The sequence below is a fragment of the Massilia sp. HP4 genome (assembly GCF_005222695.1).
Taxonomy (GTDB): Bacteria; Pseudomonadota; Gammaproteobacteria; order Burkholderiales; family Burkholderiaceae_D; genus Telluria.
The window spans coordinates 230,687-322,975 of sequence record NZ_STGG01000057.1 but is presented as its reverse complement, the minus strand read 5'-3'; the positions used below and the strand labels follow the sequence as shown (position 1 = coordinate 322,975).

The window sequence follows — 92,289 nt, the reverse complement described above, 5'->3', positions numbered from 1 at the left end:
GATGGCGTGCCGTCGGGTTGGCGGCATGGCCGCCAACCCGACGTTGGATCAGATGTCAATCAATGCTGGTCGATCTTCCCGCGCCAGCCACCGGTCTCGCTGCCGCGCTTCTCGAGCAGCTCCTTGAAGTTGGCCAGGTTCGAGCGCGCTTCCATGCGCACGGCGCCCAGGGCGTCGCCCAGGGTTTCGAGCGCGCCTTCGGGCTCGTAGTCCATCTGCAGCGCGATGCGGGTGACGGTGTCCGAGATCTTGTGGAAGGTGACCACGCCGCCGTTCTTGACGCCGGTGACGCTGCGCCAGGCGATGCGGTTGTCGGGGATCTGCTCGGTGATCTCGGCATCCCATTCCTTGTCTTCGCCGGCCACATTGGCCTTCCAGTGCAGGTGCTTGTCGTCCAGCTGGCGAATTTCTTTCACGCTCTTCATGAATTGCGGGAAGTCTTCGAACTGGGTGAACTGGTTGTAGGCGGTGCGTACAGGCACATTGACTTCGATCGTTTCGACGATCGACGAGCTGGCGCCAAAGCCACGGTTTTTCTTGAGTTTCTTCGACAGCAGCACGCCGCCGGCGGCCAGTGCGGCTACGGTAATTACACGACTCAACATAGTGTTCTCCTTGGTGGATGGGCCGCGATCACGTCCGATCATGCGAACACGACGGCCCATGGAATGCACATACGACGGGGTTCGCGACCTTGTCGCGAATCTGTCATTAAAATAAGCGAAAAGACAAGGAAGGGGCGCGCGGCTGGGAAACTCCGGTTATGAGAAGTTGCGCGATGTTAATGCTATTTCTTGAGTGAAATCGAAGACGATGCGATGGAGGAGAGTCAGATGAGCTTGCAAGGCGGATGCTTCTGCGGAGCGGTGCGCTACGAGGCGCACGGCCAGCCATTCAACAGCACGCTGTGCCACTGCACCGATTGCCGCAAGGTTTCCGGCGCGCCGGCCTTTGCCTGGTTCAGCGTCACCACGACCAGCCTGCATTGGACTGCCAGCGCGCCGCAACGGTTCCGCTCCAGCGAGCATGCCGTGCGCAGTTTTTGTCCGGACTGCGGCACGACACTCACCTGGCATGACGAGCGCTGGCCCGACGAGGTCGACCTCGCCACCGCCAGCCTGGATGACCCTGAGCAGGTGCCGCCGGCCGATCATACCTTCGTGCGCAGCCGGCTGGGCTGGCTGAAGCTGCAAGACGGCTTGCCGCAATACCAGAAGACGCGCGCGGAAGGTTGACAGTCCAATTTCATGCGAACCGCATTGCCATCCGTGCAGCAAGATGCGAGGATGGGATCATCCTACGTTTCCAGAGAGATACAGCCATGAGCGCAACATCCTCCAGCCGCATGCGCCGTCGACTTTGCCTGGCCCTGCCGGTCGCCGTTCTCGCAGGGACCGTCGGCTCCGCCGCGCAAGCCCGGCCATGGCCTCCGGCCGGCATAGGGCACACGAACCACCACACAGGATTCGAGGTGGCGCTCAAGCTCGACATGTTCGGCGAGGTCAGCAAGCCGGTCGTGGTGGCGCAGAATGCCGAGCGCATCAAGCTGAGCGGCATGCATGGCGGCACGCCGTGGAACCTGGAGTTCACGATCGTGCGCGTGGACTATCACGGCAACCTGCGTGTGCTGACCAGGTTGACCAGCGGCGACGAGCTGCTGGCGGCGCCGATACGCACTGCCGTGGTCGGCCAGCGGGTCGTGGTGCGCGCCGATGACGACGTCAATGTCGCCATGTTGATCAGGCCGGTTTAAGGCAATCACACGGCGAGCGCGCCGGCGCCAATGCGACGAAACTGGATGGGCATACAGTAATCACGGCGGTATAATGGCCGGATGCAGACCCTCCTTCACAACCTCAATCCCGAACAACTTGCCGCGGTTACACTGCCTTCGCAGAGCGCGCTGATCCTTGCCGGCGCGGGCTCCGGCAAGACGCGCGTGCTGACCACGCGCATCGCCTGGCTGATCCAGACCAACCAGGTGTCGCCGGCCGGCATCATGGCGGTGACGTTCACGAACAAGGCGGCGAAGGAGATGCTCACGCGCTTGTCGGCCATGCTGCCGATTAATACGCGCGGCATGTGGATCGGCACCTTCCACGGCCTGTGCAATCGCCTGCTGCGCACGCACTACCGCGACGCCGCGCTGCCGCAGACCTTCCAGATCCTCGACTCGCAAGACCAGCTGTCGCTCATCAAGCGCATGCTCAAGGCGCACAATGTCGACGACGAGAAGTACCCGGCCAAGAACCTGATGTACTTCATCAACAACGCCAAGGACCAGGGCTTGCGCGCGTCGCAGGTCGAGGCCTACGACCCGATCGAGCGCCGCATGGTCGAGCTGTACGAGCTCTACGACCAGCAGTGCCAGCGCGAAGGCGTGGTCGACTTCGCCGAGCTGCTGCTGCGTTCTTATGAACTGCTGGCGCGCAACAGTCCGCTGCGTCATCACTACCAGATGCGTTTCCGCCACATCCTGGTCGACGAGTTCCAGGATACCAATGACCTGCAATACAACCTGCTGAAGTTGCTGGCGGGGCAGGGCGAGACCGGCGGCGGCGCCATCTTCGCCGTGGGCGACGACGACCAGAGCATCTATGCCTTCCGCGGCGCCAACGTCGGCAATATGTCGGCCTTCGAGCGCGACTACCAGGTCAAGAACCTGATCAAGCTGGAGCAGAACTACCGCTCGCACGGCCACATCCTCGACAGCGCCAACTACCTGATCGCCAATAACACCAAGCGTCTGGGCAAGAACCTGCGCACGGATGCGGGCCAGGGCGAGCCGGTGCGGGTCTATGAGGCCTCGTCCGACCTCGAAGAAGCGCAATGGATCATCGAAGAAGCCAAAAGCCTCATGAACGAGGGCATGGGGCGCAACGAGATCGCGATCCTTTACCGCAGCAATGCCCAGAGCCGCGTGATCGAGCATGCGCTGTTCGCGGCCGGTATCCCGTACACCGTGTACGGCGGCCTGCGCTACTTCCAGCGCGCCGAGGTCAAGCACGCCATCGCCTACCTGCAGCTGATGGACAATCCGCACAACGATTCGGCCTTCCTGCGGGTGGTGAACTTCCCCACCCGCGGCATCGGCGCGCGCTCGATCGAGCAGCTGCAGATGGCGGCCGACAGCCATGGCATTTCGTTGTACGCCGCCGTGCCTTACATGACCGGCAAGGCCGGCACGGTGCTGGGCGGTTTCGTCAAGCTGATCGAAGGCGCGCGTTTCGAGACCCAGCAACTGCCGCTGCCCGAGCTGGTGCGCGTGGTGCTCGAGCGCAGTACCTTGCTCACGCACTATGGCAACGAGAAAGAAGGCGCCGACCGCATCGAAAACCTGGAGCAGATGGTCAACGCCGCGACCCAGTTCGTGCAAGAAGAAGGTTTCGGCGTCGGGGCGCCGGCCCATCTCGGCCCGCCGTCGCAGGCCCAGTCCGGCGAGGCGGTGGTCTACCAGGATGGCATCGAGATCCTCGACGGCGGCGCGCCGCTGCCGACCGTGATGTCGCCCTTGTCGGCTTTCCTGTCGCATGCCTCGCTCGAGGCGGGCGACGCCCAGGCCCAGGCCGGGCAAGAGGCGCTGCAACTGATGACGGTGCACTCGGCCAAGGGCCTGGAATTCGACGCGGTCTTCATCACCGGGCTGGAAGAAGGCCTGTTCCCGCACGAGAGCAGCGCGCGCGAGGCCGAGGGCGTGGATGAAGAACGGCGCCTGATGTATGTGGCGATCACGCGCGCGCGCCGCCGTCTGTACATGAGCTTTACCCAGCAGCGCATGCTGCACGGCCAGACCCGCTTCAACATGAAATCCCGCTTCTTCGACGAACTGCCAGAAGAAGCGCTCAAGTGGCTGTCGCCGCGTGTGCAGACCGCCTGGTTCGGTGGCCGCAAGCAGACGACGGCCTGGGACGACGCCAAGTTCCGCGACGGTGGCAGCGACAACAAGATCGCGCAGCAGATCACGCAGAAGTCCAAGTCGGATAACGGCCGCGGCAGCGGCTGGCGCGTGGGTGAGTCGGTGTCCCACGCCAAGTTCGGCGAAGGCGTGATCGTCAATATCGAAGGCGGCGCCGGCGCGGCGCGGGCGCAGATCAATTTCGGTTCGGCCGGGATGAAGGTGCTCGACCTGTCGGTTGCCAAGCTGGAGAAGCTCGGCCGCTGATGTGCATGGGTGGATGGCGTTGCCATCCACCCGCCGCCGTCATTTCTCGAGGCTGACCTTGTCGGCCGGCGCGGATTCCGGCTTGCCGAAAATCTCGCGGTAGCCCGCATACATCGCGCACTGCAGCAGCAGGATGAACAGGAAGATCACCCACATGATCACCACCCGCGCGAGATTGTTCCCGCCCAGTAGCATGGCGATCACCATGCACACCGCGAAGAAGATCGCGAACCAGGCCAGCAGCAGCACCAGGAACACGCCCGCGCTGCGCTTGACGGCAAAGAAGCTGTAGAACACCGCCTTGAACGGCGGCATCTTTTGCCAATAGGTGAGCGGGGCCGCGAAGCACAGCGAAATGAGCGCCGCCACGTCGAGCGCGAAGATCAGGAACATCGCCAGCACGTCCGATCCGGCCAGCACCGCCGGGGTGCCGGTCGTGCCCTGGGCCCGCACCTGCTCCCAGAAGCCGGGATCGACGGCAAAGCGGGTGATCAGCGCCAGCACCAGCGACACGCCCAGGTAGACCACGCCGACCTTGCACAGCTCGCGCAGCACGGGCTTGCGGAATCCCGTCAGCAGCACGGCGGGCGAGACGCGCTGGCCGCTCTCGATCAGCGAGCAGGCCATCATGAAGGCCATCGAGAACGAGGGAATCAGGACCACCGCCACCATCGGCCCCAAGAGCGGCACGGCGCTGATCAGGATGCTGACGAGGATATTGGCGAACAGCAGCGTGGTCAGGGCCGCGGGTTGTTGACGGAACAGGCTGGCGCCGCGTTTGAGCCAGATCCAGCCGGTAATAGCAGGCAAATTGTTCATTTAGGGCAAATTCGGCGCCGGGCAAGCGATGCGCTCGCGCAGGATGCGTTCGAAATGGGTTGGATCGTGCGGCGTCAACAGCTCGGCCGCACGGGGAAGATGCAGATCATACAGGCGCGACAGCCAGAAGCGAAGCGCTCCCGCGCGCAGCATCGGCTGCCAGGCGGCCCGTTCGTCGTCGGTGAACGGCCGTACCACATGATAGGCGTCCAGCAGCGCGCGCACGCGCGCTGCGTCAAGGACACCGGTGCCGAGGTCGACGCACCAGTCGTTGACGGTCACGGCGACGTCGTACAGCCAGGTGTCGACGCCGGCAAAATAAAAGTCGAAGCAGCCGCTCAGGCGCTCGCCCTCGAACATCACGTTATTGCGGAACAGGTCGGCATGCACGGGGCCGCGCGCCAGCTTCGCATAGGTCGCGCCGGCGGCGAACTCGGCCTGGTAGCTCACTTCGCTGCGCAGGAGCACGGCTTCGGGCTCGGTCAGGAACGGCAATACAGCGGGGGCGGTATCAACCCACCAGTCCAGGCCGCGCAGATTGGGTTGGTGCAAGGTGAAATCCCGGGCCGCCAGGTGCATGCGCGCCAGCATGCGGCCGACCTCGGCGCAATGCACCGGTTGCGGATCGAGCTGGGAGCTGCCTTGCAGGCGGCTGACGACGATTGCCGGCTTGCCGTGCAGTAGTACCACCAGTTCGCCGTCCGCATTCGGGACCGGCGCCGGCACCGGAATGCCGCGCTCGGCCAGGTGGGCCATCAGCTTGACGTAGAAGGGGAGCTGGTCGAAGCGCAGGTTCTCGAAGATCGTCAGCACATATTGGCCACGCTCTGTACTCAAGAAAAAATTGCTGTTATCGATGCCGGAGGAAATGCCTTCGAGCCCGACGGCCTGGCCGAGCGGGTACTGCTTGATCCACTGGTGAAGGTCATCCAGCGAGACCGCGGTAAATACTGCCATGTGCTAGCAAAAGAGTAGGTGAGAGCCCATTGCCGCGACGGTGCGCCGCGGCTGGCGGGATCATTGTTTGGTGGTCGGCTCCAGCGCGGGCGGCGGCGGCACGTCGGCGCGGGCGGGAACGCCCGGGCGCGCGGGCGCCGGCGCGACCGGCTGCTCGGCTGTGTCCTGCTTCTTGGGATTGCCAAAGTCGAATTCCATCACCGTCCATTGTGGGGCACGGATATTGTTGCTGGTGGCATCGCCGGGTTGGGCATTGCCAGGTGCAACGTTAGGCTTCATGGTGTAGCGGCTCGGGCCGCTTTCTACCTCGACCTGGGTGACCGTGCCGTCGTTGCTGCGGCGCTCGGTGATCTTGGTGCGCTCGCGCGGTGGGATCGTGGTGGCCGGCACGTCGCTGCCCGGCTCGATGCGTTCGAGCTGGGGCGGCGCATCGCTGGGGCGCTGCTGGTTCTGCGGCGGCGTCGGCGTCGGTTGCGTCGGAGGCAGCGTCGCCTGCTGGGCCGCGGCCGAGCCGGCGAGCAGGCAGAGCGTCAGGAGGGCAAAGCGGGGAGTCGAGCGCAGCATGATGGTCACCTAATGTCGTTTAGTCCATTGTAGCAAACGGCGTCGCTTCCCTGTGAAAAGTGTGCCAAAACCCTAAGTTTGCGGCAGGAAAGGGTTCCAAGGCTCAGGCGCGGCCGCCGATGCGGATTCTGCGATAATGGGGATTATCTTGGCGTCATCAATAGCGCCGCCTGAATCCTAAATACACCCCATGGACAATACCCTCCTGCTCGTCGACGGTTCCAGTTATCTCTATCGCGCCTACCACGCGCTGCCCGACCTGCGCAGCCCGGACGGCTTCCCGACCGGCGCCATGCATGGCATGGTCAATATGCTGCGCCGCCTGCGTGCCGATTTCCCGGCGGCCTATATTGCCTGCGTCTTTGATGCCAAGGGCAAGACTTTCCGTGACGACCTGTACCCGGAATACAAGGCGACGCGCGCCTCGATGCCGGAAGACCTGGGCAGGCAGATCGAACCGATCCATGAAGTGGTGCGCCATATGGGCTGGCCGATCCTGATGGTCGATGGTGTCGAAGCCGATGACGTGATCGGCACCCTGGCGGTGCAGGCGACGGCGCGCGGCATGAACACCGTGGTCTCGACCGGCGACAAAGACCTGGCGCAATTGGTCAACGACAAGGTCATGCTGATCAATACCATGACCAACGAGCGCATGGACGAGGCCGGCGTGCTGGCCAAATTCGGCGTGGCGCCGAACCGCATCATCGATTACCTGACCCTGGTCGGCGACACCGTCGACAATGTGCCGGGCGTGGCCAAGTGCGGCCCCAAGACGGCCGTCAAGTGGCTGACCCTGCACGGTTCGCTGGATGGCGTGATGCAGAATGCGTCCAGCATCGGCGGCGCCGTCGGCGCCAACCTGCAGGCGGCGCTGGAGTGGCTGCCGAAGGGCCGTGAGCTGATCACGGTCAAGACCGATTGCGACCTGGTCAAGCACGTGATCTCGTTCGAGGAAACGCTGGTCGGCCGTCCGGAAGACGCCGAGGCGCTGCGCGATTTCTTTGCGCGCTACGGCTTCAAGACCATGCTGCGCGACCTGGGCGGCGCCAAGCCGGGCGACGGCAGCGTGCGTCCGGCCGCCGGCAGCGCGCCGGGCGGCGGACCGCTCAATTCGCCGGAAGGCGCGGCCACGCTGGCCGGCATGCCGGTCATCAAGGGCGAGTACGAAACGATCCTCACCGACGAGCAGCTCGACAAATGGCTGGCGCTGGTGGATGCCGCCGAACTGACCTCGGTCGACACCGAAACCACCTCGCTCGACCCAATGATGGCCGAAATGGTCGGCATCTCGCTGTCGGTCGAGGTAGGCAAGGGCGCCTATATCCCGGTGGCGCACCGCTATGCCGGCGCGCCGGACCAGCTGTCGCGCGAGCACGTGCTCGAAAAAATGCGCGGCTGGCTGGAGAACCCGGCCAAGCCGAAAGTGGGCCAGAACCTCAAATACGATATGCACATCTTCGCCAACCATGGCGTGGTTTTGCGCGGCATCGTGCACGACACGCTGCTGCAATCGTATGTGTTCGAGTCGCACAAGCCGCACGATATGGACACGATGGCGATGCGCCATCTCGGCTACACCACGATTCCGTATGTCGACGTGTGCGGCAAGGGCGCCAAGCAGATCTGCTTCGACCAGGTCGAGCTGGGACGCGCCACCGAGTACGCGGGCGAGGATTCGGACATCACCCTGCGCCTGCACAAGAGCATGCTGCCGGAAGTCGAGAAGGATGCCGGCTTGACGCGCATCTACCGCGAGATCGAAATGCCGACGATGGAAGTGCTGCACAAGATCGAGCGCAACGGCGTGCTGATCGACAGCGCGCTGCTCGACGTGCAATCGGGCGAGCTGGGCAAGCGCATGATGGAGCTGGAACAGCAGGCCTATGAGGCGGCCGGCGGCCCGTTCAACCTGGGTTCGCCGAAACAGATCGGCGAGATCTTCTTCGGCAAGCTCGGCCTGCCGGTGATCAAGAAAACCGCGACCGGCGCGCCGTCGACCGACGAAGAAGTGCTGCAGAAGCTGGCCGAGGATTACCCGCTGCCGAAGATCCTGCTCGAGCACCGCGGCATGTCCAAGCTCAAGTCGACCTACACCGACAAGCTGCCGAAGATGGTCAACCCGAACACGGGCCGCGTGCACACGAACTACGCGCAGGCAGTGGCCATCACCGGCCGCCTGTCGTCGAACGAGCCGAACCTGCAGAACATCCCGGTGCGTAACGCCGAAGGCCGCCGCATCCGCGAAGCCTTCATTGCCGCGCCGGGCCACGTGATTGTCTCGGCCGACTATTCGCAGATCGAGCTGCGCATCATGGCACACATCTCGGGCGACGCGGCGATGCTCAAGGCTTTTGCCGACGGCGAGGACATCCACCGCGCCACCGCCGCCGAGATCTTCGGCATTGCACCGGACGAGGTGCAGAGCGAACAGCGCCGCTACGCCAAGGTCATCAACTTCGGCCTGATCTACGGCATGAGCGCTTTTGGTTTGGCCGGCAACCTGGGCATCGAGCGCGCCGCGGCCGCCAACTATATCGAGCGCTATTTCGCGCGCTTCTCGGGCGTCAAGCAGTATATGGACAATACACGCCTGGAAGCGAAGGCGCGCGGCTATGTCGAGACCGTGTTCGGCCGCCGCCTGTGGCTGCCCGAGATCAACTCGCCGAACGGCCCGCGCCGCGCCGGCGCCGAACGCGCGGCGATCAATGCGCCGATGCAGGGCACGGCGGCCGATTTGATCAAGCTGGCGATGATCGCGGTGCAAGGGTGGCTGGAAGCCGACAAGCTGGGCACCCGCATGATCATGCAGGTGCACGACGAACTGGTGCTGGAGGTGCCCGAAGGCGAGCTGGAACTGGTGCGGGTCAAGCTGCCTGAATTGATGGCGGGCGTGGCCAAGCTCGATGTGCCGCTGTTGGCGGAGACGGGTGTTGGCAAGAACTGGGAAGAGGCGCACTGAGAATCAGTCGTTCATAGGGCTGGCTCTCAATGCGCTGGCCTACTTCAGAAGCGTGGCGGCGATGTCCATTTGTGCGTTTTCAAATGCAGGTTCGACATCGTCGAGGTCGCGCTTCGACATGCCGACTGCTGGCGATTGGGCAATCCGGGTCCAATTCCTGAGCGCATGGTAAACCTGGCCGAGCACGCGCCGGACGGTCACGTCGTCAAGGCGAAAATAGGGCGCCACGGCGACTACTTCTTCGATGGACGTGCGATCACTCGGCAACCCCATCCGTCCGGCTCGGTGTCCGCGAACGCGAAATGGAATACGAAATCATCTTTTGATGGCGCGGTGCGGAACTGGTTGCCTTCGACGAGGGCAAGGTCGGGCGAAATGGTGAATCTTGCGCGACTGGACAGCCAGCTCGTGTCATATGCGAACGAAGAATGTTCTCGTCTTCCTTCTTTCGTGTAGGAGAGTTCGCCGAGTACATGCGCTGCCTCGCCTAAGGCAACATCCACTTTCCGCTGCGTCGGCGCCATTCTTATAAGGCCCCCATATCTTTCTTGCCACTTTTACGTCTGACACGCTTGGGCAACTGTTCGTTCATCAGTGTCAGTCCGATGTCATCGGATGCGGTGTCTAGCAGGCTGGAAATCTTGTTCAGGTCGCCTAGGACAAAAAATGCTTGTGCAATTGTTCCGATTGATATGCGTGCATCACCCTTTTCCAGCCTTCGCAAGGTGGCAACAGATATCTGGATGCGTTCTGCCATGGACTCCTGGGTCAGTTGTCGTCGGCGGCGTGCCAGAGCCAGATCATGTCCCAGTTTTTGCAGGGCGCGCTCGACGGGTAGCGGTAAGACACTGTTTTTAGCGCTCACATATGAGCGCTTATGATCGTTTAATGTGGTCATGTGAGCGATTATTCCAGGACATCTCTTCTTTGCTCAATTATTAGGCGATAAGCCTGGCTGGTCAAGGATTTTTGAGATTAGCGATCACATGTAAGCGCTATGATGCTTTAGAAGCTCGCATGTAAGCGTATTGAGAATGCTGAAAGAGGTATTGGGTGCATGCATCGCGTCGGTGGAATCCGCCGGCGCGATGTTGTCAATCGAGCGCAGCGTGCACGATGCACTCGATGCTGGACTGCGCCGCCCCGCAATTGGCCAACTGGATAACCGACATGCGGCGCGCGGGAATCCTCAGAATCAGCGTGTCGAACCCCCACAAGCCGCCGCTGTGGAACACAACGTCATGTCCTGAGCGCTGGATCACTTCCAGCCCGAAGCGGTAGCTGGGCACCGATCCATCCAGCAGCGGCGATGGCTGCAGCATCGCGTGCAGCAGGCTCGATGGATCGAACCACTGTCGATGCCACTCCCTCTCCCAGCGCAGCAAGTCGCGTAGGCTGGCATACACGCCGCCATCGCCGACGGTGTTGGCATTGCCCAGGTGCTGCTTGTAGCCAAAGGGACGCGCAGCATCGGCCTCATAGCTGAACACCCGGTGCTCGATGACGCTGAAGCGGTCCTCGTCGAAGGAAATGCCTTGCATGCCGAGCGGATCGAACAGCTTCTCTCTTGCGTAGCGGCCGAGCGACATGCCGCCCAGGCGTTCGACCAGGGCGGCGAGCAGGATGTAGTTGCTGTTGCTGTAGCGATGCCCGGTCGAGGTCGGGCAAACGACGGTGTCGAGGCGGCCGATCAGTTCCAGGATCATCCGGTTGTTGAAATAGTCGGCCTCGTGGCGCGACAGCTGGCATTCGAGGAACTGGAAATAGTCCGGGATGCCGCTGCTGTGATTGAGCAGGCTGCGTAGCGGAAAAGGCTGCTCGAATTTCGCCAGCTCCGGCAGGTGAGCGCAGACGTCGTCATCGAGCCCGATGACGCCTGCGCGCACCAGCGACATCACGCAGGCGGCGGTGAATTGCTTGGACTCCGAGGCCAGGTAATAGGCCGAGTCGGCCGAGAGGGGAACTTTCAGTTCGAGCGACGCCATGCCATGGTGAAGCTCGAAGACGGTCTCGCCGTCGCACAGGATGGCGGCGCTGAAGCCCGGGCCATCCGGCGGCAAGGTCGATTGCAGTTGCGTGAAGTGGTCTGCCAGCCGTTGCACGAAAATCCCTATATTGTCCGCTTTGGGCTGACAAGTATAAGGCTCAGCTGCCCTCCGGGTTCAGGTAGATCGGATTGCCCAGCAAGATCAGCTTGCCCGCGGCATCGCGCACATCGACCCGCAGCCAGTGACGCTTGCCGTCGCTGGGCCAGGAAAACGCGCGCACCACTTCGTCGGCGTCGACCGCGCGCCGGCCCAGCAGCGATGCGGGTTCGCCGTCGAACAGCAGCTCGATCCGCGCGCCTTTCGCCCGCGCCACACGCAGGCTGAAGCGGGCAACATCTCCCTTCTTCACGACCAGCGCATCGCCCATCATCGCCCGCTGGCCGGCCGCCGTCGCGCTCAAGTCCAGCACCCGCCCCGGCACGTTCTTGAGGTCGATGAACACGTGGCCGGCGCGGATCGCATCCAGCACCGCGAGCTGCGACAGCTCCCGCGCATGCACGACCGTGGTCGGTTCGCCCAGCGCCCCCGGCGTGCCGGGCGCTTCGTGCGGACGGTGGTTGTCGCTGCCGCCGATGGCGGTGATGCGCAGGCCGCGCTGCAATTGCGCATGCCAGAACGGGATGCCCGACCATTCGCTGTCGGCATCCGGCCCGTTCACGACCTCGATCGCCTGCACCCGGCGCATATCGGTCGCCTGTTCCCAGCCGCAGCCCATGCACTGCTCGCCCGAGGGCCGCACCGGATGGTTGATCGACAGCAGGCCGTTCAGCTCCGCGGCAGCCGCCAGCAGGCTGTTGGCGTCGGCATGCGCGCCGGGTGCGATGCGAAAGTCGAGCGGGGCGAGGGTGCCGAACAGGTTGGCGTGACCGTAGAACGTGGTGATCTCGCGCGCCGGCATCAGGAGCAGCTCGTCGAAGCGCGGTTGCATCTCGCGCATCGCGTTGGCGTGGCCGACGTAGTTATGCTCGGTGATCGCGACGAAGTCGAGTTTTCTCTCCTGCGCGGTCACGGCCGTCATGTAAAGAGGACAGGGAACCGGCGCGGCGCCGTTAGTAGTGGGACAGCTGCCGTCGCTATGGCCGGTATGGGTATGCAGGTCGCCGCGGTACCAGCCGGCCCCGTTGCGCAGCACGGGCCGCAGCAGGCTTGGCTCGTCGGCCACGTTCAGCGAACGCGAAAAGTAGACCTGGGCCGTGTACTCGGCGCGCCCGTGCTGGCGCATGTTCGGGATGCCGAGCAGCAGGGCCCAGGTGCCGGTCGTGGTCGGCGTCGGCTGGTAGGACGGCGTGGCATCCACGCCGCTGACGGTAAAGGCGCGCTTGTTGCCGCCGCTCCAGCCGCGCAGGCGGCCGTCGGGGCCGAGCAGGCCAAGGTCGATCACGGAGCGCTCTTCCTTGCCGTTGTAGTCGAATTCGACGGTGATGCGCTCGACGCCGGCCGGCACCTCGAACGGTACGCTGCGATAGGTCTGGTGGTCGGCGCCGGTCAGGGCGCCGCGCAGGACCAGGTCGGGCGTGTCGGCATTGGCGTTGAGGCTGAAAACCAGCAGCAGGGAGAAGAGCAGACGCATGGTATCCGCCGGATCAGAAGTCGATCTTGAGCGCCGCCCTGATCGCGCGGCCCAGGATCGGACGCGCGAGGAAGGTGTTGGCGCCGGCATCGGCATTCTGCAACTCGCCCGCGCGCGGATTGCCTTCGGTGAGGCCCTGCGAGTTCTCGATATTGTCGACGTAGAGGAAGCCCGTCATCTTGTCCGAGATACGATAGCGGGCCGAGAAGTTCAGCACGCGGTAGGACGGCAGGCGCACCGAGTTGGCCGAATCGACGAAGCGGTCGCCCTGGTATTCCCAGGCCAGTTGCAGGCGCAGGTCGTCGCCCAGCAGGTTCAGGCCGGGCACCAGGCGCACGCTGGTCTTCGGCACGCGCACCAGGCGGTTGCCGCTGAAGTCGCGCGGCACCGGCTTGCCGCTCACCTGGTCGGTGTAGCGCAGGTTGTCGTATTCCGGGTTCTGGAAGGTGACGTTGAAGCCCAGGTCGGCCCAGTCGGTCGGGCGCAGCATGCCTTCGAGCTCCAGGCCCCAGGTGCGGGTGGACGCATAGCCGGTCTGCGGCGCCGCGCTCGCGTTATCCAGCGAGAACACGTAGTTGGTGTAGCTGACGTTGTCGTACTTCGAGTAGAACAGGGTTGGATACAGGTCCAGCATCGGGCTGCGGAACTTGTAGCCGACTTCGCCCAGGTCCATGGTCTGGACGATCGGCTTGGCGGTCGGGCTGGTGATGTAGGAGCTCAGGTTCGGCAGGCGGAAGGCGCTGCTCCAGCGGCCGAACAGGCCGGCGTTGCGATCCAGCTGGTAGTTGGCGCCGAGGGTCCAGCCGGTCTTGTCAAAGTGGTGGTCATAGGTGTCGAACACGCCGCTGCCGGTCCGGACCTTCGAGGTGGCGAAGGTGCCCCCGTTGACCGTGGTCGGGCGCTCGACCCAGCCTTCGGTCTGCACCCGCTCCCAGCGCAGGCCGGCGTCGATGCGCAGCGGTGCGCTCACTTGCCACTCATCGGCGAGATACAGCGCGTGGGTGGTCGAGCGGCCTTCCGCGTTTTCCCACTCATAGCCGTAGTTGTAGATGCCGCGGTCGGTGAGGGTGCCCAGCGGCTTGCCGGCGGCGTCGCTTGCGACCAGGTCGAGCAGCGGCGCCTGGTGCTGTGCGCCCAGCAGCACGGTCGACGAATAGCGGTCGAAGCCCTGGTCGAAACGGGCAAAGTAGTAGCCGACCGCGATGTCGTGACTCTGGCTGCCTAGATGGAAGCGGCGCGACAGGCGGGTGTCGTTGATGATCTCCTCCAGCGGCATCGTGATGCCGCGCAGGCCGCCGACGATCATCAGGCCGTTGTCGACCGCGCCGGCGCCGGGATAGGCGCCGCCGGGCAGGTTCGCATACTGCAGCGAGAGATTGGTCGCCCCCGGCACCTGCGCCAGCAGGCCCTGGGAACTCTTGAGGAAGGCGTCGATGCTCTGCAACTGGTTGGCGAACACGCCGTTGCGCTGGGTGTGGGTATCCGAATAACGCAGCGACTGGTCGATGCGCCAGTCGTTGCCCAGTTCCTTCTCGAGCTTGAAGCTCAGTTGGTCGCGGCGCACGTGGGTGCCTTCGGTATTGTCGAAATCGTAGATGCCGCCATCGCCCATCTTCATGCGGATGTGGCGGGTATCCGGGCCGGCGACGGTGCCGTAGTTGCCGTCGAAGCCGGGCACGGCGCGGATCTCGCCGTCTTCACCGGTACGCATCGGGATCGCCAGGAACAGCGCCACCTTGTCGTCCAGGTGCTTGACGTCGAAGATCATGCGGCCGCGGTCGATCTCCTTGACCAGCTTCAGGCGCACCTGGCCGCCGTCGTTGGCGCGGTAGCCGGGGTTGCGGATGCCGTCGTCGATACGATAGAAGCCGCCGATGCCGACGCCCCAGCCATCGCCCAGCGGCGTGCCGTACCAGAAATCGGCGCGGCGCTGGCCCTTGTTACTGCCGGTGAACTTGATCGAGCCGTTCGGGGTGTCGCCGATCTCGCGCGACAGGAAGTTGATCGCGCCGGCCGGGGCATTCGTATAGAACACCGAAGACGGGCCGCCGCGCACCACGTCGATGCGGTCGCTGGTCTCGTCCAGGCGGAAGGCCTGGTCGGCGTTCAGGTAGCCGAGCGACGGGTCGTGCTGGACCGGGATCCCGTCTTCCAGCAGGGTGACCGAACCGAAGCCGTCGACCGGGATGCCGCGCGCGCGAATATTGCCTGAGGCTTCGCCGCCCGAGGCTTCGACCCAGAAGCCGGGCACCGACTTGACCGCCTCGGTCACCGAGGTCGGGGCCTGCATGCGCAGGGTGTCTTCGTCGATGGTGGTGATCGAGTAGCTGGCCTTGATCTTCGACTGCTTCGATGCGGTGCCGGTGACCACGACCACGTCGGCTGGCGCCGCTGCCGGGGCAGGTGCGGCAGCCGTGGCGGGCGCCGGCGTGTCCTGGGCATGCAGGGGCAGGGCCACGAGGCCGAGCATGACGGCGCTGCCGCCGCAAAAGGCCGTGCGCAGGGCTTGTTGGATGACTGTCGACTTCATTGCTGGCGTTTTCCTTTGTAGAGACCGTGCGGAGCATCCGCGGCGATGGCTGAATGACGATCGGAAAACGATAACGATTAAGTGTTAAATCAGCATGACAGAAGTATCACGGAATATGCGAAAGTCATAGCCTGAGGCAATGGCCGCGCCCTCAGGGCTTGATCACGACCAGCAGGACGATGGCCGTGACGCCGGCCAGGATTCCCGTTCCCGTATGTCTCGACAGCGCGGACGACGCGGGCGCGCCGCCGGCCATGCGCCGCACGCTGCCGCTCACGACGCCATGCACGGCCGACAGGGCGACCACCAGCACCAGCTTGGCGATCAGCCAGGGCGAGGAAAACCAATGGCCGATGCTGGCCAGCGCAAGGCCGCAAGCCCAGGCCAGCATCATCGCCGGCGCGACCAGGCGCCGGTCCCAGCGCACGGCCGCGTCGAGCACATGGCGCTGGTGCGGCCCTGGCGCCATCGTGCGCAGCAACAGCACCTGCGCCAGCATGCCGCCGATCCAGGTCATCAGGGCGACGATGTGGCCTGCCTTCAGCAGCAAATAGATCATCGGGGCGCTGTCCTTGCCAGCGCGGCGGCCTTGCGCCGGACCAGGCGGATGCTGAACCAGGCGCCGAAAGGAACCATGGCACACGCCACCATGCGGCCAATGTCGGCGCGGGTCCAGTCATCGCCGGCGGCGGTGTTCGAGATGGTCCAGAGGTAGTAGAGGAAAGCCAGGCCGTGGAGCGGGCCCATGACCGTCACAAAACCGGGCAGGCCGGCGAGATGCTTCAGTGGCACCGCAATGCCCAGCAAGACAATGAGGGTCGCGCCTTCCGCCAGTGCGGCATGGTGCAGGCGCCGCAGTGGTCCGCGCAGTTGTCCAGTGGTGGAATCCATCTTGCAATCTCCAATCGTTGTGCGAACCATGATTGTGGCGGCGCGCGATCATCGACAACACTGGCTGGAATGCCATTTTTCGCTTGTTTCCAGCCAAGCTCTACCTTAGGGACTGGCAGGTATCGAGCGGCTCACTATAATCGCGCCATGCACACCATCGCCATCCTCGCGCAGCACGGCTGCATCCCATTCGACCTCGCCACCGCCTGTGAAGTATTCAGCCGGGTACGCGTGCCGGGCTTGGACACTGCCTACGACGTCAGGGTCTGCGGCGAAGCGCCGTCGGTCGGCGCCGGGCTGTTCGACCTGCATACGCGCTGGAACCTGGGCCACGCCAGCGCTGCCGATACGGTGATCGTGCCCGGCATCGAGGACATCGACGCGCCGCTGCCGGAGCCCGTGCTCGCGACGATCAGGGAGGCGTCCGCACGCGGCGCGCGTATCGCCTCCATCTGCACCGGCGCCTTCGTGCTCGCGGCCAGTGGCATCCTGGATGGCGTGCGCGCCACCACCCACTGGATGGCGGCGGGAGAGCTGGCGCGGCGCTTTCCGGCGATCGACGTCGACCCCAACGTCCTGTTCATCGACAACGGCAAGGTGCTGACCTCGGCGGGCGCCGCGGCCGGCCTCGACCTGTGCCTGCACCTGGTGCGGCGCGACTACGGCGCCGCCTTGGCCGCGGATGCGGCGCGCCTCGCGGTGATGCCGCTGGAGCGCGCCGGCGGCCAGGCGCAGTTCATCGTGCACCCCGAGCCCTCGTCGTCGCTGGCGCTGCAGCCGGTGCTGAAATGGATCGAAACGCAACTGCATCGCGCGCTGACCCTGGACACCATCGCGGCCCACGCCGCGCTGAGCAAGCGCACGCTGAGCCGGCGCTTCCTCGAGCAGACCGGCACCTCGCCGCTGCAATGGCTGCTCGGCGCGCGCGTGCGGCGCGCCCAGTACCTGCTCGAGACCAGCGCGCTGTCCGTCGAACAGGTGGCCAACGCCACCGGATTCGGTTCCAGCGCCGCGTTCCGGGCCTGTTTCAGCAAGCAGGTGGGGACCAGCCCGCACTACTATCGGCGCAGCTTCCGGCCGCGCTGAATCGCACGCCCAGCCCCTGCAAGCGATGCTAGACTGGCAAGCCTGTCCAACACTGTCCAGAAGGGGGAAATCCATGAAAGATCTCGTCAACGACGGCAACAGCCTGCTGGGAACCAGCGCCTACGACGACGGCGTGAAGCGGCGCGACTTCCTGAAGGCGGCGGTCGGCACCGGCTTTGCCGTGTCCGCGCTGCCGGTGGTCGCGCAGACCCAGGTCCAGACCGATACCGAAGGCCTCGACGCGGCCGACAGCATCCTCGTCATCGAGGGCCAGGACGTGCCCGTCTACCGCGCCCAGCCGCGCGGCAAGACCAATGCCCCGGTCATCCTGGTCGTTTCCGAGATCTTCGGCGTGCATGAACACATCAAGGACGTGGCGCGCCGCTTCGCCAAGCAGGGCTATATGGCGATCGCGCCCGACCTGTTCGTGCGCCAGGGCGATGCGACCAAGGCGCCCAATACCGCTGAACTGATCAAGAACATCGTCTCCCGGACGCCGGATGCGCAAGTCATGTCCGACCTCGACCGGGTCGTCGACTGGGCCAGGCAGCGCGGCGGCGACACCAAAAAGCTGGGCATCACCGGTTTCTGCTGGGGCGGGCGCATCACCTGGCTGTACGCGGCGCACAACCTGGACGTCAAGGCCGGCGTGGCCTGGTACGGCCGCCTGGTGGGCGAGGCGACGTCATTCACGCCCAAGCACCCGGTCGACGTGGCCCAGAACCTGAAGGTGCCGGTGCTGGGCCTGTACGGCGCAAAGGACACCGGCATCCCGCTGGACACGGTCCAGCGCATGCAGGCCGCGCTCGACAAGGGCAACAGCCGCTCGACGATCCACGTGTATCCGGATTCCGGCCACGCCTTCCATGCCGACTACCGCCCGAGCTTCAATGCGGCCGACGCCGCGGACGGCTGGAACCGCGCGCTGGCCTGGTTCCGCAAGAACGGCGTCGCCTGAAGCCTGAACAAGGCCTGCCTCTTTCGGCTGGCCTTGGACGACCGCGTGCCGGGGGCGGTACAATGTCCGGTTTGCGGATCGTCGCAAGAACAGAACAAGAGGCTTTCAAATCGACCCGCTTTTCGACCCGACCCTGAGTTCCATCCTGCTGGCGACCGTGATCGCCGGCGTCGTCAGCATTTCCGGGGCGGCCCTTTTCTCGTTTGCCCTGCTGTCGAAAGTGGTCGAGAAGATGGTCAGCCTGTCGGTCGGCATCATGCTGGCGACCTCGCTGCTGCACGCGCTGCCCGAGGCCTTCGAATCGGGCGCTGACATCAAGAGCCTGTTCGCTACCTTGCTGGCGGGCCTGCTGGCGTTCTTTTTATTGGAAAAAGTGGCGCTGCTGCGCCATTCGCACCACCATGAGGGCGATGGCCACCACCACGCCCACGGCCACGATGCGCGCGAGGCCGGCAAGTCGGGCTGGATGATCCTGCTCGGCGACGGCATGCACAATTTCACCGACGGCATCCTGATCGCGGCGGCCTTCCTGGCCGACCCGGAGGTCGGCATTGTCACCGCGCTGGCCATCGTCGCCCACGAGATCCCGCAAGAGATCGGCGACTTCATCGTGCTGCTCAACGCCGGCTTCTCGCGCCTGCGCGCCTATGTGTTCAACCTGTTGTGCAGCCTGCTCGCGGTGGCGGGTGGCCTGCTCGGCTACTTCACGCTGGACCAGGCCAGCGGCCTGATTCCCTACGTGCTGGTGTTCGCCTCGTCGGGCTTCATCTATATCGCGGTGAGCGACCTGATGCCGCAGATGCAGCGCCGGGCGACATTGAAGGAGACGGTGCCGCAGGTGTTCCTGATCGGCCTGGGCGTGGCGATCGTGGTGGCGCTGCACGCGTTTTAATCGTGGTGGCGGTGAATGTGTGTTGGCTGGTAGGGTTGGCGGCTTCGCCGCCGACGCGTCGATTGGTATCGGCGCCGTTCTCGCATCAGATGATCTCGCCGCCAGCCATTACCGCGTCGGCGGCGTAGCCGCCAACCCTACGATCAAGCCGCGCCTTTTGCGACCGGCCGCGCCGGATCGCCGACCCACTCGCTCCACGACCCCGGATACAGGCTGGCCCCCGGCATGCCGGCCACTTCGAGCGCCAGCAGGTTGTGGCAGGCCGTCACGCCCGAGCCGCACTGCATGATGGCCTGCGCTGGATCGTCGATCAAGGCGCCGAATTCCGCGCGCAGCTGCTCTGCATCCTTGAACCGGCCATCGGCCTGCAGGTTGTCCTTGAAGAAGCGGTTTTTCGCGCCCGGGATATGGCCGCCGACCGGATCGATGGTCTCGTTCTCGCCGCGGAAGCGGTCGGCCGCGCGGGCGTCTATCACGATGCGCTGGCCGCTCTCGAGGTTGTCCATCACCTCGCGCACCGTCACGGTCGGCACGAACGGCGCGCGCACGGCCAGGGCGCCGCGCGCCTTGGCCGGCACCGCGGTCGACAAGGGCTGGCCCAGCGACTGCCAGGCCGCCATGCCGCCATCGAGCACCGCGACCGCCTCGTGGCCCAGCCAGCGCAACAGCCACCACAGGCGCGCCGCGAACATGCCGCCGTGGGCGTCATAGGCGACTACCTGCGTGTCGTCGCCGATGCCGAAAGAGCGCAGGGCGTCGGCCAGCGCTTCCTTCTGCGGCAGCGGATGGCGGCCCAGGAAGACGCCATCCGGGCCGCGCTTGGCGCCCGACAGCACGGTCTCGATGTCGGCGAACACCGCGTTCGGCAGGTGGCCAATGGCATAGCCCTCGCGGCCGGCGGCGAGGTTCATCAGGTCGTGGCGGCAATCGGCCACGACCCATTGTGGGTCGTCGATATGGGCGGCCAGTTCGCTGGCCGAAATCAGGGTCTTGAACATGGCGTAAAGTCTCCTTCTACGATTCGCTGACCACGGGGTCCTGGTCCTTGACGACGGCGCCGCGCGCCGTCTTGCGGGTATTGTAGAACGTCGCGGCCAATCCAGAGAGCAGGATCACGCCGATGCCCAGCCACACATGCCAGTCGAAGGCGTCGCCCCACAGGATCAGGCCCCACAGGGTCGAGAACACGATGCCGGTGTACTGCAGGTTGGCCACCACCAGCACCTTGCCGACGCGGTAGGCGCGGGTCATGCACATCTGGGCGATCAGGGCGGCGCAGCCGATCCCCAGCAGCAGCAGGAAGCCGTACGGCGTGTGCGCGTGGAACAGCGCGCCTTGCGGGCCGTCGCCGGCCATGGTGGCGAACAGGCCGACCAGGGTCGTGGTCAGCGAAAAATAGAACACCACGCGGTATTCGGGCTCCCCCAATTGGCCGAGTTTACGTACCTGCATATAGGCCATGGCCGAGATCATCGACGAGCACACGCCGGCCAGGCCGCCCAGCCACTGGTTGGTCTGCACCGCCGGCTGCAACACCATGGTCACGCCGAAGAAGCTGGAGGCGATCGCCACCACCAGCGGCCATTCGGCGTGTTTCGTTTTGGTCCACCAGCCCATCGCGAACATCCAGGCCGCGATCCAGATCGGCGCCATGTAGTTGAGCGTCATGGCGGTGGCCAGCGGCAGGCGGCCGATCGCGAAGAACCACAGCCACAGCGAGGTCACGCCGACCAGGCTGCGCCACAGGTGGGCCTTGCCGAAAGGGGTCTTGAAGGTGCCGCCCTGGCGGCGCACCATGAACAGCAGGATGATGGTGCCGATCAGGCCCCGGTACATCAGGAGTTCGGACGTGGAATAGAACTCGGAAGCCAGCTTCACGCCCGCGCCCATGGCGGCGAAAGCGAAGCTGGCGTACAACATCCAGAGGGAGGCCATCGGATTTCCAGTGAAGGGCCGGCGGCATGGAAGCCGCGCGGCCTGTGGCGCCAGGGTGCGGCGCCGGTTTTACAACGCGGGTTACAGGGTAATTCTGCTGCGATACCACTCGTGGAAGTGCTGCATGCCGTCTTCCATCGGCGACTGATAAGGGCCGACCTCGTTGACGCCGCGCGCCACCAGGATCTTGCGGCCGGCGTCCATGCGCAGGCCGATCTCATCGTCCTCGACCGCCGTTTCCATATAGGCGGCGCGCTCGGCCTCGACGAATTCGCGCTCGAACAGCACGATCTCTTCGGGGTAGTAGAACTCGACCACGTTGCGGGTCTTCTGCGGGCCGTCCGGCCACAGGGTCGACACCACCAGCACGTTCGGGTACCACTCGACCATGATGTTCGGGTACAGGGTCAGCCAGATCGCGCCATACTTGGGCGGCTGGCCGTTGTTGAACTTCAGGACCTGCTCCTGCCAGCGTTTATAGGCCGGCGAGCCGGCTTTTTGCAGCGCGCGGTTCACGCCCACGGTCTGCACGCTGTAGTCGCTGCCGAATTCCCATTTCAGGTCGTCGCACGAGACGAAGTTGCCCAGGCCCGGATGGAAGGGCTCGACGTGGTAATCCTCGAGATAGACCTCGATGAAGGTCTTCCAGTTGTAGTCGCACTGGTGGACTTCTACGTGGTCGAGCATATAGCCCGTAAAGTCCAGGTCCTTTGTCACCGACAACTGGCCCAGCTTGTCCATCACGTTGTAGCCGTTCTGTTCGAACAGCAGGCCATTCCAGCTCTGCAGCGGGGTCCTGGACAGGTTCAGGCACGGCGTGTCCGCGAAATGCGGTGCGCCGATCAATTCGCCCTTCAGGTCATAGGTCCAGCGGTGCAGCGGGCACACGATGTTCTTCGCATTGCCGCGGCCATTGAACATCAGCGCCTGGCGGTGGCGGCAGACGTTGGACAGCACTTCGATGCCGCCGGCATTACGCACCAGCATGCGGCCTTCGTGTTCCGAGGCGAGCGTCGCGAAGTCCCCGGTTTCCGGCACCATCAATTCATGGCCGATATAGCGCGGGCCATTGTGGAACAGTTGCTGCATCTCGCGCTTGAGTAGCACGTCGTCAAAGTAAACATTTACCGGAAGCTGTGCGTTCGAGCGCGCCAGCTTGGCGTGGGTAGCCAGATCGGACATCCCAACCCCCCTTTAAGGTAGCTTCCAAAGAAGAGAAAGAATCCAAAGACCAGTATTTAAGTAGAGGAATACGGTATTTCGGACAGAACCGGAGATTATACTGCGGAACAGGCTCTACCGTCTTGGGCCAGCGCGAGAATGTGGTGCGCAGAGGATGATGTGTTGCCGCTGAGGCATCGTTTTCATGATGAAAAGCGAGTGGATGAGGGCGTCGGCCTGATTCTTGTCGGGCTTGCTAGTTGCGATTGCTGCAATGTGCGCCCCCCGTGGGGTGGGATTGATCTAAAATACGCGATTGGATTGACCCACGGCGCACAACTGGGCGCCTTCAAGATACCGACTTATGGCAAAGAATATGACAGCGGACAGCGCGCCGGCAGCAGCGGCGGCACCGCAATCCTTCGAGCAGGCGATGGCCGAGCTGGCCCAGCTCGTGACACAGATGGAATCCGGCGCCTTGCCGCTGGAAGCCTCGGTCGCGGCCTATGCGCGCGGCTCCGAACTGGTCAAGTACTGCGCGGCCCAGCTCGAAAAAGTCGAGTCCCAGGTCAAGGTGCTCGAAGGCGACATGCTCAAGCCATTCAGCGACGACGAGGCAACGCAATGATGGCGCTGGACTTCAGCGCCTGGACCCGCGAGGTCCAGGCCAGGGTCGAAGAGGCGCTCGACGCCTTCCTGCCGCCAGCCCACCGGGTGCCGCACAAGCTGCACGAAGCGATGCGCTACACCACGCTGGGCGGCGGCAAGCGCGTGCGCCCGTTGCTGGCGTATGCCGCCGGCGCGCTGTTCGACGCCGACCCGCATGCGCTGGCCCGGGTCGCGAGCGCGGTCGAGATGATCCATGTGTATTCGCTGGTGCACGACGACATGCCGTGCATGGACGACGACGCCCTGCGCCGCGGCAAGCCGACGGTGCACGTGGCCTATGACGAAGCAACGGCGCTGCTGGTCGGCGACACCCTGCAGGCGCAAGCCTTCGAGGTGGCGGCCGGCCTTGACGCCGCGACGGTGCCGCCGGCGCGCCAGCTGACGATGGTGCGCCTGCTGGCCGAGGCTGCCGGTTCCGCCGGCATGTGCGGCGGCCAGGCGATCGACCTCGATAGCGTCGGCCTGTCGCTCACCCGCGAACAGCTCGAGCGCATGCACCAGCTGAAAACCGGCGCCATGCTGCGCGTCTCGGTGCTGCTCGGCGCGCTCGCCGGCCGCGACCTGGCCGCGCATGAACGCGAGGCGCTGGATGCGTATTCCGCCGCGGTCGGCCTGGCATTCCAGGTGGTCGACGACGTGCTGGACGCCACCGCCGATTCGGCCACGCTGGGCAAGACTGCCGGCAAGGACGCGGCCGACAACAAACCGACCTATGTGTCCATCCTCGGCCTGGAGCCATCGCGCGCGCTGGCCGAACAACTGCGGCGTGACGCGCACGAAGCGCTGGCGCCATTCGGAGAACAAGCACAGCGTCTGCGCGAACTGGCAGACCTGATCGTGCAGCGGAAGGCCTAAATGAACCTGCTAGAAAAAATCAACGACCCATCCGACCTGCGCAAGCTGCCGCGTACGCAGCTCACGCCGCTGGCCAACGAGCTGCGCCAGTTCCTGCTCGAGTCGGTGTCCAAGACCGGCGGCCACCTGTCGTCCAACCTGGGCACGGTGGAGCTGACCATCGCGCTGCACTATGTGTACGACACGCCGCGCGACCGCATCGTATGGGACGTCGGCCACCAGACCTATTCGCACAAGATCCTCACCGGCCGCCGCGGCCGCATGCCATCCCTGCGCCAGTTGAACGGCCTGTCGGGCTTCCCCAAGCGCGACGAGAGCGAATACGACACCTTCGGCACCGCCCACTCGTCGACCTCGATCTCGGCGGCGCTGGGCATGGCCGCCGCGGCCAAGCTGAAAGGCGAGGACCGCCACGCGATCGCCGTCATCGGCGACGGCTCCATGACCGCCGGCATGGCGTTCGAGGCCCTGAACAATGCGGGCGTCCAGGAAGACGTCAACCTGCTGGTGATCCTGAACGACAACGATATGTCGATCTCGCCGCCGGTCGGCGCCCTGAACCGCTACCTGGCGCGCCTGCTGTCGGGCCAGTTCTACGCCGCGGCCAAGAACGTGGGCAAGAGCGTGCTGCCGGCGCCGGTGCTCGATCTGGCCCGCAAGCTCGAAGAGCATGCCAAGGGCATGGTGGTGCCGGCCACGATGTTCGAGGAATTCGGCTTTAATTACATCGGCCCGATCGACGGCCACGACCTCGATTCGCTGATCCCGACGCTGGAAAACATCAAGAAGCTCAAGGGCCCGCAGTTCCTGCACGTGGTGACCAAGAAGGGCCAGGGCTACAAGCTGGCCGAGGCCGAGCCGATCCTGTACCACGGCACCGGCAAGTTCAATCACCTCGAGGGCATCAAGCCGTCCACCGCGCCGGGAAAGATCACCTACACCGAGGTGTTCGGCAACTGGCTGTGCGACATGGCGGCGGCGGATAAGCGGCTGGTCGGCATCACGCCCGCCATGCGCGAAGGCTCGGGCATGGTGCGCTTCCACCAGCAGTACCCGGAGCGCTACTTCGATGTCGGCATCGCCGAGCAGCACTCGGTGACGTTCGCGGCCGGCATGGCCACCGAAAGCGTGAAGCCGGTCGTGGCGATCTATTCGACCTTCCTGCAACGCGCCTACGACCAGCTGATCCACGACGTGGCGCTGCAAAACCTGGACGTGACCTTCGCGCTCGACCGCGCGGGCCTGGTCGGCGCCGACGGCGCGACCCACGCCGGCAACTACGACCTGGCCTACCTGCGCTGCATCCCGAACATGGTTGTGATGGCAGCGTCGGACGAGAACGAGTGCCGCCAGATGCTGACGACCGCTTACCACTATCCCGGCCCGGCTGCGGTGCGCTATCCGCGCGGCGCCGGCGTTGGCGCCCCGATCGAACAGAAGCTCTTGTCGATCGAGATCGGCAAGGGCGAAGTGCGCCGCAGCGGCCACGGCGTCGCGATCCTGGCCTTCGGTTCGATGGTGGCGCCGAGTCTGAAGGCGGGCGAGGAACTCGACGCGACGGTGGCGAACATGCGCTTCGTGAAGCCGCTTGACGTCGAGCTGGTCAAGCGCCTGGCGCAGGAGCACGACTTTTTGGTGACGGTGGAAGAGGGCTGCATCATGGGCGGCGCCGGCGCCGCCGTGATGGAAGCGCTGGCCGCCGCCGGCATCGCCAGGCCGGTGCTGAACCTGGGCCTGCCCGACAACTTCATCGACCAGGGCGATCCGGCTGCGCTGCTGGCGTCGGTCGGCCTGGATGCCAAGGGCATCGCGGCCTCGATCCGGGCGCGCCTGGTGGCGCAGGGCGAGCCGCGGTTGGTGGTGAACAACGCCTGATCAGGTTGCTTGATTCAGCGAGAAAGCCCTTCGTTCGCGAGAACGAGGGGCTTTTTGCCAATCCGGGTCTTAGAATGCCTGCCAAAACCTCTTGGGTGCTCCGAGGGCAATAACCTCGTACACTGAGTCGGCGTCTGCTATCGGCCAGAAGCAGACGTTTGCCTTACTTCCTTTATACGACCAGAGTTGATATTAATTAGGAGGCTGCCGAGACCCAGTACTCGACAGGCTCGTCGGGTGCCTTATCTGCTGGCCATTGCTTTAAGTTAGACCACGAAGGATGCGAAGGCACCAAGGTATGGCTTTATTGCGGTGACGACGTCCATGCGCGCATCAGTTCGTGCAAGGCGAACCACAAGTTCGACGAGTTCCCCTGTCTTCAATCCCAATGCGTTCCCGATTTGAGTCGGCAACGACTTTCGGTTGTATAGACGAAGCAGTCCTCGGTAGTCAGTCGCGTCGATTACGGTCTGAAATTCTCCGTCGAACTGAGCGTAGAGGCTAGTGATGTCGATGCTCTGAGTCAGCTGTTGTAATGCATCTGAGAGGGCAGATACTCCACGGGCTGAGGCATTGAAGCAATTAAGCTTGAACTTCACTTCCGCTACAACGCGCAGTGAGACTTGCGTGTCGAGTTCAGTTTTAAGCTGTTTGAAGACTTGGGTGACGACTTGGTTGAAGTCCGTAGCGGTATCGCGAGCTAGGCGGGTACTGACGAGTGCCAAGATCTCCTGCGTGCAGAAAAGGTTTTCTACTTCAGCAACTTCGAGCGTATAAATGTTGTCGGTCTGTAGCGCTGCGATTTCTGGCGGTGTTCGTCGGTCGCGGTCAATGAGACCATAGACTTGTAAGTGGTGAAGCTGAGAATTAGCGCGCAAAGCACGTACTGCTTGGATGACTTGATCGCAGCTGCCGCGTGGGATGACTAAAAATCCTGCGAATATCTCCCGGTAGAGTGAGACATCATGGCTACCATTTACTCCCTCGACAAATACAACAGGCTTTCGACTGCCGAGCACCTCCATCAAGAGCTCATCAGGCAAGTCGTCCTTGTTCTCAATGAGATCCCAATCCCACGACTCTCCGTCGAAAGACTTGAGCCAGACGCGCTGCGCCCCTTCTTGTGCTACGGCAAAGTCGACATCGTGAGTCAGGTACACAAACATGCAATCGGGCCGCATTCTCTCGACCTCAGCCCAAAGAGGGGCTTGTACCGACTTATGTAGATGAAGTTCAGGTTCGTCGATAACGATAATGGCGTCCTTAGGCGCAGCAAGGCATTGTCCGATAAGATAGAACATCACACGTTCCCCATCGCTCATTTCAGATGAGTTGTATATCTTGCTCGAGTCACCGCGGACTCGGGTTTGGATTCGCAAGCCGCCGATCACAAGCTCACGATGAGGAAGTACCCGTTCCCACACCTGCTTCACCTTGTCCAGCTTAGTAAGCGGCGGGTCGACCTTAACGTTTGATTCGCGTGACAAAATTTTGAATTTAGCGTTCTCCTCGGTTTCGTCTGAGAAGAGAAACACCATCAACTTGTCGTAATCGTTTAGGAACGCCGTGGCCGGCTTATTCTGCCATCGGTAATGTCGCTTGTTTACCACATCTGTCGGATTGCCGAAGATAAGATTTCGCTCCGCCAGATCGATAGCCATTGGGGTTGTAGTGTCGGGCATCGCGAGTGATTTCTGGGCAGAAATTCTAAATACGCGGTTGTGGTCAGGCGAACTTATCTCAAGCCATGTTCCAAGGCGGGTCTTTCCGGAGCCATTGGCGCCGACGAAAAGTAGGTTAGCATTAGTTACAATTTGCTCGTCGGGTGCGCCTCTGCGTGGAAGCGTGATGGATCGCGTGCTTTGATCAAGTGACATTGAATTTTCAGCGTTGAAGTAGTCGTTTAGGCAGGCAGGCGCTAGGAACACGGTGCTTTCACAACGTTAGGCTCAGTACTTGCATTATTGTAATTTATTTAAGGATAGCAGTCCCAGCTGTTTGCGCACTGCCAGCGTTCTCTGGTCTTCCGACTAAGCTTCTACTGGGCGCGACCGTCTGCTCCGGGTCGAAAACTGTCTTTCTCATGGCGGCCGCGTCCGGCGGTGCTTCCAAGTCAGTTGGCACTTTTACTGCACAAGCCATGACATTTTTGGTTCGATGCACGACGTCTAAGAGCTTCGACGCTACACCCAATGAAAATAATTCGGCGCTACTAAGCTGTATTGATATACAGTAGAATGGTCAAAGTTACATCACTGGAGGCCGTATGGGAACCCCTATAACCACCATCGAACTGCTCAGCTTTGACGGCTTTGACCAGATCGCCGCGCTACCAGGCTACCGTCCCGACAATCCGTTATGTCAGGATAACTATCGCAAGATCCTAGGCTGGTATCGATTTCCGGAAAAGCACACGTGCTGCGTGCAACGTCCAGGCGGGACCCTTTGCGGCACACCGCACAACCACGGATGGGTAGCTGAGTTGAAAGACGGATCGGTTACGATCTTGGGTGCCGATTGCGCGAACGATAAGTTTGGCGCCGACAGTGCTGTATTCAAGGACATCGGGCTTGCGTTAAATGCCAAAAGGGAACGCGAGCGACAGCAGAAGCTCGAACACTTGCTGGGACAAGGAGTGGAATACGAACAGCGTCTTCGAGACGCGATCGCTCGGCTAAAAGTAGCCCGACGAGGTATAGACGAGTTACTGGATGGTGTCGGTGCCAACTTTCGTTCTCGAATAGAACGAATGGCCAAAAGCGGTAACGCCAGCGTTATGGTCGAGGGAGTGAAGACCCGTCACTACTCGGAAAATGGAAAGAGCAAGCAAGAAAACAGTGTCATTAAGCATGTAGTTGGGTCGCTACACGGCCTCTCGGCGATTGACCGCCAGCAGTTCATTTCACTAACGGTCGAGATGGAGCACATTAGGGTCGCTTTCATCGATGCGAAAGGAGCCGAGTTATTGAGCAGAACACTGCGATCGGAGATCGCCCGACGAATCGAACAGTGCGATCCCGTGTTGATGAGGGCAGAACAACTCGAAAGCATGGTCGCGCGATTCCTCGACAATTCTGCTTGGCCATATTGTTTCCTGACCGACGACCGAAGCGAGCGGTCGAAAGTGGCAAAACTAGCCATGAAACAGTCCGGCGTACAAGGCAGTCGCGAGCATGCAAAAACATGGCTTTTACTCCAAGAAGCGGAATTGTGCCAGCGACTTGGCGTTGAACGTATCCGTATAGATCGGTAAGAAGACGGTAACCACAACGGTTGTTTTGAGGTGCGGGACATCCTCGGACGTACACTGATTTCTGAACGTCCGAGTTCGGCCAGAAGCAGTCATTCAGTCCGTCAAGATCCCCCTTTTTCTCGTTCCATGGCGAATCGCTAGCTAGCGGAGAACGTCGGAAGGCGACATGGTCTAACACGGCTGGACCCATCACTGCTGGAAAAGAAAGCTCGCGTGCACACGGCAGAGGTCATCCAATTCGACTAATTTTCGTTCGGCCACCATCCCCACCGACTGATATGAAACTGCTGTTGAACGTCGAAATCAACTGCTCGAGCTCGACATTCTTCTTGTCCAGGCAATCGAGGATCTGCTTCGTTTTCTCATCATCCGTAGAAGCACCGATTTGGACGCGTTGGATATCGTGATCCATTCGAATCTTGAACGAGCGAAAGGCGCTAGCGAAGTACGCCGAAGAACGAAAGACCTTATCCGGCTTGGCCGTAGCTTGAATGATGGACAGTAAAGTGAGCACCAGGCTCAACGGGACAGCAAGGTCAGCTAAGTTTGTCTTGCCGATGAAATACTGCCCGGTTATAAACGCGCTAACGAGTGCTGCAAGTAGGGGGATCGTCCATGTCAAAGCGGTCGCAAAAAACGCAGCCTGTCCGCGCTGTTTGTCCGCCAAGTTGAAATGGAAGTCAGCCGTTTCGTTGATTCGATCGATCGAAGAGTCCATCAATGCCTCCTAGTGACTAGCGAACCGAACTGGTCCTGTTGTGCTCCGATAAATTCACTCATATGTCACCACTTCCCAACGTCTGCACCGTCTAAATAAGTGCTGCTTTAACAGTAGCACGTCTTGACAAAGTTGCCACTTGTTGTTTGCCTGTTGGGCACTTCATGGGGCCGGACAGCGACTTCGATCCTTCCCTGCAACTACGCACACTGCTTTCCAAAGCGATGTTTCAGCGGTCTTCTTCATGGCTGACTGGTTCTTCCATATCGGCATTCAAACTCTCCGGTCTGACAACTGCGAGCGATGAATCCGACAGTCCGCTTCGGGTCGATAGCGGACGTGCACGGCCGTAGCTCTGAAGCTAAGATGGCGGTCTGGCCGTCTATCTCGAAACCGCTTCCTGCCGCAGAAGGTCAGGGTGTTAATCGACCACCTGCTCGATCAGTGGGGCGACGGCCCGCCCCAGGATGGCTGGCGCCTATCCCGACTGTCCGAACAGCGCCTCCGCGCGCTGGTACAGAATCCACGAGGTGGCGATGTATTTGTCGCCGCTGGTCGGCACATTGCCGCGGTGGGTGTGGGTGAAGCCGGCCGGCGCGATCACCAGCCGCCCCTTCCTGGGCGCGATCTTGCGGCCCTGGTACAAAAACTCGGTCTCGCCGCCCTCGTCGACGTCGTTCAGGTAGAACATCCACAGCAGCACGCGGTGCAGTGAATCGCAGCTGGCGTTTTGCGGATAGATCTCGGAATGCCAGTGGTGGTAGCCGCCGCTGCCTTGCAGGTATTTTTGCAGGTTGATGGTGCCGGGCCGGTACAAGGTGCGCAGCAGGGTCTCGACGTAGGGCGTGCCCACTTCGTCGAAATTGTCCATCGAAAGCACCGTCGGCACGCCGGTGCGCGGATGCTCCAGGCTGGGCGACAGGGAACCCATCAGCAGCATGCGGTAGCGCTGGGCGTAGTCGGCCAGGTGGCGGCTCATGGTCTCGAGCAGCAACTGGGTGACGTCGTCCCATTCGCGGTGCAGGTTGATGGTGATGTCGTAGCTGTCCTTCTTCTCGACGTCGACGCCGTTGCCGGTGCGGCCGCGCACGACCTTGTCGCTGGCGTCGAAGCGCGCCAGCAGGGCGTCGCACTGCTGCGCCGTGAGCGCGTCGTCGTAGACGCCGATGAAGTCATCCATGGATTATCCGCGCTTGCGCTCGTGCTGCCACAGCACGTCGCTGCCGCCCGCATGGCGGTTGAGCACGCGCGCCAGCACGAACATCAGGTCGGACAGGCGATTGACGTACTGGCGTGGATGGGCGTGGATCTGCTCGGCCTTCGACAACGCCACGATGGCGCGCTCGGCGCGCCGGCACACGGTGCGGCACACGTGGGCGGTGGAGGCCGCGCGCGAGCCGGCCGGCAGGATGAATTCCTTCAGGACCGGCAAGTCGGCGTTGTATTTCTCGAGCAGGCCGTCCAGGCGCGCCACGTGTTCTTCCTTGATCATCTGGTAGCCCGGGATGCACAGCTCGCCGCCCAGGTCGAACAGGTCGTGCTGGATCGAGACCAGTTCTTCGCGCAATGCCGCCGGCATGTCTTCGCACAGCAGCAGGCCGACGAAGGAATTGAGTTCGTCGACTTCGCCCAGGGCGTGGATGCGTGCGCTGTCCTTGCCGGTGCGGCTGCCGTCGCCCAGGCCGGTGCTGCCGTCGTCGCCGGTGCGGGTCGCGATTTTTGAGAGTCGGTTGCCCATGATGTTGTCTTATGCGTTGGTGAGAAAAAACGATGGGATGAGCATACGACAAAACGTGGCGAATGTGCATGCTTCTGCTTACAATCGGAGCATGCCCGACCTCGTCCCAGATTCCGTCAACACTGCCGCGCCCGACCCTGCCGCGCGCCGCGCGCAGGTGGCGGCGGCCCTGCGCACACGCTTGCCCGCGTCCTGCGTCCTGTCCGATCCCGAAGACACCCGGCCCTACGAATGCGACGGCCTGGCCGCCTATCGCCAATTGCCGCTGGTGGTCACCCTGCCGACCGACGAAGCGCAGGTGAGGGCGATCCTGGACGTCTGCCGCGAACTGCAGGTGCCGATCGTGCCGCGTGGCGCCGGCACCGGCCTGTCGGGCGGCGCGCTGCCGATCCGCGACGGCGTGGTGCTGTCGACCGCGCGCATGAGCCAGATCAAACGCGTCGACCAGCTGGCGCGCACGGCCGTCGTGCAGCCCGGTGTGCGCAACCTCGCGATCTCCGAAGCGGCGGCGCAATTCGGCCTGTACTATGCGCCCGACCCGTCGTCGCAGATCGCCTGCACCATCGGCGGCAACGTGGCCGAGAACGCGGGCGGGGTGCACTGTCTCAAATACGGCCTGACGGTGCACAACGTGCTGCGGGTGCGGGTGGCCACCATCGAGGGAGAGATCGTCGAACTGGGCGGCGAGGCGCTGGATGCGCCGGGCCTGGACCTGCTGGCCGTGTTCATCGGCTCCGAGGGCATGCTGGGCATCGTCACCGAGGTGACGGTGAAACTGGTGCCCAAGCCGGCGCTGGCCCAGGTCATCATGGCCTCGTTCAACGATGTGGTCACGGCCGGCAATGCGGTGGCCGACGTGATCGCGGCCGGCATCATCCCGGCCGGCCTCGAGATGATGGACCGCACCTCGGTGCGCATGGTCGAGCCCTTCGTGAAGGCCGGCTATGACCTCGACGCCGCCGCCATCCTGCTGTGCGAGGCCGATGGCACGGCGCTGGAGGTGGCGGAAGAGATTGCGCGCATGAGCGCGGTGCTCGAACGCGCCGGCGCCACCGCGATCGCGGTGTCGCAGAGCGAGGCGGAACGGGTGCGCTTCTGGTCGGGCCGCAAGAACGCCTTCCCGGCGGCGGGCCGCATCTCGCCCGACTACTACTGCATGGACGGCACCATCCCGCGCAAGCAGCTGGCGCGGGTGTTGGCCGGCATCGCCGACATGGAGCTCACCTATGGCCTGCGCTGCTCCAACGTGTTCCACGCGGGCGACGGCAATATGCATCCGCTGATCCTGTTCGACGCCAGTGCACCGGGCGAATTCGAACGCGCCGAAGCCTTCGGCGCCGCGATCCTGGCGCTGTGCGTCGAGGTGGGCGGCACCATCACGGGCGAACACGGCGTGGGCAAGGAAAAGATCGACTCGATGTGCGTGCAGTTCGGACGCAAGGAGCTCGATGCCTTCTTCGCGGTCAAGCATGCCTTCGATCCGTTCGCGCTGCTCAATCCGGACAAGGCGATCCCCACCCCGCACCGCTGCGCCGAATTCGGCAAGCTGCACGTGCACCACGGCCAGGTTCCGTTCCCGGACCTGCCGCGTTTTTGAGCGAGCATCATATGGGAACCATCGAACGATTCCAGGAGCAGGTGCGGACCGCGGCGCGTGAGCGCCAGCCGCTGCGTATCCGCGGCGGCGGCAGCAAGGACTGGTATGGCGGCGCGCTGCAAGGAGACATCCTGGACACCCGGGAATACGCCGGCATCGTCGACTACGAGCCGACCGAGCTGGTGATCACGGCGCGTTGCGGCACGCCGCTGGCCGAGATCGAGGCGCTGCTTGCGCAGCACCAGCAGATGCTGGCTTTCGAGCCGCCGCATTTCGGGCCGAACGCCACGGTGGGCGGCACGGTCGCCGCGGGGCTGTGCGGCCCGCGGCGCGCGACCAGCGGGGCCACGCGCGACTTCGTGCTCGGCGCCAGGCTGCTGGACGGGAAGGGCGACGTGCTGTCCTTCGGCGGCAAGGTCATGAAGAACGTGGCCGGCTACGACGTCTCGCGCATGCTGGCCGGTTCCCTGGGCACGCTCGGCTTGCTGCTGGAAGTGTCGCTCAAGGTGTTGCCGCGGCCTTTTGCCGAGACCACGCTGCGTTTCGGGATGGGCGAGATCGAGGCGATCCGCCGCCTGAACGAATGGGGCGGCCAGCCGCTGCCGTTATCGGGCAGTGCCTGGTGCGACGGCCTGCTGGCGCTGCGGCTGTCCGGCGCCGAGGCGGCGGTGGACGCGGCGGTGCGCAGCCTTGGCGGCGAGGTCTTGCCGGATGCTGCCGCGTTCTGGGCCGGCGTGCGCGAGCAGCGTCATGCCTTCTTCTCGGGCGACGATCCCCTGTGGCGGCTGTCGGTGCCGTCGACCACCGGCGCGCTGGTCCTGGGTGGCGAGCAGATGATCGAATGGGGCGGCTCCCAGCGCTGGCTGCGCGCCGGGGGCGATGCCGCCACGGCGCAGGCGATCCGGCGCACGGCGCAAGCCTGCGGCGGCCATGCGACCCTGTTCCGGGGCGGCGACAAGGGCGTCGGCGTGTTCCAGCCGCTGGCGCCGGCCCTGGCGCGCATCCATGCGCGCATGAAGGATGCCTTCGATCCGGCCCGCATCTATAACCCGGGCCGCCTGATGCCGGAAAGCGCCGACTGACCATGCAAACGAACCTTGCCGACTTTATCAAGGGCACGCGCGAAGGCGAAGAAGCGCAGGCGATCCTGCGTGCCTGCGTGCACTGCGGCTTCTGCACCGCCACTTGCCCCACCTATCAGCTGCTGGGCGACGAACTCGACGGCCCGCGCGGACGCATCTACCTGATCAAGCAGGTGCTCGAAGGCGCGCAGCCGACCCGCAAGACCCAGCTGCACCTCGACCGCTGCCTTACCTGCCGCAACTGCGAGACCACCTGTCCTTCGGGCGTCAAGTACGGGCGCCTGGTCGATATCGGCCGCAAGCTGGTCGACGAGCGCGTGCCGCGGCCATTGAAAGACCGCATCAAGCGCACCACGCTCAAGGAATGCCTCCCGCGCGGCGGCCTGTTCAAGCCTGCGTTCAGGGTGGGGCAGGCGCTGCGGCCCTTGTTGCCCGCGAAGCTGCAGGACAAGCTGCAACCGGCGCGCGCCGCAGGCCACTGGCCGACACGGGCCCACGCGCGCAAGATGCTGCTGCTGGACGGCTGCGTGCAGCCGGCGATGGCGCCGAACATCAACGCCGCCACCGCGCGCGTGCTCGACGCCCTGGGCGTGCAACTGGTCGTGGCGCCGAAAGCCGGCTGCTGCGGCGCGTTGCGTTACCACATGAACGACCAGGACGGCGGCCTCGCCGATATGCGCCGCAACGTCGACTCCTGGTGGCCCTACGTGGAGCAGGGCCAGGTCGAGGCGATCGTGATGACCGCCTCCGGCTGCGGCGTCACGGTCAAGGAATACGGCCACCTGCTGGCGCACGATCCCGATTATGCGACCAAGGCGCGGCGCATCAGTGAGCTCACGCGCGACCTGTCCGAAATCCTGCCGCAGTTCACCGAGCAGATCCGGGCGCGGGTGCAGGGCAGGGGCGGGCCGCGCGTGGCCTACCACCCGCCGTGTACCTTGCAGCATGGCCAGCAAATCCGCGGCAAGGTCGAGGGCGTGCTGCATGCGGCCGGCGTCGAGGTGGTGCTGTGCGCCGACAACCACCTGTGCTGCGGCTCGGCCGGCGCCTATTCGGTGCTGCAGCCCGAGATCGCGCACGCCCTACGCGACCGCAAGCTGGCCAGCCTGGATGCGACGGGCGCCGATGAAATCGTTTCGGCGAACATCGGCTGCCTGACGCACCTGCAGTCGGGGACGGATAAACCGGTCACGCACTGGATCGAGCTGCTCGAGCGCGCTTTCGGGGAGTGACTTGCCGCCCACGCTTGGGGCGGGCCATCCTGAAGCCGTTGATGCGCGCTTCGGATATTTTTGCTCGCCGCCATTCGGCACCAGCGTTCGTCATCACGAAGCAGAAAGTGAGAATCAATGCCAGTAAGTAGGAGAACTGGAGGGCGATAAAATGGTCGGCCGGCTTCCTTGCTGATTCTCCTGCGGCATACTGCGCTACCGACGTTTCATATGCTTCCCAGTCTTGCGCCAGTTCCGGGTATCGCGTCGCTAATGCCGGCGCGAGCTTCTCCATTACCTTTCCGATTCCAACCAGGTTCTCTGTGTGCCTGGGCAGGGATAATTCGATGCGCACAGTGCGCACGGCCTCGCAAATCGTGGGATGCGCGCGTGGTTCATCGCAAAACGCATTTTCGGCCGTGGCGATGCTTCGAGCTACGTTTGTAAAGGCAATATCACGGCTCAGTTGTTCCAGATCTCGTTGCGACTTGTCCAGATGGTCAGCGACTTGCGATAGCGTTGCATGCACACTCCATAATGCAATGCAGATCCACAGGATGTTCGCCACGGCCAGAGGGCGCTTTTTCTGGGGGTTGAAGTATCCCACCATAAAGCCGAGAGTGCTACCGAACACTGAAAGTCCCAGGAATACGACGAGTTGCTCGAGTAACGACGGATGGGCCCGGGGGTGAGTAGCGATGAACACTGCCCCTGTTATCACCACGACAGCAAATACCCAGAAAAATACCCTGTATCTCGGCCAATCTGCCTCGCCTCGTTTCATCACACCATCCAACGTGGTGCGCATGGTTCGCCCAACGGCGGGATTGGCCATATGGCCGTTGTCGATATATTGTTGTTCGCTATTCTTCATTGAGTCGAAATTTCTGGATTGAGTGGAGTGGCCGCTTCAAACGTGCCGTCGTCAAGGCTGCTAAATCGCCCCATGAGAACATGTAAAACCCCGGATTTATTTTTTTCTCAACACGGCGCTTTGAGTATAGTGTTGCCGGACGCAGCGACTCGTGTCTGCGTGATAAGATCAACATATCGTATGTGAACAGAGCAGAAGAATATGGCCGCGGCTCGACCCGCTCCGAGCGGCAGGCCAATCGATGGAGCTTGTAAGTAAGCAGGACTGATATGAGCTTCACCTTTCAACTCGTGCGCGACGACGAGGGCGGCCCGGCCGCCGTGGTCTTCGAAGACAGCAGCAGCCCCGGCCTGGTCCCGGTATGGGAAGCCGCCGGCGTCTACGACGCGCTGTACAACAGCGACGGCCGCGTGGCGCGCGACGTCTCGCGCGCGCTCGCCTACGGCCTCGACCAGTTGAATGAAGACGCTTCACTGGCTGGCCTGCTGCCGCCCGGCGTTTCGATGGGCGAGGCGATCCGCTTCCTCGACAACGTCAACCGCGGCTGCACCATCCACAGCGTGGCGCGCATCCAGACCCGCTGACGGCGAATCCGTGCGCTTGTCGCCAGCGCCGGTGACGGCGCTATGGTCTTCAAGCGCCAAGGCTTGTACCATGTGAGCGTTTTGCTCGACAACGAAAGCCTTATATGACCTTGCCAATCCTGCATCGCTCCCTGCAACGCCCACTGTATCTGGCCCTGTTCGCGGCCGCCTGCGCCATGCCAGCCCAGGCCGAAAGTTTCGCTTCCTCGGCCTCCAGTGCCGGTTCGGCGTCGTCGGCCAGCATTTCCGACTCGATCAGCGATTCCAGCACCAGCTCGAGCGGCGACAACAAGGTGGCGGCGGGCGACTACCGCGTGATCGATATCGCGCAGGCGCCGAACAAGCCCGACACCACCCGCCTGACCCTGCGCGCCGAAGCCGGCCAGGCCAGGACCTTCTTCCTCGACGTACCCAACCGCGCCATGGCGCAGCGCCTGGTGAACGCGGGCGACGTCGTGCGCGTCAACGAGCGCGTCTACGGCTACGAATTCGCCCATGCCGACACCCAGCGTCCGTTCTTCCTGGCGTTGCAAGACGACTGGCAGCGCGACCTGGCGTCGCGCAAAGTCATCATCTGATGCGCCTGCGCAGGACGGTCGGCGCGCTCGCGCTTGGCCTCGGCGTCACCCTCAGCGGCGCCGCCTGGGCCGGCCTGCCCACCTTTTGCGAGCGCGAGAGCGACATCACCGCGCTCGAGCAGGACCGCGTGCTGCGCTTCGCCGGCGTGGTGCGGCAAGAGCTCGAACGCGCGGGCGGCAAGGTCGCCCTGATTTCGCGCGCCGGGGTGGACCTGAGCCGCTTCGGCCTGCTGTATTCGCATGCCGGTGTCGCGCTGCGCGACGAAGCCGATGGCGCCTGGGCCGTGCGCCAGCTGTACTACGCCTGCGACGACGCGCGTCCGCACCTGTTCGACCAGGGCATCTCGGGTTTCGCGCTCGGCGCCGATGCGCCATCCAGCGGCCATGTGTCGCTGCTGCTCCTGCCGGATGAAGACGGCGTGCAGCTCGAGCGCGCCGCGCGCGACAAGCGCCTGGCGCTCGCGCTGCTGGCCGGGAAATACAGCGCCAACGCCTATGCCTACGGCACCGACTACCAGAACTGCAACCAGTGGGTGGCCGAGCTGTTGGCCGGCGCCTGGGGCGGCGTGGCCGGAGAGGGAGGGCAGGTGCGCGAACAGGCCCAGGACTGGCTGCGCAGCCAGGGCTATGTTCCCGGCCCGGTCAGGGTGCCGGGGCATTTGCTGATGTTCGCCGGGCAGTTCGTGCCGCTGGTACACGTGAACGACCATCCGGTGGAAGACCTGCATGCGCTGGCGCTGCAGGTGAGCGTGCCGGCCTCGATCGAGGCCTTCGTGCGCCAGCGCGCGCCGCGGACGCAGCGCGTGGAAATCTGCCACGACGAGGGCCGTATCGTCGTGCGGCGCGGCTGGGAGCCGATTGGCGCCGCCTGCAAGCCGGCGCCGGGAGATGAGGTAGTCATGCTTGCCCCGTGAGCGTTGTAGCGCATACAGGAGGGAGCGATGGGCAGATATCCTGTGCGGGTCGCCACGCCGGGCAAGCGCTCGATGCTACTGGCTTTATCGCTTGCCTGGCATGCATTCGCCACTGCCGCCGATGTGCTGCCAGCGCACCTGACCGGCACCTGGGGCACGGCTGAATCGTTGTTTGCGGGCGAGGACGAGCAAGTGGAACTGCGTTTGCTGCCGGACGGCTATGGCGTCATGGCCGGCTCGACACCTCCCGCCCGGCGCATGGACGGCAGTAATGCGACCGTGCCGGACATGCGCATCGTCATGGGATTTCCGCTGCGCGCGACGTTCGCCGGCGATACGCTGACGGCGCGCATGATTGCGCTCGATCCGAGGCAAGAGGATGAGGCGCGCCGTACCGTGATCACCTGCAGATTCGACGCGGGCGGGCAAACTTTGACCTGCACCGTACCGGCCGGCCCGCCCGTGCTCATGACGCGGCGCAGCGAGAAGGTCAGCGAGGACACCATCCGCACGATCGAGGAAGTGCGGACGCGTTAGTGTTTACGCCAGCAGCTTCTCGATATCCCCCTTCAGTTCCTCGGGCTTGGTGGCCGGCGCATAGCGCTTGACCACCGCACCGTCCTTGTTGACCAGGAACTTGGTGAAGTTCCACTTGATCGCTTCGGTCCCCAGCACGCCCGGCGCCTCGCCCTTCAAAAAGCGGAACAGCGGGTGGGCGTCGTCGCCGTTGACGTCGATCTTGGAAAACATGGGGAAGGTGACGCCATAGTTCTTTTCGCAGAAGGCGCCGATCTCGGCCTCGCTGCCCTGTTCCTGGCGGCCGAACTGGTTGCACGGGAAGCCGAGCACCACCAGGCCCTGGTCGGCATAACTGCGCTGCAGGGCTTCGAGGCCCTGGTATTGCGGGGTAAAGCCGCAGGCGCTGGCGGTGTTGACGATCAGGAGCGCCTTGCCGCGGTAGCGATCCAGGTCGACCGGCTGACCGTCGAGGGCGGTGGCGTTGAAATCGTAGGCGTTCATGGCAGCTCCAGGATAGTAAAGACGTGAGTTTATGACAATGTGGGGCGACCTTGCCTTTTATTGCGTCTTAGCATTTCTTAACGTCGTCGCGACGTTTCGCGTGCGACAATCACGCTCGTTCAATTGTCCAGTTTCCCGGGTTGTCATGCCACGTCACCGTTCTACCGTCCTGCTGTTCGCGCCGCTCGTGGCCGGCACGCTGCTCGCTCCCGCCCACGCCAATGTCCAGCAGGCGCAGGCGGCCAGCGCCGTCACCGCGACGCCGGAGTCCGACGTGCCGGTGCAATCGACCGTATCGGTCAGCGCGGTACGTTCGTCGAACCGCATCGACCGCCAGGCCTATGACGTCAAGGGCGACTCGGCGTCGACCAACGACACCATCGCCGATACCCTGAACAAGGTGCCGTCGGTCGCGGTCGACCCGGACGGCAACGTGACCCTGCGCGGCCGCAGCAATGTGCAGATCCTCATCGACGGCAAGCCGTCGGCCATGATGCAGGGCGAAAACCGCGCCGCGGCGTTGAACGCACTGCCGGCCGCCGACCTCGAGTCGGTGGAAGTGATCAACAATCCCGGCGCGCAGTTCGGCAATGAAGGCGGCGGCGGGCCGATCATCAACCTGGTGATGCGGCGCGAACGCACGCCGGGCAGCTTTGGCGTGGTCAACGCCAACAAGGGCACCGAGGGGCGCTTCAATGCTTCCACCTTCGGCAGCTACACCGGTGGACGCCTGAGCGTGCAGGGCGCGCTGTTCGGCCGCCGCGACAGCCGCGGTTCGAGCGGCGAGACGACGCGCGACCGTATCGACCCGGCCAGCGGCGCCGTGGCCAGCAGCGTGCAGACCTCGCAAAGCGTGAACGATACCGATTCGGCTGGCTTTAACGGCTCGCTCACCTACAACCTGGGCGAGAAGGACGTGATCTCGGCCAAGGCCGGCTTCAGCGCCAGCAGCCAGGATGGTTTGTCGTCGGAGCGCTACCGCGGCGCCGATGCATCCGGCGCGGTGGAGAGCGAGTACCAGCGTTCGACCGTGCGCGACACCAATAATCGCAGCTATAACCTGAGCGTGGGCCTGGACCACAAGGGAGACAAGCCGGGCGAGATCTTCAAGACCGACCTGCGCCTGTCCGGCAGCAACGTCGAGGGCGATATCCGCTTCGCCAACGACTACGCGGTGCGCCCGATCAACGCGCCCGAGCCGCTCACGCGCCAGGACAACCTGAACCAGAGCCGCATCATCGATTTCACCGGCGACTACGAACGCCCGGGCGAATCGGGCGTGCTCAAGCTGGGCTACAAGGTGGCGCGCAACAGCAGCGTGATCGATACCCGCTTCCTCGACATCGACCCCGGCACGCTGTTCGAAAGCCCCAACGCGGCGCGCACCAACCGCTTCGAGCTGGTCGACACCACGCTGGCGCTGTACGGCACCTACCAGATGCGCCTGGGCGAAAAGTGGGGCGTGCTGGGCGGCCTGCGCACCGAATACACCGACCTCGACATGGACCAGGTCACCACCGGCATCAAGGCCGGCAACCACTACCTGGAAGCGATCCCCAGCGCCTTCCTCACCTACGACTTGTCGGACACGACCGCGCTGCGCCTGAGCTACGCGCACCGCATCCGCCGTCCCGGCGCCTCGGACCTGAATCCCTTCGTGATCTATCGCGACGAGCTCAATGTCTCGTCGGGCAATCCCGACCTGAAGCCGACCGGGTCCGACTCGCTCGAACTCGGGGTGGAGACGAAGCTGGGCAATATCGAGACCAATGTGCGCCTGTACGCGCGCCGCGATACCGACCTGATCTCGGAGCGCCGCTACTTCGTCTCCGACACCGTCCTGCTCACCACGCGCGAGAACTCGGGCAGCAGCAGCTCGGGCGGCCTGGAATTCACCTTCAGCGGCCGCGTCACGCCGAAGCTGACGATCAATGCCAGCGGCAATATCGGCTACTCGGAGCAGTCGGTGCTGGGCAACGCCAACGACGACAAGCGCAGCGCCACCTCGATCGCCGGCCGCGCGCGCTTTAGTTACCAGTTCGATCCCGCCAACAGCCTGCAACTGGTGCTCAATGCCCAGGGCAAGACGCTGTTCGGCGAGGGCTATCGCCAGCCGACCCGCACCGCCGACCTCAATTACCGGCGCAAGCTGAGCGATGCCCTGAGCCTGGTCGTCAATATCAACGACGTCTTCGATTCGCAGAAGTCCGAATCGATCACCGAGACCGACCGCCTGCGCGAATACAGCATCCGCCGCCAGGACGGGCGCCTGGTCTACGTTGGACTGTCGTACCGATTCGGCAGCTTCGGCGGCGGACGCGGTCCGCGTGGCCCGGGCTTTGGCCCGCCGGGCGGCGGCATGGGGCCGGGACCGCGGTAAATACAGGTCTGCCATGCCGAACGAATAATTCCGGCAAGGCGGTCCAGGCGCAGCAAGCTGTGACAGAATACGGGGACTCTTGTCCACTCCGTTCCCGATTCCGATGCTCCGCCCAACGCTCATCGCGCTCGCCATTTCGGCACTGTTCGCACTGCCCGCCGCCGCACAAACCAGTTCCCCGTCCGATCCGCCGCCGGTCACCGACGAGGGCATGCAGAAGGTCGAGGTCAAGGCCGATGCGAATTCCTATGACCCGCGGCGCGACGACACCGCGAGCCGCATGGTGGTCTCGAACGAAGAGATCAAGCGCTATGGCGATACCTCGGTGCTCGACGTCTTCAAGCGCCTGCCCGGCATCACGGTCGGCGGCGGGGGCGGGCGTGGCGGCGGCGAGATCCGCATGCGCGGCCTGGGCAGCGGCTACACGCAAATCCTGATCAATGGCGAGCGCGCGCCGGCCGGCTTCGACATCGACCAGCTGTCGCCCGACGTCATCGAGCGGATCGAGATCCTGCGCGCGGCCAGCGCCGAGTTCTCGACCCAGTCGATCGCCGGCACCATCAATATCGTGCTCAAGCGGGTGGTGAGAAAGGCGCAGCGCGAGCTGCGCGTCGGCTACGGCAAGAGCGAGGACGCCAGCAATCCGAGCGCCAGCCTGAACATGTCCGACCGTCTCGACGGCCTGTCGTACTCGCTCGGCGCCAGCGTCTGGCGCTATACCTTCGACCGCCCGCAGCCCTACGAGGAAACGCACATCGACCCGGACGGCCGCCTGACGCAGCTGCGCCGCACCGCGCAGGCCGACAGCGGCAGCCCGCAGGGACTGAACCTCACGCCGCGCCTGAACTGGACGCTCGAGAACGGCGATACGGTCAGCTGGCAGACGATGGTCTCGTACAACCGCAACGACTACCATGGCGACGCCGTGACCACGACCGAGCTGGGCGCGCCGCCGCTGTACGACGTGCGCGACATGGACAGCGACGGCAGCCACGCGATGCTGCGCTCCGACGTGAACTGGGTGCACAACCTGGAAGAGGGCGCCAAGCTCGACCTCAAGCTGGGCGTGAACGGCACGCGCAATCGCAGCAACTGGCGCGAGTTCGACTACCGGCTGGACGAGCTGGCGCGCGACTCGACCGTCCTGAGCGCGACCGATGAACGCGGGCTCACGATGGTCGGCAAGTACACGACGCCATGGAAGAAGGACCACGCGCTGGCGATGGGCTGGGATGCCGGCTATACGCAGCGCGACGATGCGCGCGGCGAGAACGAGGTGTTTCCGCTGTCCGAACGCGAACTGGCGTCGAACGAAGAGTACGACGCCACCATCAAGCGCCTGGCCCTGTACGTCCAGGACGAATGGAATGTGACGAAGCAGTGGTCGATGTATGCGGGCCTGCGCTGGGAAGGGCTGGAGACGACCAGCGAGGGCAATACCTTCGACACCAGCACCAACCGCGCCAGCGTGTTCTCGCCGCTGGCCCAGACCCTGTACAAGATCCCGGACAGCCGCGACCAGGTGCGCCTCGCGCTCACCCGCACCTTTAAGGCGCCGGCCGCCAGCAACCTGATCCCGCGCCGTTTCACCACGCCCAACAACAGCCAGACCGAGCCCGACTACCGCGGCAATCCCGACCTGCAGCCCGAACTGGCGACCGGCATCGACGCCGCCTACGAACACTGGTGGGCCGACAAGGCGCTGCTCAGCGCCAGCGTGTCCGTTCGCCGCATCGAGGACTACACGCGCCAGGGCCTGATCCTGGAAGACGGCCGCTGGATCCAGACCCCGGTCAACGATGGCGACGCGCTCACCCGCAGCCTCGAGCTGGAGGCGAAGTTCCCGCTGTCGGCGGTGTTGGCGGATGTGCCGGAGATCGACCTGCGCGCCAGCGTGTCGCGCAACTGGTCCGAGGTGGACGCCGTGCCGGGGCCGGACAACCGCCTGGACCAGCAGGTGCCGCTGTCGGCCACGCTCGGCATCGACTACAAGACGCGCGACGGCAAGCTCAGTACCGGCGCCAGCTTCGCGTTCAAGAACGGCGGCCCGGTGCGGGTGAACGAGGAGCAATCGCGCTACCAGAGCGTGCGGCGCGACCTCGATGTGTATGCGCTGTGGAAGTTCAACCCGAAATACCAGCTACGGCTGGCGGCGTCGAACCTGCTGCGCCAGGATGGGGTGTCGGATTCGCGCTATACCGATGAATTCGGCACGCTGCGCCGGACCAGTTTCAGCGAAGGGCAGACCATGGCAAGGGTGACGCTGGAGTCGCGGTTCTGAACCCACGTCGCCTGATCGATGCTTGTTGAACCGTAGGGTTGGCGGCTCCGCCGCCGACGCGGCGATTGCTACCGGCTCCGATATCGCGCCGGATGATTTCGCGGCGATTGTTACCGGCTCCGATATCGCGCCGGATGATTTCATGGTCGACCATCACCGCGTCGGCGGCAGAGCCGCCAACCCTACGTTAAATCAACCCCAATTTCTCGGTCCCACTCGAAAAATCGCGATTCTTCGCGTGCTTGCTATTGAGCTTGATGTTCAGCCGCAGGTCATTCACCGAATCCGCATTGCGCAGCGCGTCTTCATACGTGATCTTGTCGGCCTCGTACAGGTCGAACAGCGCCTGGTCAAAAGTCTGCATCCCCAGCTCGCGCGACTTCTTCATGATTTCCTTGATCTCATGGACCTCGCCCTTGAAGATCAGGTCCGAGATCAGCGGAGAGTTCAGCAGGATCTCGATCGCCACCACCCGCCCCTTGGCTTCCTTCTTCGGAATCAGGCGCTGCGAGATCAGCCCTTTCAGGTTGAGCGACAGATCCATCAGTAATTGCTGGCGGCGCTCTTCGGGGAAGAAGTTGATGATGCGGTCCAGCGCCTGGTTGGCGCTGTTGGCGTGCAGGGTCGCCAGGCACAGGTGGCCGGTCTCGGCGAAGGCGATCGCGTGCTCCATCGTCTCGCGGTCGCGGATCTCGCCGATCTGGATCACGTCCGGCGCCTGGCGCAGCGAATTCTTGAGCGCCGCCTCGAAGCTGTCGGTGTCCACGCCCACTTCGCGCTGGGTGATCACGCAGTTGCGGTGCGGGTGCACGAATTCCACCGGATCCTCGACCGTGATGATGTGGCCGTAGCTGTTCTCGTTGCGGTAGCCGACCATCGCCGCCAGCGTGGTCGATTTGCCGGAACCCGTGGCGCCAACCATGATCACCAGGCCGCGCTTGGTCATCACGACGTCTTTCAAGGTGTCGGGCAGGTCGAGGTCTTCCAACTTGGGGATCGCGGTGGTGATCACGCGCAGCACCATGCCCACGCAACCCATCTGCATGAAACTCGATACGCGGAAGCGTCCCAGGTCGCCCGGCGTGATCGCGAAGTTCGCCTCGCGCGTGAGCTCGAAGCCGGCCGCCTGCTTGTCGTTCATGATCGCGCGCGCCAGGTCGGCGGTGTGGCCGGCGGTGAGCGCCTGGCTCGACACCGGCGTCATGCGGCCGTCGATCTTGATCGCCGGCGGAAAGCCCGCCGTGATGAACAGGTCCGAACCGCCCTTGCTGACCATCAGGCGCAGCAGGTCGAACATGAACTTGGATGCCTGGTCGCGTTCCATGACCGTCCTTAGCCGAGGAAGTTTTCCGGGATCTTGGCCGCGGCGCGCGCGGCGCCGGTCGAGATCACGTTGCGGCGCACCAGCTCCGTCAGGTTCTGGTCCAGCGTCTGCATGCCGGCATTGCTGCCGGTCTGGATGGCCGAGTACATCTGGGCGATCTTGGCTTCGCGGATCAGGTTGCGGATCGCCGGCGTGCCGATCATGATCTCGTGCGCCGCCACGCGGCCCGAGCCGTCCTTGGTCTTGAGCAGGGTCTGCGAGATCACGGCCTGCAGCGACTCGGACAGCATCGCGCGCACCATCTCTTTTTCTTCGGCCGGGAATACGTCGACGATACGGTCGATGGTCTTGGCCGCCGACGAGGTGTGCAGGGTGCCGAACACCAGGTGGCCCGTCTCGGCCGCCGACAGCGCCAGGCGGATCGTTTCCAGGTCGCGTAACTCGCCGACCAGGATCGCGTCCGGGTCTTCGCGCAGCGCCGAGCGCAGCGCATTATTGAACGACAGCGTGTGCGGGCCGACTTCGCGCTGGTTGATGAGGCACTTCTTGGAGTCGTGCACGAATTCGATCGGGTCCTCGATGGTGAGGATGTGGCCGTATTCGTTTTCGTTCAGGTGGTTCACCATCGCCGCCAGCGTGGTCGACTTGCCCGAGCCGGTCGGGCCGGTCACCAGCACCAGGCCGCGCGGCTTCATCGCCAGTTCGGCGAAGATCTTCGGCGCGTTCAGTTCTTCCAGCGACAGGATCTTGGATGGAATCGTGCGCAGCACGGCCGAGGCGCCGCGTTCCTGGTTGAAGGCATTGACGCGAAAGCGCGCCAGGCCAGGAATCGCGAACGAGAAGTCGCACTCGAGCACTTCTTCGTACTGTTTGCGCTGGCCGTCGTTCATGATGTCATAGATCATGCCGTGCACGTCCTTGTGCTCGAGCGGCGGCAGGTTGATGCGGCGCACGTCGCCATGCACGCGGATCATCGGCGGCAGGCCGGCCGACAGGTGCAGGTCAGAGGCCTTGTTCTTGACCGAGAAGGCGAGTAGTTCCGAAATGTCCATTTATAATCCCTGTGCCGTCGGTAGCGCGTTTGTCATCATTGGCGCGCGACTCGAAAATATTTCCTATAGAAAATCATTATGTCCATAATCGCCGCCAACTTGCAAGCTGTCGAAGCGACAATCGGAGAGGCCGTCCAGGCCGCCAGCCGTGCCAGGGGCGAGGTGCAATTGCTGGCTGTTTCCAAGACGTTTCCTGCGGAAGCGGTGCTAGAGGCAATGGCATCCGGGCAACGCGCATTCGGCGAAAATTATCTGCAGGAAGCGCTCGACAAGATCGCGAACGTCGCGCAGGCGCAACCGGGCAGCGAGATCGAATGGCATTTCATCGGCCCGATCCAGAGCAACAAGACGCGGCCGATCGCGGCCAGCTTCCACTGGGTGCACACGGTCGAGCGCCTCAAGATCGCCCAGCGCCTGTCCGAACAGCGCCCGCCCGAGCTCGGCCCCCTGAATATCTGCCTGCAGGTGAACATCAGCGGCGAGGCCAGCAAAAGCGGCGCCACCGAAGCCGAGCTGCCCGAGCTGGCGCGCGCCGTGGCGCAGCTGCCGAACCTGCGCCTGCGCGGCCTGATGGCGATTCCCGAACAGGCGAGCGACCCTGCGCAGCAGCGCGCCGCCTTCGCCCGCCTGCGCCAACTGCACGACGCCCTGCGCGCCGAGGGCCTGGCGCTCGACACCCTGTCGATGGGCATGTCGGGCGATATGGCGGCCGCCATCGCCGAAGGCGCGACCATCGTGCGCATCGGCAGCGCCATCTTCGGCGCGCGCAACTACGATTGAACCCGCTTAACCAGGAAAGCACATGAAGATCACCTTTATCGGCGGCGGCAATATGGCCGCGGCGCTCATCTCCGGCATCGTCAAGCAGGCGGGCTCCGGCGCCAACATCCACGTCGTCGACCGCAACCCGGAAGCGCTGGAGCGCCTGTCGCAGCAGTACGGCGTGCGCACCGCGACCGCGATCGACGAAGAGGTGGCCGCGAGCGAAGTCGTGGTGTTGGCGATCAAGCCGCAGCAGATGCGCGAAGTCGCGGCCGAGCTGGCGCCGCACCTGGACCGCCAGCTGGTGCTGTCGATCGCCGCCGGCATCCGTAGCGTGGACCTGGCGCGCTGGTTGAACGGCCACGAGGCCATCGTGCGCACGATGCCGAACACGCCGGCCCTGATCGGCATGGGCGTGACCGGCCTGGTGGCGCAGCCCGGTGTGAGCCAGGCCCAGCGCGCGCAGGCCGATGCGGTGATGCGCGCGGTCGGCAAGACCGTGTGGCTGGATGACGAAGCGCAGATCGATCCGGTGACGGCGGTGTCCGGCAGCGGGCCGGCCTATGTGTTCTTCTTCCTGGAAGCGATGCAGGAGGCGGCCCGGCAAATGGGCTTGAGCGAGGAACAGGGCAGGGAGCTGGCGCTGGCCACCTTCACCGGCGCGGCGCAGCTGGCGGCGCAATCGGATGAACCGGTCGAGGTGCTGCGCCAGCGCGTGACCTCGAAGGGCGGCACCACCCACGCCGCGATCAGCAGCATGGAGGCGGCCGGCGTCAAGGAAGCGATCGTCGCGGCGATGCAGGCGGCTGCGGCGCGCGGCAAGGAGCTGGGTGAGGAGTTGGGCAAGGATTGAGCGCCACGGCTGCGGCGCTCGAGCGCACGTTCAGTGGATCTCGAACTTGCGCCAGCCCAGCACCGGCAACACCTTCTGCGCCAGCTTGTAGGCCGACAAGGCGCCGGTCACAGCGGCGACCACCCACTTCGGCTTGGTCACCAAAAAGCCCAGCCCCAGGCCGGCGGCGGCCAGCAGCGAGGTCTTGTGCTGGGCCACGAAGGCGGGGGCACCGCCCAGTTCGGCCGGATGGCGCAGCAGTGCGACGTCGTGCGCCATCAGTGCGCGCTGTTCGGCGCACTGGGCGGCCAGCAGGCGGCGGCGGGCCGCCAGGGTTTCATTGCTGCTCATGGACTGGTTCTCCCTTGACGGCTTGCGCATCCTTGCGCAGTTCGGCCAGCGTGGCGGCCATGAGGGGCGGGCGGGTCACGAGGTCGCCGCGCACCTTGAAGAAGGCCAGCAGGCCAAGCAAGGCGAACAGCCCGGTCATGCCGCCGATCGCCAGCAGGCGATGCGTGTCCCAGAACAGGACCAGCACGAACAGGATCGCCAGCAACACCGCGACGACGCCGAAAAAGGCAGCCGCGACGCCCCAGGCCAGGTAGCCCAGCAGCCGATGCGTCTCTTCCTGCAGCTCGATGGCTGCCAGTTCCAACCTGGTCCGCACCATGGCGAGCAGGTTGGACGCTATCCTTCCGACGGTCGCGGAGATCGTCATCGTTGTCCTTTGGTCTTATTTACGAGCGATCAGCATGCCGATCACGACGCCGATGGCGGCGCCCAGGCCGACCGACTTCCATGGATTGTCCTTGACGTATTCGTCGGTGGCCTTGGCCGCGACCTTGGTGCGCTCGACCACGGTTTCTTCGGCGTGGATCAGGCTGGTCTTGGCCGATGCCAGGGTCTGCTCGAACTTGACCTTGGCCGCCTTCAGCTCTTCGCCGGTCAGCTGGCCGCCATTGCGCAGCCACGATTCGGCGTCATGGATCACGGTCTTCAGGTCGCTGACGAGCTGGTCGCGGGTGCCGGTCTGGGTCGGGATTTTTTCGATCATGGTGGGCCTCTTTTGGTTGTGGGTGAATGCCTTTCCGACAATATTAACCTAATGCATAGTCTAGTGCGACACCAATGAACAGTGCGGCGCCCAGCCAGTTGTTGTGGCGGAAGGCTTTGAAGCACTTCATGCGGTCGCGATCGCGGATCAGGGTGTAGTGATAGAGCGCGGTGAGGCCGGCCACGACGATGCCGCCCACGAACCACCAGCGCAGGCCCAGCGACCAGCCGCACAGCAGCAGGATCGCCAGCGAGGCGCCGTAGCACAGCATGATCGCGGCCACGTCGAAGCGGCCGAAGGTGATGGCCGAGGTGCGCATGCCGAGCTTGAGGTCGTCGTCGCGGTCGACCATGGCGTAGGCCGTGTCGTAGGCCACGGCCCAGAACACGTTCGCCACCAGCAGCCACCAGGCCACCGCCGGCACCTGGTCCTGCACCGCCGCAAAGGCCATCGGGATGCCGAAGCCGAAGGCGATGCCGAGATAGGCCTGGGGGATCGCGAAGAAGCGCTTGAAATAGGGATAGGTGCCGGCCACCACCACCGCCACCACCGACAGCTGCCTGGTCAGCGCGTTCAGTGGAAGGATCAGCAGGAACGACACGATCGCCAGCACCGCCGCCACCATCACCGCTTCCTTGCCGCTGATCTTGCCGCTGGTGAGCGGACGGTCGACGGTGCGCTTGACGTGGCGGTCGAAGTCGCGGTCGGCGTAGTCGTTGATGGCGCAGCCGGCGGAGCGCATCAGGGCGGTGCCGACGACGAAGATCGCGAGCACCTGCAGGTCGGGCACGCCGCCTGACGCCATCCACAGCGCCCACAAGGTGGGCCACAGCAGCAGCAGGATGCCGATCGGCTTGTCGGCCCGGACCAGGCGGAAATAGAGCGCCAGCTTGTTCATGGTGAATCGCGTCTTGTCAGAGAAGCACTGTTGAGCAGGAAGCAGCGATTCTAGCCCGTTTGGCTGCAAGACGGCTATGTCGCCTTGTGCATACAGGCTGCATTCCGTTTGCATGACAGGGCAGTGTATTCATCGCATGGCGAATGCATGATTGTTGTCTTTTTGTCGTCATCGATTTGACATTTTTGTTTGTTTTAATGCATCGGTCCATGCCGGGGGTGGCAGGGACCAGGCGGGCCCGTTTCCCAACGCTCCATTGGCGCCGCCAACGACACCAGACGCCGGACCACCGGCTCGATCCTACTCTTTGGAGAAACTCAGCATGAACGAACACGATATGTCGCCTTCGCGGCGCAACCTGCTCAAGGGCATGGCCGGCGCCTCCGCGCTGCCTTTCGTCGGCGCCTTTGCCGCACTGCATGCCCGCGAGGCGCTGGCCGCCAACGGCAATACCGCTCTGGTCGACAGCCCCTACGGCCCGATCGCCCCGGTCAACGACCTCGCCACCGGCCTGCCGCTGCTGCAATTGCCGCCGGGCTTCAGTTACAAGAGCTATGGCTGGCGCGGCGACACCATGAGCGACGGCCGGCCCTGCCCGGGCGGCCACGACGGCATGGGTGTGATCGTCACGCGCAAGGTCGGCCGCGCTACCGAGCAGGTGTTGGTACGCAATCATGAAATCAGCGGTAGTGCCGCTGTCAATTTCATCAATGCCTACGGCCTCTACGACACCGGCAACGTCAGCGGCAATTCGTCGAACCGTTCCTGCGGTGGCACCACCAATCTGGTGTTCCGCGACGGCGACTGGGTCAGCATGACCCCGAGCCTGGGCGGCACCCAGCAGAACTGCGCCGGCGGCATCACGCCCTGGGGCACCTGGCTGACCTGCGAAGAGATCGGTTCAGATACCGTGAGCGCCGGCGGCAAGAAGCATGGCTATGTGTTCGAGGTGACGGCCGACGTACAGCAGGTCACCGGCCAGCCGATCGTGAATATGGGCCGCTTTGCGCACGAGGCCGCCGCCGTCGATCCGACCAACAGCAATGTCTACCTGACCGAGGATTCGTCGGGCAAGTCGGGCTTCTACCGCTACATCCCCGACATCAAGACCGGCGCGCCCGGCTCGCTGGCCATTGGCGGCGTGCTCGAGATGGCCAAGGTCAAGGGTCGCAACAACGTCAACCTGGCCGTGGCCTCGGTCAACGACACCTATGAGCTGGAATGGGTGTCGATCGCCAATCCGGACGCCAACCGCGGCAACGCCACCGGCCTGAACGGCGAGACGATCAGCAGCGCCGCCGGTCCCTTCGTGCAGGGCTGGATGAAAGGCGCGCTGCGCATGAACCGCGGCGAAGGTATCTGGTATGCCCAGGGCAAGATGTATGTGATGGATACCTCGGGCGGCCACGTCAACCGCGGCACGATCTGGGAACTCGACCTGGCCAGCCAGACCCTGCGCTGCATCTATTCGAGCCCGAGCCAGCTGGTGGGCAATATGGGCGACAACCTGACGGTCAGCCCGCGCAATGCGATCCTGATCTGCGAAGACGCGTCGAGCGCCGTCACCGACCCCTTCGGCTATGGCCAGCGCCTGATGGGCCTGACCGGCGCCGGTGACGCCTATATCTTCGCCAAGAACAATATCAATCTCACGGAGGCCCAGCTGCAGGGCGCGGGCAAGCTGGCCTCGCTCGCCGGCGACCGGCGCGGCAACGAATTCGCCGGCGCCTGCTTCGACCCGACCGGCCGCTACCTGTTCGTGAACATCCAGACCCCGGGCGTGACCTTCGCGATCTCGGGTCCGTGGGCCAAGGGCCCGCTGTAAGCGCCACTTCATCCATCGAGGAATCCAACCATGAACACGCATAAATTCGTCGTCGCCGCCGCCATCGCCATGAGCGCGCTGGCCTTCTCGGGCACCGCCAGCGCCGTCATCCTGACGGGCAGCAGCAACGGCGCCAACGTCGTGACCGACTATAGCGCCGCCGGCGTAGTGTCGTTCGACCTCGACCTGCACAACTTCAGCGGCACTACGCTGAACTTCGTGCTGGAAGAAGCCGACCTGGCCGGCCCACTGAGCTTCAACGCCATCATCCGCAACCTGGTGGGGCTGTCGCTGAACCAGCTCAGCTTTAGCTTGCAGGGCATCAGCTACGCCGCGGCGGGCAGCGTGTCCTCGTTCTCGGGCGCCCAGGCCAGCCATACGAGCAACCAGGCGGTCATCAAGTTCGCCAACGGTGAGACGGCCGATATCCTGTTCGGCAATCCGAACGGGGACGGTGGCCGCAGCGACTGGCTGCTCGACACCAGCGGCCTGTCGGCGGGCGACACCTTCTCGATCGTGGCCCAGGTGCCGGAACCGTCGACGGTGGCCATGGTGCTGCCGCTGCTGGCAGGCCTGCTGCTGGCGCGCCGCCGCAAGCGCGACTGAGTCTTCCTGCAATCGACCCGAAGCCGGCGCAAGCCGGCTTTTTAGTTCTTGCCGCGTGTTTGACATGACTGTCACTTAGTGACATAGTAAACGTCACTTAGTGACAAGGGCTCGACATCATGGGTATCCCGCCAGACGAAGCGAGACTCGACGTATCCCGCCACGCGGCCAGGCTGTTCGTGGAACGCGGTGTCGCGGCCACCAGCGGCGACGATATCGCCGCGGCGGCGAAGCTGTCCAAGCGCACGGTGTGGCGCTACTTCCGCAACAAGGAAAGCTGCGTCGAGCCGCTGTTCGATGCCACCTCGCTGCGCTTCATCGCGCTGCTGCGCAACTGGCCGCGCGCTACCTCGATCGAGGACTGGCTGCAGGCCAGCCTGGGGGACGAAGAGCGTTCGCAACAAGACCTGGCCGACGACGTGCTGGCCGTGCGCCTGCTCGCCATGCTGCCGGACGAGCCGGACCTGCGCTGCGCCTGGTTGATGTCGGCGCAGCGCGCCGAGGATGCGCTGCGTGGCATCGTGGCCGAGCGCCTGGAACGCTCGCCGAAGGATGTCGAGGTGCGGCTCTGCGCGGCGACCGTCATGGCCGCGATCCGCGTGGTCGACGAAACCATCAGCATCGCCGCCGTGCGGGACCGCCAGGCCTTCACCATCCAGGACGTGATCGACCGCCTGGCCCGCGCCATCCGCGTGGCCAGCACCCTGCCGATCGGCGATCCGGTCATCCGCTGAAAGGAAAACCGATATGACACCAGCCGTCTATCCCGCCACCCGTCGCGTCGACGTCGTCGAGACCATGTTCGGCCACCAGGTCGCCGACCCCTATCGCTGGCTGGAAGCCGACGCGCGCAGCGACAGCGAAGTCGCGGACTGGGTCGCGGCCCAGAACGCCGTGACGAACGCCTGCCTGGCGAGCCTGCCGGGCCGCGACGTGTTCCGCACGCGCTTGAAGGCGCTGCAGGATCACGAAAAATTCACCATCCCGCGCGAGCGGGGTGGACGCTATTTCTACACCCGCAACCCGGGCCTGGAAAACCAGGCCACGCTGCTGGTGCGCAACAGCGTCGACGGCCCTGACCGGGTGCTGATCGACCCCAACACCTGGTCCGAGCATGGCACCGTGGCCCTGGCCGAATGGGAGCCGTCCCGGGACGGCGCGTTGCTCGCCTACGCCGTGCAGCAAGACGGCGCCGACTGGCGCACCATCAGGGTCGTCGACGTCGCCACCGGCACGGTCCGCGACGACGCGCTTTCCTGGGCCCGGTTCACGACCATCGCCTGGGCCGCCGATGGATCGGGCTTCTTCTATACGCGCTACCCCGAAGGGGCGGGCGACGCCGCGCTGGCCAACCACGCGGTCTATTTCCACGTACTGGGCACGCCGCAAGAAGACGACCGGCTGCTGTATGCCACGCCGCACCGGCCCGAGCTGCTGCACTTCATCGAGGTGACCAGTAGCGGACGTTACGCCCTGATCACGTCCACGCCCGGCATCCAGGCCAACAACCTGGTCGTGATCGATCTCCATGACGCGCGCTGGGAGGCGCGCACCGTGGTCGATCATTTCGATGCCGAATGGTCGCCGGTCGGCGACACCGGCAACACCTTGTACCTGCTCACCAGCGACCGCGCCGAGCGGCGCCGGATCGCGACGCTCGACCTGGCCGACCCGGGGGCGACGCCGCGCGAACTGGTCCCTGAAGACAGCGCCGTACTGGGTGACGCGCGCCTGGTCGGCGGCCGCCTGATCGGCACCTACCTGGTCGACGTGAAAAGCCAGTTGCGGCGCTTTACGCTCGACGGCAAGCCGGATGGCGTGGTCCCGCTGCCGGGCATCGGCAGCGCGGGCGGCTTCCAGGGACATGCCGGCAGCAACGAAGCCTTCTTCGTGTTCACCAGCTTCAATGCGCCGACCACGATCCACTGCTACGACGTGGCCGCGAACGCGTCCACCGTATGGGCCGCGCCAACCGTGGATGCGGACCTGGAACGCATCGTGGTCGAGCAGCGCTTCTATCTGTCGCAGGACGGCACGCGGGTGCCGATGTTCCTCATCCGGCGCAGCGACGTCACCGGCCCGGCGCCCACCCTGCTGCACGGCTACGGCGCCTTCGGCATCAGCATGATTTCGTACTACGAACCGAGCCTGCTGGCCTGGATCGAGCAGGGCGGCATCGTGGCGATCGCGAACATCCGCGGCGGCGGCGAGTACGGCAAGGCCTGGCACGCAGCCGCGCAGCGGGACCGGAAACAGGCGAGCTACGACGACTTCGTCGCCGCCGCCGAGTACCTGCATGCGCAGCGCATCGTGACCGAAAACGGCCTGGCCGTGCACGGCGAATCCGGCGGCGGCCTGCTGGTGGGCGTGGTCGTCAACCAGAGGCCGGACCTGTTCGCGGCCGCCTTGCCCGGCGTCGGCGTGATGGACATGCTGCGCTTCGACCGTTTCACGGGCGGGCGCCTGTGGATGGGGGAGTTTGGCGACCCGGCCATCGAAGCGCAATTCCAGCAGCTGCTCGCCTATTCGCCCTACCACAATGTGGCTGCCGGCAAGGCTTATCCGGCCATCCTGGTCACCACCGCCGATACCGACGAGCGGGTCGTGCCGGCCCACAGCTTCAAGTACATCGCGGCGCTCCAGCACATTGACGCCGGACCGCGTCCGCAACTGGCGCGCATCGAGACCCAGGCCGGCCACGGCGCCGGCAAGCCAACCACCAAGGCCATCGCGGAGATGACCGACAAATGGGCGTTTGCCGCCCATTGGACGGGGTTGGCGGTGAAATAAGCGTAGAAGCGGAATGTGGAAGCCGGGCAATAGTGCGAGGGGCGGCCTCGGCCGGATGCTAGACTGACCGAAAGCGGACATGGGATGTCCGTTTTCATTTTGAGCCATCATCATTTCCGCATCAGCCAGATGCCCAGTCAGAGGAGTCGACTTGCTTATGCGTTTTCACTTCCGTTTTCTATTGCTGCTGTTGATTGCCCTGGCGGCGCCACTGTCCCCTCACGCCTTCGCCGCTGGCCAGGCCGAGGAAGCGGCGCCCGCCGAGGAAGTCATTCCCGATCCGCTCAAGCGCGAGACGCCGCGCTCGATGGTGTCGGGCCTGATCTCCGCCCTGGCCGAACCCGATTACGATCGCGCCGCCCAATACCTTGACGTGCCCGCCGTGAGCAACCGCCAGCGCACCAACGCCATCTCCCAGGCGCGCAACTTCCACGCGCTGCTGGATAACGGCGGCTCGCTGTCCCCGTTCGTCGCGCTGTCGAACGACGCGATCGGCAGGATCGATGACGACCTGCCAACCGAGCAGGAAAATGTCGGCGTCCTGACCATCCAGGACAAGAAGGTGCCGATCCTGCTGGTGCGCGGCCAGGACGGCGACCACCAGGTCTGGCGTGTGTCGCGCGAGACGATCGACCAGGTCGCTCAGGCGGCCCGCCAGGAGCCGGTGGTGCAGGAGCCCGACAAGAATGAGTTCGTCGTCGCCGGCGCGCCGCTCAAGGACTGGGCGATGCTGGTCGGGCTCGGCGTGCTGCTGTTTGGCGGGCTGTGGATGGTGGCGGCCCTGATCGTCGCCGCCATGCGCAGGCTGGTGCCCGACGCGGGCGCCAACGGCCTGGTGCGCTTCATGGAAGCGGCGCTGCCGCCGGCCAGCCTCCTGATCGCGGTCGGCCTGTTCTACAATTGGGCCGAAGAGCTGCCGGTGTCGATCGTCGCGCGCACGACCCTGCTGCGCTATACCGACATCGTTTCCGTCATTGCGCTGGTCTGGTTCGGCCTGCGGCTGATCGACGCGCTCGCCGAGCTGGCCACCGCGCGCATGCAGCGCAGCCAGCGGCGCCAGGTGGTGGCGGTCATCACGCTGGCGCGCCGCGCCGCCAAGGTCCTGCTGCTGATCTTCTCGGGCATCGCCATCCTCGGCACCTTCGGCATCGACGTCACCACCGGAATCGCGGCGCTGGGTATCGGTGGTATCGCGCTGGCGCTGGGCGCCCAGAAGACGGTGGAAAACCTGGTGGGCAGCGTCACCGTGATCGCCGACAAGCCGCTGCAGGTGGGCGACTTCATCAAGGTCGGCGACGTGGTCGGCACGGTGGAAGACGTGGGCATCCGCTCGACCCGTATCCGCACCGGCGAACGCACCGTCGTCACCATCCCCAACGGCGACCTGTCGGCGCGCCAGATCGAGAACTTCGCGGCGCGCGACCGCTTCCTGTTCAACCCGTCCTTCGTGGTCGAGCCGGAAACCTCGTCGGCCAAGCTGAAGGAGGCGATCGAGATCGTGCGCCAGGTGCTGACCGAAGAGAAAAACCTGGCCGAAGGACACCGCGCAAGGTTGGGCGCCATCAGTGACCGGGGCTTCAGCATCGACGTCTGGTCGTACATCAACGTGAGCGAATTCGACACCCAGGTCATCATCCGCGAAAGCCTGCTGCTGACGGTCTACGAACGGCTCGAAGCGGCCGGTGTCAGCCTGGCCTTCCCGACCCGGAAAATCCTGTTCTCGCCCGGGCAGCTGGCCGCGGCGAAGGAGGCCCTGGCCGGAGCGGACGAGCGCAAGGAGCGCAAGGAGGGCGATGGGACGCAGGACGAGGCCGGCCTGGTCCTGCTCGACAAGCCTACGCCGCCGCCTCCAGCGTGACCATCTCGACGCCCGGCAGCTGGCACTCGCCCACCGCCCGCACCACCGCCTCGATCGCGGCGCGGCGGGTGAAGCTCTTGCGCCAGGCGATCACCACGCGGCGCGAGGGCGCCGGTGGCAAGAAGGGCACATAGCTCAGCAGGCCGTTGGGGTCGCGCATATCGGCCACCGACGCGCGCGGCAGCACCGTCAGGCCGATGCCGCTGGCGACCATGTGTCGGATGGTCTCGAGCGACGAGCCTTCGAAGGTACGCTGCATGCCGTTGCCCGCCATCGGCGCCGAGAAGCGCGCCATTTCCGGACACACTTCGAGCACCTGGTCACGGAAGCAGTGGCCGGCGCCCAGCAGCAGCATGGTCTCGCTTTTCAGGTCTTCGGCCGAGATCTCCTTGCGGCCCGCCCAGGGATGGTTGCGCGGCATGGCCACGACAAAGGGCTCGTCGTACAGCGGCTGCACCGACATGCCGTGATCGGGCAGCGGCAGCGCCATGATGGCGGCGTCCAGTTCGCCCTGGCGCAGCAGTTCCAGCAGTTTGTGCGTGTAGTTCTCTTGCAGCACCAGCGGCATCTGCGGCACGGTGTCGATCAGGTTCTTGACCAGCGGCGGCAGCAGGTAGGGCCCGATGGTATAGATCACGCCCAGGCGCAGCGGGCCGGCCAGCGGATCCTTGTTCTGCTTGGCCAGCTCCTTGATGGCGGCCGTCTGTTCGAGCACGCGCTCGGCCTGGGCCACGATCTGGGCGCCCAGCGGTGTCACCGAGACTTCGGAGCCGCCGCGCTCGAACAGGGTCACACCCAGCTCGTCCTCGAGCTTCTTGATGGCGACGGACAGGGTAGGCTGGGCCACGAAGCAGGCCTCGGCGGCATGGCCGAAGTGTTTGGCGCGCGCAACGGCGACAATGTATTTCAGCTCGGTCAGTGTCATGTTATGTGTCTCGGGTAGGCACGCGAGGTCGCGCCCGGACGGCGGACCGGGGCGGCAAACCCGTTTTGGCCATGAAATAATAGTTTAACGAGAATCATAGTCGATATAATTGCTTCGGAGGCTACAAGCCTGCATTTTTTGAAAGGCCCGCATGTCTTCGACGTTCGGCCCGGCGGAAGCCCAGGCCTATATCCACAAGCTCCTGACGGTGATGCACCATCAGGGCGGCTCCGATCTCTTCATCTCGGCGGACTTTCCGCCAAGCATCAAGCACCAAGGGGCGATGAAGCCGCTCAGCCAGCAGCGCCTGTCGGGCGAAGTCACGCGCGCGCTGGCGCTGTCGATCATGAACGAGCGCCAGCGCGCCGAGTTCGAGACCGAGATGGAGTGCAATTTCGCAATCTCGCTGCCGGGCGTGTGCCGCTTTCGCGTCAATGTCTATGTGCAGCAGCAGAGCGTGGGCATGGTGGTGCGCACGATCGCCTCCGAGATTCCCAACTTTGAAAAGCTCGACCTGCCCGAGGTACTGAAGGATGTCGTGATGACCAAGCGCGGCCTGGTGCTGGTGGTGGGCGGCACCGGTTCCGGCAAGTCGACCACGCTGGCGGCGATGATCGACTACCGCAACAGCAATTCGGCCGGCCATATCATCACGGTGGAAGATCCGGTGGAGTACGTCCACAAGAACAAGCAGTCGCTGGTCACTCACCGTGAAGTCGGCGTCGACACGCTGTCGTGGCATCACGCGCTGAAGAACACGCTGCGCCAGGCGCCGGACGTGATCCTGATCGGCGAGATTCGCGATACCGAGACCATGGAACACGCGATCGCCTTCGCCGAGACCGGTCACCTGTGCCTGGGCACGCTGCATGCGAACAATGCCAACCAGACAATGGACCGGATCATCAACTTCTTCCCGGAAGAGCGGCGGAATCAGCTGTTGATGGATCTGTCGTCGAACCTGCGCGCTATCGTGTCGCAGCGCCTGGTGCGCACCGAGGATGGCAAGGGCCGCAAGGCGGCCATCGAGATCCTGCTGAACACGCCGACCATCGGCGAGATGATCCTCAAGGGGAACTTCCAGAACATCAAGGAGATCATGCACAAGTCGCGCGAGCTCGGCATGTGCACCTTCGACCAGGCCTTGTTCGAGCTGTATAACAAGGGCTTGATCAGCTACGACGAGGCGATCCGCAATGCCGATTCGGCCAACGGCCTGCGCCTGCAGATCAAGTTGTCGGGCGAGCGGCGCGAGCCGGGCGCCGGCGCCGCGGTTCGGCCGGCCGAGCTGTCGATGGCGATCGAGGAAGAGCCTGACGAAGAACCTCCGAAACACTGACTGTTGCTTTATTAAACGCTTATTCCATATTCATGCCTGCATTTGAAAACAAGATTTGCACGCGCGCCGACCTGGCTGCGCGTATCGCCGCACTGCCGAAACCGGTCGTGCTGACCAATGGGGTGTTTGACATTCTGCATCGGGGGCACGTGACTTATCTGGCGCAGGCGCGCGAGCTTGGGGCGTCGCTTGTCGTGGCGGCGAATACTGATGCATCGGTCAAGCGGCTCGGTAAAGGGGATGACCGTCCGCATAACACATTGGCTGACCGCATGGCGGTATTGGCGGCGCTGGAATCGGTGAGCCTTGTGGTCGAGTTCGACGAGGATACGGCGCTGGAAGTGGTGCAGGAAGGACGGCCCGATATCTATGCCAAGGGTGGCGATTATGTGATGGACCAGATTCCGGAAGGGCAGGCGGTGCTGGCCTATGGGGGTAGGGCGGTGGCGATCGATTTCGAGCATGACCGGTCGACGACCAAGCTGGTGGCGCGGATAAGGGGTTGAGAACGCCTGACAAAGTTTCCTAATTGTCTGAACGTAACATCTGACGACACGGCGCTGTGCCCACCTTGAGCAATCGGCTAATAGTGGCCGCTGTCAATGTGAGCAGGGGATTGATGCATAATCGGTAGCTAAAGTTGCTGCGTGGCGGGTGAATTAGGCGCAGAATTATGATTGCCACTCTGGGCTCATCATCGCCACTTGTTCCGACCGGGTGCCGAAGCAATTCCCGGTGACCCCTATGTCAGCGTTATTTTGAGACTAGCGAATCTGCACTAAAGGCTACGCATCCGTAGGTAAAATGCAACCAAGATGCCCAATCCTTTTGTTCGCATGTGAAACGGAAATGGCAGCGTTGGCTATAAATAATTTTCCTTTTTTACTCGTTTAAGCCCCTCAACATCAAGGGTCATGCCCAGCCTTATTTAATATTAACTATGGAACCATACCTTACGCGAGAGGGTGAGAGCCTAGCTCTTTATGGGTTACCCGACGTCGTAAAAATAATTGGCTTAGAAGGGCCATTGGCTCGTCAACTAGCGGACCTTACATTGCACCAAGCCGACCTTCACTTCGCGGATGATTGTTTGGATGCGATCAATCTTGTGCCCGCTGATCCACCCACAATTCGAGAAGGCCTGTGGCGGTCGGCGATAGTTCATGTGATGAAGTGTTTTGGTAGCTCAGCTTCGCGCTCGTCACTACCTGAAAAGAAAATCTTGAAAGGCCATCCGCCAGAGGCGACGATGGCGTTTGAATACTTCAAGAACCTTCGCCACAAATTCATTGTTCATGACGAAAACGCTTGGTCACAGGCACTTCCATGCGCTGGAATCAATGATGGCACCAAGGACCAGAAGGTAGAAGGCATAATTTGCCTTGGGCTGATAGGCCAAACGCTAGAGCAACCCAACTACGCTAACCTAAAACTCCTAATCCGAACATCGCTGATGTGGACAGGTTCACAATTCGATTTGATTAGATCACAGATTAAGATCAATCTTGAAAAGTCTTCATACGAAGATTTAATTCAAAGAGATTCACCTACCTACCGAGCACCGGAATGGCATGAGGTAGCTACCAAAAGGAAATCGCTATAGAGCTAGCATGTCCACATCGTACGACGATTAAGGCTCGCTTCTGATGGGAGGCAGACGTTGATAGAAAAAATTGGCAGCCAGTCTGGCCCTTCCGGCGAGCACAAAATAGAATGGGGAACTAACCGATGATCGAAGAGTTTTTTCGAGTACATCTGCATGCACCGTTAAGAAATGCTAGGTGGTCATGGGGAGCGGTACGGAAAATAGACGGAGCAGTGTTTCTTCGCGTGTGGCAAGACGAGAAAATTAAATGTGAAAACTCGTGGTGCATGAGGCTAACTGCACGCAGGTTTTTTGCTGATAAAGAGGATAATCTCGGCTGGCAGGAACGCCAGGAACACGTGAAGCTGGTCCAGGGGGCGCTCCTACCTACATGGTCATGTGCGAGGCGGTAGACCCCATAGCCCCTGTGCGAGCAATTCTCAGTTTTGACAACCATGACATTTTCGTCGGCGGAAAAATTGTCGAGTACGCAGGCGACCTCTGGTTGGAGATAAAATCTCGCATAAGCGCCCGCTAAAATATATTGGACATATCAAGTGATATGATACGATTTTGCTGCATGGATTTCTGAAATTTTCTGGTCCGGGTCGTCACCCATTATACTTGCCTATAGTGCGCTCGACGCGGGGCCAGGTATTGGAGTATAGACTTTTTTCAATCGGCTAAAAAAGCGACAGTGCCCCGTGGCTGCGACTCAGCCAGAGAATCGTAAAGCACATACCGAGTATCTAAGCTTGAATTTTTCTAAACTGATAATTATTGTGGGTGCTTTCGTCATGTCAAGCGTCCTCGCGATTGAGGCACCGGCAGGGGAAAAAGAACTAACGTGTCACGGCAATATCGAGACCTTTGACAAAAGGATTATTCGGTCTGGCGTGAGCTATATGGTCGTGTATAACACCTCGGGCGACGTGTCAACGGTCCGCTTCGCTGGCCGTGAATTCGAAGCTAAGGCTGAGACAGGGAAATCGTGGAAAGGTTTTTGGCTTAAAAGAATGGACAACAAGGTGTATTTCTCGTTCTTGCCAGATGATGGGGGGACGATAAAATTCCAGTTCGAAGAGAATCTTTGGTTTTCAGGAAACTGCCTTCAGCAAGACAGGTAAAACAGGCCTGATATTGATTAAGAGTTCACTATTGGTGTTATTATTTTTAATTATCTGATTAGGGAAAATGAAAGTTCGGTTGATCTTGGTAATGTTGCTGCCAATAGTAGGATGTTCTGATAGTGACGTCGACATTGCAAGCGCCAAAGACACGACACCTGTCCGATACGTCATTTGTGGCACTGCGGAGTCAAATTGCTTTGTTAGTGCAAGGTTCAAAGACATGGACGGATGCGAGAGGCACAAGGCATGGTCAGAAATGCTCTGTGATAGTCGATCACACCCAAGCGTGATGGTCTGCAAAAAAGACTCTGGCATCGCGATCGCAACATCCCACTGCACTCTATAAGATAGATAATGGTTAAGAATGTCGTTATCGGTGTGCGGCCTAGCATTCGGGGTGCTGGGCTACGGGCTTATCCAAGTTAGAGCCAGCACCATGCACTACAAAGTTGACCGCGCCAACTTCAAAACGTCTGCTCCTTGCTTCCGCTCTCCCGGGGCCAGTTCGGATACCAACCGGTTTTTTGGCGGCACCGTCTGCCCTAAGAGCGCTTTCTTTCGTTCTGCTCTGTACTGTCTCACACGAGGTCTCTCGCCAGTCCCCGGTATAATGTACTCATTAGGCGACTTGACAACTGTTCTGACAGCCGGGCATGGGTGGCGACTAGGCATCCACTAGGCGTTCATTTCGCTTGCCTATTCACCCATCTGTTGGCGATATGTCAACGGTTTTCTCAGACGCTCTGAGCCCGTAATACGAACCTCCAGGCGTTACAACCGCTGCTTAGTATGGGGAATCGCCATCTCCCCATAAATCTCATAAATCACCTCGAGCATATTCGTCAGCTCCGGCGACCGATCCATCTGCCGCACGCTGAACATGATCGGCGACACCGCACCCGGCTCATCCAGCGCCTTGTACACCACATCGGTCCTGATCATCCCCTGCAGACTCTTGGGCACGATCGCCACCCCCTGTCCGGCGCCCACCAGGCCGATTGCAATCTGGAGTTCCCTCACCTCGATCACTTTTTGCGGCAGCAACATGCGCTCGCGAAAAATCGCCAGCACCTGATCGGCATAGCTGGGACGCGGCTGCTTCGGATACACGAGCAGGGCCTCCTGGCTGACGTCCGCCAACCTGACTGGGCCGTCCACCTCTGCGAGACGATGCCCGACCGGCAGCGCCACGATCAGCGGTTCCTCGCGCAACAGGATGCGCCGGATGGCGTGATCCTCGGTCCGCAGGCGGCCAAAGCCGACATCGATCCGGCCATCCTTCAACGCCTCGATCTGCTCGATCGTGGCCAGTTCATGAAAGCTGATGTCCAGCGTCTGGTAGCGCGCGCGAAAGCGCCGCACGATCTCGGGCAACAGGCCATACAGCGTCGAGGCGACGAACCCGATCGCGAACTTGCGGTCGATCTTGCCGACGCGCTGCGTCATCGCCTTCAGGTTGGCAGCCTGCTCCAGCAATTCCTGCGCATGCGCATGAAAGAACTTGCCGGCCTCGGTCAGGCGCACCGGGCGCGATCCCTTTTCGATCAGCACCACGCCCAGTTCTTCTTCCAGTTGCTGGATCTGGCGGCTCAACGGCGGCTGCGCGATGTTCAAGCGCTCGGCGGCGCGCGTGAAATTCCGTTCGTCGGCCACAGCGACGAAGTAGCGTAGATGACGCAACTCCATGATACCTCCAGGGTATTGAAATCATACTAAATCGGTGTTGGACCACCATGTTTTATAAGGATATCGTATTCGCACATACCTAATATACGAATCGAATATGATCCGCGAAATCGAAACAAGCCTGGTCGACGTCCCCACCATCCGCCCCCACAAGCTGTCGGTAGCGACGATGCACACGCAGACCCTGGTGCTGGTCCGCATCCGCTGCGACGACGGCATCGAGGGCTGGGGCGAAGCCACCACCATCGGCGGCCTGAACTACGGCGAAGAAAGCCCGGACAGCATCAAGGCCAATCTCGACCGCCATATCGCGCCGCTGCTGGTGGGCATGGATGCCAACAGCCCGGCGCGCGCCATGGCGCGGCTGCGCAAGACCATCCAGGGCAACCGCTTCGCCAAGTGCGCGATCGAGACCGCGCTGCTCGACGCGCAGGGACAGCGCCTGGGCGTGCCGGTCAGCGAACTGCTCGGCGGCCGGGTGCGCGACGCGCTGCCGGTGGCCTGGACCCTGGCCAGCGGCGACACCGCCAAGGACATCGCCGAGGCCGAGCACATGCTCGACATCCGGCGCCACCGCATCTTCAAGCTCAAGATCGGCGCGCGCGGCATCAAGGAAGACGTGGACCACGTGCTGGCGATCAAGCGGGCGCTGGGCGAGCGCGCCAGCGTGCGGGTCGACGTCAACCAGGCCTGGTCCGAACTGGAGGCGGTGCGCGGCATCGCCGCGCTCGAAGCGGGCGGCATCGACCTGATCGAGCAGCCGGTACGCGCCGACAACCGCGCCGCGCTGCGCCGCCTTGCGGCCCGCTTCGACGTGGCGGTGATGGCCGACGAAGCCCTGCACGGGCCGGTGGATGCCTTCAATATCGCCCGCACCGACGGCGCCGACGTCTACGCGGTCAAGATCGCCCAGAGCGGCGGCCTGTTCCCCGCCCAGCAGGTCGCCAGCGTGGCCCAGCTGGCCGGCATCGGCCTGTACGGCGGCACCATGCTCGAAGGCGGCGTCGGCACCGCCGCCACCGCCCACCTGTGCGCGACCTGGACCGACCTGTCCTGGGACACCGAACTGTTCGGCCCCTTGCTGCTCACCGAAGAGCTGCTGCAGGAACCGCTGCGCTACCAGGATTTCACATTGCAGGTGCCGACCGGCCCTGGCCTGGGCGTGCGCATCGATACCGAGAAACTGCACTACCTGCGCCGCAAGTCATAAGGAGATTCCCATGCTGTTCCACGTCACCATGGAAGTGAAGCTTCCCACCACGATGCCGGCCCCGGAGGCCGACAAGCTCAAGGCCGACGAAAAAATCCTGGCCAGCCGCCTGCAAGAGCAGGGCACATGGCGCCACCTGTGGCGCGTGGCCGGCCAGTACGCCAACGTCAGCATTTTCGACGTGGCCGACAACGACGAACTGCACGCGCTCTTGATGTCGCTGCCGCTGTTCCCCTACATGCAGATCGCCGTGACCCCGCTGTGCCGCCACCCATCCTCGATCCGCGCCGACGACCGTTGAGCGCCACCCACAACCACAAGGAGACAAGCATGACGCACCAAGACATCGACCGACTCGTGAAAAGCTGGATCGTCGACTCGGCCACCCGCCCGGCCAATCCCCGCGTGCAGGAAATCGTCCTGCGCCTGGTCGGCGACCTGTGCAAGGCGATGGAAGACCTCGACATCCAGCCAAGCGAATTCTGGACCGGCCTCGAATACCTGACCGCGGCCGGCAAGGCCAACGAGCTGGGCCTGCTCACACCGGGCCTGGGCCTGGAACGCTTCATGGACATCCGCGCCGACGAAGCCGAGGCGCGCGCCGGCCTCGAAGGCGGCACCCCGCGCACCATCGAAGGCCCGCTGTACGTGGCCGGCGCCCCCGAGAGCACCGGCTTCGCACGCCTGGACGACGGCAGCGAGAGCGAAGAAGCCGAAGTGGTCTTCATGCAGGGCACGGTGTTCGACGCCCAAGGCAAGCCGCTGCCAGGCGCCAAGGTCGAAGTGTGGCACGCCAACCTGCTGGGCAACTACTCGTTCTTCGACGCCAGCCAGTCGCACTTCAACCTGCGCCGCACGATCATCACCGACGATAACGGCCGCTACGGGTTCCGCACCATCATGCCCAAGGGTTACGGCTGTCCGCCTTGCGGCAGCACCCAGAAGCTGCTCGACCTGCTGGGCCGCCACGGCCAGCGTCCGGCCCACATCCACTTTTTCGTGAGCGCCGAGGGCCAGCGCAAGCTGACCACCCAGATCAATATCGATGGCGACGAATACCTGTGGGACGACTTCGCCTTCGCCAGCCGCGAGGGCCTGGTGCCGCCGATCGTCCGCGTCGGCGATGCCGCCGCGCTGGCGGAGAAGGGCGTGGACAAGCCGTATGCCTCGATCGATTTCGATTTCCACCTGCACCAGGACATCGCCGCGGCGCCGAGCGCCGACGTCGAACGCCTGCGCGCCGCCGCCTGAGGAAGCCATCATGATCCCGATCATTCCTGTGCCGAACCGCAGCGCGGCGGACCTGGCCGCGCTGCTGGTCGAAGACCACGCCAGCGGCGACCATCGCCTGCACCGCAGCGCCTTCACCGACCCGGAGCTGTTCGAACTCGAGATGAAGCACATCTTCGAGGGTAACTGGATCTACCTGGCCCATGAGAGCCAGATCCCGAACAACAACGACTACTACACGACCCATATGGGGCGCCAGCCGGTCTTCATCGCGCGCAACCGCCAGGGCGAGCTGAATGCCTTCATCAATGCCTGCAGCCACCGCGGCGCGCAGCTGTGCCGCCACAAGCGCGGCAACAAGGCGACCTATACCTGTCCGTTCCATGGCTGGACCTTCAACAACAGCGGCAAGCTGCTGAAGGTGAAGGACCCGGAAGACGCCGGCTATCCGGAGTGCTTCAACAAGGAAGGCTCGCACGACCTGAAAAAAGTGGCGCGCTTCGCCAATTACCGCGGCTTCCTGTTCGGCAGCTTGAATGCGGACGTGCTGCCGCTCGAGGAATTCCTGGGCGAGGCCGGCAAGATCATCGACATGATCGTCGACCAGTCGCCAGACGGCCTGGAAGTGCTGCGTGGCAGTTCGACCTATACCTTTGCCGGTAACTGGAAGCTGCAGGCCGAGAACGGCGCCGACGGCTACCACGTGTCCGCCGTCCACTGGAACTACGCGGCCACCACCAACCGCCGCAAGGAGCAGCAAGCGCAGCGCGAAGACAACATCCGCGCAATGGATGCCGGCAAGTGGGGCCGCCAGGGCGGCGGATTCTACTCGTTCGATCATGGCCACCTGCTGCTGTGGACCCAATGGGCCAATCCGGAAGACCGTCCGAACTACCCGCGCCACGCCGACTACACCGAGAAATTCGGCAAGCCGGTGGCCGACTGGATGGTGGGCCGCTCGCGCAACCTGTGCCTGTACCCGAACGTCTACCTGATGGACCAGTTCGGATCGCAGATCCGCCTGCTGCGCCCGATCTCGGTCGACCAGACCGAGGTCACGATCTACTGCATCGCGCCGAAAGGCGAATCCGACGAAGCACGTGCGCGCCGCATCCGCCAGTACGAGGACTTCTTCAACGTCAGCGGCATGGCCACGCCCGACGACCTGGAGGAATTTCGCGCCTGCCAGCAAGGCTATGCGGGCAGCGCGATGGCCTGGAACGATATGTGCCGCGGCGCCACCCACTGGATCCAGGGGCCTGACGAAGCGGCGAAGGAAATCGGCCTGGCGCCGGTCTTGAGCGGCAAGCGCACCGAGGACGAAGGCCTGTACACGGTCCAGCACCGCTACTGGCTGGACGTGATGCAGAAGGCCCTGGCCGCCAAGGGAGAGACGGCATGAGCACGATCGCCATGGCGGACATCGCCGCCTTTTTGTACCGCGAAGCGCGGCTGCTGGACGACGAACAATGGGACGAATGGCTGGACTGCTACGACCCGCAAGCGCAATTCTGGATGCCGGCCTGGGACGACGACGACACGCTGGTCACCGACCCGCAGCGCGAGATCTCGCTGATCTTCTATCCGAACCGCGCCGGCCTGGAAGACCGCGTATTCCGGATCAAGACCGAGCGCTCGAGCGCGACCATGCCGGACACCCGCACCAGCCACAACATCGCCAACATCGAGCTCGAGCGGCAGGAAGGCAGCCGCGTCACGGTGCGCTTCAACTGGCACACGCTGAGCCACCGCTACAAGACCGATTTCAGTTTCTTCGGCATGTCGCGCTACGTGATCGAGTTCGGCGGCGGACAGCCGCGCATTCTCGACAAATACGTGGTGCTCAAGAACGACTATATCCACCAGGTCATCGACGTGTACCACATCTGAGCATTTCAAAGAGTTAGGAGACAGACGATGAGCCATCACATCGCCCTGCAGTTCGAAGACGGGATCACCCGTTTCATTTCGTGCAACGACAATGAAAAGCTGGCCGACGCCGCTTATCGCCAGCGGATCAATATTCCGCTCGATTGCCGCGACGGTGCCTGCGGCACCTGCCGCGCGCATTGCGAATCGGGCAGCTACGACATGCCCGATTCGAGCTATATCGAGGATGCGCTCGAACCCGAGGATGCAGCGCGCGGTTTCGTGCTCACCTGCCAGATGAAACCGAGCACCGACTGCGTGGTGAAGATCCTGGCGACGTCGGAGGCCTGCAAATCGGGCGCCCACAGCTACCACGGCCAGATCGCCGCGGTCGAGCAGCTGTCGGCGTCGACCATCCGCTTCGGCATCGACCTGGGCGATGACGCCGCGCCGGGCTTCCTGCCGGGCCAGTACGTCAATGTGGGTATCCCGGGCACCGAGCTGACCCGCTCCTACTCCTTCAGCTCGGCCCCCGGCAGCCGGCGCGCCGAATTCGTCGTGCGCAACGTGCCGGGCGGGCAGATGAGCGGCTATCTGACGGGGCAGGCGCAGGCCGGGAGCCCGATGACCTTCCTCGGGCCGTTCGGCAGCTTCTACCTGCGGCCCCTGCAGCGGCCGGCCCTGTTCCTGGCCGGCGGCACCGGCATCGCACCCTTCTTGTCGATGCTGTCGGTGCTGGCGGCCCAGGGATTCGCGCATCCGGTGCGCCTGGTGTACGCGGTGACCAACGACGCCGACCTGGTCGGCATCGAGGAACTCGACCGCATCGCCGCGGCGCACCCGCAGTTCAGCTACGTGACCTGCGTGGCCGCGCCCGAGAGCGGCCACCCGCGCAAGGGGTACGCGACTGCCCACGTCGAGCCAGGCTGGATGAACGACGGCGAGGTCGACCTCTACCTGTGCGGCCCGCCGCCGATGGTGGATGCGGTGCGCACCTGGCTGGACGGCGTCGGTGTCAAGCCATCCAACTTCTATTTCGAGAAATTCTCGGCCAGCAGCGGAGCCTAGGACGATGACGAACCGTGAACGTTTCAGCGACAAGGTCGTCGTGATCACCGGCGCTGCGCAGGGCATCGGACGCGGCGTGGCGCTGCGCGCGGCGCGCGAAGGCGCGCGGCTGGTGTTGGCCGACCGCAGCGACCTGGTCGACCAGGTCGCTGCCGAGGCGCGCGAGCTGCAGGCGCAGGTGACGGTGACCAAGGTCGATCTCGAGACCTATGCCGGCGCGCGCCGCCTGGTCGAGGCGGCCCTGTGCGATTTCGGACGGGTCGATGTATTGGTCAACAACGTCGGTGGCACCATCTGGGCCAAGCCCTACGAGGCCTACGAGGAAGAGCAGATCGAGGCCGAGATCCGCCGCTCGCTGTTTCCGACCCTGTGGTGCTGCCGCGCCGTACTGCCGGCGATGATCGAACGGGGCAGGGGCAGCATCGTCAACGTATCGTCGATCGCCACCCGCGGCATCTACCGGATCCCGTATTCGGCGGCCAAGGGCGGCGTGAACGCGCTGACCGCGAGCCTGGCGCTGGAGCACGCACACGACGGCATCCGCGTGAACGCGGTCGCCACCGGCGGCACCGAGGCGCCGCCGCGCGCCATCCCGCGCAATCCCAGGCCGCTCAGCGAGCAGGAGCAGCTGTGGTACCAGGGCATCGTCGACCAGACGCTGGCCTCGAGCCCGATGCACCGCTACGGCACGATAGACGAGCAGGTCGCGGCCATCCTGTTCCTGGCTTCTGACGAAGCGTCCTACATCACCGGCAGCGTGCTGCCGGTCAGCGGCGGCGACCAGGGGTGAGCATGGCGACCGCGATCATCAACGGCACGCAGCTGCATTACCGCTGCCAGGGCGACCCGGCCAAGCCCACGGTGGTGCTGTCCAATTCCCTCGGCACCGATATGAGCATGTGGGACGACCTGGCCTACGGCCTGGCGCAGCGCTTCCACGTGCTGCGCTACGACACCCGCGGCCATGGCGCATCGAGCAGCCCGCCCGGTCCCTATACCCTGGACTTGCTGGGCCAGGACGTGCTGGCGCTGCTCGACAAGGTCGGGGTGGGGCGTGCCCACTTCATCGGACTGTCGATGGGCGGCGCGATCGGCCAGTGGCTCGGCGTGCACGCGCCCGAGCGGCTGGAGCGCCTGGTGCTGGCCAATACCGCCGCGCGGATCGGCAGCGCCGAAGGCTGGCGCGCCCGCGCCGCAGCGGTGCGCGCGGGCGGCATGGAAGACATCGCCGCCGGTTCCCCCGGACGCTGGTTCACGCCGGTCTTCGCGGCGGCCCAGGCGGAACTGGTGGGGGCCATGCAGGCCACCTTGCGCGCCACCGATCCCGAAGGCTACGCGGCCTGCTGCGATGCGCTGGCCGCGACCGACCTGCGCGAAGCGATCGGCGGGATCCCGGTCCCGACCCTGATCATCGCCGGCACCTTCGATCCGGTGACGACGGTCGAGGATGCGCGCTTCATGCAACGTGCCATTCCCGGCGCGCTGCTGGCCGGCCTGCCGGCCTCGCACCTGTCCAACCTGGAAGCCCCGGAACCGTTCGCAGAAACAGTCCAGGCATTCCTGCGCGGCTGAGGCCGGCAGTACCGGCCTGCGCTGGGCAGGCTTTGACAATAATAAAGGGGACACTCCATGCAGGAACGCTCTCATGCGCGCGACGGGCACGACGCGCCTCCGGTCCGACCAGTCAGCGGCCGATCGCCGGCCGCGGACTGGTCGGCGTCCGCGGTCACGGCCGGCTTTCTCGCCGTGCTGGTGTCGTTTACCGGACCGCTGGCCATCTTCTACCAGGCGGCGCAGGCGGCCCAGGTCGACAACGCCATGTTCGCATCCTGGGTATGGGGCATCTCGATCGGCGCGGCGGTGTCCGGCATCGTCCTGAGCTGGGCCATGCGGGCGCCAGTGATCACCGCGTGGTCGGCGCCCGGCACCGCCTTGCTGATCACGCTGTTTCCCGGGCTGTCGCTGGGTGAAGCGGTGGGCGCCTACATCACCGCTGCCGCGGTGCTGCTGGCGATCGGCCTGTCGGGCAGCTTCGAGCGGGTGATGGCCTGGGTCCCGAAAGGCATCGCCAGCGGCATGATGGCCGGGATCCTGCTGCCGTTCGGCCTGCAGGCCTTTGCCGCGACCACGACCTTCCCCTTGCTTGCTTTCGGCATGATCGGCGCCTACCTCGTGTTCAAGCGCATCCTGCCGCGCTACAGCGTCATGCTGCTGCTGGTGGCCGGCGTGCTGCTGGCGCTGGCGAGCGGCGCCAGCACATTCTCGGGCATCGAGATGGAACTGGTCACGCCGCAGTTCATCGCGCCGGCATGGTCGTGGGCCAGCACCTTCAGCCTGGCGCTGCCGCTGGTGCTGGTCACGCTGACCGGGCAATACCTGCCGGGGATGGCGGTGCTGTCGGGCGCGGGCTACCGCACCGGGGCGCGCCCGATCATCGGCGTCAACAGCCTTGTGTCGCTGGCGGTCGCCTTCACCGGCGGCATCACGATCGCCATCGCCGCCATCACCGCCGCCATGTGCACCGGCCGCGACGCCCACGAGGATCCGCGCCGGCGCTATATCGCGGGCCTGGCCAATGGGGTGTTCTACCTGGCCGCGGGTCTGTGCGGCGGATCGATCGTGATGCTGTTCAGCGCACTCCCGCGCGAACTGATCGCCACGCTGGCGGGTCTCGCGCTACTGGGGCCCATCGGCGCCAACCTGGCCGGCGTGATCGCCGCCGACGACCACCGCGAGGCTTCCATCATCGCCTTCCTGGCCACCGCATCGGGCATGAGCTTCCTGGGCCTGGGCGCGGCGTTCTGGGGCGTCGTCATCGGCATGCTTGCCTGGTGGCTCCTGCATGGCAAGCGGAAGGAGGGCCCCGACCAACAGAAGTAAGCAGGCATGTGCGACACAACATCGACAATCAAGGAGACACACATCATGCGACACATCGACGTACACAAGATGGCCGACACGGCCAGGTTCAACGGATTCCATACTGCGCTCCTGCTCTGGTGCGCGATCATCATCATCTGCGACGGCTACGACCTGGCCGTGGCGGGCATCGCCCTGCCGTCGATCATGAGCGAGATGGGCGTGACCGCCCAGGATGCCGGCTTCATGGTCAGCTCGGCGCTGTTCGGGATGATGTTCGGCGCCATCTTCCTGGGCACCCTGGCCGACCGCATCGGCCGGCGCTGGACGATCGTGATCTGCCTGTTCCTGTTCAGCGTGTTCACTGCCGCCGCCGGCATGACGAGCGACCCGTATACCTTCAGCGTGATGCGCTTTTTGGCCGGGCTCGGGATCGGCGGCGTGATGCCGAACGTGGTGGCCCAGATGACCGAATACTCGCCCCGCAAGATCCGCGCCACGATGGTGACCCTGATGTTCAGCGGCTATGCCGTGGGCGGCATGCTGGCCGCGGTGCTGGGCAAGGGGCTGATCGAGCAGCATGGCTGGCAATCGGTGTTTCTCGCCGCCGGCGTGCCGGTGCTGCTGATCCCCTTCATCCTGAAGTCGATGCCCGAATCGATGCCGTTCCTGATCAAGCAGGGGCGGATCGATGAACTCAAGGCGATCCTGGCGCGCATGGAGCCCGGCTACCGTCCGGGCCTCGAGGACGACTTCCAGATTCCCGTGACCGAACGCGCCACCGGCGCGCCGATCGGCAAGCTGTTCCAGGAAGGCCGGGGCTTGAGCACCATCATGTTCTGGATCGCCTTCTTCATGTGCCTGTTCATGGTGTATGCCCTCAGCTCCTGGCTGGCCAAGCTGATGGCGGGCGCCGGCTACAGCCTCGGTTCGGCGCTGACCTTCGTGCTGGTGCTGAACTTCGGCGCGGTCATCGGCGCCGTTGGCGGCGGCTGGCTGGCCGACCGCTATCACATCAAGTACGTGCTGGTGGGGATGTATGCGCTGGCAGCCGTGTCGATCACGCTGCTCGGCTATCCGATGCCGAGCTCCCTGCTGTTCCTGGTGGTCGGCCTGGCCGGCGCCTCGACCATCGGCACCCAGATCGTCACCTATGCCTATGCCGGCCAGTTCTATCCGAGCGCGGTGCGCTCGACCGGCATCGGCTGGGCCTCGGGCGTGGGCCGCAGCGGCGCCATCCTGGCGCCGATCGTGATCGGCACCCTGGTCGGCATGTCGCTGCCGCTGCAGCAGAACTTCCTGGCCATCTCGATCCCGGCCGTCATCGCCACCATCGCCGTGGCTCTGATCCGGCACGAGCGTTCTGCCACGGCGAAGATCGCCGCCGTCCGCGTCACCGAGCCGGCCTGATTCCTGGCGAGCCGCGATCCGTCCGGCGCCTGCCGGGCGGTCGCGACAACAACCCCATAACAAGCAGGAGACATCATGAAAGCAATCCACTGCGCGCTCGCGCTGGCGTGCGGCCTTGCCGCGTCCACGGCATCGGCCCAGACCTCGGTCCAGGTCTATGGTCTGGTCGACAGCGGCCTGGCCCATATCACCAATGCCGACGCCGAAGGCAATGGCGTCACCAAGGTGCCGTCGCTGACCGGCTCGCTGCCTTCTCGGATCGGCTTTCGCGGCACCGAAGACCTGGGCAACGGCCTGCAGGCCTTCTTCGTGCTCGAAGGCGGCATCTCGATGGACAGCGGCGCGTCGGGGCAGGGCGGCCGCGTGTTCGGCCGCGCCGCCAACGTCGGCCTGAAGGGCGCCTGGGGCACCTTGACCGTCGGGCGCCAGGTCAATATGACCTTCATCTCGTCGATGAAATCGGATGTGATGGGACCGCAGCTGTTTTCGATCAGCAGCATCGACCTGTATATCCCGAACGCCCGCAGCGACAATGCGATCGGCTACCTGGGCAACTTCAATGGCTTCATGGTTGGCGCCACCTACAGCGTCGGGCGTGACGGCGTCGCCACCGGTGGCCCGGCCGCGACCAACTGTCCGGGCGAGGTGCCCGGCAATTCGCAGGCCTGCCGCCAGTACACCGCGCTGCTCGGCTACGAAAGCAAGGCCTGGGGACTGAATGCGAGCGTCGACCGCATGAACGGGAACACCGGCGCCGGCGGCGGCTTGACCGGCAGCGGCAACACCGACATCCGCACCACGGTCAATGGCCATCTGATGCTGGGCGACGTCAAGATCGGCGCCGGCGCGATGGATCGCGAAACGGATGCCGCGACCGGATTGTCCGAATCCCTGCTGGTTTTCATCGGCGCCAGCAAGCCATTCGGCGCCATCACCCTCGATGCGCAATTCGCGCGGCGCAATGCCAGGCGGTCCGACGACGACGTAACCCTGTATGTGGCGCGCCTGAGCTATGCCTTGTCGAAGCGCACCGCGATCTATGCCTCGGTCGGCCGGATGGACAACGACGGCGCGTCGGCGGTGGCATTGGACGCCGGCGGCACGGTGGCGCCGGGCATGGCGCAAAATGGCGTGATGGCCGGCCTGCGCCACAGTTTCTGACGGGGGCGCGCCGGGGTCAAGGCGTGTAGTACGCGTCCCACAGCTTGTTGCGGAACCTGTTTGTCGGATCGACCCGGCGCTTGAGCGCGAAGAAGCGCCCGGCGCCCGGATAGGCGGCATGGAACTGCGCCGGGGTCGCAACAATCTGGTACGGCAGGTAATACGCGCCGCCCAGCACCGTCGCGGCATCGATCAGCTCGCGGGTCCAGGCGCGCACCGCGTCCCGGTCGCGCTGCGCAATCTGCTGGTGGTAGTACAGCACGAAGGCGAACACGTCGGTGCGGGCCCAGGCCAGCAGGGTGCCGGGATCCTTGTGCGCATGGCGGATCGAGACGTTGATCACGTTGACCCGATGGCGGCGCAGGACGGTGCGCAACCCGTCCGCAAAGCGCTCCATCGCGTCGACCGGCACGAAATACTCCTGCAGCGCATAGATCGACCCGGCACTGGCCAGCGGCGCGAGCGACTGGATGTCGAGGCCGGCCTGGTGGTTGCGCCACTCGACCGCATCCAGGGAGTAGAACAGCGGCTCGAAGATGCGCCGGCGCATTGCCTTGCCCAGGCTCCATTGCGTGGCTACTTCTCGCAGCAGTCGCTCGGTGCGGTAGTCGCCGCCGGTCGCCGCGAGGCGGCTCGGCAGCGTCACCGCGCGGCGGCTGCGCGAAAACGTCACCGCGCGTACCAGCCTGTAATCGTCGGGATACAGGGTGGCGTTGTGCATGATGGCGTTCGGATCGGAACCGATGCGCGTGGCGAAGAAATGCCGGTAGACCGACAGCGGCATGATCTGCGAACGCCTCTCGAGCGGGGTGTTGTCGGCCAGGCGCAAGGTCGCCTCGACGATCACGCCGATGCCGCCATAGCCGCCGATCGCACCATAGAACAGTTCGCTGTTGCGGGTGGGGCTGGCGTCGACCAGGCTGCCGTCGGCCAGCACCAGCCGGATCGCTTGCACGCTCGAGACCAGCGGCCCCTGCCCGACGTAGCGGCCGTGCGCATTGACGCCGAGCGAGCCGCCGACGCTGAAGTCGGCATACGACTGCATGATTTGCAGCGCCAGGTCATGCGGGTCGATGACGGCCTGGATGCGGCGCCAGGTAATGCCTGGCTGGACGGTGATGCTGCGCTCGCGGGGCACGAAGCGCAGTACGCGATCGAAGCCGCGCATATCGAGGTGCAGCGATTTGGCGGAGGCGATCTGGCCGCCCATGCTGTAGCGGGCGCCGCCGATCGAGACCGGGCCAGGGTGTGCGCGCAACGCGGCCACGATCTCATCCACCGTGCGCGGCGCCAGGATGCGGTCGACGCTTACCGGATTGAGCCCGCTGGCGTCGTTCACCAGCGGCTGGCGGGCCAGGGCGGGCAGGCCGAGCGAGGCGAGCGCCAGCGCCAGGCGGCGGCGGGCGGGCATCGAGAGCGTCGAGGTTCCAGGCAAGCTGCTCCCTCCCGGGGCATGGCAATGGACGACCACGCTACGCATCGGCAGCGCCGCTGTCAACGGCCGGGTTCCTTATAATGAGCGCTGCATACTATTTTGATCTTCTTCGCATCCGGGGAACACTTTCATGACGCTGGCCTTTCATTTACCGATGACGCCCGACCTGATCCATGGCGCCGTCGAGATCGAGCGCACCGACGCAGGACTGTTGCCGCACCGCTTGCCGGCCTGGGCGCGTGCGCAGTACCCGGATGCGCAACTGGCGTTGGCCGAGGCCCAGCCTTCGGGCGTGCGCCTGGTGCTGCGCACCGCGGCGACGGTGGTCGAACTGACCGCGCTGCCGACCAAGCGCCGCTACGGCGATATGGCGCCGCGCCCCGACGGCATCTATGACCTGCTTGTCGACGGCCAGCTAGTGCAGCAGGCAAGCGCGCCGGGCGGCAAGGTCATGGACATCGACATGCTGTCTGGTTCGGCCAAGGTGCGGCCAGGCGAGACCCAGCGCCTGCGCTTCGCCGGCCTGCCGCCGGGCGACAAGACGGTCGAGATCTGGCTGCCGCATGACGAGACGACCGAGCTGGTGGCGCTCGATGCCGACGCGCCGATCGCCCCGCCGGCAAGCTCGGGCAAGCGCCGCTGGCTGCACCATGGCAGTTCGATCAGCCAGGGTTCAAACGCGACCAACCCGACCGGCATCTGGCCGGTTGTGGCGGCGCAACTGGCCGGCCTCGACCTGCTCAATCTTGGCTTTGGCGGCAACGCATTGTTGGACCCGTTCACGGCGCGCACGATCCGCGACCAGCCGGCCGATATGATCAGCCTCAAGCTCGGGATCAATATCGTCAACACCGACCTGATGCGGCTGCGTGCCTTTGGCCCGGCCGTGCACGGTTTTCTCGACACGATCCGTGAAGGGCATCCGACCACGCCCTTGCTGGTGATTTCGCCGACCTGGTGCCCGATCCATGAGACCACGCCGGGCCCGACCATGTTCGATGGTAAGGAGCTGAAAAAGGGTCGGCTGCTATTCCGCGCGATGGGCAATGAGGCCGAACGCCGGCAGGGCAAGCTGACCCTCGGCGTCATCCGCGAGCAGTTGCAACAGATCGTCCGGCAGCGGGCGCAGGCTGACGCCAATATCCATTACCTCGATGGCAGCGAACTCTACGGTGCGTCCGACAACGCGCGCCTGCCGCTGCCCGACGAGCTGCATCCGGATGGCGCGGCGCACCGCCTGATCGGCGAACGCTTTTGCGAGCTGGCGTTCGGAGCGGGAATGATGTTTTTGTCGGGTCGCTAGCCCTACCTGCAGCGAGTGTGCATCTGCAACCATGTTGAATCTCTCTTTGGAGAATGACTTGAAGAACAAAGCCACGTTGGACCAGCAGGCGGATAAGTATGGCGATCCGGAGCGAGGCGAAGATATCGATGCGCTGATTTCTTTTCCCGCTGCGCCCGAGAAGAAACTGCAGCCAAGCGATATGAAGGCGTGGTTAAAGCAGTTCAAGGTCGGAAGCCGTAGCAGCACCGTGACCAATGCCTTCGTTGCTGCCCTGCTTCCCCATGATGAGTACGATCTAAATGCCATCAAGGAGGCGATGGCTTTTTTGGGTCAGGATGAAGCCAACCTGACTTGCGTCTACTGTGGCGATCCGCCTACCACATGGGATCATCTGACCAACCTGGTACAGGACGGCAAGGCGAATCCATTCGGTTTTGGCCATCGTATCTACAATCTCGTCCCATGCTGTGCAAAATGCAATTCATCGAAAGGAAAGGACACGTTCAAGCAGTGGATCCTTGGCTACCAGCAAAAGAAGGGATGGAAGAACGGGACATTACGTGTCGAGAAAAGTCGGCGTCATGACCTTGTCAAGTTGTTGGAAAGCTACCAGGAGAAATGCCCTTCGCTCACAGCCGCGGAGAAAGAGCTTGAAGAGAAATTGATGGGCATGAGGGATGCAATATTGGCGATCCTGGTTGAAGCAGACAAGGCGGTGGCGAAGGCGCGCCCCAAGCCGAAGAAGGCCAAGCCGTCAGCCAAGCATTCGAAAAAAGCGCCGAACGCCGCCAAGAACGATTGAACAATCGGTGTAGAGCAAGCCGCCTTGCTGGTACTCAGGCCCCGCCCAGGTAACCGTTCTGGCGCCAGGCCTCGTAGACCACGATCGCCACCGTATTCGACAGGTTCAGGCTGCGGTTATCTGGCCGCATCGGCAGGCGGATGCGCTGGGCCGCCGGGAAGGTTTCGCGAAACGCCGGCGCCAATCCGCGCGATTCCGGTCCGAAGACGAACACGTCGCCCTGCTGGAAGTGCGCATCGGCGAACGGCGACGAGCCATGCGTGGTGAGCGCGAACATGCGCGCCGGATCGGGCTGCGTATCCGCCAGGAAGGCGTCCCAGTCCTTGTGCACCTTCATATTGGCGTACTCGTGGTAGTCCAGGCCGGCGCGGCGCATCTTGGCGTCGTCCAGCGGAAAGCCGAGTGGCTCGATCAGGTGCAACTGGGCGCCGGCGTTGGCGCACAGGCGGATCACATTGCCGGTATTCGGCGGGATTTCTGGTTCGACCAGGACGACGTGGAACAAGGTACCTCTCCTCAGTATTCAATATTTGGTCATGCATGCGGCGGGGTGCGCGCGAACACGATATTGGTGACGCGCGCGGCGCCGGCCCGTTTCAGGACGGCCGCGACTTCGTCCAGCGTATGCCCGCTCGACATGACGTCGTCGACCACGCCCACATGACGCCCGCGCAGGTCGAATGCGACGTCCACCCCGAACGCCCCGCGCACATTCTTCTTGCGCTCGCCCGGTGCGGTACCCGACTGCGCCGTGGTGTCGCGCAGCCGCCGCAACAGTTGCGGCGCGACCGGCAGGCGCAGCGCACGGGTCAGCGGCCGCGCCACCTCGAGCGCCTGGTTGTAGCCGCGCTCGACCAGCCGTGCCGGGCCCAGCGGCACCGGGCACAGCACCTCGGGCAGCGCGATGCCGGAGCGCACGATGGCGTCGTACAGCACCCGCGCCATCCACGGCGCCAGCGCCAGCTGGGCCCCGAACTTGAGCTGCAGCACCACGCTGTCGAGCGGCGCGGCATAGTCGCAGGCGGCCAGGGTGGCGTCGAAGGCGGGCTGCGCTGCCAGGCAGGCGCCGCAATGCCGGCCCTGGTCGAGCGTGCCGGCCGGATTGGCGCAGCACGGGCAGCGCGCAATTGGCAGGACATAGGCTTGCTCGCAGGCGGCGCACACCGCCGCGTCGGCATCGGCACCACACAGGGCGCAGGCGGACGGCAGCATGGCACGCAGCAGGCGCCCAGGCAGGGCGCGAAGGTCCAGCATCGGCTCGACTTCCCACAACCGGTTAAACTGCCAACATTATCTCATCTTGCATTGCATCCCATGGCTTCTCCTCAATCCCCGTCCAGGCTGAGCGCCCCGATCGACCTGTCCCGCGTGCGCGAGCTGTTCGCGCATCCCGAACGCATCGCCCCGTCGAATTTTTTGCGGCGCGAGATCGCCGAGCGCATGCACGAGCGACTGAGCCTGGTGAAAATCGTTCCCAAGCAGGTGCTGGACGCGGGATGCGGCGCCGGCGCCGACCTGGCGCTGTTGCAGAAAACCTATCCGGCGGCCCAGATCCTGGGCCTGGACGGGGCCGGGGCGATGGCGCGCGAGGCCAGGGGGCCGGCATCGCAGGGGGGCGCATTCAATCAACTACTTACCCGCCTGATGCCGGCCAAGGCCGGTGTCGACGTGCTGTGCGGCGACTATGGCAACCTGCCGTTCGGGCCCAATTCGCTCGACCTGCTGTGGTCGAACCTGGCGCTGCACTGGCATCCGCTGCCCGACCGCGTGTTCGCCGAATGGCGCCGCGTGCTGCGGGTCGAGGGGCTGCTGATGTTTTCCTGCTTCGGCCCGGATACCTTCACCGAAGTGCGCAGCGCCTTCGCCGCGCTCGACACGCACCCGCACACCTTGCCCTTCGTCGACATGCACGATTTCGGCGACCAGCTGGTCGAAGCCGGCTTTTCGACGCCGGTGATGGACATGGAACGCATCACCGTCACCTATGACACGCCGCAGGCGTTGCTGCTCGACGTGCAGGCACTGGGCGGCAATCCGCTCGAATCGCGCAGGCGCGGCCTGGTCGGACGCGCGGCCTGGCGCCGCGTGCTCGATGCCTTCGAGGAGCAGCGCCGCCCGGACGGCAAGCTCGGGCTGACCTTCGAAGTCATCTACGGCCACGCCTTCCGGCCGGCGCCGCGCACCACGGCATCGGGCGAATCCATCGTGCGTTTCCAGCCGCGCAAGCCGTGATTACCCATTCTGGATAGCCATGTTGCCAATGCGACCGATTTTCCTTGAATAAAAATTAGTGCTTTAGATATAATCAATTGCTATTTTTTTCGTCCGGCCAATAGAAACGCTTAAAAAAGCGGCAAATTCGGGCGAAAAGTAGAAAAAAGAATTGCAGCAGTCGCAGAGTCGCCCAGATCCTGGCAGCAACGTATTGCCAGGCGGGCGAGATGGTTTCCCACCATTCCGCAGCGCAATTACGCGGGACGACCCGGCAAGCCCTCTGTGACCAGTACGGAGCGGCAGCGGTTCGTTCACGGAATTGCTGGCCCGTTAAAAATATTCTTATTTTTTGGGTGGTTGGGGACATACATGACATATGCAACGCGACTGAAGGCCGTGCTGTCCGGCTTTGCCGTACTCGCAGTAACTGCCGCCGTGCCGGTGTGGGCGCAGCAGCAGCCGATCACAGGCCGGCCTCTCGAGCACCAGCTCAATATGCAGGCCCCCGTCACACAGGTCGGCGCCGACATCTATTCCCTGCACACCTGGATGATGATTGTCTGCCTGGTGATCTTCGTCGCCGTGTTCGGCGTCATGTTCTACTCGGTGTTCAAGCACCGCAAATCCCTGGGCCACAAAGCGGCCACCTTCCACGAATCCACCGCCGTCGAAATCGCCTGGACGGTGGTGCCGTTCCTGATCGTCATCGGCATGGCGCTGCCGGCCACCAAGACCGTGGTCGCGTTGAAGGACACTTCCAACGCCGACCTCACCATCAAGGCCACCGGCATGCAGTGGAAGTGGGGCTACGATTACCTGAAGGGCGAGGGCGAAGGCATTTCCTTCCTGTCGAACCTGTCCACCCCGCGCTCCCAGATCGGCGAGCCGGGCGTGAAGCCTACCGAGGCGCGCACCGAGAACTACCTGCTCGAAGTCGATAACGAGATGGTGGTCCCGGTCAACAAGAAGATCCGCATGGTGTTCACCGCCAACGACGTGATCCACGCCTGGACGATTCCCGCGTTCGCGATCAAGCAGGACGCCATTCCCGGCTTCGTGCGCGACGGCTGGTTCCGCGCCGAGAAGACCGGCGTTTACCGCGGCAACTGCGTCGAACTGTGCGGCAAGGACCACGCCTTCATGCCGATCGTGGTGCGCGTCGTGACCGATGCCGAGTACACCGCCTGGGTCGAGGGCAAGCAGAAGGAAATGGCGGCCCTGGCCGACGATCCGACCAAGACCTGGACCATCGACGAACTCAAGACCCGCGGCGAGCAGGTCTACGCCGCCAACTGCGTGGCCTGCCACCAGGCCAACGGCAAGGGCGTGCCGGCCGCCTTCGCGGCGCTGGACGGCTCCCCGAACGTGCTGGGCGACAAGGCGCACCAGATCGACATCCTGCTCAACGGCCAGAAGACCGGCAGGTTCCCGACCGAGATGCCGGCGTGGAAACAGTTGTCCGATACCGAGATCGCTGCCGTGATCACCTATACGCGTAATTCCTGGTCGAACAAGGCTGCGGAAAATATCGTTCAACCGGCCGAAGTCCTGGCCGCACGCAAATAATGCAGGGGTAACGACATGAGCACCACGACTCTCGATCCAGCACAAGACCACGACCACGGCCACGGCGATCACGCGCACGACCACGACCACCACGACCATCCGCACGGCTGGCGCCGCTGGCTGTTCGCCACCAACCACAAGGACATCGGCAGCCTGTATCTGTGGTTCTCGTTCATCATGCTGCTCTCGGGCGGCGTCCTGGCGCTGATGATCCGTGCCGAGCTGTTCCAGCCCGGCCTGCAATACGTGCGTCCCGAATTCTTCAACCAGCTCACCACCATGCACGGCCTGGTGATGGTGTTCGGCGCGATCATGCCGGCCTTCGTCGGCTTCGCCAACTGGATGCTGCCGCTGCAGGTCGGCGCATCCGACATGGCGTTCGCGCGCATGAACAACTTCTCGTTCTGGCTGCTGCCGCCGGCCGCGCTGCTGCTGGCCGGTTCCTTCCTGGTGCCGGGCGGCGCCACCGCCGCCGGCTGGACGCTGTATGCGCCGCTGTCGACCCAGATGGGCATCGGCATGGACATGGCGATCTTTGCCATGCACATCATGGGCGCCTCGTCGATCATGGGCTCGATCAACATCATCGTCACCATCCTGAACATGCGCGCGCCGGGCATGACCCTCATGAAGATGCCGATGTTCTGCTGGACCTGGCTGATCACCGCCTACCTCTTGATCGCCGTGATGCCGGTGCTGGCCGGGGCCATCACCATGACCCTGACCGACCGCCACTTCGGCACCTCGTTCTTCAATGCCGCCGGCGGCGGCGACCCGGTCATGTACCAGCACATCTTCTGGTTCTTCGGCCACCCCGAGGTCTACATCATGATCTTGCCGGCCTTCGGCATCGTCTCGCAGATCATCCCGGCCTTCGCCCGCAAACCGCTGTTCGGCTACGCCTCGATGGTATACGCGACCGCCTCGATCGCGATCCTGTCGTTCGTGGTCTGGGCCCACCACATGTTCACCACCGGCATGCCGGTGACCTCGCAGCTGTTCTTCATGTACGCCACCATGCTGATCTCGGTGCCGACCGGCGTGAAGGTGTTCAACTGGGTCGCCACCATGTGGAAGGGCTCGATGACCTTCGAGACCCCGATGCTGTTCTCGGTCGGCTTCATCTTCGTGTTCACCATGGGCGGCTTTACCGGCCTGATCTTGGCGGTGACCCCGATCGACATCCAGGTCCACGACACCTATTACGTGGTGGCCCACTTCCACTACGTGCTGGTGGCCGGCTCGCTGTTCGCGCTGTTCGCCGGCTTCTATTACTGGGCGCCGAAGTGGACCGGCCATATGTATCCCGAAACGCGCGGCAAGATCCACTTCTGGCTGTCGCTCATTACCTTCAACATCACCTTCTTCCCGATGCACTTCCTGGGCCTGGCCGGCATGCCGCGCCGCTATGCCGACTACGCGGTGCAGTTCACCGACTTCAATATGATCGTGTCGATCGGCGCCTTCGGCTTCGGTTTCAGCCAGGTGTACTTCCTGTTCGCGGTGGTGCTGCCAACCATCCGCGGCGGCGCCAAGGCGCCGGCGAAACCATGGGAAGGCGCGGAAGGCCTGGAATGGACCGTGCCGAGTCCGGCGCCGTTCCACACCTTCGAGAACCCACCGCTGGTGAAATGATGAGCGCCCGCAAACCCAGTAATCTCAGGACCGCCTTGTGGGTGGGCGGCCTGGCGCTGTTCTTCTTCGTCAGCGTGTTCGTCAAGTTCACGCTGCTCAGCTGACCCGGGAGGCAGGCATGAACAGCAAGCTGCTACGCCTGAACCGCACCACGCTCGGCAAGCTGGTGCTGGTGGCGATCGGGATGTTCGGGTTCGGTTATGCGCTGATACCGGTGTACCGCCAGGTCTGCGAGGTGCTCGGCATTAATGTGCTGACCCAGAAGGGCGAGTTCGTCGCGGCGCCGACCAATACCCAGGTCGACACCTCGCGCACCATCACCATCGAGCTGGACGGCAATTCGCAGGGGCCATGGCGCTTCCGCCCGACCACCCGCAGCATCGACGTGCACCCGGGCGAGCTGGCCACCGTCATGTACGAGGTGGTCAACACCCAGGGCAGGGCGGTCAAGGCGCAGGCGATTCCGAGCTATGCGCCGCAGTCGGCCACGCCGCACTTCATGAAGGTGGAGTGCTTCTGCTTCCAGGAGCAGACGCTGGCGGCGAACGAGGCGCGCCAGATGCCGGTCGTGTTCTTCATCGACCCCAAATTGCCGCGCGAAGTGAAGAACATCACGCTGTCGTATACCTTCTTCGAGATCGGCGGCGCGTTCAAGGCGGCGGCCGCGCCGAAAGCGGGAAATGGAAACGGATAAGCCGCACCAGCGCAAGGCGAATTTTCTCGCCACCATGAAGGCCGTGTTCTGGTCTTTCTTTGGCGTGCGCAAGCGCAAGGATTACGAGAGCGATGCCGCCAACCTGAACCCGGTGCACGTGGTCATCGCCGGCTTGATCGGGGTCGTGATCTTCATCGGGCTGATCATGCTGGCGGTGCGGTTCGCGGTGTCGCAGTAAAGTACCAAGGAATACTCAAATAATCAGAAGGTCGAGGAGATAAAGATGAGTTCGTCACCAGTGGGTTCGTCGCACGCTGCGCCTTATTATTTCGTCCCCGGTCCATCGCGCTGGCCGCTGCTGGCCGGCATCTCGATGCTGGTGACGATGACCGGCGCGTCCGGCTGGGTCAACAGCATGTCGTGGGCACCGGCCGTCTGCCTGGCCGGCATCGCGGCCATGCTGGTGGTGTTGTGTTTCTGGTTCGGCGACGCGATCCGCGAATCCGAATCCGGCCTGTATGGCAAGCGCATCGACCTGTCCTACCGCTGGTCGATGAGCTGGTTCATCTTCTCAGAGGTGATGTTCTTCGGCGCCTTCTTCGGCGCGCTGTTCTATGCGCGGGCGATCTCGATGCCCTGGCTGGCCGACCTCGACCATCAGATCCTGTGGCCCGACTTCTCGGCGCAGTGGGGCAATACCGGGCCGGCCGAGATCGTCGATGGCTTCCGCACCATGGGCCCGTTCCCGATCCCGACCATCAATACCGCGCTGCTGCTGCTCTCGGGCGTCACGCTCACGATTTCCCATCACGCGCTGCGCGCCGGCCACCGCAACAAGACCGCGATCTGGCTGGCCGCCACCATCCTGCTGGGCGCGGTCTTCATGGGCTTCCAGGTCTACGAATACATCCACGCCTACCGCGACCTGAACCTGAAGATGACCTCGGGCATCTACGGCTCGACCTTCTTCATGCTGACCGGCTTCCACGGCTTCCATGTGACCATGGGGGCGATCATGCTGGCGGTGATCCTGTACCGCGTGCTCAAGGGGCATTTCACGGCCGATAACCACTTCGGCTTCGAAGGCGCAGCCTGGTACTGGCACTTCGTCGACGTGGTGTGGCTGGGGCTGTACGTGGTCGTGTATTGGCTGTAAGGTTCAGCGCAGGCCGGTCGGCGCAATCCACCCCATCTGGTGCGCCGCCAGCAGGCACAGGAACAACACGATCGACAGGCCGACCCGCATCGCCAGCGCATTGACGGTGCGGTTGCTGCGCCCCTTGTCGCGCATCAGGAAGAACAGGGCCGACCCCAGGCTGGCCAGGATCAGGACGAAGGCGATGGCGACGAAGATTTTCATGGTGGACCTGCGAAAGGTTGAGGCTTTATTGTAATGCGGTTCGGCTTTCGTTTTCGCCCCATCGCCTTCGCCGCGGCGGTCGTCGTGGCCATCGTCGGCATCTTGCTCGGCAACTGGCAACAGGGCCGGGCCGCCTATAAAACCGAGCTGCAGGCGCGCCAGCAGGCGCGCGCCGCCGAGCCGACGCTCGAGCTCACGCCATCCACCCGGCTCGGGCCGGACGACGAATTCCGCAGCGTGCGCCTGCAGGGCGAATTCGTCGGCGACTGGCCGGTCTTTCTCGCCAATCGGCCGATGACGATCCAGTCCAGGGCGCAGTCCGGGTTCTATCTCGCAATGCCGTTTAAAATAGCGGGTTCGGACACGCATGTACTCGTGTTGCGTGGCTGGCTGCCCCGGCCTGCCGGCGCCGAATACGGCAAGCTGCCTGCCTACGCCACGCCCGCCGGTCCACTGATGCTCAAGGGCCGGATCGTCGCGAGCGCCGGGAAAGTGATGGACCTGGGAGAAGGGCCGCCGCTGGCGCCCGGCGCCCTGGTCCAGAACCTGACGCCGGAGGCGCTCGCCCGGGCCAGCGGCCTCAAGATGCAGCCCTTCCTGGTGCAGCAGACGCAGGCCGCCGGCCGGCGCGACGCGCTGGCCCGCGACTGGCCGGCGCCGGATGCGGGCATCGACAAACACCGTGGCTACGCCTTCCAGTGGTATGCACTGGCGGCGCTGGCCCTTCTTTTTTATGTGATTACGGGATTTCGACGTGGCTCAAGAACAAATCGCTGAACCGAACGCCGCGCGCCGCCGCGGCCGCCTGAAACTGCTGGTGCTGCTGCTGGTGTGCGCGGCGCCGATCATTGTCTCGTACATCACGTTCTATATCGTCAAGCCGGACGGCCGCACCAATTACAGCACCATCCTCGACGCGCGCACCCTGCCGATCCCCGAGATGACCACCACCACCCTCGACGGCAAGCCGCGCACCCTGGCCGACCTGAAGGGCAAGTGGATCATGGTGCGCGTGGGCGGCGGCGCCTGCGACGAAGAGTGCGGGCGCCAGCTGTACGCCATGCGCCAGTGGCGCACCATGCAGGGCAAGAATATGGATCGCATGGAACGCGTCTGGCTGATCACCGACAATGAGCCGCTCGATACGGTGCTGATGCGCGAGTACGACGGCATGGAACTGCTGCGCGCGCCCGCCGCCACGGTGGCGCAATGGCTGCCGGTCGAAGCGGGCCGTCAAGCGAGTGACCACATCTACCTGATCGACCCGCTCGGCAACCTCATGATGCGCTTCCCGTACCAGCCGGAACCGGGCCGCGTCTACAAGGACATCGCCAAGCTGCTCAAGGCCTCGGCCATCGGCTGAAGCGTCAAGTTATAGGTAATAGAAAAAGCATCGCATGGATCTGTCTTCACTGCTTCACCTGCTCCTGATGGGCGTGCTGGTCGCCAGCCTGCCGCTGTCCATTGTCTGGATGTCGGCCGACCCCAATAAATACCGCAAGCTGGTGTGGGTGATGGTCTTTCTCACCTTCGACCTGATCGTGTTCGGCGGCTTTACCCGCCTGACCGATTCGGGCCTGGGCTGCCCGGACTGGCCGGGCTGCTATGGCGAAGCCAATCCCTTCCTGGCCCACGAACACATTGCCGCCGCCGAAGCCGCGATGCCGACCGGCCCGGTGACGGTGGCGAAAGCCTGGATCGAGATGATCCACCGCTACCTGGCGATGGGCATCGGCGCCCTGATCCTGGCCCTGCTGTTCACGTCGGTCAAGCAATGGCGCCGGACCCATAACGAGGTGTTCAAGCCAGCCATGCCGCTGGCGCTGCTGGCGTCGGTGCTGGTGCAGGGCGCCTTCGGCGCCTGGACCGTCACGCTCAAGCTGCAACCGGTGATCGTCACCATCCACCTGTTGCTGGGCATGATGCTGCTGGCGATGCTGGTCTGGATGGGTTGCCGCGAAGACTATCTGTTGAAACCGCCGCTGCTGGCACGCCACCTGGGACAAGTGCGCGATCCGGTGCGCCGCCTGCGCGGCCTGCGCATCCTGTCGCTGCTGGCGGCGGTGGTGCTCACCGTGCAGATCGCGCTCGGCGGGTGGGTGAGCACTAACTACGCCACCATGGCCTGCGACACCTTCCCGCTGTGCCAGGGGGCGCTGGTGCCGGAACTGGACTTCGAGCATGGCTTCCATTTGTGGCGCGAGCTGGGCATGACGAAGGAAGGCCATTACCTGCCGTTCTCGGCCCTGGTGGCGATCCACTGGGTACACCGGGCCTTCGCGCTGGCGGTGGTGCTGGTGCTGGGCCTGGCGGCGTGGCGCGCCTGGCGCCTGCCCGAAGTCGGCAAGACCGCGCGCCGGCTGCTGGCGGTGATGGTCGTGCAGCTGTTGACCGGCATCGCCACCGTGTATTTCGACTTCCCGCTGGCGATCGCCGTGATGCATAACGCCGGGGCGGCGCTGCTTGTCATCCTGGTGACCATGCTAAACTACCGGGTGAAGTTCCAACTCGACGCGGCCCGCGCTGCCCCGGCGCCAGAAGTCGCCGAAGCGTCGCCACGCCCGCAATAGCCCCAGATGACGACCCAGACAGCCATCCATAAAACCCCGAGCCGGTTCTCGCAGTACTGGACCCTGACCAAGCCGCGCGTGACGCAGCTGGCGGTGTTCTGCGCCGTGATCGGGATGTTCCTCGCCACTGACGGCTTCCCAGGGTGGCAGACCCTGGTCGCCGGCACGGTCGGCATCTGGCTGCTGGCCGCCGCCGCGTTCGCGGTGAACTGCCTGGTCGAGGCCGGGATCGACGCACGCATGGCGCGCACCGCGCGCCGCGCCACCGCTTCGGGCGAACTGAGCCAGTCGCAGACGATCACCTTCTCGCTCCTGCTCGGCGGCCTGGGCATGTATATCCTGTACGCCTTCGTCAATCCGCTGACCATGTGGCTGACCTTCGTCACCTTCGTCGGCTATGCCTTCATCTATACCTTGCTGCTCAAGCCGAACACCTCGCAGAACATCGTGATCGGCGGCCTGTCGGGCGCGATGCCGCCGGCGCTGGGCTGGGCCGCGGTGGCCAACGAGGTGCCGATGGAAGCCTGGCTGCTGGTCCTGATCATCTTCATGTGGACCCCGCCGCATTTCTGGGTGCTGGCCATGTACCGCCGCGACGACTACGCCCGCTCGGGCCTGCCGATGCTGCCGATCACCCATGGCATGAAGTTCACCGGCCTGCAAGTGTGGCTGTACACGATCGGCCTGGCCGCGACCACCTTGCTGCCGTTCGCGGTCGGCATGAGCGGCCTGATCTACCTGGCGGCGGCGATTCCGCTCAACGCCATCTTCCTGCGCCACGCCTGGCGTATCCACCGCAACTACAGCGACCTGCTGGCGCGCAAGACCTTTACCTGGTCGATCGTCTACCTGTCGCTGCTGTTCGCGGCCTTGTTGGTCGACCATTACTTCAGGTTCTGACATGAAAAAACTTTTGGGCGTACTGGGATTCACGGCCGTCGCGCTGCTGGCAAGCGGCTGCGACAAGATCGGCGAGAAGCCGCCGGCCTTCCACAACACCGACGTCACCGGCGTCGACTACGCCAAGGGTTTTTCGCTGACCGACCACACCGGCAAGCCGCGCACCCTGGCCGATTACAAGGGCAAGGTGGTGGTGATCTTCTTCGGCTATACCCAGTGCCCCGACGTGTGCCCGACCACGATGTCCGAGATGGCCACCGTGATGACTGAACTGGGCCCGTCGAGCGACGACGTGCAGGTGCTGTTCATCACGGTCGACCCCGAACGCGATACGCAGGAACTGCTGTCGCACTACGTGCCGGCCTTCGACAAGCGCTTCGTCGGCTTGTATGGCGACGCTGCCGCGACCGCGAAGGTGGCCAAGGAGTTCAAGGTGTTCTACGCCAAGGCGCCGGGCTCCGATCCTGCCAGCTACACGGTGGACCACACGGCCGGCAGCTTCGTGTTCGACAAAGCGGGTCACCTGCGCCTGTTCGTGCGCCACGGCCAGGGCCCGGCACTGATCGCCCACGACCTGCGCCAACTGCTATGATGGTGTAAACACCACTCATACCAGGACGGCATGGAAGCGCGACCCGGACGAAACTACACCCGCATCGCCATCGTCGTCCTGCTGACGCTGGGCTGCCTCTATGTCCTGCGTCCCTTCCTGCCGGCGATCCTGTTCGCCGCCGCGGTCGCCATTTCGACCTGGCCGCTGTACCTGCGGCTGTTGCAGGCACTGCATGGCCAGCGCACGATCGCGGCGCTGACGATGACGCTCACGCTGACCCTGCTGTTCGTCATCCCGCTGTCGATGGTGGCCTACAACCTGGCCGACGACGTCGCGCGCGGCTTCGGCCAGGTGCGGGTACTGATCGAGCACCGCGAGTTGGCGCCGCCGGCCTGGATCGTCCAGATCCCGCTGGTCGGCGCGACCCTGGAAACCTATCTGCACGACCTGATCGCCAGCCGCGAGCAGATGCTGGCCCTGGCCCAGCGCATGCTGGAGCCGGCGCGGCGCTGGCTGGTGGCGGGCGGCATCATGCTCGGCACCGGCGTCGTGCAGATGAGCCTGGCGGCCTTTGTCAGCTTCTTCCTGTACCGCGACGGTAATGCGCTGCTGGCGGTGATCGCGGTGACCATGCGCAAGGTGATGGGCGAGGGCGCCGAATCGATCCAGCACACGGTCAGCCAGACCGTGCGCGGCGTGATGTACGGCTTGCTGGGCACGGCGCTGGCCCAGGCGCTGGTGGCGGCGGTCGGCTTCGCCATCGCCGGCGTGCCGGCGGTGCCGCTATTGTCGGTGCTGGTGTTCCTGACGTCCCTGATCCCGCTCGGCCCGCCGCTGGTGTGGGGCGGCGCCACGGTCTGGCTGTTCGCCCATGGCGAGACGGGCTGGGCGATCTTCATGGCGATCTGGGGCACGGTCCTGATCAGCGGCGTCGACAACGTCGTGCGGCCGATGCTGATCAGCCGCGGCAGCAGCCTGCCATTCCTGCTGACCCTGCTCGGGGTGCTCGGTGGCGTGATCGCCTTCGGCTTCGTGGGCATGTTCATCGGGCCGGTGCTGCTGGCGGTCGGCTACTCGCTGATGAGCGAATGGACCGGGACCGAGGATCCGATCGTCAAGCACGACGACACGGCGCCCGGTTAGCTCAGCAACTCCCCAGCTTCCACACCAGCTTGTCCCTGCCTTTTTCCAGCAACTGCACCTCGACCCCATCCTTGGCCGAGCGCGTGATCGTGACGGTGCGCCCGAAATAACCGTACTCCGTCTTGAGCGTGTCCTTGCCCTCGGCCTGCTTGACCTCGGCGCGGTCGATCTGCAGCCGCAGGTTCTGCAGGATCTGGGCGTCCGGCCAGCGCGCCGACAGGGCGACGTGGCGGGTGCGGTCGTCCTTGTTGGACTCGGGATAGCGCCGCTCGCAGGCGGCGGCGCTGCCCGCAGAAGCCAGGCATGCCAGGCACAGCAGGCCAGCCGCCAGCCGGGAGGAAGAAGAAAACGAGATGGTCATGGGTCGTGCTCGAAGTAGACGTGCGCTCATCGTAACAGCAGGCGCAGCTGCTCGAAATCGATCGGCTTGGTCAGGTGGTGGTCGAAGCCGGCGTCCAGCGCCAGCGTGCGGTCCTTGTCCTGGCCCCAGCCGGTGGCGGCGATGAGCGTCGTGCCCAGGCCGGCGGGCAGGGCGCGCAGGCGCCGCGCCAGTTCGTAGCCGTTGTAGTCGGGCAAGCCGATATCGAGCAGGGCGACGTCGGGCGCGAATTCGGCCGCCAGTTCCAGCGCGGCGGTGGCGGTGTGCGCCATGCGCGTCTCGCAGCCGAACAGTTCCAGCGCCAGCGCCATGGTCTCGGCGGTGTCGATGCTGTCGTCCACCACCAGCACCCGCAGCGGGGCGGCCAGCACCGTTGGCGCGGCCGCTTCTTCATGCGCGACGCAGCCGGCGATCAGCGGCAAGCGCAGGGTGAATTCGCTGCCCAGGCCAGGGCCGGCGCTGTCGACCAGGATCGCGCCCCCATGCAGGTCGACGATGCCGCGCGCCAGCGCCAGGCCGATCCCGAGGCCGCCGCGGGCGCGGTCGAGCGCCGGCTCGAGCTGGGCGAACATATTGAAGACCGCGCCCAGCGCGTCGGCCGGAATGCCGATGCCGTTGTCGCGCACACGCAGCTCGGCGTGACCGTCCGCGCAGGCCAGTCCGACGTCGATCAGGCCGCCGTCCGGCGTGTACTTGGCGGCATTGGCCAGCAGGTTGATGACGACCTGCGCCAGGCGGGTCGGGTCGCCGTCGACCACCAGTGGCGCATCCGGCACCGACAGGCGCAGCGTGTGGCGCGCCGCCGCCATGGTGGCCGCCATGTCCTGGGCCGCGCCGCGCACCAGCGGGCCCAGCTCGACCGGCGTGCGGCGCAGCTGCATCCGGTTCTGGGTGATGCGCGAGACGTCCATCAGGTCGTCCACCAGCCGCGTCAGGTGGCGCAGCTGGCGATCGAAGGCCTGCACCAGGCGCTCGTCGCCGTCGCCATACTTGAGCCTGAAAACGTCGAGCGCGCTGCGCATCGGCGCCAGCGGATTGCGCAGCTCGTGCGAGAGGGTGGCCAGGAATTCGTCCTTGCGGCGGTCGGCCGCCGTCAGTTGCGTGTTCAGCGCCTGCAACTGCAGATCGGCCAGGCGCTGCGCCTCGAGTGCTTCT

General features: G+C 64.1%; 88 protein-coding genes and 3 pseudogenes (1 of these 91 running past the window's edge). 55 read left to right on the top strand and 36 right to left on the bottom strand.

Annotated features, from left to right (window positions below; translation table 11 throughout):
- Nucleotides 1-59: 59 nt before the first annotated feature.
- A complete protein-coding gene (locus E8M83_RS22250) occupies nucleotides 60-605 on the bottom strand; it encodes an SRPBCC family protein (protein WP_170976887.1) in 546 nt (181 codons plus the stop codon).
- Between the two features lie 228 nt (nucleotides 606-833).
- On the opposite strand from E8M83_RS22250, the gene E8M83_RS22245 reads away from it, so the two are divergent.
- The 3 genes from E8M83_RS22245 to E8M83_RS22235 all read left to right on the top strand — a co-directional run bounded on the left by E8M83_RS22245 (nucleotide 834) and on the right by E8M83_RS22235 (nucleotide 4,162).
- Entirely contained in the window at nucleotides 834-1,235 is a 402-nt protein-coding gene (locus tag E8M83_RS22245; protein WP_137175525.1) for a GFA family protein, read from the top strand.
- An 86-nt stretch (nucleotides 1,236-1,321) separates the two neighbouring features.
- Complete coding sequence (locus tag E8M83_RS22240; RefSeq protein ID WP_137175524.1) at nucleotides 1,322-1,753, top strand: hypothetical protein; 432 nt, start codon at nucleotides 1,322-1,324, stop codon at nucleotides 1,751-1,753.
- An 81-nt stretch (nucleotides 1,754-1,834) separates the two neighbouring features.
- A complete protein-coding gene (locus tag E8M83_RS22235; protein WP_137175523.1) occupies nucleotides 1,835-4,162 on the top strand; it encodes a UvrD-helicase domain-containing protein in 2,328 nt (775 codons plus the stop codon).
- 39 nt (nucleotides 4,163-4,201) lie between these two features.
- On the opposite strand, the gene E8M83_RS22230 is transcribed toward E8M83_RS22235, so the two are convergent.
- From E8M83_RS22230 to E8M83_RS22220, 3 genes are read right to left on the bottom strand one after another with little or no spacing between them, the layout of a single operon-like run.
- Nucleotides 4,202-4,981 (bottom strand): BPSS1780 family membrane protein, encoded by a 780-nt coding sequence (locus E8M83_RS22230; RefSeq protein ID WP_137175522.1) that lies wholly within the window; start codon nucleotides 4,979-4,981, stop codon nucleotides 4,202-4,204.
- Entirely contained in the window at nucleotides 4,982-5,938 is a 957-nt protein-coding gene (locus E8M83_RS22225) for a homoserine kinase (RefSeq protein WP_137175521.1), read from the bottom strand.
- A 60-nt stretch (nucleotides 5,939-5,998) separates the two neighbouring features.
- Nucleotides 5,999-6,502, bottom strand: a complete 504-nt coding sequence (locus E8M83_RS22220; RefSeq protein ID WP_137175549.1) for a hypothetical protein — start codon at nucleotides 6,500-6,502, stop codon at nucleotides 5,999-6,001.
- 190 nt (nucleotides 6,503-6,692) lie between these two features.
- Here E8M83_RS22220 and polA point away from each other — a divergent pair, with 190 nt between their 5' ends.
- The gene (polA, locus tag E8M83_RS22215) at nucleotides 6,693-9,464 is read left to right on the top strand and encodes a DNA polymerase I (protein WP_137175520.1); all 2,772 of its coding nucleotides are present in this window, start codon (nucleotides 6,693-6,695) and stop codon (nucleotides 9,462-9,464) included.
- 39 nt (nucleotides 9,465-9,503) lie between these two features.
- On the opposite strand, the gene E8M83_RS22210 is transcribed toward polA, so the two are convergent.
- From E8M83_RS22210 to E8M83_RS22175, 8 genes are all read right to left on the bottom strand, one after another.
- Nucleotides 9,504-9,737 (bottom strand): hypothetical protein, encoded by a 234-nt coding sequence (locus E8M83_RS22210; protein WP_137175519.1) that lies wholly within the window; start codon nucleotides 9,735-9,737, stop codon nucleotides 9,504-9,506.
- Complete coding sequence (locus tag E8M83_RS22205) at nucleotides 9,698-9,988, bottom strand: HipA N-terminal domain-containing protein (RefSeq protein WP_229491762.1); 291 nt, start codon at nucleotides 9,986-9,988, stop codon at nucleotides 9,698-9,700. The genes E8M83_RS22210 and E8M83_RS22205 overlap by 40 nt, the downstream gene beginning before the upstream one ends.
- 2 nt (nucleotides 9,989-9,990) lie before the next feature.
- A complete protein-coding gene (locus E8M83_RS22200; RefSeq protein WP_137175518.1) occupies nucleotides 9,991-10,362 on the bottom strand; it encodes a helix-turn-helix domain-containing protein in 372 nt (123 codons plus the stop codon).
- Between the two features lie 196 nt (nucleotides 10,363-10,558).
- Nucleotides 10,559-11,566 carry a serine hydrolase gene (locus tag E8M83_RS22195; RefSeq protein ID WP_137175517.1) on the bottom strand — a complete coding sequence of 336 codons (1,008 nt, stop codon included), beginning with the start codon at nucleotides 11,564-11,566 and terminating at the stop codon, nucleotides 10,559-10,561.
- Between the two features lie 43 nt (nucleotides 11,567-11,609).
- The gene (locus E8M83_RS22190; protein WP_137175516.1) at nucleotides 11,610-13,082 is read right to left on the bottom strand and encodes a CehA/McbA family metallohydrolase; all 1,473 of its coding nucleotides are present in this window, start codon (nucleotides 13,080-13,082) and stop codon (nucleotides 11,610-11,612) included.
- A 13-nt stretch (nucleotides 13,083-13,095) separates the two neighbouring features.
- Nucleotides 13,096-15,612, bottom strand: coding sequence for a TonB-dependent receptor (locus E8M83_RS22185; RefSeq protein WP_137175515.1), 2,517 nt, complete (start codon nucleotides 15,610-15,612; stop codon nucleotides 13,096-13,098).
- A 151-nt stretch (nucleotides 15,613-15,763) separates the two neighbouring features.
- On the bottom strand, nucleotides 15,764-16,171 hold the full coding sequence (locus E8M83_RS22180) for a CopD family protein (protein WP_137175514.1): 408 nt from the start codon (nucleotides 16,169-16,171) through the stop codon (nucleotides 15,764-15,766).
- Complete coding sequence (locus tag E8M83_RS22175) at nucleotides 16,168-16,503, bottom strand: DUF3817 domain-containing protein (protein WP_137175513.1); 336 nt, start codon at nucleotides 16,501-16,503, stop codon at nucleotides 16,168-16,170. The genes E8M83_RS22180 and E8M83_RS22175 overlap by 4 nt, the downstream gene beginning before the upstream one ends.
- A gap of 147 nt (nucleotides 16,504-16,650) precedes the next feature.
- On the opposite strand from E8M83_RS22175, the gene E8M83_RS22170 reads away from it, so the two are divergent.
- From E8M83_RS22170 to E8M83_RS22160, 3 genes are all read left to right on the top strand, one after another.
- Entirely contained in the window at nucleotides 16,651-17,589 is a 939-nt protein-coding gene (locus E8M83_RS22170; protein ID WP_137175512.1) for a GlxA family transcriptional regulator, read from the top strand.
- Between the two features lie 73 nt (nucleotides 17,590-17,662).
- The gene (locus E8M83_RS22165) at nucleotides 17,663-18,547 is read left to right on the top strand and encodes a dienelactone hydrolase family protein (protein ID WP_137175511.1); all 885 of its coding nucleotides are present in this window, start codon (nucleotides 17,663-17,665) and stop codon (nucleotides 18,545-18,547) included.
- Nucleotides 18,548-18,704: 157 nt separating this feature from the next.
- Entirely contained in the window at nucleotides 18,705-19,439 is a 735-nt protein-coding gene (locus E8M83_RS22160) for a ZIP family metal transporter (RefSeq protein ID WP_137175510.1), read from the top strand.
- A gap of 143 nt (nucleotides 19,440-19,582) precedes the next feature.
- Here the strand turns inward: E8M83_RS22160 and E8M83_RS22155 are convergent, their stop codons facing one another.
- Together E8M83_RS22155 and E8M83_RS26610 are read right to left on the bottom strand one after the other, a co-directional pair.
- Nucleotides 19,583-20,437, bottom strand: coding sequence for a sulfurtransferase (locus E8M83_RS22155; RefSeq protein WP_137175509.1), 855 nt, complete (start codon nucleotides 20,435-20,437; stop codon nucleotides 19,583-19,585).
- A 16-nt stretch (nucleotides 20,438-20,453) separates the two neighbouring features.
- Nucleotides 20,454-20,930: pseudogene (locus tag E8M83_RS26610) on the bottom strand (DMT family transporter); the annotation flags it as partial.
- Here E8M83_RS26610 and E8M83_RS26605 point away from each other — a divergent pair.
- Nucleotides 20,899-21,030, top strand: a pseudogene (locus E8M83_RS26605) (hypothetical protein); the annotation flags it as partial. The pseudogenes E8M83_RS26610 and E8M83_RS26605 overlap by 32 nt on opposite strands.
- Here E8M83_RS26605 and E8M83_RS26600 read toward each other — a convergent pair.
- Together E8M83_RS26600 and E8M83_RS22145 are read right to left on the bottom strand one after the other, a co-directional pair.
- Nucleotides 20,982-21,359 (bottom strand): annotated as a pseudogene (locus tag E8M83_RS26600) (EamA family transporter); the annotation flags it as partial. The pseudogenes E8M83_RS26605 and E8M83_RS26600 sit on opposite strands and share 49 nt — an antisense overlap.
- A 96-nt stretch (nucleotides 21,360-21,455) precedes the next feature.
- The gene (locus E8M83_RS22145) at nucleotides 21,456-22,556 is read right to left on the bottom strand and encodes an aromatic ring-hydroxylating dioxygenase subunit alpha (protein ID WP_137175507.1); all 1,101 of its coding nucleotides are present in this window, start codon (nucleotides 22,554-22,556) and stop codon (nucleotides 21,456-21,458) included.
- Nucleotides 22,557-22,911: 355 nt separating this feature from the next.
- Here E8M83_RS22145 and E8M83_RS22140 point away from each other — a divergent pair, with 355 nt between their 5' ends.
- The 3 genes from E8M83_RS22140 to dxs are packed head-to-tail and all read left to right on the top strand — an operon-like array spanning nucleotide 22,912 to nucleotide 25,934.
- Nucleotides 22,912-23,163, top strand: coding sequence for an exodeoxyribonuclease VII small subunit (locus tag E8M83_RS22140; RefSeq protein ID WP_137175506.1), 252 nt, complete (start codon nucleotides 22,912-22,914; stop codon nucleotides 23,161-23,163).
- Nucleotides 23,160-24,059 (top strand): polyprenyl synthetase family protein, encoded by a 900-nt coding sequence (locus E8M83_RS22135; protein WP_137175505.1) that lies wholly within the window; start codon nucleotides 23,160-23,162, stop codon nucleotides 24,057-24,059. Before E8M83_RS22140 ends, E8M83_RS22135 begins: the two co-directional genes overlap by 4 nt.
- Nucleotides 24,060-25,934, top strand: a complete 1,875-nt coding sequence (gene dxs, locus E8M83_RS22130; protein ID WP_137175504.1) for a 1-deoxy-D-xylulose-5-phosphate synthase — start codon at nucleotides 24,060-24,062, stop codon at nucleotides 25,932-25,934. It begins immediately after the preceding gene.
- Between the two features lie 266 nt (nucleotides 25,935-26,200).
- On the opposite strand, the gene E8M83_RS22125 is transcribed toward dxs, so the two are convergent.
- The gene (locus E8M83_RS22125; RefSeq protein WP_137175503.1) at nucleotides 26,201-27,811 is read right to left on the bottom strand and encodes a DUF4435 domain-containing protein; all 1,611 of its coding nucleotides are present in this window, start codon (nucleotides 27,809-27,811) and stop codon (nucleotides 26,201-26,203) included.
- A gap of 389 nt (nucleotides 27,812-28,200) precedes the next feature.
- Between E8M83_RS22125 and E8M83_RS22120 the strand changes: the two genes are divergently transcribed.
- Nucleotides 28,201-29,187, top strand: a complete 987-nt coding sequence (locus tag E8M83_RS22120) for a hypothetical protein (protein WP_137175502.1) — start codon at nucleotides 28,201-28,203, stop codon at nucleotides 29,185-29,187.
- 229 nt (nucleotides 29,188-29,416) lie between these two features.
- Here the strand turns inward: E8M83_RS22120 and E8M83_RS22115 are convergent, their stop codons facing one another.
- The 3 genes from E8M83_RS22115 to E8M83_RS22105 all read right to left on the bottom strand — a co-directional run bounded on the left by E8M83_RS22115 (nucleotide 29,417) and on the right by E8M83_RS22105 (nucleotide 31,643).
- Nucleotides 29,417-29,905, bottom strand: a complete 489-nt coding sequence (locus tag E8M83_RS22115) for a hypothetical protein (RefSeq protein WP_137175501.1) — start codon at nucleotides 29,903-29,905, stop codon at nucleotides 29,417-29,419.
- Nucleotides 29,906-30,383: 478 nt separating this feature from the next.
- The gene (locus tag E8M83_RS22110) at nucleotides 30,384-31,085 is read right to left on the bottom strand and encodes a 2OG-Fe(II) oxygenase (protein WP_137175500.1); all 702 of its coding nucleotides are present in this window, start codon (nucleotides 31,083-31,085) and stop codon (nucleotides 30,384-30,386) included.
- A 3-nt stretch (nucleotides 31,086-31,088) separates the two neighbouring features.
- Nucleotides 31,089-31,643 (bottom strand): cob(I)yrinic acid a,c-diamide adenosyltransferase, encoded by a 555-nt coding sequence (locus E8M83_RS22105; RefSeq protein WP_005668037.1) that lies wholly within the window; start codon nucleotides 31,641-31,643, stop codon nucleotides 31,089-31,091.
- A gap of 91 nt (nucleotides 31,644-31,734) precedes the next feature.
- Between E8M83_RS22105 and E8M83_RS22100 the strand changes: the two genes are divergently transcribed.
- The 3 genes from E8M83_RS22100 to glcF are packed head-to-tail and all read left to right on the top strand — an operon-like array spanning nucleotide 31,735 to nucleotide 35,554.
- Nucleotides 31,735-33,240 carry an FAD-linked oxidase C-terminal domain-containing protein gene (locus E8M83_RS22100; protein WP_137175499.1) on the top strand — a complete coding sequence of 502 codons (1,506 nt, stop codon included), beginning with the start codon at nucleotides 31,735-31,737 and terminating at the stop codon, nucleotides 33,238-33,240.
- A gap of 11 nt (nucleotides 33,241-33,251) precedes the next feature.
- Complete coding sequence (glcE, locus tag E8M83_RS22095; RefSeq protein ID WP_137175498.1) at nucleotides 33,252-34,322, top strand: glycolate oxidase subunit GlcE; 1,071 nt, start codon at nucleotides 33,252-33,254, stop codon at nucleotides 34,320-34,322.
- A 2-nt stretch (nucleotides 34,323-34,324) separates the two neighbouring features.
- A complete protein-coding gene (gene glcF, locus E8M83_RS22090) occupies nucleotides 34,325-35,554 on the top strand; it encodes a glycolate oxidase subunit GlcF (protein WP_137175497.1) in 1,230 nt (409 codons plus the stop codon).
- On the opposite strand, the gene E8M83_RS22085 is transcribed toward glcF, so the two are convergent.
- The gene (locus tag E8M83_RS22085) at nucleotides 35,511-36,407 is read right to left on the bottom strand and encodes a hypothetical protein (protein ID WP_137175496.1); all 897 of its coding nucleotides are present in this window, start codon (nucleotides 36,405-36,407) and stop codon (nucleotides 35,511-35,513) included. The genes glcF and E8M83_RS22085 overlap by 44 nt on opposite strands.
- Nucleotides 36,408-36,676: 269 nt before the next feature.
- Here E8M83_RS22085 and E8M83_RS22080 point away from each other — a divergent pair, with 269 nt between their 5' ends.
- From E8M83_RS22080 to E8M83_RS22065, 4 genes are all read left to right on the top strand, one after another.
- Nucleotides 36,677-36,991, top strand: a complete 315-nt coding sequence (locus E8M83_RS22080; RefSeq protein ID WP_137175495.1) for a hypothetical protein — start codon at nucleotides 36,677-36,679, stop codon at nucleotides 36,989-36,991.
- A gap of 104 nt (nucleotides 36,992-37,095) precedes the next feature.
- On the top strand, nucleotides 37,096-37,569 hold the full coding sequence (locus tag E8M83_RS22075; RefSeq protein WP_229491760.1) for a hypothetical protein: 474 nt from the start codon (nucleotides 37,096-37,098) through the stop codon (nucleotides 37,567-37,569).
- A complete protein-coding gene (locus E8M83_RS22070) occupies nucleotides 37,569-38,483 on the top strand; it encodes a DUF2145 domain-containing protein (protein WP_137175494.1) in 915 nt (304 codons plus the stop codon). The genes E8M83_RS22075 and E8M83_RS22070 overlap by 1 nt, the downstream gene beginning before the upstream one ends.
- Before the next feature lie 27 nt (nucleotides 38,484-38,510).
- Entirely contained in the window at nucleotides 38,511-39,020 is a 510-nt protein-coding gene (locus E8M83_RS22065) for a hypothetical protein (RefSeq protein WP_137175493.1), read from the top strand.
- 3 nt (nucleotides 39,021-39,023) lie between these two features.
- Here E8M83_RS22065 and E8M83_RS22060 read toward each other — a convergent pair whose 3' ends face one another.
- Nucleotides 39,024-39,503 carry a glutathione peroxidase gene (locus tag E8M83_RS22060; RefSeq protein WP_137175492.1) on the bottom strand — a complete coding sequence of 160 codons (480 nt, stop codon included), beginning with the start codon at nucleotides 39,501-39,503 and terminating at the stop codon, nucleotides 39,024-39,026.
- 145 nt (nucleotides 39,504-39,648) lie between these two features.
- Here E8M83_RS22060 and E8M83_RS22055 point away from each other — a divergent pair, with 145 nt between their 5' ends.
- The gene (locus E8M83_RS22055) at nucleotides 39,649-41,883 is read left to right on the top strand and encodes a TonB-dependent receptor domain-containing protein (protein WP_137175491.1); all 2,235 of its coding nucleotides are present in this window, start codon (nucleotides 39,649-39,651) and stop codon (nucleotides 41,881-41,883) included.
- Nucleotides 41,884-41,986: 103 nt separating this feature from the next.
- Nucleotides 41,987-44,164, top strand: coding sequence for a TonB-dependent siderophore receptor (locus E8M83_RS22050; RefSeq protein WP_137175490.1), 2,178 nt, complete (start codon nucleotides 41,987-41,989; stop codon nucleotides 44,162-44,164).
- Nucleotides 44,165-44,351: 187 nt separating this feature from the next.
- Here E8M83_RS22050 and E8M83_RS22045 read toward each other — a convergent pair whose 3' ends face one another.
- Entirely contained in the window at nucleotides 44,352-45,488 is a 1,137-nt protein-coding gene (locus tag E8M83_RS22045) for a PilT/PilU family type 4a pilus ATPase (protein ID WP_137175489.1), read from the bottom strand.
- 8 nt (nucleotides 45,489-45,496) lie between these two features.
- Nucleotides 45,497-46,540, bottom strand: coding sequence for a type IV pilus twitching motility protein PilT (locus E8M83_RS22040; protein ID WP_137175488.1), 1,044 nt, complete (start codon nucleotides 46,538-46,540; stop codon nucleotides 45,497-45,499).
- 78 nt (nucleotides 46,541-46,618) lie between these two features.
- Between E8M83_RS22040 and E8M83_RS22035 the strand changes: the two genes are divergently transcribed.
- Complete coding sequence (locus E8M83_RS22035; RefSeq protein ID WP_137175487.1) at nucleotides 46,619-47,320, top strand: YggS family pyridoxal phosphate-dependent enzyme; 702 nt, start codon at nucleotides 46,619-46,621, stop codon at nucleotides 47,318-47,320.
- Between the two features lie 22 nt (nucleotides 47,321-47,342).
- Nucleotides 47,343-48,155 carry a pyrroline-5-carboxylate reductase gene (gene proC / locus E8M83_RS22030; protein WP_137175486.1) on the top strand — a complete coding sequence of 271 codons (813 nt, stop codon included), beginning with the start codon at nucleotides 47,343-47,345 and terminating at the stop codon, nucleotides 48,153-48,155.
- A 30-nt stretch (nucleotides 48,156-48,185) separates the two neighbouring features.
- Here the strand turns inward: proC and E8M83_RS22025 are convergent, their stop codons facing one another.
- Genes E8M83_RS22025 through ubiA form a run of 4 tightly spaced genes read right to left on the bottom strand, consistent with a single transcriptional unit; the run spans nucleotide 48,186 to nucleotide 50,086 of the window.
- A complete protein-coding gene (locus E8M83_RS22025) occupies nucleotides 48,186-48,485 on the bottom strand; it encodes a hypothetical protein (protein ID WP_137175485.1) in 300 nt (99 codons plus the stop codon).
- The gene (locus E8M83_RS22020) at nucleotides 48,472-48,852 is read right to left on the bottom strand and encodes a phage holin family protein (RefSeq protein WP_137175484.1); all 381 of its coding nucleotides are present in this window, start codon (nucleotides 48,850-48,852) and stop codon (nucleotides 48,472-48,474) included. The genes E8M83_RS22025 and E8M83_RS22020 overlap by 14 nt, the downstream gene beginning before the upstream one ends.
- Nucleotides 48,853-48,867: 15 nt before the next feature.
- Nucleotides 48,868-49,188 carry a YqjD family protein gene (locus E8M83_RS22015; RefSeq protein ID WP_123069197.1) on the bottom strand — a complete coding sequence of 107 codons (321 nt, stop codon included), beginning with the start codon at nucleotides 49,186-49,188 and terminating at the stop codon, nucleotides 48,868-48,870.
- A gap of 43 nt (nucleotides 49,189-49,231) precedes the next feature.
- Entirely contained in the window at nucleotides 49,232-50,086 is an 855-nt protein-coding gene (ubiA, locus tag E8M83_RS22010) for a 4-hydroxybenzoate octaprenyltransferase (protein ID WP_137175483.1), read from the bottom strand.
- A gap of 322 nt (nucleotides 50,087-50,408) precedes the next feature.
- Here ubiA and E8M83_RS22005 point away from each other — a divergent pair, with 322 nt between their 5' ends.
- The 5 genes from E8M83_RS22005 to E8M83_RS21985 all read left to right on the top strand — a co-directional run bounded on the left by E8M83_RS22005 (nucleotide 50,409) and on the right by E8M83_RS21985 (nucleotide 57,165).
- On the top strand, nucleotides 50,409-51,911 hold the full coding sequence (locus tag E8M83_RS22005) for a PhoX family phosphatase (protein ID WP_137175482.1): 1,503 nt from the start codon (nucleotides 50,409-50,411) through the stop codon (nucleotides 51,909-51,911).
- 30 nt (nucleotides 51,912-51,941) lie between these two features.
- Nucleotides 51,942-52,517: a PEP-CTERM sorting domain-containing protein gene (locus E8M83_RS22000; protein ID WP_137175481.1), complete on the top strand. Its 576-nt coding sequence runs from the start codon at nucleotides 51,942-51,944 to the stop codon at nucleotides 52,515-52,517.
- 119 nt (nucleotides 52,518-52,636) lie between these two features.
- A complete protein-coding gene (locus tag E8M83_RS26595; protein WP_137175480.1) occupies nucleotides 52,637-53,251 on the top strand; it encodes a TetR/AcrR family transcriptional regulator in 615 nt (204 codons plus the stop codon).
- 13 nt (nucleotides 53,252-53,264) lie between these two features.
- Nucleotides 53,265-55,307: a prolyl oligopeptidase family protein gene (locus tag E8M83_RS21990; protein ID WP_137175479.1), complete on the top strand. Its 2,043-nt coding sequence runs from the start codon at nucleotides 53,265-53,267 to the stop codon at nucleotides 55,305-55,307.
- Between the two features lie 157 nt (nucleotides 55,308-55,464).
- Nucleotides 55,465-57,165, top strand: a complete 1,701-nt coding sequence (locus tag E8M83_RS21985; protein ID WP_137175478.1) for a mechanosensitive ion channel family protein — start codon at nucleotides 55,465-55,467, stop codon at nucleotides 57,163-57,165.
- Here E8M83_RS21985 and E8M83_RS21980 read toward each other — a convergent pair.
- Nucleotides 57,143-58,090: a hydrogen peroxide-inducible genes activator gene (locus E8M83_RS21980; protein WP_137175477.1), complete on the bottom strand. Its 948-nt coding sequence runs from the start codon at nucleotides 58,088-58,090 to the stop codon at nucleotides 57,143-57,145. The two genes, E8M83_RS21985 and E8M83_RS21980, sit on opposite strands and share 23 nt — an antisense overlap.
- A 151-nt stretch (nucleotides 58,091-58,241) precedes the next feature.
- On the opposite strand from E8M83_RS21980, the gene E8M83_RS21975 reads away from it, so the two are divergent.
- Both E8M83_RS21975 and rfaE2 read left to right on the top strand, forming a co-directional pair.
- A complete protein-coding gene (locus E8M83_RS21975) occupies nucleotides 58,242-59,429 on the top strand; it encodes a PilT/PilU family type 4a pilus ATPase (protein WP_137175476.1) in 1,188 nt (395 codons plus the stop codon).
- 32 nt (nucleotides 59,430-59,461) lie between these two features.
- Nucleotides 59,462-59,935 (top strand): D-glycero-beta-D-manno-heptose 1-phosphate adenylyltransferase, encoded by a 474-nt coding sequence (gene rfaE2, locus E8M83_RS21970; protein ID WP_137175475.1) that lies wholly within the window; start codon nucleotides 59,462-59,464, stop codon nucleotides 59,933-59,935.
- A 2,980-nt stretch (nucleotides 59,936-62,915) separates the two neighbouring features.
- On the opposite strand, the gene E8M83_RS21965 is transcribed toward rfaE2, so the two are convergent.
- A complete protein-coding gene (locus tag E8M83_RS21965) occupies nucleotides 62,916-63,830 on the bottom strand; it encodes a LysR family transcriptional regulator (RefSeq protein ID WP_137175474.1) in 915 nt (304 codons plus the stop codon).
- 97 nt (nucleotides 63,831-63,927) lie between these two features.
- Between E8M83_RS21965 and E8M83_RS21960 the strand changes: the two genes are divergently transcribed.
- From E8M83_RS21960 to E8M83_RS21910, 11 genes are all read left to right on the top strand, one after another.
- A complete protein-coding gene (locus E8M83_RS21960; protein WP_137175473.1) occupies nucleotides 63,928-65,040 on the top strand; it encodes a muconate/chloromuconate family cycloisomerase in 1,113 nt (370 codons plus the stop codon).
- Nucleotides 65,041-65,050: 10 nt separating this feature from the next.
- On the top strand, nucleotides 65,051-65,341 hold the full coding sequence (gene catC, locus E8M83_RS21955; protein WP_137175472.1) for a muconolactone Delta-isomerase: 291 nt from the start codon (nucleotides 65,051-65,053) through the stop codon (nucleotides 65,339-65,341).
- A gap of 29 nt (nucleotides 65,342-65,370) precedes the next feature.
- Nucleotides 65,371-66,291 carry a catechol 1,2-dioxygenase gene (gene catA / locus E8M83_RS21950; protein WP_137175471.1) on the top strand — a complete coding sequence of 307 codons (921 nt, stop codon included), beginning with the start codon at nucleotides 65,371-65,373 and terminating at the stop codon, nucleotides 66,289-66,291.
- A 10-nt stretch (nucleotides 66,292-66,301) separates the two neighbouring features.
- On the top strand, nucleotides 66,302-67,672 hold the full coding sequence (gene benA / locus E8M83_RS21945) for a benzoate 1,2-dioxygenase large subunit (protein ID WP_137175470.1): 1,371 nt from the start codon (nucleotides 66,302-66,304) through the stop codon (nucleotides 67,670-67,672).
- Nucleotides 67,669-68,160, top strand: a complete 492-nt coding sequence (gene benB, locus E8M83_RS21940; protein WP_137175469.1) for a benzoate 1,2-dioxygenase small subunit — start codon at nucleotides 67,669-67,671, stop codon at nucleotides 68,158-68,160. Before benA ends, benB begins: the two co-directional genes overlap by 4 nt.
- Nucleotides 68,161-68,187: 27 nt before the next feature.
- Nucleotides 68,188-69,207, top strand: a complete 1,020-nt coding sequence (benC, locus tag E8M83_RS21935) for a benzoate 1,2-dioxygenase electron transfer component BenC (protein ID WP_137175468.1) — start codon at nucleotides 68,188-68,190, stop codon at nucleotides 69,205-69,207.
- 4 nt (nucleotides 69,208-69,211) lie between these two features.
- The gene (locus E8M83_RS21930) at nucleotides 69,212-69,997 is read left to right on the top strand and encodes a 1,6-dihydroxycyclohexa-2,4-diene-1-carboxylate dehydrogenase (RefSeq protein ID WP_137175467.1); all 786 of its coding nucleotides are present in this window, start codon (nucleotides 69,212-69,214) and stop codon (nucleotides 69,995-69,997) included.
- Nucleotides 69,998-69,999: 2 nt separating this feature from the next.
- Complete coding sequence (gene pcaD / locus E8M83_RS21925; protein ID WP_137175466.1) at nucleotides 70,000-70,779, top strand: 3-oxoadipate enol-lactonase; 780 nt, start codon at nucleotides 70,000-70,002, stop codon at nucleotides 70,777-70,779.
- 57 nt (nucleotides 70,780-70,836) lie between these two features.
- Complete coding sequence (locus E8M83_RS21920) at nucleotides 70,837-72,087, top strand: benzoate/H(+) symporter BenE family transporter (RefSeq protein ID WP_137175465.1); 1,251 nt, start codon at nucleotides 70,837-70,839, stop codon at nucleotides 72,085-72,087.
- Nucleotides 72,088-72,132: 45 nt separating this feature from the next.
- Complete coding sequence (locus tag E8M83_RS21915) at nucleotides 72,133-73,476, top strand: aromatic acid/H+ symport family MFS transporter (RefSeq protein ID WP_137175464.1); 1,344 nt, start codon at nucleotides 72,133-72,135, stop codon at nucleotides 73,474-73,476.
- A 75-nt stretch (nucleotides 73,477-73,551) separates the two neighbouring features.
- A complete protein-coding gene (locus E8M83_RS21910; protein WP_137175463.1) occupies nucleotides 73,552-74,637 on the top strand; it encodes a porin in 1,086 nt (361 codons plus the stop codon).
- A gap of 16 nt (nucleotides 74,638-74,653) precedes the next feature.
- Here the strand turns inward: E8M83_RS21910 and E8M83_RS21905 are convergent, their stop codons facing one another.
- Nucleotides 74,654-76,048: an FAD-binding oxidoreductase gene (locus tag E8M83_RS21905; protein ID WP_137175462.1), complete on the bottom strand. Its 1,395-nt coding sequence runs from the start codon at nucleotides 76,046-76,048 to the stop codon at nucleotides 74,654-74,656.
- Between the two features lie 154 nt (nucleotides 76,049-76,202).
- On the opposite strand from E8M83_RS21905, the gene E8M83_RS21900 reads away from it, so the two are divergent.
- A complete protein-coding gene (locus E8M83_RS21900; RefSeq protein ID WP_137175461.1) occupies nucleotides 76,203-77,375 on the top strand; it encodes a GDSL-type esterase/lipase family protein in 1,173 nt (390 codons plus the stop codon).
- Between the two features lie 58 nt (nucleotides 77,376-77,433).
- Nucleotides 77,434-78,159, top strand: a complete 726-nt coding sequence (locus E8M83_RS21895; protein ID WP_137175460.1) for an HNH endonuclease — start codon at nucleotides 77,434-77,436, stop codon at nucleotides 78,157-78,159.
- A 34-nt stretch (nucleotides 78,160-78,193) separates the two neighbouring features.
- Here the strand turns inward: E8M83_RS21895 and trmL are convergent, their stop codons facing one another.
- Together trmL and E8M83_RS21885 are read right to left on the bottom strand one after the other, a co-directional pair.
- Nucleotides 78,194-78,664 (bottom strand): tRNA (uridine(34)/cytosine(34)/5-carboxymethylaminomethyluridine(34)-2'-O)-methyltransferase TrmL, encoded by a 471-nt coding sequence (trmL, locus tag E8M83_RS21890; RefSeq protein WP_137175459.1) that lies wholly within the window; start codon nucleotides 78,662-78,664, stop codon nucleotides 78,194-78,196.
- A 29-nt stretch (nucleotides 78,665-78,693) separates the two neighbouring features.
- Nucleotides 78,694-79,413 carry a ComF family protein gene (locus tag E8M83_RS21885; RefSeq protein ID WP_137175458.1) on the bottom strand — a complete coding sequence of 240 codons (720 nt, stop codon included), beginning with the start codon at nucleotides 79,411-79,413 and terminating at the stop codon, nucleotides 78,694-78,696.
- 60 nt (nucleotides 79,414-79,473) lie between these two features.
- On the opposite strand from E8M83_RS21885, the gene E8M83_RS21880 reads away from it, so the two are divergent.
- From E8M83_RS21880 to E8M83_RS21855, 6 genes are all read left to right on the top strand, one after another.
- The gene (locus E8M83_RS21880) at nucleotides 79,474-80,391 is read left to right on the top strand and encodes a methyltransferase domain-containing protein (RefSeq protein WP_137175457.1); all 918 of its coding nucleotides are present in this window, start codon (nucleotides 79,474-79,476) and stop codon (nucleotides 80,389-80,391) included.
- Nucleotides 80,392-80,742: 351 nt separating this feature from the next.
- Nucleotides 80,743-81,939, top strand: a complete 1,197-nt coding sequence (gene coxB, locus E8M83_RS21875; RefSeq protein ID WP_137175456.1) for a cytochrome c oxidase subunit II — start codon at nucleotides 80,743-80,745, stop codon at nucleotides 81,937-81,939.
- Nucleotides 81,940-81,954: 15 nt separating this feature from the next.
- Nucleotides 81,955-83,574 carry a cytochrome c oxidase subunit I gene (gene ctaD, locus E8M83_RS21870; RefSeq protein WP_137175455.1) on the top strand — a complete coding sequence of 540 codons (1,620 nt, stop codon included), beginning with the start codon at nucleotides 81,955-81,957 and terminating at the stop codon, nucleotides 83,572-83,574.
- A 118-nt stretch (nucleotides 83,575-83,692) separates the two neighbouring features.
- Nucleotides 83,693-84,268 carry a cytochrome c oxidase assembly protein gene (locus tag E8M83_RS21865; RefSeq protein ID WP_137175454.1) on the top strand — a complete coding sequence of 192 codons (576 nt, stop codon included), beginning with the start codon at nucleotides 83,693-83,695 and terminating at the stop codon, nucleotides 84,266-84,268.
- Nucleotides 84,255-84,467: a DUF2970 domain-containing protein gene (locus E8M83_RS21860; RefSeq protein WP_137175453.1), complete on the top strand. Its 213-nt coding sequence runs from the start codon at nucleotides 84,255-84,257 to the stop codon at nucleotides 84,465-84,467. Before E8M83_RS21865 ends, E8M83_RS21860 begins: the two co-directional genes overlap by 14 nt.
- 45 nt (nucleotides 84,468-84,512) lie before the next feature.
- Nucleotides 84,513-85,385 carry a cytochrome c oxidase subunit 3 gene (locus E8M83_RS21855; protein WP_137175452.1) on the top strand — a complete coding sequence of 291 codons (873 nt, stop codon included), beginning with the start codon at nucleotides 84,513-84,515 and terminating at the stop codon, nucleotides 85,383-85,385.
- A gap of 3 nt (nucleotides 85,386-85,388) precedes the next feature.
- Here the strand turns inward: E8M83_RS21855 and E8M83_RS21850 are convergent, their stop codons facing one another.
- Nucleotides 85,389-85,589 carry a twin transmembrane helix small protein gene (locus E8M83_RS21850; protein ID WP_137175451.1) on the bottom strand — a complete coding sequence of 67 codons (201 nt, stop codon included), beginning with the start codon at nucleotides 85,587-85,589 and terminating at the stop codon, nucleotides 85,389-85,391.
- Nucleotides 85,590-85,622: 33 nt separating this feature from the next.
- Here E8M83_RS21850 and E8M83_RS21845 point away from each other — a divergent pair, with 33 nt between their 5' ends.
- Genes E8M83_RS21845 through E8M83_RS21820 form a run of 6 tightly spaced genes read left to right on the top strand, consistent with a single transcriptional unit; the run spans nucleotide 85,623 to nucleotide 90,755 of the window.
- On the top strand, nucleotides 85,623-86,366 hold the full coding sequence (locus tag E8M83_RS21845; RefSeq protein WP_137175450.1) for an SURF1 family protein: 744 nt from the start codon (nucleotides 85,623-85,625) through the stop codon (nucleotides 86,364-86,366).
- Nucleotides 86,344-86,952 carry a cytochrome C oxidase subunit I gene (locus E8M83_RS21840; RefSeq protein WP_229491758.1) on the top strand — a complete coding sequence of 203 codons (609 nt, stop codon included), beginning with the start codon at nucleotides 86,344-86,346 and terminating at the stop codon, nucleotides 86,950-86,952. Before E8M83_RS21845 ends, E8M83_RS21840 begins: the two co-directional genes overlap by 23 nt.
- A gap of 34 nt (nucleotides 86,953-86,986) precedes the next feature.
- Entirely contained in the window at nucleotides 86,987-88,159 is a 1,173-nt protein-coding gene (locus E8M83_RS21835) for a heme A synthase (RefSeq protein WP_137175449.1), read from the top strand.
- A 6-nt stretch (nucleotides 88,160-88,165) separates the two neighbouring features.
- Nucleotides 88,166-89,059 carry a heme o synthase gene (gene cyoE, locus E8M83_RS21830; protein ID WP_137175448.1) on the top strand — a complete coding sequence of 298 codons (894 nt, stop codon included), beginning with the start codon at nucleotides 88,166-88,168 and terminating at the stop codon, nucleotides 89,057-89,059.
- Between the two features lies 1 nt (nucleotide 89,060).
- Nucleotides 89,061-89,651: an SCO family protein gene (locus tag E8M83_RS21825; protein ID WP_137175447.1), complete on the top strand. Its 591-nt coding sequence runs from the start codon at nucleotides 89,061-89,063 to the stop codon at nucleotides 89,649-89,651.
- Between the two features lie 30 nt (nucleotides 89,652-89,681).
- Nucleotides 89,682-90,755, top strand: coding sequence for an AI-2E family transporter (locus tag E8M83_RS21820; RefSeq protein ID WP_137175446.1), 1,074 nt, complete (start codon nucleotides 89,682-89,684; stop codon nucleotides 90,753-90,755).
- A gap of 1 nt (nucleotide 90,756) precedes the next feature.
- Here the strand turns inward: E8M83_RS21820 and E8M83_RS21815 are convergent, their stop codons facing one another.
- A complete protein-coding gene (locus E8M83_RS21815) occupies nucleotides 90,757-91,116 on the bottom strand; it encodes a hypothetical protein (protein WP_137175445.1) in 360 nt (119 codons plus the stop codon).
- Between the two features lie 26 nt (nucleotides 91,117-91,142).
- Nucleotides 91,143-92,289, bottom strand: partial view of an ATP-binding protein gene (locus E8M83_RS21810; protein WP_137175444.1) — the 3' portion only. Its footprint extends 407 nt past the window's final position; 1,147 of the gene's 1,554 nt are visible here — the last part of the coding sequence; the start codon falls outside the window, past its right edge — the gene reads right to left on this strand; it ends in the stop codon at nucleotides 91,143-91,145.

Excerpts from the sequence above, each read along its gene's own strand:
- E8M83_RS22250 (WP_170976887.1), bottom strand. The coding sequence starts at position 605 with ATGTTGAGTCGTGTAATTACCGTAGCCGCACTGGCCGCCGGCGGCGTG.
- E8M83_RS22245 (WP_137175525.1), top strand. The coding sequence starts at position 834 with ATGAGCTTGCAAGGCGGATGCTTCTGCGGAGCGGTGCGCTACGAGGCG.
- E8M83_RS22240 (WP_137175524.1), top strand. The coding sequence starts at position 1,322 with ATGAGCGCAACATCCTCCAGCCGCATGCGCCGTCGACTTTGCCTGGCC.
- E8M83_RS22235 (WP_137175523.1), top strand. The coding sequence starts at position 1,835 with ATGCAGACCCTCCTTCACAACCTCAATCCCGAACAACTTGCCGCGGTT.
- E8M83_RS22230 (WP_137175522.1), bottom strand. The coding sequence starts at position 4,981 with ATGAACAATTTGCCTGCTATTACCGGCTGGATCTGGCTCAAACGCGGC.
- E8M83_RS22225 (WP_137175521.1), bottom strand. The coding sequence starts at position 5,938 with ATGGCAGTATTTACCGCGGTCTCGCTGGATGACCTTCACCAGTGGATC.
- E8M83_RS22220 (WP_137175549.1), bottom strand. The coding sequence starts at position 6,502 with ATGCTGCGCTCGACTCCCCGCTTTGCCCTCCTGACGCTCTGCCTGCTC.
- polA (WP_137175520.1), top strand. The coding sequence starts at position 6,693 with ATGGACAATACCCTCCTGCTCGTCGACGGTTCCAGTTATCTCTATCGC.
- E8M83_RS22210 (WP_137175519.1), bottom strand. The coding sequence starts at position 9,737 with ATGGGGTTGCCGAGTGATCGCACGTCCATCGAAGAAGTAGTCGCCGTG.
- E8M83_RS22205 (WP_229491762.1), bottom strand. The coding sequence starts at position 9,988 with ATGGCGCCGACGCAGCGGAAAGTGGATGTTGCCTTAGGCGAGGCAGCG.
- E8M83_RS22200 (WP_137175518.1), bottom strand. The coding sequence starts at position 10,362 with ATGACCACATTAAACGATCATAAGCGCTCATATGTGAGCGCTAAAAAC.
- E8M83_RS22190 (WP_137175516.1), bottom strand. The coding sequence starts at position 13,082 with ATGCGTCTGCTCTTCTCCCTGCTGCTGGTTTTCAGCCTCAACGCCAAT.
- E8M83_RS22185 (WP_137175515.1), bottom strand. The coding sequence starts at position 15,612 with ATGAAGTCGACAGTCATCCAACAAGCCCTGCGCACGGCCTTTTGCGGC.
- E8M83_RS22180 (WP_137175514.1), bottom strand. The coding sequence starts at position 16,171 with ATGATCTATTTGCTGCTGAAGGCAGGCCACATCGTCGCCCTGATGACC.
- E8M83_RS22175 (WP_137175513.1), bottom strand. The coding sequence starts at position 16,503 with ATGGATTCCACCACTGGACAACTGCGCGGACCACTGCGGCGCCTGCAC.
- E8M83_RS22170 (WP_137175512.1), top strand. The coding sequence starts at position 16,651 with ATGCACACCATCGCCATCCTCGCGCAGCACGGCTGCATCCCATTCGAC.
- E8M83_RS22165 (WP_137175511.1), top strand. The coding sequence starts at position 17,663 with ATGAAAGATCTCGTCAACGACGGCAACAGCCTGCTGGGAACCAGCGCC.
- E8M83_RS22155 (WP_137175509.1), bottom strand. The coding sequence starts at position 20,437 with ATGTTCAAGACCCTGATTTCGGCCAGCGAACTGGCCGCCCATATCGAC.
- E8M83_RS22145 (WP_137175507.1), bottom strand. The coding sequence starts at position 22,556 with ATGTCCGATCTGGCTACCCACGCCAAGCTGGCGCGCTCGAACGCACAG.
- E8M83_RS22140 (WP_137175506.1), top strand. The coding sequence starts at position 22,912 with ATGACAGCGGACAGCGCGCCGGCAGCAGCGGCGGCACCGCAATCCTTC.
- E8M83_RS22135 (WP_137175505.1), top strand. The coding sequence starts at position 23,160 with ATGATGGCGCTGGACTTCAGCGCCTGGACCCGCGAGGTCCAGGCCAGG.
- dxs (WP_137175504.1), top strand. The coding sequence starts at position 24,060 with ATGAACCTGCTAGAAAAAATCAACGACCCATCCGACCTGCGCAAGCTG.
- E8M83_RS22125 (WP_137175503.1), bottom strand. The coding sequence starts at position 27,811 with ATGTCACTTGATCAAAGCACGCGATCCATCACGCTTCCACGCAGAGGC.
- E8M83_RS22120 (WP_137175502.1), top strand. The coding sequence starts at position 28,201 with ATGGGAACCCCTATAACCACCATCGAACTGCTCAGCTTTGACGGCTTT.
- E8M83_RS22115 (WP_137175501.1), bottom strand. The coding sequence starts at position 29,905 with ATGGACTCTTCGATCGATCGAATCAACGAAACGGCTGACTTCCATTTC.
- E8M83_RS22110 (WP_137175500.1), bottom strand. The coding sequence starts at position 31,085 with ATGGATGACTTCATCGGCGTCTACGACGACGCGCTCACGGCGCAGCAG.
- E8M83_RS22105 (WP_005668037.1), bottom strand. The coding sequence starts at position 31,643 with ATGGGCAACCGACTCTCAAAAATCGCGACCCGCACCGGCGACGACGGC.
- E8M83_RS22100 (WP_137175499.1), top strand. The coding sequence starts at position 31,735 with ATGCCCGACCTCGTCCCAGATTCCGTCAACACTGCCGCGCCCGACCCT.
- glcE (WP_137175498.1), top strand. The coding sequence starts at position 33,252 with ATGGGAACCATCGAACGATTCCAGGAGCAGGTGCGGACCGCGGCGCGT.
- glcF (WP_137175497.1), top strand. The coding sequence starts at position 34,325 with ATGCAAACGAACCTTGCCGACTTTATCAAGGGCACGCGCGAAGGCGAA.
- E8M83_RS22085 (WP_137175496.1), bottom strand. The coding sequence starts at position 36,407 with ATGAAGAATAGCGAACAACAATATATCGACAACGGCCATATGGCCAAT.
- E8M83_RS22080 (WP_137175495.1), top strand. The coding sequence starts at position 36,677 with ATGAGCTTCACCTTTCAACTCGTGCGCGACGACGAGGGCGGCCCGGCC.
- E8M83_RS22075 (WP_229491760.1), top strand. The coding sequence starts at position 37,096 with ATGACCTTGCCAATCCTGCATCGCTCCCTGCAACGCCCACTGTATCTG.
- E8M83_RS22070 (WP_137175494.1), top strand. The coding sequence starts at position 37,569 with ATGCGCCTGCGCAGGACGGTCGGCGCGCTCGCGCTTGGCCTCGGCGTC.
- E8M83_RS22065 (WP_137175493.1), top strand. The coding sequence starts at position 38,511 with ATGGGCAGATATCCTGTGCGGGTCGCCACGCCGGGCAAGCGCTCGATG.
- E8M83_RS22060 (WP_137175492.1), bottom strand. The coding sequence starts at position 39,503 with ATGAACGCCTACGATTTCAACGCCACCGCCCTCGACGGTCAGCCGGTC.
- E8M83_RS22055 (WP_137175491.1), top strand. The coding sequence starts at position 39,649 with ATGCCACGTCACCGTTCTACCGTCCTGCTGTTCGCGCCGCTCGTGGCC.
- E8M83_RS22050 (WP_137175490.1), top strand. The coding sequence starts at position 41,987 with ATGCTCCGCCCAACGCTCATCGCGCTCGCCATTTCGGCACTGTTCGCA.
- E8M83_RS22045 (WP_137175489.1), bottom strand. The coding sequence starts at position 45,488 with ATGGAACGCGACCAGGCATCCAAGTTCATGTTCGACCTGCTGCGCCTG.
- E8M83_RS22040 (WP_137175488.1), bottom strand. The coding sequence starts at position 46,540 with ATGGACATTTCGGAACTACTCGCCTTCTCGGTCAAGAACAAGGCCTCT.
- E8M83_RS22035 (WP_137175487.1), top strand. The coding sequence starts at position 46,619 with ATGTCCATAATCGCCGCCAACTTGCAAGCTGTCGAAGCGACAATCGGA.
- proC (WP_137175486.1), top strand. The coding sequence starts at position 47,343 with ATGAAGATCACCTTTATCGGCGGCGGCAATATGGCCGCGGCGCTCATC.
- E8M83_RS22025 (WP_137175485.1), bottom strand. The coding sequence starts at position 48,485 with ATGAGCAGCAATGAAACCCTGGCGGCCCGCCGCCGCCTGCTGGCCGCC.
- E8M83_RS22020 (WP_137175484.1), bottom strand. The coding sequence starts at position 48,852 with ATGACGATCTCCGCGACCGTCGGAAGGATAGCGTCCAACCTGCTCGCC.
- E8M83_RS22015 (WP_123069197.1), bottom strand. The coding sequence starts at position 49,188 with ATGATCGAAAAAATCCCGACCCAGACCGGCACCCGCGACCAGCTCGTC.
- ubiA (WP_137175483.1), bottom strand. The coding sequence starts at position 50,086 with ATGAACAAGCTGGCGCTCTATTTCCGCCTGGTCCGGGCCGACAAGCCG.
- E8M83_RS22005 (WP_137175482.1), top strand. The coding sequence starts at position 50,409 with ATGAACGAACACGATATGTCGCCTTCGCGGCGCAACCTGCTCAAGGGC.
- E8M83_RS22000 (WP_137175481.1), top strand. The coding sequence starts at position 51,942 with ATGAACACGCATAAATTCGTCGTCGCCGCCGCCATCGCCATGAGCGCG.
- E8M83_RS26595 (WP_137175480.1), top strand. The coding sequence starts at position 52,637 with ATGGGTATCCCGCCAGACGAAGCGAGACTCGACGTATCCCGCCACGCG.
- E8M83_RS21990 (WP_137175479.1), top strand. The coding sequence starts at position 53,265 with ATGACACCAGCCGTCTATCCCGCCACCCGTCGCGTCGACGTCGTCGAG.
- E8M83_RS21985 (WP_137175478.1), top strand. The coding sequence starts at position 55,465 with ATGCGTTTTCACTTCCGTTTTCTATTGCTGCTGTTGATTGCCCTGGCG.
- E8M83_RS21980 (WP_137175477.1), bottom strand. The coding sequence starts at position 58,090 with ATGACACTGACCGAGCTGAAATACATTGTCGCCGTTGCGCGCGCCAAA.
- E8M83_RS21975 (WP_137175476.1), top strand. The coding sequence starts at position 58,242 with ATGTCTTCGACGTTCGGCCCGGCGGAAGCCCAGGCCTATATCCACAAG.
- rfaE2 (WP_137175475.1), top strand. The coding sequence starts at position 59,462 with ATGCCTGCATTTGAAAACAAGATTTGCACGCGCGCCGACCTGGCTGCG.
- E8M83_RS21965 (WP_137175474.1), bottom strand. The coding sequence starts at position 63,830 with ATGGAGTTGCGTCATCTACGCTACTTCGTCGCTGTGGCCGACGAACGG.
- E8M83_RS21960 (WP_137175473.1), top strand. The coding sequence starts at position 63,928 with ATGATCCGCGAAATCGAAACAAGCCTGGTCGACGTCCCCACCATCCGC.
- catC (WP_137175472.1), top strand. The coding sequence starts at position 65,051 with ATGCTGTTCCACGTCACCATGGAAGTGAAGCTTCCCACCACGATGCCG.
- catA (WP_137175471.1), top strand. The coding sequence starts at position 65,371 with ATGACGCACCAAGACATCGACCGACTCGTGAAAAGCTGGATCGTCGAC.
- benA (WP_137175470.1), top strand. The coding sequence starts at position 66,302 with ATGATCCCGATCATTCCTGTGCCGAACCGCAGCGCGGCGGACCTGGCC.
- benB (WP_137175469.1), top strand. The coding sequence starts at position 67,669 with ATGAGCACGATCGCCATGGCGGACATCGCCGCCTTTTTGTACCGCGAA.
- benC (WP_137175468.1), top strand. The coding sequence starts at position 68,188 with ATGAGCCATCACATCGCCCTGCAGTTCGAAGACGGGATCACCCGTTTC.
- E8M83_RS21930 (WP_137175467.1), top strand. The coding sequence starts at position 69,212 with ATGACGAACCGTGAACGTTTCAGCGACAAGGTCGTCGTGATCACCGGC.
- pcaD (WP_137175466.1), top strand. The coding sequence starts at position 70,000 with ATGGCGACCGCGATCATCAACGGCACGCAGCTGCATTACCGCTGCCAG.
- E8M83_RS21920 (WP_137175465.1), top strand. The coding sequence starts at position 70,837 with ATGCAGGAACGCTCTCATGCGCGCGACGGGCACGACGCGCCTCCGGTC.
- E8M83_RS21915 (WP_137175464.1), top strand. The coding sequence starts at position 72,133 with ATGCGACACATCGACGTACACAAGATGGCCGACACGGCCAGGTTCAAC.
- E8M83_RS21910 (WP_137175463.1), top strand. The coding sequence starts at position 73,552 with ATGAAAGCAATCCACTGCGCGCTCGCGCTGGCGTGCGGCCTTGCCGCG.
- E8M83_RS21905 (WP_137175462.1), bottom strand. The coding sequence starts at position 76,048 with ATGCCCGCCCGCCGCCGCCTGGCGCTGGCGCTCGCCTCGCTCGGCCTG.
- E8M83_RS21900 (WP_137175461.1), top strand. The coding sequence starts at position 76,203 with ATGACGCTGGCCTTTCATTTACCGATGACGCCCGACCTGATCCATGGC.
- E8M83_RS21885 (WP_137175458.1), bottom strand. The coding sequence starts at position 79,413 with ATGCTGGACCTTCGCGCCCTGCCTGGGCGCCTGCTGCGTGCCATGCTG.
- E8M83_RS21880 (WP_137175457.1), top strand. The coding sequence starts at position 79,474 with ATGGCTTCTCCTCAATCCCCGTCCAGGCTGAGCGCCCCGATCGACCTG.
- coxB (WP_137175456.1), top strand. The coding sequence starts at position 80,743 with ATGACATATGCAACGCGACTGAAGGCCGTGCTGTCCGGCTTTGCCGTA.
- ctaD (WP_137175455.1), top strand. The coding sequence starts at position 81,955 with ATGAGCACCACGACTCTCGATCCAGCACAAGACCACGACCACGGCCAC.
- E8M83_RS21865 (WP_137175454.1), top strand. The coding sequence starts at position 83,693 with ATGAACAGCAAGCTGCTACGCCTGAACCGCACCACGCTCGGCAAGCTG.
- E8M83_RS21860 (WP_137175453.1), top strand. The coding sequence starts at position 84,255 with ATGGAAACGGATAAGCCGCACCAGCGCAAGGCGAATTTTCTCGCCACC.
- E8M83_RS21855 (WP_137175452.1), top strand. The coding sequence starts at position 84,513 with ATGAGTTCGTCACCAGTGGGTTCGTCGCACGCTGCGCCTTATTATTTC.
- E8M83_RS21850 (WP_137175451.1), bottom strand. The coding sequence starts at position 85,589 with ATGAAAATCTTCGTCGCCATCGCCTTCGTCCTGATCCTGGCCAGCCTG.
- E8M83_RS21845 (WP_137175450.1), top strand. The coding sequence starts at position 85,623 with ATGCGGTTCGGCTTTCGTTTTCGCCCCATCGCCTTCGCCGCGGCGGTC.
- E8M83_RS21835 (WP_137175449.1), top strand. The coding sequence starts at position 86,987 with ATGGATCTGTCTTCACTGCTTCACCTGCTCCTGATGGGCGTGCTGGTC.
- cyoE (WP_137175448.1), top strand. The coding sequence starts at position 88,166 with ATGACGACCCAGACAGCCATCCATAAAACCCCGAGCCGGTTCTCGCAG.
- E8M83_RS21825 (WP_137175447.1), top strand. The coding sequence starts at position 89,061 with ATGAAAAAACTTTTGGGCGTACTGGGATTCACGGCCGTCGCGCTGCTG.
- E8M83_RS21820 (WP_137175446.1), top strand. The coding sequence starts at position 89,682 with ATGGAAGCGCGACCCGGACGAAACTACACCCGCATCGCCATCGTCGTC.
- E8M83_RS21815 (WP_137175445.1), bottom strand. The coding sequence starts at position 91,116 with ATGACCATCTCGTTTTCTTCTTCCTCCCGGCTGGCGGCTGGCCTGCTG.